At 68.4% G+C, this 112478-nt stretch carries 104 protein-coding genes (2 of these 104 running past the window's edge); 47 read left to right on the top strand and 57 right to left on the bottom strand.

The genetic code is table 11. From position 1 onward, the window contains the following. The 3 genes in view from VAPA_RS02855 to VAPA_RS02845 are tightly spaced (each overlapping or abutting the next) and all read left to right on the top strand, a layout consistent with a single transcriptional unit that may run on beyond the window. Positions 1 to 1208: the 3' portion of a site-specific recombinase gene (locus VAPA_RS02855; RefSeq protein WP_021005264.1), read on the top strand. The gene continues 763 nt to the left of window position 1, outside the view; only the last 1208 of its 1971 coding nucleotides appear in the window; the start codon falls outside the window, past its left edge; it ends in the stop codon at positions 1206 to 1208. Then, the gene (locus tag VAPA_RS02850; protein ID WP_021005263.1) at positions 1205 to 2476 is read left to right on the top strand and encodes a cation:proton antiporter; all 1272 of its coding nucleotides are present in this window, start codon (positions 1205 to 1207) and stop codon (positions 2474 to 2476) included. The genes VAPA_RS02855 and VAPA_RS02850 overlap by 4 nt, the downstream gene beginning before the upstream one ends. Continuing rightward, the gene (locus tag VAPA_RS02845; protein ID WP_041945986.1) at positions 2473 to 3675 is read left to right on the top strand and encodes a YbdK family carboxylate-amine ligase; all 1203 of its coding nucleotides are present in this window, start codon (positions 2473 to 2475) and stop codon (positions 3673 to 3675) included. Before VAPA_RS02850 ends, VAPA_RS02845 begins: the two co-directional genes overlap by 4 nt. On the opposite strand, the gene VAPA_RS02840 is transcribed toward VAPA_RS02845, so the two are convergent. Further along, a complete protein-coding gene (locus tag VAPA_RS02840) occupies positions 3672 to 4649 on the bottom strand; it encodes a GlxA family transcriptional regulator (RefSeq protein ID WP_021005261.1) in 978 nt (325 codons plus the stop codon). The two genes, VAPA_RS02845 and VAPA_RS02840, sit on opposite strands and share 4 nt — an antisense overlap. Positions 4650 to 4752: 103 nt before the next feature. Here VAPA_RS02840 and VAPA_RS02835 point away from each other — a divergent pair, with 103 nt between their 5' ends. Further along, complete coding sequence (locus VAPA_RS02835) at positions 4753 to 5382, top strand: isochorismatase family protein (RefSeq protein ID WP_021005260.1); 630 nt, start codon at positions 4753 to 4755, stop codon at positions 5380 to 5382. Between the two features lie 25 nt (positions 5383 to 5407). Then, a complete protein-coding gene (thiL, locus tag VAPA_RS02830) occupies positions 5408 to 6367 on the top strand; it encodes a thiamine-phosphate kinase (RefSeq protein ID WP_021005259.1) in 960 nt (319 codons plus the stop codon). Here thiL and VAPA_RS02825 read toward each other — a convergent pair whose 3' ends face one another. After that, positions 6368 to 7078, bottom strand: a complete 711-nt coding sequence (locus VAPA_RS02825; RefSeq protein ID WP_021005258.1) for a DUF3053 domain-containing protein — start codon at positions 7076 to 7078, stop codon at positions 6368 to 6370. It lies immediately after the preceding gene. An 88-nt stretch (positions 7079 to 7166) separates the two neighbouring features. Further along, entirely contained in the window at positions 7167 to 8663 is a 1497-nt protein-coding gene (locus VAPA_RS02820; protein WP_021005257.1) for an MFS transporter, read from the bottom strand. A 166-nt stretch (positions 8664 to 8829) separates the two neighbouring features. On the opposite strand from VAPA_RS02820, the gene VAPA_RS02815 reads away from it, so the two are divergent. Genes VAPA_RS02815 through VAPA_RS02800 form a run of 4 tightly spaced genes read left to right on the top strand, consistent with a single transcriptional unit; the run spans position 8830 to position 10712 of the window. Continuing rightward, a complete protein-coding gene (locus tag VAPA_RS02815; protein WP_021005256.1) occupies positions 8830 to 9357 on the top strand; it encodes a phosphatidylglycerophosphatase A family protein in 528 nt (175 codons plus the stop codon). Further along, the gene (locus VAPA_RS02810; protein ID WP_041945984.1) at positions 9351 to 9905 is read left to right on the top strand and encodes a CinA family protein; all 555 of its coding nucleotides are present in this window, start codon (positions 9351 to 9353) and stop codon (positions 9903 to 9905) included. The genes VAPA_RS02815 and VAPA_RS02810 overlap by 7 nt, the downstream gene beginning before the upstream one ends. A 1-nt stretch (position 9906) precedes the next feature. Beyond that, the gene (locus VAPA_RS02805) at positions 9907 to 10401 is read left to right on the top strand and encodes a nuclear transport factor 2 family protein (protein WP_021005254.1); all 495 of its coding nucleotides are present in this window, start codon (positions 9907 to 9909) and stop codon (positions 10399 to 10401) included. Continuing rightward, on the top strand, positions 10398 to 10712 hold the full coding sequence (locus VAPA_RS02800) for a GNAT family N-acetyltransferase (protein ID WP_021005253.1): 315 nt from the start codon (positions 10398 to 10400) through the stop codon (positions 10710 to 10712). The genes VAPA_RS02805 and VAPA_RS02800 overlap by 4 nt, the downstream gene beginning before the upstream one ends. Here the strand turns inward: VAPA_RS02800 and VAPA_RS02795 are convergent. Then, positions 10702 to 11889: an MFS transporter gene (locus VAPA_RS02795; protein WP_041946307.1), complete on the bottom strand. Its 1188-nt coding sequence runs from the start codon at positions 11887 to 11889 to the stop codon at positions 10702 to 10704. The genes VAPA_RS02800 and VAPA_RS02795 overlap by 11 nt on opposite strands. A 46-nt stretch (positions 11890 to 11935) precedes the next feature. After that, a complete protein-coding gene (locus tag VAPA_RS02790; protein ID WP_021005251.1) occupies positions 11936 to 12718 on the bottom strand; it encodes a UPF0149 family protein in 783 nt (260 codons plus the stop codon). A gap of 55 nt (positions 12719 to 12773) precedes the next feature. Between VAPA_RS02790 and VAPA_RS02785 the strand changes: the two genes are divergently transcribed. Continuing rightward, entirely contained in the window at positions 12774 to 14498 is a 1725-nt protein-coding gene (locus tag VAPA_RS02785; protein WP_021005250.1) for an FMN-binding glutamate synthase family protein, read from the top strand. Continuing rightward, positions 14495 to 15412: a BUD32 family EKC/KEOPS complex subunit gene (locus tag VAPA_RS02780; RefSeq protein ID WP_041945983.1), complete on the top strand. Its 918-nt coding sequence runs from the start codon at positions 14495 to 14497 to the stop codon at positions 15410 to 15412. Before VAPA_RS02785 ends, VAPA_RS02780 begins: the two co-directional genes overlap by 4 nt. Positions 15413 to 15422: 10 nt before the next feature. Here VAPA_RS02780 and VAPA_RS02775 read toward each other — a convergent pair whose 3' ends face one another. The 5 genes from VAPA_RS02775 to VAPA_RS02755 form a co-directional block, all read right to left on the bottom strand. Then, the gene (locus VAPA_RS02775; protein WP_021005248.1) at positions 15423 to 15677 is read right to left on the bottom strand and encodes a hypothetical protein; all 255 of its coding nucleotides are present in this window, start codon (positions 15675 to 15677) and stop codon (positions 15423 to 15425) included. A gap of 32 nt (positions 15678 to 15709) precedes the next feature. Next, complete coding sequence (locus VAPA_RS02770; RefSeq protein WP_021005247.1) at positions 15710 to 15952, bottom strand: hypothetical protein; 243 nt, start codon at positions 15950 to 15952, stop codon at positions 15710 to 15712. After that, positions 15949 to 16431 (bottom strand): type VI secretion system amidase effector protein Tae4, encoded by a 483-nt coding sequence (locus tag VAPA_RS02765; RefSeq protein ID WP_021005246.1) that lies wholly within the window; start codon positions 16429 to 16431, stop codon positions 15949 to 15951. The genes VAPA_RS02770 and VAPA_RS02765 overlap by 4 nt, the downstream gene beginning before the upstream one ends. A gap of 201 nt (positions 16432 to 16632) precedes the next feature. Continuing rightward, positions 16633 to 17064, bottom strand: coding sequence for a putative toxin-antitoxin system toxin component, PIN family (locus tag VAPA_RS02760; RefSeq protein ID WP_021005245.1), 432 nt, complete (start codon positions 17062 to 17064; stop codon positions 16633 to 16635). 38 nt (positions 17065 to 17102) lie between these two features. After that, positions 17103 to 18341, bottom strand: a complete 1239-nt coding sequence (locus VAPA_RS02755; RefSeq protein ID WP_021005244.1) for a THUMP domain-containing class I SAM-dependent RNA methyltransferase — start codon at positions 18339 to 18341, stop codon at positions 17103 to 17105. Between the two features lie 86 nt (positions 18342 to 18427). Here VAPA_RS02755 and VAPA_RS02750 point away from each other — a divergent pair, with 86 nt between their 5' ends. The 5 genes from VAPA_RS02750 to VAPA_RS02730 all read left to right on the top strand — a co-directional run bounded on the left by VAPA_RS02750 (position 18428) and on the right by VAPA_RS02730 (position 22837). Continuing rightward, entirely contained in the window at positions 18428 to 20221 is a 1794-nt protein-coding gene (locus tag VAPA_RS02750) for an ATP-binding response regulator (RefSeq protein ID WP_021005243.1), read from the top strand. An 89-nt stretch (positions 20222 to 20310) separates the two neighbouring features. Beyond that, positions 20311 to 20940: a cytochrome b gene (locus tag VAPA_RS02745; RefSeq protein ID WP_021005242.1), complete on the top strand. Its 630-nt coding sequence runs from the start codon at positions 20311 to 20313 to the stop codon at positions 20938 to 20940. After that, the gene (locus tag VAPA_RS02740) at positions 20937 to 21515 is read left to right on the top strand and encodes a YceI family protein (RefSeq protein WP_021005241.1); all 579 of its coding nucleotides are present in this window, start codon (positions 20937 to 20939) and stop codon (positions 21513 to 21515) included. Before VAPA_RS02745 ends, VAPA_RS02740 begins: the two co-directional genes overlap by 4 nt. Before the next feature lie 40 nt (positions 21516 to 21555). Continuing rightward, a complete protein-coding gene (locus VAPA_RS02735; RefSeq protein ID WP_021005240.1) occupies positions 21556 to 22191 on the top strand; it encodes a YceI family protein in 636 nt (211 codons plus the stop codon). Between the two features lie 4 nt (positions 22192 to 22195). Continuing rightward, complete coding sequence (locus VAPA_RS02730; RefSeq protein ID WP_021005239.1) at positions 22196 to 22837, top strand: LysE family translocator; 642 nt, start codon at positions 22196 to 22198, stop codon at positions 22835 to 22837. Positions 22838 to 22843: 6 nt separating this feature from the next. On the opposite strand, the gene VAPA_RS02725 is transcribed toward VAPA_RS02730, so the two are convergent. The 7 genes from VAPA_RS02725 to argS all read right to left on the bottom strand — a co-directional run bounded on the left by VAPA_RS02725 (position 22844) and on the right by argS (position 30995). Continuing rightward, entirely contained in the window at positions 22844 to 24448 is a 1605-nt protein-coding gene (locus VAPA_RS02725; RefSeq protein ID WP_021005238.1) for a phospholipase D family protein, read from the bottom strand. Between the two features lie 10 nt (positions 24449 to 24458). Continuing rightward, positions 24459 to 26051 carry an RNA polymerase factor sigma-54 gene (locus VAPA_RS02720; protein WP_021005237.1) on the bottom strand — a complete coding sequence of 531 codons (1593 nt, stop codon included), beginning with the start codon at positions 26049 to 26051 and terminating at the stop codon, positions 24459 to 24461. 17 nt (positions 26052 to 26068) lie between these two features. Then, the gene (gene lptB, locus VAPA_RS02715; protein WP_021005236.1) at positions 26069 to 26863 is read right to left on the bottom strand and encodes an LPS export ABC transporter ATP-binding protein; all 795 of its coding nucleotides are present in this window, start codon (positions 26861 to 26863) and stop codon (positions 26069 to 26071) included. Then, on the bottom strand, positions 26860 to 27579 hold the full coding sequence (gene lptA, locus VAPA_RS02710) for a lipopolysaccharide transport periplasmic protein LptA (protein WP_021005235.1): 720 nt from the start codon (positions 27577 to 27579) through the stop codon (positions 26860 to 26862). The genes lptB and lptA overlap by 4 nt, the downstream gene beginning before the upstream one ends. Before the next feature lie 195 nt (positions 27580 to 27774). Then, a complete protein-coding gene (locus VAPA_RS02705; protein WP_021005234.1) occupies positions 27775 to 28422 on the bottom strand; it encodes a thiol:disulfide interchange protein DsbA/DsbL in 648 nt (215 codons plus the stop codon). A 144-nt stretch (positions 28423 to 28566) separates the two neighbouring features. Next, positions 28567 to 29301: an SPOR domain-containing protein gene (locus VAPA_RS02700; protein WP_021005233.1), complete on the bottom strand. Its 735-nt coding sequence runs from the start codon at positions 29299 to 29301 to the stop codon at positions 28567 to 28569. 8 nt (positions 29302 to 29309) lie between these two features. Beyond that, on the bottom strand, positions 29310 to 30995 hold the full coding sequence (gene argS, locus VAPA_RS02695; RefSeq protein ID WP_021005232.1) for an arginine--tRNA ligase: 1686 nt from the start codon (positions 30993 to 30995) through the stop codon (positions 29310 to 29312). A 130-nt stretch (positions 30996 to 31125) separates the two neighbouring features. Between argS and VAPA_RS02690 the strand changes: the two genes are divergently transcribed. Then, positions 31126 to 31518, top strand: coding sequence for a hypothetical protein (locus VAPA_RS02690; protein WP_021005231.1), 393 nt, complete (start codon positions 31126 to 31128; stop codon positions 31516 to 31518). Positions 31519 to 31590: 72 nt separating this feature from the next. Here VAPA_RS02690 and VAPA_RS02685 read toward each other — a convergent pair whose 3' ends face one another. The 7 genes from VAPA_RS02685 to VAPA_RS02655 all read right to left on the bottom strand — a co-directional run bounded on the left by VAPA_RS02685 (position 31591) and on the right by VAPA_RS02655 (position 39250). After that, positions 31591 to 33633: a spermidine synthase gene (locus tag VAPA_RS02685; protein WP_021005230.1), complete on the bottom strand. Its 2043-nt coding sequence runs from the start codon at positions 33631 to 33633 to the stop codon at positions 31591 to 31593. Positions 33634 to 33639: 6 nt separating this feature from the next. Then, positions 33640 to 34092 (bottom strand): DUF2214 family protein, encoded by a 453-nt coding sequence (locus VAPA_RS02680; protein ID WP_021005229.1) that lies wholly within the window; start codon positions 34090 to 34092, stop codon positions 33640 to 33642. Between the two features lie 62 nt (positions 34093 to 34154). Further along, positions 34155 to 35120: a LysR family transcriptional regulator gene (locus tag VAPA_RS02675; RefSeq protein ID WP_021005228.1), complete on the bottom strand. Its 966-nt coding sequence runs from the start codon at positions 35118 to 35120 to the stop codon at positions 34155 to 34157. A gap of 54 nt (positions 35121 to 35174) precedes the next feature. Next, complete coding sequence (locus tag VAPA_RS02670) at positions 35175 to 36122, bottom strand: SMP-30/gluconolactonase/LRE family protein (protein ID WP_021005227.1); 948 nt, start codon at positions 36120 to 36122, stop codon at positions 35175 to 35177. Between the two features lie 22 nt (positions 36123 to 36144). Beyond that, positions 36145 to 37125 carry a Bug family tripartite tricarboxylate transporter substrate binding protein gene (locus tag VAPA_RS02665; protein ID WP_021005226.1) on the bottom strand — a complete coding sequence of 327 codons (981 nt, stop codon included), beginning with the start codon at positions 37123 to 37125 and terminating at the stop codon, positions 36145 to 36147. Positions 37126 to 37128: 3 nt separating this feature from the next. After that, positions 37129 to 38319 carry a CaiB/BaiF CoA transferase family protein gene (locus VAPA_RS02660; protein WP_021005225.1) on the bottom strand — a complete coding sequence of 397 codons (1191 nt, stop codon included), beginning with the start codon at positions 38317 to 38319 and terminating at the stop codon, positions 37129 to 37131. Beyond that, complete coding sequence (locus VAPA_RS02655) at positions 38312 to 39250, bottom strand: hydroxymethylglutaryl-CoA lyase (protein ID WP_021005224.1); 939 nt, start codon at positions 39248 to 39250, stop codon at positions 38312 to 38314. Before VAPA_RS02655 ends, VAPA_RS02660 begins: the two co-directional genes overlap by 8 nt. Before the next feature lie 125 nt (positions 39251 to 39375). Between VAPA_RS02655 and VAPA_RS02650 the strand changes: the two genes are divergently transcribed. The 4 genes from VAPA_RS02650 (at position 39376) to VAPA_RS02635 (ending at position 44481) form a co-directional block, all read left to right on the top strand. Then, positions 39376 to 40116, top strand: a complete 741-nt coding sequence (locus tag VAPA_RS02650) for an IclR family transcriptional regulator (RefSeq protein ID WP_021005223.1) — start codon at positions 39376 to 39378, stop codon at positions 40114 to 40116. 112 nt (positions 40117 to 40228) lie between these two features. Continuing rightward, positions 40229 to 40906 (top strand): haloacid dehalogenase type II, encoded by a 678-nt coding sequence (locus VAPA_RS02645; RefSeq protein WP_021005222.1) that lies wholly within the window; start codon positions 40229 to 40231, stop codon positions 40904 to 40906. A gap of 55 nt (positions 40907 to 40961) precedes the next feature. Next, positions 40962 to 43136, top strand: coding sequence for a malate synthase G (locus VAPA_RS02640; protein WP_021005221.1), 2175 nt, complete (start codon positions 40962 to 40964; stop codon positions 43134 to 43136). 106 nt (positions 43137 to 43242) lie between these two features. Beyond that, positions 43243 to 44481: an MFS transporter gene (locus tag VAPA_RS02635; protein WP_051255293.1), complete on the top strand. Its 1239-nt coding sequence runs from the start codon at positions 43243 to 43245 to the stop codon at positions 44479 to 44481. 22 nt (positions 44482 to 44503) lie between these two features. Here VAPA_RS02635 and VAPA_RS02630 read toward each other — a convergent pair whose 3' ends face one another. Next, on the bottom strand, positions 44504 to 45298 hold the full coding sequence (locus tag VAPA_RS02630; protein ID WP_021005219.1) for a hypothetical protein: 795 nt from the start codon (positions 45296 to 45298) through the stop codon (positions 44504 to 44506). Positions 45299 to 45300: 2 nt separating this feature from the next. After that, the gene (locus VAPA_RS02625) at positions 45301 to 45519 is read right to left on the bottom strand and encodes a hypothetical protein (protein WP_012745611.1); all 219 of its coding nucleotides are present in this window, start codon (positions 45517 to 45519) and stop codon (positions 45301 to 45303) included. A 397-nt stretch (positions 45520 to 45916) separates the two neighbouring features. Here VAPA_RS02625 and VAPA_RS02620 point away from each other — a divergent pair, with 397 nt between their 5' ends. Beyond that, positions 45917 to 46489 carry a fasciclin domain-containing protein gene (locus tag VAPA_RS02620; protein ID WP_021005218.1) on the top strand — a complete coding sequence of 191 codons (573 nt, stop codon included), beginning with the start codon at positions 45917 to 45919 and terminating at the stop codon, positions 46487 to 46489. Positions 46490 to 46526: 37 nt separating this feature from the next. Here the strand turns inward: VAPA_RS02620 and VAPA_RS02615 are convergent, their stop codons facing one another. Continuing rightward, positions 46527 to 47462, bottom strand: coding sequence for a LysR substrate-binding domain-containing protein (locus VAPA_RS02615; protein WP_021005217.1), 936 nt, complete (start codon positions 47460 to 47462; stop codon positions 46527 to 46529). Positions 47463 to 47544: 82 nt separating this feature from the next. Between VAPA_RS02615 and VAPA_RS02610 the strand changes: the two genes are divergently transcribed. The 6 genes from VAPA_RS02610 to VAPA_RS02585 all read left to right on the top strand — a co-directional run bounded on the left by VAPA_RS02610 (position 47545) and on the right by VAPA_RS02585 (position 52686). After that, complete coding sequence (locus tag VAPA_RS02610) at positions 47545 to 47865, top strand: DUF2917 domain-containing protein (RefSeq protein ID WP_021005216.1); 321 nt, start codon at positions 47545 to 47547, stop codon at positions 47863 to 47865. 130 nt (positions 47866 to 47995) lie between these two features. Continuing rightward, positions 47996 to 49174, top strand: coding sequence for an acetyl-CoA C-acetyltransferase (locus VAPA_RS02605; RefSeq protein WP_021005215.1), 1179 nt, complete (start codon positions 47996 to 47998; stop codon positions 49172 to 49174). Next, positions 49174 to 49980, top strand: a complete 807-nt coding sequence (locus VAPA_RS02600) for an enoyl-CoA hydratase-related protein (RefSeq protein ID WP_021005214.1) — start codon at positions 49174 to 49176, stop codon at positions 49978 to 49980. Before VAPA_RS02605 ends, VAPA_RS02600 begins: the two co-directional genes overlap by 1 nt. 4 nt (positions 49981 to 49984) lie before the next feature. After that, the gene (locus tag VAPA_RS02595) at positions 49985 to 51148 is read left to right on the top strand and encodes an acyl-CoA dehydrogenase family protein (RefSeq protein ID WP_021005213.1); all 1164 of its coding nucleotides are present in this window, start codon (positions 49985 to 49987) and stop codon (positions 51146 to 51148) included. 46 nt (positions 51149 to 51194) lie between these two features. Next, positions 51195 to 52451: a 6-phosphofructokinase gene (locus VAPA_RS02590; protein ID WP_021005212.1), complete on the top strand. Its 1257-nt coding sequence runs from the start codon at positions 51195 to 51197 to the stop codon at positions 52449 to 52451. A gap of 4 nt (positions 52452 to 52455) precedes the next feature. Further along, a complete protein-coding gene (locus tag VAPA_RS02585; protein ID WP_021005211.1) occupies positions 52456 to 52686 on the top strand; it encodes a cysteine-rich CWC family protein in 231 nt (76 codons plus the stop codon). On the opposite strand, the gene VAPA_RS02580 is transcribed toward VAPA_RS02585, so the two are convergent. After that, complete coding sequence (locus VAPA_RS02580; RefSeq protein ID WP_021005210.1) at positions 52677 to 53975, bottom strand: zinc-binding metallopeptidase family protein; 1299 nt, start codon at positions 53973 to 53975, stop codon at positions 52677 to 52679. The two genes, VAPA_RS02585 and VAPA_RS02580, sit on opposite strands and share 10 nt — an antisense overlap. A 127-nt stretch (positions 53976 to 54102) precedes the next feature. Between VAPA_RS02580 and VAPA_RS02575 the strand changes: the two genes are divergently transcribed. The 5 genes from VAPA_RS02575 (at position 54103) to VAPA_RS02555 (ending at position 61287) form a co-directional block, all read left to right on the top strand. Continuing rightward, a complete protein-coding gene (locus tag VAPA_RS02575; protein WP_041945982.1) occupies positions 54103 to 55587 on the top strand; it encodes a DHA2 family efflux MFS transporter permease subunit in 1485 nt (494 codons plus the stop codon). Positions 55588 to 55748: 161 nt separating this feature from the next. Further along, the gene (locus tag VAPA_RS02570) at positions 55749 to 56801 is read left to right on the top strand and encodes an ABC transporter substrate-binding protein (protein WP_230558948.1); all 1053 of its coding nucleotides are present in this window, start codon (positions 55749 to 55751) and stop codon (positions 56799 to 56801) included. A gap of 50 nt (positions 56802 to 56851) precedes the next feature. Then, complete coding sequence (locus VAPA_RS02565) at positions 56852 to 57619, top strand: class II glutamine amidotransferase (RefSeq protein ID WP_021005207.1); 768 nt, start codon at positions 56852 to 56854, stop codon at positions 57617 to 57619. Between the two features lie 135 nt (positions 57620 to 57754). Then, positions 57755 to 59986 carry a TonB-dependent receptor gene (locus tag VAPA_RS02560; protein ID WP_021005206.1) on the top strand — a complete coding sequence of 744 codons (2232 nt, stop codon included), beginning with the start codon at positions 57755 to 57757 and terminating at the stop codon, positions 59984 to 59986. After that, positions 59986 to 61287 carry a PepSY-associated TM helix domain-containing protein gene (locus VAPA_RS02555; protein ID WP_021005205.1) on the top strand — a complete coding sequence of 434 codons (1302 nt, stop codon included), beginning with the start codon at positions 59986 to 59988 and terminating at the stop codon, positions 61285 to 61287. Before VAPA_RS02560 ends, VAPA_RS02555 begins: the two co-directional genes overlap by 1 nt. Here the strand turns inward: VAPA_RS02555 and gshB are convergent. Together gshB and VAPA_RS02545 are read right to left on the bottom strand one after the other, a co-directional pair. Next, a complete protein-coding gene (gene gshB / locus VAPA_RS02550) occupies positions 61250 to 62203 on the bottom strand; it encodes a glutathione synthase (protein ID WP_021005204.1) in 954 nt (317 codons plus the stop codon). The two genes, VAPA_RS02555 and gshB, sit on opposite strands and share 38 nt — an antisense overlap. After that, positions 62200 to 63465 (bottom strand): benzoate/H(+) symporter BenE family transporter, encoded by a 1266-nt coding sequence (locus tag VAPA_RS02545; protein WP_021005203.1) that lies wholly within the window; start codon positions 63463 to 63465, stop codon positions 62200 to 62202. The genes gshB and VAPA_RS02545 overlap by 4 nt, the downstream gene beginning before the upstream one ends. 171 nt (positions 63466 to 63636) lie before the next feature. Between VAPA_RS02545 and VAPA_RS02540 the strand changes: the two genes are divergently transcribed. Genes VAPA_RS02540 through VAPA_RS02530 form a run of 3 tightly spaced genes read left to right on the top strand, consistent with a single transcriptional unit; the run spans position 63637 to position 65836 of the window. After that, a complete protein-coding gene (locus VAPA_RS02540) occupies positions 63637 to 64077 on the top strand; it encodes a hypothetical protein (RefSeq protein ID WP_021005202.1) in 441 nt (146 codons plus the stop codon). Positions 64078 to 64087: 10 nt separating this feature from the next. Beyond that, positions 64088 to 65011 carry a polysaccharide deacetylase family protein gene (locus VAPA_RS02535; RefSeq protein WP_021005201.1) on the top strand — a complete coding sequence of 308 codons (924 nt, stop codon included), beginning with the start codon at positions 64088 to 64090 and terminating at the stop codon, positions 65009 to 65011. Positions 65012 to 65068: 57 nt separating this feature from the next. Beyond that, positions 65069 to 65836, top strand: a complete 768-nt coding sequence (locus VAPA_RS02530) for a GntR family transcriptional regulator (protein ID WP_021005200.1) — start codon at positions 65069 to 65071, stop codon at positions 65834 to 65836. Between the two features lie 38 nt (positions 65837 to 65874). Here the strand turns inward: VAPA_RS02530 and VAPA_RS02525 are convergent, their stop codons facing one another. The 6 genes from VAPA_RS02525 to leuS form a co-directional block, all read right to left on the bottom strand. Next, the gene (locus tag VAPA_RS02525) at positions 65875 to 67746 is read right to left on the bottom strand and encodes a potassium transporter Kup (protein WP_041946303.1); all 1872 of its coding nucleotides are present in this window, start codon (positions 67744 to 67746) and stop codon (positions 65875 to 65877) included. A 174-nt stretch (positions 67747 to 67920) separates the two neighbouring features. Continuing rightward, a complete protein-coding gene (gshA, locus tag VAPA_RS02520) occupies positions 67921 to 69234 on the bottom strand; it encodes a glutamate--cysteine ligase (RefSeq protein ID WP_021005198.1) in 1314 nt (437 codons plus the stop codon). Positions 69235 to 69354: 120 nt separating this feature from the next. Further along, complete coding sequence (locus tag VAPA_RS02515) at positions 69355 to 70650, bottom strand: glutamate-5-semialdehyde dehydrogenase (RefSeq protein ID WP_021005197.1); 1296 nt, start codon at positions 70648 to 70650, stop codon at positions 69355 to 69357. Positions 70651 to 70784: 134 nt separating this feature from the next. Continuing rightward, positions 70785 to 71873: a DNA polymerase III subunit delta gene (gene holA, locus VAPA_RS02510; RefSeq protein ID WP_021005196.1), complete on the bottom strand. Its 1089-nt coding sequence runs from the start codon at positions 71871 to 71873 to the stop codon at positions 70785 to 70787. A 29-nt stretch (positions 71874 to 71902) separates the two neighbouring features. After that, the gene (locus VAPA_RS02505; protein WP_021005195.1) at positions 71903 to 72424 is read right to left on the bottom strand and encodes an LPS-assembly lipoprotein LptE; all 522 of its coding nucleotides are present in this window, start codon (positions 72422 to 72424) and stop codon (positions 71903 to 71905) included. A gap of 15 nt (positions 72425 to 72439) precedes the next feature. Next, on the bottom strand, positions 72440 to 75070 hold the full coding sequence (leuS, locus tag VAPA_RS02500) for a leucine--tRNA ligase (RefSeq protein ID WP_021005194.1): 2631 nt from the start codon (positions 75068 to 75070) through the stop codon (positions 72440 to 72442). A gap of 160 nt (positions 75071 to 75230) precedes the next feature. On the opposite strand from leuS, the gene VAPA_RS02495 reads away from it, so the two are divergent. Continuing rightward, complete coding sequence (locus VAPA_RS02495; RefSeq protein ID WP_021005193.1) at positions 75231 to 76208, top strand: Bug family tripartite tricarboxylate transporter substrate binding protein; 978 nt, start codon at positions 75231 to 75233, stop codon at positions 76206 to 76208. 117 nt (positions 76209 to 76325) lie between these two features. Further along, positions 76326 to 77399 (top strand): NAD/NADP octopine/nopaline dehydrogenase family protein, encoded by a 1074-nt coding sequence (locus tag VAPA_RS02490; protein WP_021005192.1) that lies wholly within the window; start codon positions 76326 to 76328, stop codon positions 77397 to 77399. Here VAPA_RS02490 and VAPA_RS02485 read toward each other — a convergent pair. From VAPA_RS02485 to VAPA_RS02475, 3 genes are read right to left on the bottom strand one after another with little or no spacing between them, the layout of a single operon-like run. Further along, positions 77394 to 77999 (bottom strand): peroxidase-related enzyme, encoded by a 606-nt coding sequence (locus VAPA_RS02485; RefSeq protein ID WP_021005191.1) that lies wholly within the window; start codon positions 77997 to 77999, stop codon positions 77394 to 77396. The two genes, VAPA_RS02490 and VAPA_RS02485, sit on opposite strands and share 6 nt — an antisense overlap. Beyond that, positions 77996 to 78520 carry a CMD domain-containing protein gene (locus tag VAPA_RS02480; protein WP_021005190.1) on the bottom strand — a complete coding sequence of 175 codons (525 nt, stop codon included), beginning with the start codon at positions 78518 to 78520 and terminating at the stop codon, positions 77996 to 77998. The genes VAPA_RS02485 and VAPA_RS02480 overlap by 4 nt, the downstream gene beginning before the upstream one ends. A 25-nt stretch (positions 78521 to 78545) precedes the next feature. Continuing rightward, positions 78546 to 80021: a flavin-containing monooxygenase gene (locus tag VAPA_RS02475; protein WP_021005189.1), complete on the bottom strand. Its 1476-nt coding sequence runs from the start codon at positions 80019 to 80021 to the stop codon at positions 78546 to 78548. A 147-nt stretch (positions 80022 to 80168) separates the two neighbouring features. Here VAPA_RS02475 and VAPA_RS02470 point away from each other — a divergent pair, with 147 nt between their 5' ends. The 6 genes from VAPA_RS02470 (at position 80169) to VAPA_RS02445 (ending at position 91533) form a co-directional block, all read left to right on the top strand. After that, positions 80169 to 81839 carry an alpha-glucosidase gene (locus VAPA_RS02470; protein WP_021005188.1) on the top strand — a complete coding sequence of 557 codons (1671 nt, stop codon included), beginning with the start codon at positions 80169 to 80171 and terminating at the stop codon, positions 81837 to 81839. A gap of 5 nt (positions 81840 to 81844) precedes the next feature. Further along, entirely contained in the window at positions 81845 to 84016 is a 2172-nt protein-coding gene (gene glgB / locus VAPA_RS02465) for a 1,4-alpha-glucan branching protein GlgB (protein WP_021005187.1), read from the top strand. Positions 84017 to 84020: 4 nt separating this feature from the next. Continuing rightward, positions 84021 to 86102: a glycogen debranching protein GlgX gene (glgX, locus tag VAPA_RS02460; protein ID WP_021005186.1), complete on the top strand. Its 2082-nt coding sequence runs from the start codon at positions 84021 to 84023 to the stop codon at positions 86100 to 86102. Between the two features lie 90 nt (positions 86103 to 86192). Beyond that, positions 86193 to 87497: a glucose-1-phosphate adenylyltransferase gene (gene glgC / locus VAPA_RS02455; protein WP_021005185.1), complete on the top strand. Its 1305-nt coding sequence runs from the start codon at positions 86193 to 86195 to the stop codon at positions 87495 to 87497. A gap of 18 nt (positions 87498 to 87515) precedes the next feature. Next, positions 87516 to 89003, top strand: coding sequence for a glycogen synthase GlgA (gene glgA, locus VAPA_RS02450; RefSeq protein ID WP_021005184.1), 1488 nt, complete (start codon positions 87516 to 87518; stop codon positions 89001 to 89003). A gap of 46 nt (positions 89004 to 89049) precedes the next feature. Beyond that, on the top strand, positions 89050 to 91533 hold the full coding sequence (locus VAPA_RS02445) for a glycogen/starch/alpha-glucan phosphorylase (protein ID WP_021005183.1): 2484 nt from the start codon (positions 89050 to 89052) through the stop codon (positions 91531 to 91533). A 24-nt stretch (positions 91534 to 91557) separates the two neighbouring features. On the opposite strand, the gene VAPA_RS02440 is transcribed toward VAPA_RS02445, so the two are convergent. Next, on the bottom strand, positions 91558 to 92001 hold the full coding sequence (locus tag VAPA_RS02440) for an Lrp/AsnC family transcriptional regulator (protein ID WP_021005182.1): 444 nt from the start codon (positions 91999 to 92001) through the stop codon (positions 91558 to 91560). A gap of 131 nt (positions 92002 to 92132) precedes the next feature. Here VAPA_RS02440 and VAPA_RS02435 point away from each other — a divergent pair, with 131 nt between their 5' ends. Continuing rightward, positions 92133 to 93035 carry a DMT family transporter gene (locus VAPA_RS02435; protein ID WP_021005181.1) on the top strand — a complete coding sequence of 301 codons (903 nt, stop codon included), beginning with the start codon at positions 92133 to 92135 and terminating at the stop codon, positions 93033 to 93035. A gap of 33 nt (positions 93036 to 93068) precedes the next feature. Here VAPA_RS02435 and VAPA_RS02430 read toward each other — a convergent pair whose 3' ends face one another. The 4 genes from VAPA_RS02430 to VAPA_RS02415 all read right to left on the bottom strand — a co-directional run bounded on the left by VAPA_RS02430 (position 93069) and on the right by VAPA_RS02415 (position 95792). Further along, the gene (locus VAPA_RS02430) at positions 93069 to 93548 is read right to left on the bottom strand and encodes an ExbD/TolR family protein (RefSeq protein WP_021005180.1); all 480 of its coding nucleotides are present in this window, start codon (positions 93546 to 93548) and stop codon (positions 93069 to 93071) included. 22 nt (positions 93549 to 93570) lie between these two features. Then, a complete protein-coding gene (locus VAPA_RS02425) occupies positions 93571 to 94278 on the bottom strand; it encodes a MotA/TolQ/ExbB proton channel family protein (RefSeq protein WP_021005179.1) in 708 nt (235 codons plus the stop codon). Between the two features lie 7 nt (positions 94279 to 94285). Further along, positions 94286 to 95086, bottom strand: coding sequence for a 4-hydroxy-tetrahydrodipicolinate reductase (gene dapB / locus VAPA_RS02420; RefSeq protein WP_268977812.1), 801 nt, complete (start codon positions 95084 to 95086; stop codon positions 94286 to 94288). A gap of 145 nt (positions 95087 to 95231) precedes the next feature. Further along, the gene (locus VAPA_RS02415; RefSeq protein ID WP_041945979.1) at positions 95232 to 95792 is read right to left on the bottom strand and encodes an outer membrane protein assembly factor BamE; all 561 of its coding nucleotides are present in this window, start codon (positions 95790 to 95792) and stop codon (positions 95232 to 95234) included. 89 nt (positions 95793 to 95881) lie between these two features. On the opposite strand from VAPA_RS02415, the gene fur reads away from it, so the two are divergent. Then, the gene (fur, locus tag VAPA_RS02410) at positions 95882 to 96301 is read left to right on the top strand and encodes a ferric iron uptake transcriptional regulator (RefSeq protein WP_021005176.1); all 420 of its coding nucleotides are present in this window, start codon (positions 95882 to 95884) and stop codon (positions 96299 to 96301) included. A 4-nt stretch (positions 96302 to 96305) separates the two neighbouring features. Here fur and hprK read toward each other — a convergent pair whose 3' ends face one another. The 4 genes from hprK to VAPA_RS02390 form a co-directional block, all read right to left on the bottom strand. Beyond that, a complete protein-coding gene (gene hprK / locus VAPA_RS02405; protein ID WP_021005175.1) occupies positions 96306 to 97265 on the bottom strand; it encodes an HPr(Ser) kinase/phosphatase in 960 nt (319 codons plus the stop codon). A gap of 94 nt (positions 97266 to 97359) precedes the next feature. Further along, positions 97360 to 97827 carry a PTS sugar transporter subunit IIA gene (locus tag VAPA_RS02400; RefSeq protein WP_021005174.1) on the bottom strand — a complete coding sequence of 156 codons (468 nt, stop codon included), beginning with the start codon at positions 97825 to 97827 and terminating at the stop codon, positions 97360 to 97362. Between the two features lie 182 nt (positions 97828 to 98009). Next, on the bottom strand, positions 98010 to 98339 hold the full coding sequence (gene hpf, locus VAPA_RS02395; RefSeq protein WP_021005173.1) for a ribosome hibernation-promoting factor, HPF/YfiA family: 330 nt from the start codon (positions 98337 to 98339) through the stop codon (positions 98010 to 98012). A gap of 316 nt (positions 98340 to 98655) precedes the next feature. Next, complete coding sequence (locus tag VAPA_RS02390) at positions 98656 to 100782, bottom strand: ATP-dependent helicase (protein WP_021005172.1); 2127 nt, start codon at positions 100780 to 100782, stop codon at positions 98656 to 98658. 229 nt (positions 100783 to 101011) lie between these two features. Here VAPA_RS02390 and corA point away from each other — a divergent pair, with 229 nt between their 5' ends. Further along, positions 101012 to 101998 (top strand): magnesium/cobalt transporter CorA, encoded by a 987-nt coding sequence (gene corA / locus VAPA_RS02385; RefSeq protein ID WP_021005171.1) that lies wholly within the window; start codon positions 101012 to 101014, stop codon positions 101996 to 101998. On the opposite strand, the gene VAPA_RS02380 is transcribed toward corA, so the two are convergent. The 9 genes from VAPA_RS02380 to VAPA_RS02340 form a co-directional block, all read right to left on the bottom strand. Continuing rightward, positions 101991 to 102776: a 5'-methylthioadenosine/adenosylhomocysteine nucleosidase gene (locus VAPA_RS02380; RefSeq protein ID WP_021005170.1), complete on the bottom strand. Its 786-nt coding sequence runs from the start codon at positions 102774 to 102776 to the stop codon at positions 101991 to 101993. The genes corA and VAPA_RS02380 overlap by 8 nt on opposite strands. Positions 102777 to 102779: 3 nt before the next feature. Then, entirely contained in the window at positions 102780 to 104414 is a 1635-nt protein-coding gene (locus VAPA_RS02375; protein ID WP_021005169.1) for an ABC transporter substrate-binding protein, read from the bottom strand. Positions 104415 to 104619: 205 nt separating this feature from the next. Continuing rightward, a complete protein-coding gene (locus tag VAPA_RS02370; protein WP_021004967.1) occupies positions 104620 to 105933 on the bottom strand; it encodes an IS1380 family transposase in 1314 nt (437 codons plus the stop codon). Positions 105934 to 106033: 100 nt separating this feature from the next. After that, complete coding sequence (locus VAPA_RS02365; RefSeq protein WP_021005168.1) at positions 106034 to 107068, bottom strand: peptide ABC transporter ATP-binding protein; 1035 nt, start codon at positions 107066 to 107068, stop codon at positions 106034 to 106036. Positions 107069 to 107090: 22 nt separating this feature from the next. Next, the gene (locus VAPA_RS02360) at positions 107091 to 108125 is read right to left on the bottom strand and encodes an ABC transporter ATP-binding protein (RefSeq protein WP_021005167.1); all 1035 of its coding nucleotides are present in this window, start codon (positions 108123 to 108125) and stop codon (positions 107091 to 107093) included. Between the two features lie 118 nt (positions 108126 to 108243). After that, positions 108244 to 109149, bottom strand: a complete 906-nt coding sequence (locus VAPA_RS02355; RefSeq protein WP_021005166.1) for an ABC transporter permease subunit — start codon at positions 109147 to 109149, stop codon at positions 108244 to 108246. 2 nt (positions 109150 to 109151) lie between these two features. Beyond that, complete coding sequence (locus VAPA_RS02350; RefSeq protein ID WP_021005165.1) at positions 109152 to 110156, bottom strand: ABC transporter permease subunit; 1005 nt, start codon at positions 110154 to 110156, stop codon at positions 109152 to 109154. A gap of 50 nt (positions 110157 to 110206) precedes the next feature. Beyond that, the gene (locus VAPA_RS02345; RefSeq protein ID WP_021005164.1) at positions 110207 to 111886 is read right to left on the bottom strand and encodes a long-chain-fatty-acid--CoA ligase; all 1680 of its coding nucleotides are present in this window, start codon (positions 111884 to 111886) and stop codon (positions 110207 to 110209) included. Positions 111887 to 111987: 101 nt separating this feature from the next. Continuing rightward, positions 111988 to 112478: the end of an NAD(P)(+) transhydrogenase (Re/Si-specific) subunit beta gene (locus VAPA_RS02340; protein WP_021005163.1), read on the bottom strand. It continues 937 nt past the right edge of the window; only the last 491 of its 1428 coding nucleotides appear in the window; the start codon falls outside the window, past its right edge; it ends in the stop codon at positions 111988 to 111990.

Here is a 112478-nt window from a genome sequence, read left to right as displayed (position 1 = left end):
GCCTGGTGTTCCGGCTGCGCCAGCTGCGCGAGCGGGTGCTGCGCATCCGCGAGCTGCTCGACTGCCTGATCTCGCCCACGCCCGCGCCCAGCGTGGCGCGGCTGGTGGGCCGGCTGGTGCTGGCCGGCGGCGAGCGCAACAGCATCCGCGCGCTGATCGCGTCGAACTCCTCGATGCTCGCGGCCAAGGTGACCGAGCGCAGCGCCGAGACCGGCGAGCACTACATCACGCGCGACCGCGCCAGCTACCTGCAGATGGTGCGCAAGGCCGCCGGCGGCGGCGCGCTCACCGCGCTGACGGTGCTGCTCAAGTTCGGCATCTATGCGCTCGCCCTGTCGGCCTTCTGGAGCGGGCTCTGGTCGGGCCTGATGTATGCCGCGAGCTTTGTCGCGATCCAGCTGCTGCACCTGACGCTGGCCACCAAGCAGCCCGCGATGACGGCGCCGGCCATGGCGGCGCGGCTGCGCGACATCAAGACCGATGCCGCGGTGGCCGATTTCGTCGACGAAGTGGCCAATCTGGTGCGTTCGCAGGTGGCGGCCGTGCTGGGCAACGTGGGCCTGGTGGTGCCCGCGATGCTGGCGCTCGCCCTCCTGGTGCAGTTCGCGCTCGGCCGGCCGCTGCTGGACGCGGCGCATGCCGCGGCCACGCTGCAATCGCTCTCACTGCTGGGCCCGACCGCGCTCTTCGCGGCCATGACCGGCGTGCTGCTGTTCGCGGCCAGCATCGTCGCGGGCTGGACAGAAAACGCCTTTGTCCTGCATCGGCTGGACTCCGCCATGCGTTACAACCCTCGCATCGGCGCTTTTCTGGGTGCCGCCCGCGCCCGCCGCTGGGCCACCTTCATGCGCACGCACATATCGGGCTTTGCCTCCAACATCTCGCTCGGGCTCATGCTCGGACTGCTGCCCGCATTCGCGGGTTTCTTCGGGCTCGGGCTGGACATGCGCCACGTGACACTGTCGGCCGGGCAGATCGCGGCGGCCGCGGCCTCCATGGGCGTGGCGGTGCTCCAGCAGCCCGCGCTGTGGTGGGCGGTGGCGGCCATCCCGGTGATCGGCGCGCTCAATGTGAGCGTGAGTTTCTATTTCGCATTCCGGCTGGCGCTGCGCGCGCACAGCGTCAGCCTGGGTGACCGCGCACGCATCCGCAGCGCCATCTGGGCGCGCTGGCGCAGCCGGCCCATCAGTTTCTTTCTACCTGCATGAATTTGACGAATCTCATCAACGATCTGCTGGGCTTCTGGTCCGAGTGGCTGCGCCCTTCGGCCGGCCTGCCCACCGTGCTGTGGTCGCTGCTGCTGGCCGCGGCGGCGGCCTCGGGCCACCTGGTGCAGCGCTACCTGGGCCTGCCCAAGGTGGTGGGCTATTCGATGGTCGGCGCGGTGGCCGGCCTGGCCGGTTTCGAAGGCGCGATCTGGCCGCTGCGCGGCATCAGCCTGTTCCTGCTGGAGCTCGGCGCGGCCGTGGTGCTGTTCGAAGCCGGCGGCCGGCTGCCGCTGCGCTGGTTCCGCCACAACCCGATGGTGCTGGTGCAGAGCCTGCTCGAGGCCACGCTCACCTACTTCGGCGTGTTCTGGATGCTGCAGCTGCTGGGCCTGCCCGATCCGGTGGCCAACCCGATTGCGCTGATGGCCATCGTCGCCTCGCCGGCGGTGCTGAGCCGCGTGATCATCGACACCCGCGCCTCGGGGCCTGTGACCGAGCGCGCGATGACGCTGGCCACGCTCAACACCTTCTACGCGCTGACGCTCGGCTATGCGCAGGCCGGCCTGATCGAGCGGGCGCCGCAGACGCTGCTGCAGAAGCTCTATCCGGTGGCGGTGGTGCTCGGCCTGTCGTTCGTCGTCGGCGCCATCCTCGCGCTGGCGCTGCGCACGGCGCTGCGCTTCATGAGCCCGACGAGTGAGAACACCTCGATCCTGCTGCTCGCGCTCATTGCGGCCGCCAGCGCCCTCACGGCCCACGTCGGCGGCTCCGCGCCGCTGGCCGCGCTGATCGGCGGGGTGCTGCTCAAGACGCTGAACCCCAAGCCCTGGGCCTGGCAGCGGCAGCTCGGCACGGCCTCGTCGCTGCTCACCATGCTGATGTTCGTGCTGGTGTCCATCGTGGCGGCGCAGGCCGACTGGACGCTGCCGGTGGCCAGCGTGGTGCTGGCGGTGATCGGCATCCGCCTGTTCGCCAAGATCGCCGGCGTGGCCATTGCCAACCCGGGCAGCGGCGCGAGCTGGAACCAGGCCTTCTGGGTGGGCTGCGCGATGTCGCCGCTGTCGTCGATCGCGCTGCTCATCGCCTCGAATTTCACCACCGCGTCGCCGCTGCTCGGCACCATGATCACGCAGGTGGCCCTGCCCTCGATTCTCCTGATGGAAGTGATGGGCGCCGTGCTCGCCACCGTGGCCATCCACGCGGTGGGCGAAAGCTCGGTGCCCTGGACGCCCCAGGCCTTCAGCACCACGGAGGACACGCAGCGATGACCACGGCCATGCCTTTGCCCGACAGCGACGACTTCCGCTCCGCCGCGCTGCCCGCGGACCCCGCGAGCCGCGTGGTCAAGCTCGAACCCTTCAACCGCTCCGAAGCACTGTCGCTCGGCGTGGAGCTCGAGCTGCAGCTCGTCAACACGCACGATTACGACCTGGCGCCCTATGCGGAAGACATGCTGCGGCTGATGGCGCAGACGCCGCTGCCCGGCAGCGTGGTGCCCGAGATGACCTCGAGCATGATCGAGATCTCCACCGACATCTGCCATTCGGCGCAGGACGTGATCACGCAGCTCTCGCCGATCCGCGAGGCGCTGATCAGGAACGCCGACAAGCTCAACATCGCGGTGGTGGGCGGCGGCACGCATGCCTTCCAGCAGTGGCACGAGCGGCGCATCTACGACAAGCCGCGCTTTCGCGAGCTGTCCGAGCTGTACGGCTACCTGAGCAAGCAGTTCACCATCTTCGGCCAGCACGTGCACATCGGCTGCCCCGATGCCGACTCGGCGCTCCTGATGCTGCACCGCATGTCGCGCTACATCCCGCACTTCATTGCGCTGTCGGCCTCGTCGCCGTTCGTGCAGGGGCAGGACACGCAGTTCGACTCGGCCCGGCTCAACTCGGTGTTCGCGTTTCCGCTCTCGGGCCGCGCACCGTTCACGCTGAGCTGGAAGGAGTTCGAAGCGTACTTCGAGCGCATGACCCGCACCGGCGTCGTGCGCAGCATGAAGGACTTCTATTGGGACATCCGGCCCAAGCCCGAGTTCGGCACCATCGAGATCCGCGTGTTCGACACGCCGCTCACCGTCGAGCGCGCGGCCGCGCTCGCGGGCTACGTGCAGTCGCTGGCCGCGTGGTTCCTGCAGGAGCAGCCCTTCGAGCCGACCGAGGACGACTACCTCGTCTACACCTACAACCGCTTCCAGGCCTGCCGCTTCGGGCTCGACGCGGTGTACGTGGACCCGGCCAGCGGCCAGCACATGCCGCTGCGCGACCACATCCTCATGACCATGACGCAGCTCGAATGGCACAGCGAGGCGCTCAACGCCACGCAGGCGCTCGGCGAGCTGCGCACCAGCGTGGAAGCCAACCGCAACGATGCGCGCTGGCTGCGCGAGAAGCAGGGCAAGGAGCGCCTCTTGGCCGAGGTGGTGCGGCAGGCGGCGCTGCGCTTCCGCGGCGGCGGGGCCTAGGAAGCCACGGCCTCCTGCGAGAACTGCCTGCGGTAGGCCGTGGGCGACACCTTGAACGCCGCCGCGAAGTGCTTTCGCAGCGACACCGCCGAGCCGAAGCCCACGTCGGTGGCCACGCGTTCCACCGGCCGGTCGGTGGTCTCCAGCAGCCGCTGGGCGAGCGCAAGCCGTTGGTTCTGCAGCCATTGGCCGACGGTGGTGCCGGTGGCTTCGCGAAAGCGCCGTGTGAAGGTGCGCCGGCTCATCAGTGCGCGCCGCGCGAGGCTGTCGAGCTCATGCGGACTCTGGAGGTGGCGCCCCAGCCATTCGAGCAGCGGCGCGAGGCGGTCACTCTCGGCCGCGGCGGGCATCGGCTGGCGGATGTACTGCGCCTGCCCGCCCTGCCGGTGCGGCGCCACGACCATGCGCCGCGCCGCACGGTTCGCCGCCTCGGCGCCATGGCGCACGCGCAGCAGGTGAAGGCAGCAGTCGATGCCCGCGGCCGTGCCGGCCGAGGTGAGCACGTCGCCGTCGTCGACGTACAGCACCTCGGGCTGCAGCCGGACCTTCGGATATTGCCTGGCAAAGGCTTCGGCCAGGTGCCAGTGCGTGGTGGCCGGGCGGCCGTCGAGCAGGCCCGCCTCGGCCAGCACGAAGGCGCCCAGGCACAGCCCGACCACGATGGCGCCGCGGCGGTGCGCCGCCTGCAGCGCGCGGATCAGCGCCGGCGGTGCGAGCCGGCCGTCGTCGCGCCATGAGGGCACGACCACGATCTGCGCCCGCCGTATCGCCTCGAGCCCGTGCGGCACCACGAGCGTGAAGCCCGCATTGGTGTGCATCGGGCCCGGCTCGGTGCCGCACACCAGCAGGCGAAAACGCGAGTCGCCCGCTTCCGTGCGGTCTTCGCCGAAGACCATGCACGGCACCGACAGGTGAAAGGGGCTGATGCCGTCGAAGGCGACGACGGCGATGGTTTCCGCGGTTTTTCGAGCCATGGCCCGATTTTATCGATGAATGGCTTTCGGGCCACTTTCTCCCGAAGGCTCCAGCGCGAACAATCGCGCCATCCCAACCACTTGCAACACGGAGCCACCCACCATGAGCAACCACCCCGCACCGCGCCGCGCCCTCGTCGTGATCGACGTGCAGAACGAATACTTCGAAGGCGGCGGACTGCCCATCGAGTACCCGCCGGTCGAAAGCTCGCTGCCGAAGATCGCGCAGGCCATGGACGCCGCCCGCGCGGCCGGCACGCCGGTGGTCGTGGTGCAGCATCACGCCCCCAAGGGCGCGCCGGTGTTCCAGGCCGACGCGCACAACGGCCAGCTGCATCCGGAAATTGCCAAGCGGCCGCGCGACCACCTGGTCACCAAGACCTTCCCGAGCGTGTTCACCGGCACCGACTTTGCCGACTGGATCGCGCGCCACCAGATCGACACGCTCAGCGTGGTGGGCTACATGACCCAGAACTGCGATGCGTCCACCGTGTTCGAGGCCATGCACCGCGGCCTCAACGTGGAGTTCCTGTCGGACGCGAGCGGCGCGCTGCCCTACTCGAATGCGGCCGGGCAGGTCAGCGCCGAGGAAATCCACCGCGTCTTCAGCGTCGTGTTCCACAGCAATTTCGCGGCCGTCGCGAGCACCGAGGCATGGATTGCCGCCCTGCAGGCCGGCCAGGCGATCGAGAAGGACAACGTGCTGATGTCGAACCGGCGCGCGCGGGGGTGAGCGGTTCAGCGCTTATGCTCGCCCCATGGGTGAATTCGACCTGATCACACGCTACTTCCAGCGCCCCGCCAAGCGCTCCCCGCTCGGCGTGGGCGACGACTGCGCATTGCTCGCGCCCGCGCCCGGCATGCAGCTTGCCGTGTCCTGCGACATGCTGGTCGAAGGCCGACACTTTCTCTCGACCGTCGATCCGGCGCGGCTCGGCCACAAGGCGCTGGCGGTGAACCTCAGCGACCTGGCGGCCTGCGGTGCGAAGCCGCTGGCCTTCACGCTCGCGCTGGCGATGCCCGGTGTCGACGAGCCCTGGCTCGAAGCCTTTTCGCGCGGCCTGTTCGCGCTGGCCGACGAACACGGCTGCGAGCTCGTGGGCGGCGACACCACGCGCGGCCCGCTCAACATCTGCATCACGGTGTTCGGCGAAGTGCCGGCCGGCGCGGCGCTGCTGCGCTCGGGCGCGCACGCCGGCGACGACATCTGGGTCAGCGGCACGCTCGGCGACGCACGGCTCGCGCTCGAAGCGTTCCGCGGCACGCTCGAACTGCCTGCCGATGTGTTCGCGCAGGCGCGCAGGCGCATGGAGCAGCCCGCGCCGCGCGTGGCGCTGGGCCAGGCGCTGCGAGGCAAGGCTTCCTCGGCGGTGGACGTGAGCGACGGCCTCGTCGGCGACCTGGGCCACATCCTCGCGTCGAGCAAGGTGGGCGCCACGCTCGATGCCGATGCGGCCACGGGCGTGATCGCCGCCGCCGCGTCCTGCGGTCTCGGCACCGAGATCCTGCGCACCTGCGCGCTCTCGGGCGGCGACGACTACGAGCTGGTCTTCACCGCACCGCCTGCGGCGCGCGCCGCGGTCGAACAGGCCGGCAAGGAAAGCGCCACGCGCGTGACGCGCATCGGCCGCATCGATGCCGAAGCCGGCCTGCGCATCGTGGACGCCAGCGGCGCGCCGGTTGCGCAGCGCTTCGGCTCCTTCGACCACTTCGTCTGATCAGGAACCGCGCACCATCGCCTGCATCTTGGCTTGTGCCGCATTGATGGCCTTCGAATGGCCATTGAGTTCCTGCAGCATCTTGTTGAGCTGCGCCTGCACGGCCGGATCGCTTACGGTGACCGACGATCCCGAGACCTGGATCTTCGACTTGTTCTGCTCGAGGTAGTCGCCGACCGCGAGCGCGCCGTCGAACACGGAATCGAGCGCCGGGAACACCTCCTTGAAGGTGGCGGCCGGTGCCGAGACGGTCTTCTCATAGGCCTTGTCGTAGACCTGCTTCAGGTCGTCGGGCTGCTTGAGCTTCGCATGCGCGGCATCGGCCTTGGCCAGCTCCTGGTCGAGCGCGGTGCGCAGGCCGCCCAGGCCATCCTTGGCGGCCTTGAGGTCGTCGCGCCGCGACGCCAGGTCGGCAATCGAGCGCAGCGCGCCCTTGGCCATGACCTGGCCCATCGGCTGGCTGACCGACTTGTTCATGCCTTCGTTGAAGTCGGCAATCACCGCATAGTGCTGCGCATAGTCGCCGAAGGAGGCCTTCTCGTCGGCGGTGGGCGTGGGCACGCGCAGGCCGGGCTTGTTGAGCACGCGGGCCTGCAGGAAGCCGATGAAGGCGGTGCGCTGCTCGGCCTCCTTGTTGCCGCAGGCCGCGAGCAGGAGGCTGAACGCAAGGCACAGCCACAACACGTTGAAACGGACCACGGCTCTTTTCATGATGGGCAGGCTCTCGCGCTTGGATGGGCCGCCAAGCATACGATGGCCGATGCCTCGGCCGAATACACCGGACGGCATGCAGGAAGGCCTAGATCGATTGCTTGAGCGCGCCGATCGATCTGCGCGCGACCACGAAGCGCGCAACCAGCCACGCCGCCAGCGCGGGCGCGAATGCGAAGCTCGCGAACAGCCAGGTCGCGGCCGAGCGCGCGCCCGCCGCGCCGCCGGGCTCGCTGAGGCCGGCCGCGTTGGCCACCAGCCCCGCCACCGCCGCCCCCACGGCCATGCCGTAGAGCTGCACGGTCGTGATCGATGCCGAGGCCTGGCCTTCCTGCCCGGCGGGCGCCAGCGACATCACGCGCGTGACCAGGTGCGGCCATCCGATGCCCACGCCCAGCCCCACGGCCGCCAGCGCAATGGCGGCCAGCAGCATTTCGAGCCCCGGCGCGAAGCGCCCGGGCGCCGGCAGCAGCAGCGCGAGTGCGGCAAGCCCCAGCGTGCAGGCCACCGGCCCGGCGCGCAGCATGCGGTCGGCGCCCGCGCCGCTGCGCCCCGACGACAGCAGCGAACCCGCGCTCCAGCCGCCGGCCATCGCGGCCGTGAGATAGCCGGCCGACAGCGGCGAATGGCCATGCAGCAACTGCAGGAAGTACGGCACGAAGATCTCGGTGGTGGTGCCGATCAGGAGCAGCACCACGCTCGCATAGATGGCGCCCATCGGCGCGCGCACCGCGTAGGCACCGGTGGGCAGCAGCCGCACCGCGGCGCGCCGGTCGATCCGCGTGGCGGCCACGCCGAGCCCGAGCCCCAGCGCCACGCCGGCGGCCTGCCAGGCGAGCGCCGGCCAGAACTCGCTGGCCGCGATCACCAGCACCGACGCCGCCAGCAAGCCGATCTGCGGCGCCGGTATGCGCGGCATGCGCGCCGGCCGTTCGTGCCGCACGCCGGCCGCGGCCCGCAATTGCACCGCGACCAGCAGCGCCTGCACGGCAGCCAGCGGCAGCAGCGACCAGAAGGCCCAGCGCCAGTGCCCCGCCTGCGCGAACAACCCGCCCACCGCCGGTCCGCAGAGCGTGGCCACGCCCCACATGCCCGACACCAGCGCCACCGCGCGAGGCCACAGCCGCGGCGCGAACACGAGCTGGATCAGCGCATAGCTCAGGGCCGCGAGCAGGCCGCCGCCCAGCCCCTGCACCGTGCGGCCCGCGAGCAGCCAGGGCATGGCCGGCGCGAGCGCGCAAGCCGTCGAGCCCGCGGTGAAGGCCGCGAGCGCCGCCAGGCAGGCGCCGCGCGGACCCAGCCTCGCAAGCAGCCGCACCGAAAGCGTGGCGCCGAGGATCGACCCCACCACGAACAGCGTGGTGCTCCAGGCATACCAGTCGAGCCCGCCGATCTCGTTCACCACCGAGGGCAGCACGGTCGTCACGATGTGCACGTTGACCGCATGCAGCGCGACGCCGCCCGTGAGCGCCAGCGCGCGCCAGCCGTTGCGGCCGCTGAACAGCTCGCTCCAGGTGGCGGAAGACGCAGGACGCGAAGAGGAAGGGTCGGCGGCAGCAGGGGAGTTGGATGAGGCAGCGGGCATGTGACTCGGTCCTTGGCGGACGACGGATGGCAAAGCGAGGCCTGGATACTAGGCCGGTCCCTCGAATTAAACAAGCTATTGCTTTGATAAATAGAGGGTCTTGGACAGCCCCTCGAATGCGCGACACTCTGGCCTGATGCAAGCTGCTTCTTCCTCCGCAGGCCCCATGCCGCAAGCCACGCCCCGCCGTCCCACGATCGGTTTCCTGTTGTCCCATCCGGCGCACTTCATCGCCATGGGCTTCGGCTCCGGCCTGCCGCGCGTGGCGCCCGGCACCGTCGGCACGCTCTGGGCCTGGGCCGCCTTTGCCGTGATGCAGCTGTGGCTCACGCCCGCCACCATCGGCTGGATCATCCTGGCCTCGCTGCCGATCGGCTGGTGGGCCTGCAGCATCACCGCGCGCGACATGGGCGTGGCCGACCCGGGCAGCATCGTGTGGGACGAGGTGATCGCGTTCTGGATCGTGCTCTGGCTCGTCACCCCCGCTGGCCTCTTCGCGCAGGCCATCGCGTTCGGCCTGTTCCGCTTCTTCGACGCCGCCAAGCCGGGGCCGGTGGCCTGGGCCGATGCGCTGTTCAAGCAGCGCGACGCCGCCCAGGTGCGCTGGTGGCGCGCGGGCTTCGGCATCATCCTCGACGACCTCGTGGCGGCGTTCTGCACGCTGCTGGTCATCGCGCTCTGGCGCGCATGGTGAACTTGATGGAAGCTTCGACCCCGGCGAATTTTCTTGCCGACCAGGACACGCCCGCGCTCGTCGCGGCCACGGCCGAACTGCTGCTGAAGAAGGGCTGGATGCTGGCCACGGCCGAAAGCTGCACCGGCGGGCTCATTGCCGGCGCATGCACCGAGCTCGCGGGCTCCAGTGCCTGGTTCGAGCGCGGCTTCGTCAGCTACTCGAACGCGGCCAAGACCGAACTGCTGGGCGTCGATGCCGCGCTGATCGAAGCCCATGGCGCGGTCAGCGAGCCCGTGGCGCGCGCCATGGCCGAGGGGGCCATCGCGCGTTCGGCGGCGCGCGCGGCGGTGGCCGTGACCGGCGTGGCCGGCCCCACCGGCGGCAGCCCCGAGAAACCGGTCGGCACGGTGTGGTTCGGCTGGTCGGTCGACGGGCGGGTCCGCACCGAGCGCCGCCGCTTCGACGGCGACCGCGCCGCGGTGCGCGCGGCCACGGTGCACTACGCCCTGCAGACACTGGTGGGCCTGCTCGGCCCGCACCCCGGCACAACAACGAAGGCCCCATGACATGACAGCAGCAGCCAATGCCCAGACCATCGAGCGCTTCTACGAGGCGTTCTCCAGGCTCGACGCCCCGGCCATGGCCGCCTGCTATGCCAGCGATGCGGTCTTCGACGACGAGGCCTTCTCGCTGCGCGGCCGGCAACAGGTGGGCGGCATGTGGCGGATGCTCTGCACTGCCACCAAGGCCAAGGGCGCCGACGTCTGGCGCCTCCGCTGGCGCGACGTGCAGGCCGACGACACCAGCGGCCGGGCCCACTGGGACGCGCACTACCGCTTCAGCGCCACCGGCCGGCTGGTCGACAACAGCGTCGATGCGCGCTTCGGCTTCACGCCCGACGGGCTGATTGCCACGCACCGCGACAGCTTTGCCTTCTGGACCTGGTCGCGCCAGGCGCTGGGCGCGCCGGGCCTGCTGCTCGGCTGGACGCCGATGCTGCGCAACAAGGTACGCGCCACCGCGGCCGCCAATCTCGCCACTTATCTCGCACGCCAACCATGAGCAACAGCAACCTAGTCATCACCAACAACGAAGCCCTGCACCGCTACGAAGCCGCGCTCGAGGGCCAGCTCGCGGCCTACGCCGAATACAACCTGCTGACCGACGCCATCATGTTCACCCACACCGAGGTGCTGCCCGCGCACGAGGGCAAGGGCGTGGGCTCGGGCATCGCACGGCATGTGCTCGACGAGGCGCGCGCCAAGGGGTTGCACGTGATTCCGGTGTGCCAGTTCATTGCGGGCTACATCCGCAAGCACCGCGAATACGCCGACCTCGTGCGGCCGGACATCCAGCGCGCCTTCAAGATCTGAGGGCTTGCGCCTTCGGCGCGGGCAGCCACGCGAAGGCCGCGATGCCCAGCACCAGCAGCGCGGCGATGGTGGCCAGCACGGCCGTGAGCGGATCGCCGCCATGCGCCGCGGCCACCGATGCCGCCACGCCGGTGCCCCACTGCATGAGCGCGACGCCAAGGAACATCGCCATGGTGAAGACCGCCATCGCGCGGCCCGTGAGCGTGACCGGATAGGCCACGCGCACGTCGGCGTACTGCCAGACGATGAAGCCCGACAGCACGCCGATCAGCACCATGCCGCCGATGTCCAGCCAGGCCGAGTGCGTGAAGGCGATGAGCGCGAACAGGGCCGCATAGCCGAGCGCGCAGACCACGATCCAGCGGCGGCGCGCGGCGCCGTCGCGGTCGAAGCGGCCGAACAGCGGCGCACCGAACAGCGAGATCACCGACACCGCGATGGCGACGTTGCCGCTCTGCACCAGCGAGTAGCCGTGGCGCTCCATCATGAGCGGCCCGAGCCACAGCCCGCGCAGCGAGATGAAGGCGGCGTAGGTCACGGCCCCGAGCACGACGATGCCGAGCGTGTGCGGCATCGCGAGCAGCGCGCCGAACTGGCGGATGGCCTCGGGAATCGACTCGTTCGCCTTCGGCACCGCCGACGCAGGCTCGCGCACCCAGCGCCAGATCGCGAGCCACGCCAGCGCCGAGGCCACGGCCAGCACCAGGAAGCCCGCGCGCCACGAATACGCCTGCACCAGCCACGCGAGCGGCGTGCCGGTGGCCAGCATGCCCAGGCCGCCGATGGCCAGCACCAGGCCCGACACCGTGGCAAAGCGCGCCACCGGAAAGTGCCGTGCAATGAACACGGTGCACACCAGGAAGGCCGGCGCGCAGCCGATGCCGATCAGCGCCTGCCCCGCCACCAGCACCGGGTAGCTCGGCGCGAGCGCCGAGAGCAGCGCGCCCGCGATGGCGACCGGAAAGGCCACCAGCACCGTGCGCCGCACGCCTTGCAGGTCGATGCCGATGCCCATGAAGAGCTGCATCGCGCCAAAGGCGAAATGAAAGGCGCCCGAGAAAATGCCCAGCGCCTGCGCCGACAGCTTGAAGTCGGCCTGCAGCGGGCTCGCCATGATGGCGCCCACCGTGCGGAAGGCCTGGCTCAGCGCCACCCCGGCGCAAAGCGCCAGCACCATGACCCACGCCGCGCGTGGCGTCAGCCGTGCGCTGGCGCAGCCGCCGTCAGGCACCGTGGCACTTCTTGTATTTCTTGCCGCTGCCGCAGGGGCAGGGATCGTTGCGGCCGGGCGTGGCTTCCTTGCGGAGGGTCTCGACCTTCGGGCCCAGGCTCTTCCAGAGCTGGCGCAGGTCGTACACGGCCCAGATGGCGGCGCCGAAATCGTCCAGCCGCTGCTGGCTCACGCTCGGCGGGCCATCATCGCTGAACATCGAGAGCGTGGGCTTGGCCTTGTCGTCCTCGGTCAGCGCCACGATGTTGTCGAGCGCATCGTCGAGCATCTGGGCGGCGTCCTTGTCGCGCGGCGCAGCCCAGTCCTCGGGCCAGTTCTCGACCGCGTACATGAAGCCCAGCGCCCAGACCTGCGCGAACGAGGGAATTTCCTCGCCCGCCACCTCGGCACGCTCTTCCTCGGGCAGCGAGGCAATGGCGCCACGGGTGTCGAGCACCTCGGGCTGCCAGCTGCGCTCGTCGTCGAGCGACTGCACGTCGGCATCCAGACCCTCTTCGATTTCGAGCCAACGGCGCTTCCAGTTCCAGACGAACTCCATGTGCTGGGCCGGCACGAAGCCTTCGCCCAGCAGCACCGGCCAGTATTCGGCGGGCTCGATGGGCCGGCGGGTGCAGATCAGCGCGGCCATGAAGCCTTCGCAGAACTCCCACTGGGGAATTTCCTCGTCGTGCTCGCGCATGGCGTCGAGCGCCTGGTCGAGGGCGTCGAAATCGTCTGGGCCGAGGGGGGCGGAAGCGGCCGCTTCGGCCTGGGGGGTGTCGTGGTTGTTGGTCATGGCAAGTTCGGGGCAGCCCTCTATGATGCAGCAGGCCCCGGTCGACACTATTTCTATGTCCACGATTATTCCGTTTCCGACGCGCTACAGCGCTTTCGCCCTGTGCGTGGTCGGTCTGGCGGCCTGCATCGCCTTCGTGCTGGTGTCGCCCCACCTGTGGCTGGCCTGGGTGGGCGTGGCCGTCTTCGCGGTACTTTCCGGTACCGGCGTGCACGACCTGCGGCAGGCGCGCCATGCCATCCTGCGCAACTACCCGGTGATCGGGCACCTGCGCTTCCTGCTGGAATTCATCCGGCCGGAAATGCGGCAGTACTTCATCGAGAGCGATTCCGAAGCGGCCCCGTTCTCGCGCGCGCAGCGCTCGCTGGTGTACCAGCGCGCCAAGGGCGAGCCCGACAACCGGCCCTTCGGCACGCAGCTCGACGTGACCATCGCGGGCTACGAGTGGATCAACCACTCGATGCAGCCCACCAGGCTCGATAACCACGATTTCCGCATCGTGATCGGCGGCACGCCGCATACCGCCGACGCGAACCCGTCGCCGTCGGGCGCGGCCGGGTCGTCGCACCATCCCTGCACGCAGCCCTACAGCGCGAGCGTGTTCAACATCTCGGCCATGAGCTTCGGCGCGCTGTCGGCCAATGCGATCCTCGCGCTCAACCAGGGCGCCAGGCTGGGCGGCTTTGCGCACGACACCGGCGAAGGCTCGATCTCGCAGCACCACCGCGTGCATGGCGGCGACCTGATCTGGGAGATCGGCTCGGGCTACTTCGGCTGCCGCAACGAGGACGGCAGCTTCAACGCCGAGCGCTTCAGCGCCAACGCGCGCGATCCGCAGGTGAAGATGATCGAGATCAAGCTGAGCCAGGGTGCCAAGCCAGGGCACGGCGGCGTGCTGCCCGCACCCAAGGTCACGCCCGAGATCGCGGCCGCGCGCGGCGTGCCCATCGGCATCGACTGCGTTTCGCCCTCGTCGCACAGCGCGTTCACCACGCCCGTCGAGATGATGCATTTCATCGCGAAGCTGCGGGAGCTCTCGGGCGGCAAGCCGACCGGCTTCAAGTTCTGCCTCGGCCATCCGTGGGAGTGGTTCGCGATCGTCAAGGCCATGCAGGCCACCGGCATCACACCCGACTTCATCGTGGTGGATGGCGCCGAGGGCGGCACGGGCGCCGCGCCGGTCGAGTTCAGCGACCACGTGGGCGCGCCGCTGCAGGAAGGTCTGCTGCTGGTGCACAACACGCTCGTCGGCGTGAACCTGCGCCACCGGGTCAAGCTGGGCTGCGCGGGCAAGGTGATCACCGCTTTCGACGTGGCGCGCATGATGGCGCTCGGCGCCGACTGGTGCAACGCGGCGCGCGGCTTCATGATGGCCCTGGGCTGCATCCAGGCGCAAAGCTGCCACACCGGCCACTGCCCCACCGGCGTGACCACGCAGGACCCGGTGCGCCAGCAGGCGCTGGTGGTGCCGACCAAGGCCGAGCGCGTGCGCAACTTCCACCGCAGCACCCTGCATGCGCTGCAGGAGCTGGTGCAGGCCGCCGGCCTCGATCATCCGCAGCAGATCACCGCGCACCACATCGTGCGGCGCATTTCCGACACCGAGGTGCGCCTCTTGAGCAACCTGGTGATGCAGGTGCAGCCGGGCGCGCTGCTCGGCCCGCTCGACAAGCAGCACAACGTGTTCCGCACCTACTGGCCGCTGGCCAGCGCCGACAGCTTCCAGCCCCTGACACAGGGTCCGCACGGCCTGGTGTCGAATCTTCCGCTGGCCGCATGAATCCCTTGCGACGCGGTGCTTTGGCACGGCTGCACGGCGCCAAGGGCGTGGCCTCCGCGCCCGCGCCCCTGGACGCGCAGCCCTCCATGCCGGCGCCCGGCGACTACGCCGAGTTCCTGCGCCTCATGCTGCCGAAGCAGCAGAAGAACGTCGCCAGCCACCGCCTGGGCAGCGAGCGCGTGTGGCTCAAGAAGGCCGGCCCGCGCCACGGCAAGTGGGGCTACCGCGTGATGGCGGCGGTCGCGCGAATGGCACGGCTGGACATCATCAAGCCGGTGCCCAACCCGGGCGGCGAGGCCGCCATTGCCACCGAGGCGCGGCGCCTGCGGCAACTCGCGGCTGCGGGCCTGCGCGTGCCGGCGGTGCTGGCGCAGCAGCCCGACGGCCTGCTGATCTCGGACCTCGGCGAAAGCGGCCGCACCACCGTCGTGCTGCAGGAGCGGCTCGACCAGGCGGCCGCGGCCGGACCGGCCGCGCTGCTGGCGGTCTGGCGCGAAGGGCTGGCTGCGATCGCCAAGGTGCATGTGCGCAGCCAGCACCTGAGCCAGGCCTTCGACCGCAACCTGGTGCAGTGCCCCGACGGCGTGATCGGCTACATCGACTTCGAGGATGACCCGTCCGAGGTCATGACCCTGGCCGAGTGCCAGGCCCGCGACTGGCTCAGCTACCTGCACTCCACGGCCATGATGCTGGAGGCCGCCGCGCCGGAAGCCGCCGGCCGCCACTGGCATGCCGCGCTGGCCGAGGTGGACGGGGAAGTGCGCGAACGCATCGCCGAGGCGGCGCGGCGCATGAAATGGGCGCAGAAGCTGCCCGCGAGCCGCCGCTGGGGCCGCGACACGCAGCGCGTGCGCGCCGTGGCGCGGCTGCTGGGGCGCTGGCACCTGGGGCCGGCCGCTGCGCTGCAGAACTAGCAGCGCTTTTTTACGGGCGCTGTTGGCGGCCGAGTTGCTTGTGCCGCCATTTGCGGAATGCGAGGTCGCCGAGCCAGCCGCCGGCAATGACGCAAAGGGCCTGCACTGCAAGAGCGACGACGAAGGCTTGCGACAAATCGCTCTCGCTTTGGGCCCGGTTCATTTCGTACCACTGCCCAATGGGAACGAGCACGACTTTCGCGACAAGAAGACTGAGCGCAAGTGCCCCGACCAAAATACAGAGCGGTCGAATGAGTATCTTCATGGAACTCGGCCGATCCGTGATCGCTACATGAGCTACGGGCGATCAGGCTGCCTCTGCCGCCACTTACGAAATGCCCAGTCGCCAAGCCAACCGCCCGCTATCAACGCGAGGAATTGAACGGCGAGCGCGACCATGTACGCTTGGCCCAAGTCATCGTCGTTCCTTGCAAAGTTGAGCTCATACCAATGGCCCACAGGGCCAATGAGCTTGTAGAAAATAAATCCGAGCGCAGTTGCTCCGACAACGATGAAGAAGAGGCGCGCGATAAATCTCATGGAACGTACCAGAACCAAATGGCAGAGCCCTTTCGGTAGTCTGTCATGAAGCCCTCCCACGACATGTTCAGTTGGATGCGGAACCATGACGACAGGGTCGTCAGCCGTGAGCCATTCCAGAGGTCGATGTGGTCGCCTTGCCGCCCCTCGCCCCAGTAGTTCTGGATGAACACGATCCCCGTGCGGTTGGCGATTTTCTCGAAGCCTTCTTTTCCCGTGTATTTTTCGGTCCGGGACATCAGCCCGGCCTTGCCGGAATCCAGCCAGTTCGCCAATTCTTGCGCCCTGATCGGGTACTTCGGCTTGTCCTTCTGCCAGGAGAAGACACCGGGGAAGCTCTCAAGGTTCAGGCTGGATCGCATGAATGCTGCCCCCACATTGATGGCGCATTGATCCGTGTAGACGCCCTTGTCCAGCAAAGCGCCGTCGCCCTTGATATTGGGATGATTGGCCCAGAGCGTCGCGAAAGATGGTTGCATGTTTTCCCATCGAAACAAGAATTGAAGGGGTGGCGCCAGTGAAAGCTAACACCGTCCCTCGCACGTGTCGATGAGTCGGAAGTTGTCAATCCGCCGGTTTTCGCGCGTTCCGGCGCGCAGCGGCAATCGATCGAGACCGTTGGTGCAACGGGTGTGACTTGGGTCGGCGTCCAACACGCCGATGCGCCATCACTGCGCCGGCTACGAAAGCCCGAGCGCCGCCTGCACCGCCACGCCGCGCAAGGCCAGCCGCTTCTTCATCGACAGCACCGCACGGTCCTTGCTGAGCAGCAGCGCACGGTGCGCCACCGCAAGGTCGATGAAGACCTGGTCGTCGGGGTCGCTGCAGACGCAGGGTGCGCGCGATGGAGCGCCTTCGACCATGCGCACCCGCGCATCGAAATCCGCCAGCACGGCGGGCACTTGCAGGCCGCGCTGCGCCATGCGCCGGGCGATCAGCGGGTAGCCGAGCACGCGCTCGAGTTCGACGCGCATCGCAGCCGTCGCGAGCCAGCGCAGTTCGCCCGCGGCCAGCATGGCGATCAGCGGCACCCAGGCGGGGTCTTCGAAGACCAGCAGGTCGAGCGCGATGTTGGTGTCGATGACGACGAGGCCGGATTCTGGAACGGTCATGGCGGCGTGAATTCGCGCACCCGCAGGTGCGCGCAGGGCTACTTCCTGGCCGAACCCGCAACCATGTCGAAGCGGAACAGCCGGCACTCGATGGGCCCGTTCCACATCGGCACGCGGCGAGACTCCTTGAGCCGCATCTGCCTGGGCAGCTTCAGGTCGGGCGTGAGCACCCAGGCGGTCCAGCCGGCGTAGTTCTTCTTCCAGTGGGTGGCGAGCTGCGGAAAGAACTCGCCGCCGTCGCCGCTTTCGCTGGCGCCCTCGCCCGAAGTCTGCGCGGCCTCGCGGGCGCCGAAGCGCGCCACGCCGCCGACCTCGATGCGTTCGCCATAGGGCGGGTTGAGCATGATCACCCCGCCCTCGGCCGGCGGCATGCGCTGCAGCGCGTCGCCGCCGCGGAACTCGATGGCATCGGCGACACCGGCGCGCTCCGCATTGCGCTCGGCAAAGTCGACCATGCGGTGCGAGACGTCGGAGCCGAAGATGGCGACATCGCGTGGCGCCGCCAACGATGCGGCTTCCTTCTTGATGGCGTCCCAGACGTGCGCCTGGAACGGCAGCAGCTTCTCGAAGCCGAAGCGCCGCAGCGACCCGGCCGGAATGCCGCGCGCGATCTGCGCCGCCTCGATGGCGATGGTGCCGCTGCCGCAGCAGGGGTCGTACAGCGGCTCGGCGGCCACGGCGCCGGTTTCGGGGTTCCACCAGCCGCTGGCGGCCAGCATGGCGGCGGCCAGGGTTTCCTTCAGCGGCGCGTCGCCCTTGTCCTGCCGCCAGCCGCGCTTGAAGAGCGGTTCGCCGGAGGTGTCGATGTAGAGCGTGCAGTGTTCGGTGGTCAGGTGGGCGAACACGCGGCAGTCGGGCCACTGGGTCTCGATGCTCGGGCGCACGCCGTTGGCCTTGGCGCGGAAGCGGTCGGCAATGGCGTCCTTGATGCGCAAGGTGGCGAAGTTCAGGCTCTGCAGCGGACTGTGCTGCGCCGTGGTCTCGATCTTGAAGGTCTGCTTGGGCGTGAACCAGATTTCCCAGGCCACGCCGCTCGCGATGGCGTAGAGGTCGTTCTCGCTGCGGTAGGGCGCGTGGGCCAGCTCGACCAGCACGCGCTGGGCGAGCCGGCTGTGCAGGTTGAGCTTGAGCGCGTCGCGCCATTCGGCGCGCACCCGCACGCCGCCGCGCAGCGTGAGCAGGTCTTGCCCGACGCGGCCGGTGAGCGCATGGACTTCCTGCGCCAGGAGTTCCTCGACGCCGGCGGCGCAAGGCAGAAAAAGGGAAAGATCGTTCACAAGGGGTTCGCCATCATCGTCATTGGCCGGCTGGGGGATGCCATTGTCGCCGCGCCGGGCCGCTTCTCTATATAGTGGATCGGCCGATGAATTCCACCACCGCGCCCATGGTTGCTCCGGCCGTCGCCGAAAACGACCGCTTTGCGATCCAGTGCGAGGTGCTGCGGCTGTCGATCCGCCCGATCGGCCCGGTGCTGCTGGCGCAATACCTGCTGAACTGCGGCGTGGCGGCCCTGTTCGCCTGGCAATATTCGCTCTCGCGCGCGCTGGTGTGGATTTCGCTGATCACCGTGGTGACGGTCATGCGCGGCTTCTTTCCCCAGCGCCTGCCCGATCCCTTCACACCCCGAAGCCTGCGCGATGCGCAGCGCACCCACACCGTGCGCACCGGCATCTGGGAGCTGGCGCACGGCCTGGCCGGCGTGCTGCTGTTCAACCCCGGCCAGCCCGAGCAGCAGCTGCTGCTCGGGCTGATGCTGATGGGAATGACGCTGTCCTCGGCGTTCTCGGTGTCGTTCTACATTCCGGCCACGCAGCTGGCGATCACACTGCTGCTGGCGCCGGTGATCGTGACCGGGCTGTGGCTCGGCACGCCGACGATGAAGGCCGTGGCGGTCATCGGCCTCGGCCTGACCGCAATGATGTGGAAGCTGGTGGCCGAGCGCTCGCGCCAGCTCGAGGAAAACATCGGCCTGCGCCTCAATGAGCGAAGCCTGCGCGAGCAGGCGCTGGCCGGACTCCGCGCTTCCGAGCAGGCGCAGGCCGAGCGGCTGCGCTTTTTCTCGGCCGCCAACCACGACCTGCGCCAGCCGGTGATGGCCATCGGCCTGCAGGCCGAAGTGCTGCGCCAGCAGCTGGACAACGGCGCCGATGCGCCCGTGGTGCAGCACACGGTGGCCTCGCTCGCGCGCGCGCAGCAGGCGCTGGAAGGCCTGACCAACCAGCTGCTCGAGATCGGCCGCATCGAGGCGGCGGTCGATCCGCTGCAGCCGGTGGCGGTGTCGCTGGCGCCGCTGCTGAACGACCTGGCGCGCCAGGCCGGCGACGGCCGCGTCACGGTGCGCTGCCCCGCCGATGCGGTGGCCTGGGCCGATGCGGTCTCGCTGCGCCGCGTGCTGGCGAACCTGGTCGACAACGCCGTCAAGTTCACGCCGCGCGGCCGGGTGCTGCTGGCGGTGCGGGCGCGCCGGCGCGACACCGGCCGCGCCTGGCGGGTGGAAGTGCGCGACGGCGGCGTCGGCATTGCGGCGGACTCGCAGGAGCGGGTGTTCGGCGACTTCGAGCAGATCGGCAATGTCGAGCGCAACCTGCAGCGCGGGCATGGGCTGGGGCTGGCGATCGTGCGGCGGCTGGCCGCGCAGCTCGGCATCCAGGTGTCGCTGCGTTCGGCGCCGGGGCGCGGCTCGGTGTTCGGCTTCGAGCTGCCCGCGGCGCCGGCCGATGCGCCGGTGCCGCCTCCCGCTCCCGCGGCGCAGCCTCGATACGGCGCGGCGCGCGCCCTGCGGCCCGGCCTTGCCGTGCTGGTGGTGGAAGACAACGCCGTAGTGGCCGACAGCCTCTGCGCCCTGCTGCAGCAATGGCAGGTCGTGCCGCGCGTGTACGCCAGCGCGGCCGAGGCGCTGGCGCTGGCCGATCTGCGTGCGCTCGATGCGGCGCTGTGCGACATCCGGCTGCCCGGTGCGCTCGACGGCATCGCGCTGGCGGAGAAACTGCAGCGGCAGAAGCCTTCGCTCGCCATCGCCCTGGTCTCGGCCGACATCGGCGAGGCGACCCAGCGGCTGGCCACGGAGCGCGGCTGGCATGCGCTGCGCAAGCCGGTGCAGCCGGCCGAGCTGCATGAGGTGCTGTTGCAGGCGCAGCAGCCGGCAACGGGGCGCTGACCCGCCAGGCCGACGCCTGGCACGGCTCGTGCGGTGCCTTCGCCTCTTCCGATATATGCTCCGCGCACAGGCCGCCGGTCCTGCTTCCGATGCCCATCGACACACCCTCCCACCCCGCCGCCATTGCCGATGAGCCCGCCGATCCGCGCGGCCTGCGTGAACTGCGCTATGGCCCGGTCGCCATCGCGCTGCACTGGCTGCTCGCGGCCATGATCGTCGGCTCGCTGGGCCTCGGCCTCTACATGACCGGGCTGCCGCTCTCGCCGGCGCGCATCAGGCTCTACAACTGGCACAAGTGGGCCGGGGTCACGATCCTGCTGCTGTCGGCCGTGCGACTGCTGTGGCGGCTGCGCCATCGGCCGCCCCCGCTGCCGGCCGATGCGGCGGCGGCCATGCCGCGCTGGCAGCGCACCGGCCACCGGGCGAGCCACGCGCTGATGTACCTGCTGTTCCTGGCGGTTCCGCTGTTCGGCTGGGCCTACAGTTCGGCGCTGGGGTTTCCGGTGGTGTGGTTCGGCCTGCTGCCGCTGCCCGACTTCGTGCCGGTCGACAAGGAGTTGGCCGAGGCCGTGCTCAAGCCGCTGCACAAGGGCAGCGCGTTCACGCTGGCCGCGGTGGCGCTGCTGCACGTGGCGGCGGTGCTCAAGCACCACTGGATCGACCGCGATGGCATCTTGAAACGCATGTGGCCCGGGCCACGCAAGGAATCCGCCGGATGAAGCGCATCTCCCGTCTCCTGTTTGCAGCCATGGCATTCGCCGCCCTCGCGCCCGCGGGCGCCGAGCCCGCAGCGGCCACCCGGCTGGTGGCGGACAAGAGCCAGATCGCCTTCGTGAGCAAGCAGATGGGCGTGCCCGTGGAAGGCACGTTCAAGAAATTCGACGCCCAGGTGGCCTTCGATCCGCGCAAGCCCGAAGGCGGCACGGTCGCATTACAGATCGACACGGCCAGCGCATCGCTCGGCGTTCCGATGAGCGATGCCGAACTGCCCAAGGCGCCCTGGTTCGACACGGCGCATTTTCCGCAGGCCAGTTTCCAGTCGAGCGCGATCAAGGCGCTGGGGGACGGCCGGTTCGAGATGGCGGGCAAGCTCACCATCAAGAACATCTCGCGCCAGATCACGGTGCCGGTGAGCATTGCGCAGGCCGGCGGCCACGCGGTGGCCAGCGGAAGCTTTACGATCCAGCGGCTCGACTACAAGGTGGGCGACGGCGAATGGACCGACACCTCGGTGGTCGGCAACGAGGTGCTGGTTCGCTTCAAGCTCACGCTCGCGGGGCTCGGTCCGCTTTGAATTTCTCTTGTTTCATTTTCACGCCAAGACGCCCCTCGCCATGAAGAAGCTCTTCCTCGCTGCCGCGCTGTCTGCCGCGACGGCCTTTGCCACCCCTGCCCTGGCGCAGGACTACACCGCGCCGCCCGTCGCCGCCAAGCCCGCGGGCGGCCCGGTAAAGAACGCCAGCTACGTGATCGACCCCACGCACACCTTCGTGATGTACGAGATGGGGCACTACGGCACCACCACCAACCGCGGCCGCTTCAGCACCAAGGATGGCTCGGTGCAGATCGACGGCACGGGCAGCAGCGGCAAGGTCGACATCACGATGGACATCAGCTCCATCAACACCGGCGTCGACCTGCTCAACCGCCACGTGCAGAGCAAGGACTTCTTCAACGTGGCCGAATTTCCGACCGGCCGCTTCGTGGCGGACCGCATCGAATTCAACGGCGAAAAGGTGATCGACGTGCCGGGCACGCTCACGCTGATGGGGCAGACCAGGCCGGTCACGCTCAAGGCCGTGCGCTTCAACTGCTACCTGAACCCGCTCATCAACCGCCAGGTCTGCGGCGGCGACTTCGAGACCACGGTGCAGCGCAGCGACTGGGGCATCACCTGGGGCCTGAACTTCGGCTTCGAGAACAGGGTGAAGCTGCTGGTGCAGGTCGAAGCCGTCAACGTGCAGCAATAAAGCCATGAGCGACATCACGGTTCCACTGCTGGGCATCGCGGGCGCGATGATCGTCGGGGCCATGAGCCCGGGCCCGAGCTTCGTCATGGTGGCGCGCACCGCCGTGTCGTCGTCGCGCGGCGACGGCCTGGCCGCGGCGCTGGGCATGGGCGCCGGCGGCGTCGTGTTCGCCATTGCGGCGCTGGTCGGGCTGCAGGCGGCGTTCCTCGCGGTACCGGCGCTGTACCTGGCGGTGAAGCTGCTCGGCGGCGCCTACCTTGTGTATCTGGGCATCCGCATCTGGCGCGGCGCGCGAGAGCCGCTGGCCGCCGTGCAGGACGAACGCCCGGCCGGAGGCCCCGGCAATGCGCACCGCGCGTTCCTGGTCGGCATGGGCACGCAGATCAGCAATCCGAAGACCGCGGTGGTCTACGCCAGCATCTTCGCGGCGTTCCTGCCGCGCGAGGTGACGCTGGCATTGGCGCTCGCGGTGCCGGCGGTGATCTTCTGCATCGAGACGGGCTGGTACGCGATCGTCGCGCTGGCGCTGTCGTCGGCGGCGCCGCGCTCGGCCTACCTGCGCTACAAGGCCTGGATCGACCGCGCGGCCGGCGGCGTGATGGCGCTGCTGGGCCTCAAGCTGCTGTCCGGCGTGCGCGGCAGCTGAGCCGGGCTACAGCAGGCTTTCCGGCGTCAGCGGCGCCAGCAGCTCGAGCATGGTGCGGCCCCAGAAATCCGAGTCGGGCTCCTCGTTCAGCACGGTGGTCCTGCCGGCCTCCTCCTCGCTGATCCATTCGATGCGCGATTCGCCGCTGCCCTCGGCAAAGCGCAGCCGGTAGGCGCCCTGCTGCTTCAGCACCTCGATGAGCTTGAGCGTCTGCCGCGCCATCTCGGGGCTGCGAATGAAAAGGCCGATCTCGGTGTTGTGCGTCTCGGAGCGCGGGTCGAAGTTCATCGAGCCGACGAAAAGAATCTGCCGGTCGATCACTGCCGACTTGGCGTGCAGCCGCCCCACCGAAGTGCCGAACAGGCCCAGGCGCACGCTGCGCCGTGTGCGCGTGGTGCTCAGTTCGTACAGGTCGGCGTCGAGCTTGAGCATCTCGGGCCGGTAGCGGCGGTAGGCGGTGTGGACCAGCGGCTCGTCGGTGGCGGCGAATGAATTGGTGACGACGCTGATCTTCACGTGGCGCCGGCGGATCTCGCGCATCACTTCGAGGCCCGCTTCGCCCGGTATCAGGTAGGGCGAGACGATGGTCACCTCGGAGCGCGCGCGGCGCATCTGCTCGACCACGTTGTAGCGCACGCTGTCGACGTCGAGCAGCGGCACGCCACCGTAGGAGGCGGTCTTGCCGATCACGCGCTCGGGCGAATCGGCGTACGCCTCGGCGAGGGCCCAGATCAGGTCGAGCTTGCCGGCATTCAGGTCTTCGGCCATCGGGCTGTAGCCGAGCAGGTCGTTGGGCGCGGGCTTCGGCGGCGGCGGCGTGGTGTCGGGCCCGGTGGCGGTGTCGAAGCGCTTCTGCAGTTCCTCGCGCGGCAGCTCGCTGGCCACCACCGACTGGATCGGCCGCACGTAGATGCTGTTCCAGTACTGGTCGAACAGGGCACCGAGGCGCGGGACCAGCGCACCGGCCACGAAGGTATCGAGATCGAGAAAATTCTCCCCCGCCGTGCGCCTGAAGTACTGGTTGCCGATGTTGCGCCCGCCCGCCACCGCCATGGCGCCATCGGCGATGAAGAGCTTGTTGTGCATGCGCCGGTTGACGCGGCTGAAATCGAAGAGCGAGGCGGTGAAGCGCCGCAGCAGGCTGCCGCGCCCGGCCGGAAACGGATTGAAGAGGCGCAGCTCGACGTTCGGCGTAGCCGCAAGGCCGAGCAGCAGTTCGTCTTCGCCCGAGGTGTAGAGATCGTCCATCAAGAGCCGCACGCGCACGCCGCGCAGGGCCGCGTCGCGCAGCGTGCGCAGCAGGTAGCGGCCGGTCTCGTCGTTCTCGATCTGGTAGTACTGCACATCGAGCGTGCGCTGGGCGCGGCGCGCAAGCTGGATGCGCGTGTCAAAGGCGAAGTCGCCGCCCGGCATCAGGCGAAAGCCGCTGAGGTCGGGGTCGGGCTGCGAGGCCAGCGCGATCTTGCCGAGCGCGGTGTCGGCCGAGGCGGCCATGGCCTTGGTGGGTGGACGCGGGGCCTCGTCGGGCAGGGTGGCGCAGCCGGCGAAGAGCGCCGCCGCCGCCATGGCGAAGACCCATTGCCCACAGCGCGACAGCAGGCGGCGGGCCATCGGCGGCTTTCTACAGGGCCTTGCGCAGGTTGGCCGGCGCGATGCGCAAGGCTTCGCGGTACTTGGCCACGGTGCGCCGCGCGCATTCGATGCCCTGCTCCTTGAGCATCTCGGAAATCTGGCTGTCGGACAGCGGCTTCTTGATGCTCTCGGAACTCACGAACTGCTTGATCAGCGCGCGCACTGCGGTGCTCGACGCATTGCCGCCGGTCTCGGTGCCCAGCGCCGAACCGAAGAAGTACTTGAGCTCGACCGTGCCGAAAGGCGTGGCCATGTACTTGGCCGTGGTCACGCGCGAGATGGTCGATTCGTGCAGGCCGAGTTCGTCGGCAATCTCGCGCAGCACCAAGGGCCGCATCGCGAGTTCGCCGTGCACGAAGAAGCTCTTCTGCCGCTCGACGATGGCGTTGCTCACGCGCAGGATGGTGTCGAAGCGCTGCTGGATGTTCTTGATGAACCAGCGCGCCTCCTGCAGCCGCTGCGACAGCGCCTGGCTGCCCTCGCCCTTGTGCGACTTGAGCGCGCCGGCATAGATGTCGTGCACGCGCAGCCGCGGCATCACCTCGGGGTTGAGCATGACGCGGAACTTGGCGTTGGTGCCGCGGCCGATCTTGGTGACGATCACGTCGGGAATGACGATGTTGCGCTCGACGTCGACGAAGCGGCGGCCCGGCTTGGGCTCCAGGCGCGAGATGACCTGCAGCGCCGAGCGCACCACCTCTTCGTTGGTGCGCGTGAGCGTGGCCAGGCGCTTGAAGTCGCGCCGCGCGAGCAGCTCCATCGGCTGCTTGCAGATGGCGATGGCGGTCTTGCGCACCAGCGCCTGTTCCTCGGTCTCGCTTTCGCTCGCGAGTGCGCGCAGCTGGATGCAAAGGCATTCGCCCAGGTCGCGCGCGCCCACGCCGGCGGGCTCCAGGCTCTGCAGCAGGCCGAGCGCCACCTGGAAGTGATGCACCAGTTCGTCGAACTGGTCGTTGTCGTCGCCCGCGAGGCCCGAAGCCAGTGCCGGCAGCGAATCCTCGAGGTAGCCGTCGTCGTTGAGCGATTCGATCAGGAAGCGCAGCGCCGCGCTGTCGTTCTCGTTGAGCCGCAGGCTGAGCGCCTGTCGGTGCAGGAAGGATTGCAGCGACTCCTGGCTGCGCGCGAGTTCGGTGGCGTCGGCGCGCTCGTCGTCGCCGAGGTTGTTCTGGCGCGCGGGGGCGTCGCTGCCCCACTCGCTGTCGTCCGGCGCCATGTCGACGGTGCCGTCGCCCTCCCAGTCGGGCTCGCGCTCGGTGGCATCGGCGGCGGGAGTGTCGGCCTCGGCCGTGGAGGCGGTTTCGGTGGAAGCGGTCGTCGCGCTGCTGATGGGAGCCGCGGCGAATTCGCCCTCGGCGGCTTCACCGGCCTCGTCGCGGGGCACCGGCGTATCGATGGCATCGAGCCCGAATTCCTCGCGCGCGGCTTCTTCCGCGGTGCGTTCGAGGAACGGGTTCTCGTCCAGCATCTGCTCCACCTCCTGGCTCAGTTCGAGCGTGGAGAGCTGCAGCAGCCGGATCGACTGCTGCAGCTGGGGCGTGAGCGCCAGATGCTGCGAAACGCGAAGGGACAGCCCTTGCTTCATGGAGACCGACTCCTCCCTTACATCCGGAAGTGCTCGCCGAGGTACACCCTGCGTACTTCGGCGTTGTCGACGATCTCCGAGGGTGTGCCTTGTGCCAGCACATGCCCGTCGCTGATGATGAACGCGTGATCGCAGATGCCCAGCGTTTCACGCACGTTGTGGTCGGTGATGAGCACGCCGATGCCGCGCTCCTTCAGGAAGCTGATGATCCGCTGGATTTCGATCACCGCGATGGGGTCGATGCCGGCAAAGGGCTCGTCCAGCAGGATGAAGCGCGGCTGGGTGGCCAGCGCACGGGCGATCTCGACCCGGCGCCGTTCGCCGCCCGAGAGGGCGAGCGCGGGCGAGTCGCGAAGATGGTCCACCCGCAGGTCGGCCAGGAGCTCGGAGAGGCGCTCCTCGATGCGCTGCCTGGTCAGTGGCGCGGGCTTGCCGCTGGCGTCGGGTTCGCGCTGGAGCTCGAGCACTGCGCGCACGTTTTCCTCGACCGTGAGCTTGCGGAAGATGGACGCTTCCTGCGGCAGGTAGCTCAGGCCCATGCGCGCGCGCCGGTGAATCGGCATGTGGGCGATGGGCTCGCCGTCGATGGTGATCTCGCCGGCGTCGGCCCGCACCAGGCCCACGATCATGTAGAACGAGGTGGTCTTGCCGGCGCCGTTGGGACCGAGCAATCCCACGACCTCGCCCTTTTGCACGTCGAGCGAGACATCCCTGACGACCTTGCGGCTGCCGTAGCTTTTTTGCAGGCCGCGCACCACCAGGCGGCTGCCCGGCGCGCCATCGGCGTTCTGGGTTCCAGCGGTTTCGATCACTTGCGCCCTTCCCCATCGCCGCCCAGGGTGGTGGTCGAGCGCAGGCCGGCGCCTGGCGCCGGCTGGGGCGCCGCCGCCGCTGGCGCGGCGCGTCCGCCGGCCGGGGCCGAGGCACCGGGCGCCGGCGCCGTGGCGCTCTTGGGCGTGAGGATGGTCTTCACCCGCCCGCCCGCCGGCGCGTTCACCCCGGTGTTCGGCGGTACGGTGGAACCGTTGACCGTGTAGGTGTCGTTGCTCTGGTCGTAGACGATGAGCGCGCCGCTGCTTTCGTCGTTGGGCGTGGCGCCGAGCAGGCGGCGCATGACGGCATTGCGGATGAACTTGACGTTGTCGGCGCGGCTGTCGTACTCGATGACTTCGGATTCGCCCTCGATCCACTCGTCGGGCGCATTGCGCTTCTGCTTGTAGTAGGCCCGCTTGCCGGGCGCCGCCGTGACCACGCCGTACTGGTAGCCCTCGGCGTCCTGGCGCACGTCGATGCGCGCGCCGCGGATGATGATCGTGCCCTTCGTGACCAGCACGTTCCCCGTGAACACGCTCGTCTGCTTGAGGTCGTCGTAGCGCATCGCATCGGATTCGATGTTCATCGGCTTGGTGCGGTCGGCGGTCTCGGCCAGGGCGCCCGAGGCGAGGCCGGCCAGCAGCAGCGCACCGGCGGCCAGGCGGCCGATTCGGCGAACGAAGGGGGTGGTGTGGGGATAGGAGGGCAATGTCATAGAGGCACGAAACTTGCTCTGAACCATTGTATGCGGCGGATCAGCACCAGCCACCAACGCCGATGAAAAAGGCCCGCCGAAGCGGGCCGGTGTCCCCATCGGGAGACACCACGGAACCGGCTTTGCCGGGCCGCAGGTGTCGCCCCCTGCAAGGGGGTGGGCGCAGCGGACACGAAGTGCCGCGCAGCCTGGGGGTCAGCCCTTTTTCGCCTCGCCGATCAGGTAGTTGGTGACCTGCAGCGCCTTGGTCATGTTGCCGGCCAGTTCGCCGTCCACGTACCAGCGGCCGGCCACGGCCAGCGCCGGAACGCCGGCCACCTTGTAGGCATCGGTCAGCTGCGCGGCGCGCTTGGCCTTGCTGGCCACGCCAAAGGAGGTGAAGACTTCCTTGAACTTGGCGCCGTCCAGGCCGTTCGCCGAGGCCCAGGCAATGATGTTGGCATCGCCGTTCACGTTCTGACGCTGCTTGTGGATCGCGTCGAAGACCTTCGGCTGGAATTCGTCGATCTTGCCCATGGCTTCGAGCGCGTAGTACAGGCGCTGCTTGGCCTCGACGTCGTTGCCCACGAAAGGTACCGGCACGCGGCGGAAAGCCACTTCCTTCGGAGCCGCCTTGAGCCAGGCTTCCAGCTGCGGCTCGAAGTCGTTGCAGTGCGGGCAGTTGTACGAGAAGAACTCGATCACCTCGACCTTGCCCGCCGGTGCGTCGACCGGCACGCGCTTGTCGAGCACCAGGTATTCGGTGCCGGCCTTGGGCACGCGCGCCTGGGCGTGCGCGCTGTTGCCAGCCAGCGAAAGCAGGCCCAGCGAGGTGGCGGCCAGCGAAAAGTCACGACGTTTCATTGAAAGAGTTCTCCTGTTGGGTACGGCAGACTGAGCCGGCGCGCCGCGCGGAGTTCCCGCATACGGCATGCCCAGGACGATCCTGGCGGCGGCCCGTGCCGCGCGGCGAAGCTTAAAGACTATCCGTGACGGCTGCCGGCAAGCTCAACGCTGTACGCGCACGAGCGCCGATTCGAGGCCGCCGCTGTCGAGCCGCTCCTTCAGGCGATCGGCATCGTCCTTCTTGTTGAACGGACCCGCGCGCACCCGGTAGACCGTGCGGCCGGCCTGCTCGCGCTCGGTGACCCGGGCCTCGACGCCCATCAGCGACAGCTTGGCACGCTGGGCCTCGGCATCGTCGGTGGTGCGGAAGGCACCCGCCTGCACGAAGTACATGAACGGATCGGCACCCGGCGCCGCGCTGTTGCTGCTGGGCGCGGCGGAAGCCGTGGTGGTGGTGCTGCTGCCGCCGGCGCGCGCGCGGGCCAGGTCGCCCAGCGGATCGTTCGATGGCGGCAGGGAATTGGCCTCGGCCGGCACCGGGGCCGGGCGCGCGGGTTTCGGAGCCACCACCACCGGCACCGGCGGAGCGGGCGGCGCCGCACCCGGCGCCACGGCCGCGGTGTCGCCGCCGGCCGGTGGCGCCACCGGGCCGGCCGCGGCCGGCGGCGGCTTGGGCGCGCCGGCCTTGCCTGCCAGCGGCGCGTTGGGATCCCAGTCGCGGTTCTTGCGGGCTTCGGCTTCGTCCTGCTCGGCGCCGCCGCGCTGGGTCTTGGTCACGAACGGGATCGGCACCTTGGTCACGTAGACCGCGATGCCCAGCGCGACACCCAACCCCAGCACCAGGCCGACGATGAGCCCGATGACGATGTTGCCGCGTTGTCTGGTTGTCTTCTTCATGTTGAGGTTCACATCTTGCTCGGCGCACTGACGCCGAGAATCGCGAGGCCATTGTGCAGCACCTGCGCGGTGGCCGCGACGAGCGCGAGCCGCGCCAGCTTGACCGGCTCGTCGTCGACCAGGATGCGCTCGGCGTCGTAGTAGCTGTGGTAGCTGGCAGCCAGTTCGCGCAGGTAGAAGGTGACGTCGTGCGGCGCGAAATCCTTGGCGGCCGCCGTGAGCATGGCGGGGTACTTGGCCAGCAGCAGCATGAGCGCCTGCGCGGCGGGGCTTTCGAGTGGCGACAGGTCCACGTTCCCGAGGGCGCCGACGTTGCCACCCCAGCCCGCCAGCACCGAGCAGATGCGCGCATGGGCGTACTGCACGTAATAAACCGGGTTGTCGTTGTTCTTGGTCACGGCCAGGTCGACGTCGAAGGTGTATTCGGTGTCGGGCTTGCGGCTCAGGAGGAAGAAGCGCACGGCGTCGGTGCTGGTCCATTCGATCAGGTCGCGCAAGGTGACGTAGCTGCCCGCGCGCTTGCTGATCTTGACCTCTTCGCCGCCCTTCATCACGCGCACCATGGTGTGCAGCACGTAGTCGGGGTAGCCCTCGGGGATGCCGACGCCCGCGGCCTGCAGGCCGGCGCGCACGCGCGCGATGGTGCCGTGGTGGTCGGTGCCCTGGATGTTGACCACCTTGTGGAAGCCGCGCTCCCACTTGGCGATGTGGTAGGCGACGTCGGGCACGAAGTACGTGTACGTGCCGTCCTGCTTCTTCATCACGCGGTCCTTGTCGTCGCCGTAGTCGGTCGACCGGAGCCAGAGCGCGCCGTCCTGCTCATAAGTTTTGCCGGCGGCCACGAGCTTCTGGACCGCGGCCTCGACGCGGCCGCTGGTGTAGAGGCTGGACTCGAGGTAGTAGTTGTCGAAGCGCACGCGAAAGGCCTGCAGGTCGAGGTCTTGCTCGCGGCGCAGGTAGGCCACCGCGAATTCGCGGATGGAATCGAGGTCTTCGATGTTGCCGCTGGCGGTGTATTCGCGATCGTCCGACTTGACGGTCTTCTTCGCCTTGAAGTCTTCGGCGATGTCGGCGATGTAGTCGCCGTTGTAGGCGGGCGCCTTTTCGCCGCTCGGCCATTCGGGGTCGCCGGGCTTGAAGCCGCGGGCGCGCAGCTGGGTGCTGTGGGCCAGCGTCTGGATCTGCACGCCGGCGTCGTTGTAATAGAACTCGCGCCAGACGGTGTCTCCCTGGGAGGCGCGCAGGTTGCAGATGGCGTCGCCGAGCGCAGCCTGGCGGCCATGGCCGACGTGCAGCGGCCCGGTCGGGTTGGCCGAGACGAACTCGACCAGCACCTTTTCGCCGGTGGCGGGCTGTTGCCCGAAGGCGCTGCCCGCGGCCAGCACTTCGCGCACGATCTGCTGCTTGGCGGCCGTCTTGAGGCGGATGTTGAGAAAACCGGGCCCGGCAATCTCGATGGCTTCGACCCAATGGCCGAAAACCGGGGTGGCGAGCAGCGCGGCACTGAGCTCCTCGGCCAGTTCGCGCGGCTTGCGCCCGAGCGGCTTGGCGAGTTGCATGGCGGCCGTGCTGGCGAAATCGCCGTGGGCAGCCACCTTGGGCGACTCGAACGCGGCTTTGGCGCCAGCGCCGGGCGAGAGGGATTCGAGCGTGTTCGCGAGCGCCGCGAGCAGCTCCTGTTTGACCAATAGCATCTGCGAATTTTACCGGGGGCAAACCCGGGCGCAGTTGACCATCGTCATCCGATCGTTACCTTCGGCCGTTAGGAGGGGCGGCCCCGGGGCGGGGCACCTGTCACAACCCACCTTGCAAGGACATATCACCATGAAGAAGTTCCTTTCCCTGGTCGCCCTGGGCGCCTGTCTCTCCTTCGGCGCCGCACAGGCACAAGACAAGGCCCCGGCCAAGGCTCCGGCGCCTGTCACCGCTCCCGCGGCCACGCCCGCCACCCCCGCCGCTCCTGCGGCGGCAACCCCCGCAGCACCCGCCACCGCGGCGGCCCCCGGCGCGAGCTGCGAATCCAAGGCCATCGACAAGAACGGCAAGCCGCTGGCCGGCGCCGCCAAGGGCAGCTTCATCAAGAAGTGCGAAAAAGACGCCAAGGCGGCCGCAGCGCCGGCTTGCGCAGCCAAGGCCATCGACAAGAACGGCAAGCCGCTGGCAGGCGCCGCCAAGAGCAGCTTCATGAAGAAGTGCGAAAAAGACGCCAAGGCCTGAAGCCGCGCTGAGCTTCAGCTTGCGCAAACAGGGCCCGCCACGTGCGGGCCTTTTTCATGGCCGCACCGCCGGCTACTTCAGCACGCTCAGCAGGTTGTTGAAATCGTCGGTCCAGGGGCGGGCGCCTGCGCGGAGCGCGATGGGCGAGGCTGCGGCCCGCAGGGGCCCGCGCGCCAGCACGGCCGGATCGCGCGCCACCAGGACCCAGTCGGTCGGGTTGAGCCACCTCGAAGCTTCCGCATCGTCGCTCACGAGCACGGCATGCAGGCCCTTGAGCTCGGCGATCCGCGCGACCACGGGCGCCAGCTCGAGAAAGCGGTTGGTCACATGGAAGGCGACGACGCCATCCGGCTTCATGTGCCGCAGGTAGACGTCCATGGCCTGCGCCGTGAGCAGGTGGACCGGCACCGCATCGCCCGAGAAGGCGTCCACCGCGAGCAGGTCGAAGCCCTGCGGCGGCTCGCGTTCCAGCGCCAGCCGCGCGTCGCCGAGCACGCGCTCGATGCGCGCCGGGCTGTCGCGCAGGAAGGTGAATTCGCTGTCCGCCAGCTCGAACACCTGCGGATTGATCTCGTAGACCCGATAGACGTCGCCGCTGCGGCCATAGCTCGCGAGCGTGCCGGCGCCCAGGCCGATCAGTCCGACCCGGCGCGGCCCGCTCGGCGCGGCGGCCATCGCGCGGCCGATGCCGGAGGTGGCGCCATAGTAGGTGGTGGGCTCGCGCCGGCGGGAGGGGTCCAGGAACTGCTCGCCGTGCTTGATGGAGCCATGCGACAGCAGCCGCACGCTGTCTGACGGATGGAGGCGCCGCACGTCGAAGGTGATCAGCGCGCCATGGAAGTTGCGCAGCAGGTGGCGCGCGTCCGACCTGTCGCTCGCGATCTGCGCCATCAGGAAGTACGCGCAGCCGGCCGCCAATGCCACGCCGGAGACCCGCAGCCAGATCCGCTGGCGCAGAACGGCCGCCGCAAGCGCCGTCAGCACCAGGCCGATGCCCAGCTCGTAATAGGCCGGCAGCACATGCGGCGCCACCAGCCCCACCGTGGCGCCGCCCAGGGCGCCGCCGAGCGCGAGCATCAGGTAGAAGCGCGTGAGATAGCGCGGCGCGGGCCGCAGCCTGGCGGTTTCTCCGTGCAGGAACATGCACAGCACGAACAGGCCGCCGACATAGATCGGCAGCCCCGTGCGCACATCCGAGCCGACGTGGTGCTGCAGCCCGAAGGCGCACAGCAGCAGCACGCCCGCGGCCAGCGGCAGGAAGACGCCGCGCCGGTACCAGCGGTCGCTCTCGAAGCACAGCACGAAGGTGAACAGGTACAGCGACAGCGGCAACACCCAGAGAAACGGAACCGCCGCGACGTTCTGGGTGATGTGGTTGGTCACGGCCAGCAACAGCCACGACGCCAGCGCCGGCAGCGCGAGCCAGAGCAGGCTGTCGGACCAGCGCGGCGGCTTCTCGTTGTCCGTGGCGGCCGCGGCCTGGCCCGAAGCCGTGGCGACCGGCACGGCTTCGGGCCAGCGGTACGCCGCGAGCAAGGTCGTGCCCGCGCAAAGCACCACGAACACGCCATAGCCCCACGACCACCCCAGCGCCTGCTGCAGCAGCGAACTGCGCGGCTCGATCAGCACCGGGTAGCTCAGGAGCGACAGCAGCGATGCCAGGTTCGAGAGCGAGAAGTACCGGTACACCTGCGCGCTCCAGGGCGTGCGCGCCACCCACGACTGCACCAGCGGGCCGGTGGTCGAAAGAAGAAAGTACGGAAGGCCGATGGTCGCGAGCAACAGCCCGAGGATCAGCCACGCCGGGTCTTCGCTGCCGGTGGGCTTCCAGCGCGCGGCCACCACGAGCGGAAGGAATGCGAGGCTCGCCAGCAGCAGCCCCACGTGCAGCGCGGCCTGCGCCCGCACGCGAAGGCGGCGCGTGACCCAGTCGGAATACGCATAGCCCGCCAGCAGCACGACCTGGAAGAACACCATGCAGATCGACCACACGGCGGCCGAGCCGCCGAACCAGGGCAGGATCTGCTTGGCGATCAGCGGCTGGACCAGGAACAGCAGGAACGCGCTGCTGAAGATCGTGCCGGCAAACAGAAGCTGGGTGCCGGCGCGTCCCATGCAAGCTTATTTGCCGAAGCCGCGCGCGAGGAACACGGCGACCAGCGGAATCAGCGCGATCAGGTGGGCCTGCACCATCACCAGCCTGCGCGTCTTGCGGATGTCGGCCTCGGCCGGCAGCGTGCCGTTCGCGCGCAGCGCCTTGCGCCAGCGGAAATAGGTGAGCGTCGGAAAGATCGAGAGCACGCCGATGATGATGAACAACCCGAGCTTCACATGCAACAGCGGGTTGGTCCAATACCACGCCGCGCCCTTCACGCCCCACACCGTGCGTGCGATGCCGGTGGCCAGCACCGCGATGGCGGCCATGCCGTAGACCATGTCGACCCTGGCGAGCCGCTCCACCACGGCGGCATTGAGCCACTGCACGCGGCACAGCGCCGCTTCGCTGGAGATGAACACGACCATCGTGAGGATGGCCAGCAGATGCAGGTAGGCGAGGATGGCTTCGAGGGTCATCGATGGCTTTCTTCTTCAATGGAGTTGCAAATGCTTGCAGATTGTGACGCCGCTCGCGCGCTTTACCCCCTGCCGCCCCAGAATTCGGGCCGGCCGTACTGCTCCTTGAGGAAATCAAGCCACAGTCGCACCCGCAGCGGCAGGTGCTTGGTGCCCGCGAAGACCGCGTAGATGCCGTTGGGCGGCGCGGCGAATTCGTCGAGCAGCGGCACCAGCAGGCCGGCATCGATCTCGGCCTCCACTTCCCAGGTGCTGCGCCACGCGATGCCGTGGCCCGCGAGGCACCAGTCGTGCAGCACCTGGCCGTCGGAACAATCGAGCGGGCCCCCGGGCCGCAGGTAGATCAGCTCTTCGCCACCGTCCTCGCCAGCAGCCGTCAAGGTGCGCTCCTGATCCCGGGCCGTCCGCGGAACACGGAACGCCCAGCCGCGCGTCTGCGAGGCATCGCTCGACAGCGTGAGGCAGGCGAAGCGCGACAGCTCGTTCGGATGCCGCGGCATGCCATGGCGGCGCACGAACTCCGGCGTCGCGACGCAGCGGCGGCGGTTGTCGGCCAGCCGCACGCTCACCAAAGACGAGTCGGGCATGTCGCCCACGCGCACCGCGCAGTCGAAGCTCTCGCCGCGCACGTCGACCACGCGGTCGCTCAGGTTCAGCGAGATCGTGACCTCGGGATGCAGCGCATGGAAGCGCGGCACCAGCGGCGCCACGTGGCGGCGGCCGAAGCCGGCCGGCGCCGTGACGCGCAGGTGGCCGCTGGCCTTGACGCCGCCCGCGCTCACGCTCGCTTCGGCATTGGCGAATTCGGTCAGCAGGCGCTGGCAGTCCTCGAGAAAGGCGCTGCCCTCGTGCGTGAGCGTGATGCGCCGCGTGGTGCGCACCAGCAGCTTGACGCCCAGCCGCGCCTCGAGCGCGTCGAGCCGCCGCCCCATGATCGCGGGCGCCACGCCCTCGGCCTTGGCCGCGGCCGTGAGACCGCCGCGGGTCGCCACGGAGACGAAGGATTCAAGTTGCTTCAGGCGGTCCATGGCGGCGGAACTATAGCCCGCGACGCCGCGAGCACGGGCTGGCGCCTGTTGACGCTATTTCTGGATTCGCGCATCCGTGGCATGCGAATAGAGCGGGGCCCCGCCCACTGGCAGATCGGCTTCCAGCACGCTGCCCGTGGCCGAATCGGTGAGCACCAGCTGCCGCGTTCCCGGCCGAAAGGCAATGTTGGTCACGGTCTGGCCGGCAGGACTGCGGACCATGTGCGTGACCTCCCCGCGCGCATTGAGCACGAAGGCTCCGCCCAGGCTGGCATGGGCAACGACCAGCCCGCCATCGGCCGTGAGCGCAAGCCCGTCGGGACCGCTGGTTCCGAAGAAGGTCTGCAGCGCGCCGACCTTGGAAAGGCTGCCGTCGGGCAGCAGTGGTGCGCGCCAGACCTGGTTGCCGCGGGTGACGGCCACGAACAGCACCTTGCCGTCGGCGCTCGTCGCCACGCCATTGGGGCTCGGTGCGTTGGCCAGCAGCAGATCGAGGCGGCCATCCTCGGCACTCCACCGGTAGACGCGGCCGGTGGGGTCGTGCAGGCCGGTCTGGCCCTGGTCGGTGAAATAGAGCCGTCCTTCCAGGTCGAAGACGAGGTCGTTCACGCCCTTGAAGGATTCGCTGTTGCGGTGCCCGAGCACCGCCTCGACCGCGCCGCCGGCCGCATCGAGCCGCAGGATGCCGCGCCGGTAGTCGGCGATCCACAGGCTGCCGTCGGCATGGATCGCCAGGCCGTTGGGCCAGCCGTCGTAGGCGGCCACGAGCTGCCATTCGAGCGACGCGGGCGCGATCCTGAAGATGCGGCCATAGGGAATGTCGGTGACGTACAGGTTCCCGGCCCGGTCGAACGCGGGGCCTTCCAGGAAGCTGTCCATCACGTGGCCCGGTTTGTTGGCGTCGACCCAGTCTGTGCGGCGCGGCGTGCGAAACGCATCGGGCAGGCGCGTGAGCACGCGCGCTTCGATGATCTCGGGAGGTTGGAAGCTCAGGTTCCACATGGCTGCACGGTCTCCGACGGGGTCACTCGGGCTGCACGCCCGCGGCCTTGATCACCCGGCCCCAGGTCTGCGTCTGGCTGTGAACGAACTTGCCGAAGTCGGCCGAGGGCAGGCCGCCGGGGCTGGCGCCCTGCTCGGCGAACCGCTGCACGAGGTCCGGCGATGCCAGCGCCTTCTTCACTTCGGCCTGCAGCTTGTCGATGACCGGCTGCGGCGTGCCCTTGGGCGCGGCGATGCCGAACCAGTTGGTGGCGGTGAATTCCTTCAGGCCGGCCTCCGCGCTGGTGGGCGCATCGGGCAAGGCGGCGAGTCGCTTGGGCGATGTCACGAGCAGGGCACGCACCTTGCCGCCCTTGACCTGCGGAATGGCCGTGGGCGCGGCGGTGACCAGCACGTCGACCTGTCCCGACACCACGCCCAGCATCGCTTCGCCCGCGCCCTTGTAGGGCACATGGGTCAGCGCGAGCTTGCCGTTCTGCTTGAGCAGTTCGCCGCCCAGGTGGGTGGAACTGCCGACGCCGCCCGAGCCGAAGGTCAGCTTGTCGGGGTTCTTGCGAGCCGCGCCGATCAACGCGTCCAGGGATTTGTACGGCGAGTTCGCGCCCACCACCAGCACGAGCGGCGCATCGACGATCGTTGTCACCGGAACCAGGTCGGCGGGCTCCCACGGCAGCTTCCTGATGAGGTGCGGCAGCATCGCATAGGTGGTGTCGTTGATCAGGAAGGTGCCGCCGTCCGGTGTGGACTTGGCCACGAGGCTGGAGCCGATCGTGCCGCTCGCGCCGGCCTTGTTCTCCACATAGAAGGAGATGCCGGTCTGCTCGGTGAGCTTCTGGGCGATCTGGCGCGCAGCGTAGTCGGTGGTGCCGCCGGGCGCGTACGGGACCACCAGCCGCACCGGCCTGGCGGGCCACGCCGTGTCCGCCGCCAGGGCGGGAAGGCAAGCCGCGGTCGCGGCGCAGAAGAACAGGACGGGCAAGGCGCGCCGCGGGATGGAAGGCATGGGTCAGTCTCCGAGGGTGATGTTGCGTGTCCTGAGGGCGGCGATCTCCGCGTCGCTGTAGCCCACTTCCCTCAGCAGCTCGCCGGTGTGCTCGCCGATGCGCGGCGGCTGCAGGCGGATGCCGGGCCTTTCTCCATCGAGCGTGAACGGCATCAGCGGCACCTTGGCCATGTGGCCGTCGTTCATGCGCACCGGCGCGAGGCCGCCGGTGGCGTTGAGGTGCGGATCGTCGAACAGCTCCTGCGGCTTGGTGATGGGCGCGAAGGGCAGCTCGTTCTGCTCGAACACCGCGCTGAGTTCGGCGGCGCTGTAGCCGGCCAGGTGCGAGCGCAGGATCGGCATCATCCAGTCGCGCGCGAGCACGCGGTCGTTGTTGGTCTTCAGGCGCGGATCGGCCAGCATTTCTTCCAGGCCGAAGGCCTTGCAGAAGATGGCCCACTGCTTGTCGCTCACCGCCGCGAGGAAGATCTGCTCGCCGTCCTTCACGGTGAACACGTCGTACACGGCCCAGGCCGAGATGCGGCTGGGCATCGGATCGGCCGCCTTGCCGGTGGCGGCGAACTGCATCATGTGCTGCGCGACCAGGAACACGTTGTTCTCGAACAGCGCGGACTGCACCTCGCAGCCCTTGCCGGTGAGCTCGCGCTGGCGCAGCGCCGCCATCGCTCCGATGGCGCCGAACATGCCGCCCATGATGTCGTTCACGCTGGTGCCCGCGCGCAGCGGGTCGCCCGCGCGGCCGGTCATGTAGGCCAGCCCGCCCATCATCTGCACCACCTCGTCGAGCGCGGTGCGGTGGTCGTACGGACCGGGCAGGAAGCCCTTGTGGCTCACGTAGATGAGGCGCGGGTTGAGCTGCTTCAGGCTGTCGTAGTCCAGGCCCAGCTTCTTCATGGTGCCGGGCTTGAAGTTCTCGCTCACGATGTCGGCCGTGGCGACGAGGCGCAGCGCGGCCTCCACGCCCTCTTGTGTCTTGAGGTCGAGCGCGATGCTCTTCTTGTTGCGGTTGAAGGTCGGGAAGAAGCCCGAGCCCGAGCCGAGCAGGCGGCGCGTGCTGTCGCCCTCGATGGGCTCGACCTTGACGACCTCCGCGCCGAGGTCGGCCAGCAGCAGGCCGCAGGTGGGGCCCATCACCATGTGGGTGAATTCGACGACGCGGACGCCGGCGTACGGCAGGGGTTGGGATTCAGGCATGTGCGGTGGTTTCCTGTTGGACGAAGCCCTTGGGCAGGCCGGCCTCGGGCGTCATGCCGTAGACCGGTTCGCCGGGCAGGCCGGCCATGAGCGGCGCGCGCGCCGCGATGAGTTTCTGGATGTCGATGCCGGTGCGAACGCCCATGGCCTCGAACATGAAGACGAGGTCTTCGGTGACCGCATTGCCCGACGCGCCGGGCGCATAGGGGCAGCCGCCGAGGCCGCCGAGCGAGGCGTCGAAGGTGCGCACGCCCTCCTCCCAGGCGGCCAGGCAGTTCGCGATGCCGAGGCCGCGCGTGTTGTGCATGTGGGCGGCGCCGGCGTGGGGGCCGAGCTCCGCGCGCAGGCGCCTGAAGAGACGGCGCACCTGCGCGGGGTTGGCGTAGCCGACGGTGTCCGAGAGGCCCGCTTCTTCCGCGCCGGCCTCGATGCACTGCGCCGCGAGGCGGATCACGTCGTCTTCCGGCACCAGCCCCTGCAGCGTGCAGCCGAAGGCGGTGGAGATGCCGGCCTCGAGCGTCACTTGCGGCGCCATCGCGCGGCGCAGCTCGGCGATGGCGCGCACCTCCTCGACCATCTCGGCCGGCGTCTTGCGCACGTTGGCGAGCGAATGCGCCACGCTGGCCGAGACCGGCATCGTGAGCTTGTGCACGCCCGCTTCGAGCGCCGCCTGCGCGCCCTTGCGGTTGGGCACCAGCGCCATCACCACGAGGCCGGGCAAGGTGATGGCGTGGCGCACCACCTCGGCGGCGTCGGCCATCTGCGGCAGCAATTTGGCGGGCACGAAGGACGCGACCTCGATCTCGCGCACGCCGGCCGCGTGGAGCGCATCGATCCAGCGCAGCTTGTCGGCCGTGGGCATGGTGGCCTTGACCGACTGCAGGCCGTCGCGCGGGCCGACCTCGCTGATGAGGACGTCGGGGGGTGTCATCGGTTTCGTCTCCTTGGAGCGATCGGGCGATGGGGCATTGACCGCTTGACAGTTCTATCTTACAGAACTAAATTCCGTTAAACAGAATTAAACCGCCAAACGACTTTCCCTGTCAAGCCGACGCCATGCCCCGCAAAGCCCAGACCGAATCGGTGTCAGACCTCAATGCCGCGCCCGGCGGCGCCGCCGCAGTCGACCGCGCGCTGAGCCTGCTCTCGGCCTTCCGGCCCGGCGACGAGGCGCTGTCGCTCGCGCAGTTTGCCGAGCGCACGCAGCTCTACAAGAGCACGGTGCTGCGGCTTCTGGCCTCGCTCGAACATGCGCGGCTGATCCGCCGGCAGGACGACGGGCGCTATGCGCTGGGCGCGGAGATCGCGCGGCTGCACGGCCTCTATGCGGCGTCGCTGTCGCTCGACCGCATCGTGCTGCCGGTGCTGCGCGCGTTAGCCGCAACGACGGGCGAGAGCGCGGCGTACCACGTGCGGCAGGCGCAGGGCGACAGCTGGGTGCGGCTGTGCCAGTTCCGCATCGACTCCTCGCACGTGGTGCGCGACCACGTGCGTGCGGGCGACCTGCTGCCCAACGACCGCGGCGCCGGCGCACGCGTGCTGATCGCCTTCGGCCCCGAGGCCGAGCGTCCGCGCGGCGCCACGGAGCGCAAGCTGTACGACGCGATCCGCGCCCAGGGCTACTGCGCGCTGGTGGGCGACCGCACGGCCGAGCTGGCCGGCATCTCGGCACCGGTGTTCCATGCCGACGGCAGCCTGGCCGCGGCGGTCACGCTGACGATGCCGGCGCACCGCTACGACGCGCGCCACATCGAGCCGGTGCGCGCGGCGGCCCGCGAGCTCAGCGGAACCCTCTGACAAAAAAGAGGAAGAAAACGCAGGTCTTCCTTCGATTACCCTCATTTTTGTCACTGATAAATCCCGATCCAGGCTATTACTGATCGACAAAGTATCGAATAAAGTCCAAGCCATGGATCAACCCGGCGCAGTGCTCTTCGATGCCTACGGCACCCTGTTCGACGTCTACAGCGTCGGGCAGACGGCCGAGCGGCTGTTCGCCGGCCAGGGACAGGCGCTGGCCGCGGGCTGGCGCGACAAGCAGATCGAATACACGCGCCTCGTCACCACCAGCAACCACGGCGCGCACTACCGGCCCTTCGGCGAACTCACGCGCGCCGCGCTGCGCTACACCTGCAAGCGACTGGGCCTCGACCTGACCGAAGCCGCCGAGCAGCAGCTGATGGACCAGTACCGCACGCTCACGGCTTTTCCCGAAAGCCGCGAAGTGCTTCAGGCACTCAAGGCACGCGGCGTGGTCACCGGCATCCTCTCGAACGGCGACCCCGGCATGCTCGACGCCGCCGTGCGCAGCGCCGGGCTCGACGGCCTGCTCGACCATGTGCTGAGCGTCGACGGCATCCGCAAGTACAAGACGCATCCCGATGCGTACCAGCTCGGCGTCGCCGCCACCGGCCTGCAGCCTTCGCGCATCGCCTTCGTCAGCTGCAACGGCTGGGACGCGCTCGGCACCACCTGGTTCGGGTTCCGCACGCTCTGGGTCAACCGCTACCAGCTCCCCCTCGAAGAACTCGGCACGCCGCCCGAACGCATCGGCAGCAGCCTGCGCGACGTGCTCGGGTTCTTCTGACAGACACCGCTCCTCATTTCATTCAGCATTGCATCGTTCTCAAGGAGAGAAAAACATGACCGCCCGCACCACCACCCACGGCCTCCAGGTTGCGACCGAGCTTCATCGCTTCATCGAAGACAAGGTCCTGCCCGCCAGCGGCGTGGCCAGCGAGGTTTTCTGGCAAGGCTTCGACGCCATCGTCCACGACCTCGCGCCGAAGAACATCGCGCTGCTGGCCGAACGCGACCGCCTGCAGACCGAGCTCGACGCCTGGCACAAGAAGAACCCCGGCCCGATCGCCGAGATGCCGGCCTACCGCGCCTTCCTCGAGAAGATCGGCTACCTGCTGCCGCAGCCCAAGGGCGCGAAGGCCACCACCGCGAACGTCGATTCCGAGCTCGCGCTGCAGGCTGGCCCGCAGCTGGTGGTGCCCATTCTCAACGCCCGCTACGCGCTCAACGCCGCCAATGCGCGCTGGGGTTCGCTGTACGACGCGCTCTATGGCACCGATGCCATTCCCGAAACCGATGGCGCCGAAAAGGGCAAGGGCTACAACCCCGTGCGCGGCGCCAAGGTCATCGCGTTCGCGCGCAACGTGCTCGACCAGGCCGCGCCGCTCGAAAACGGTTCGCACAAGATGGCGACCGGCTACAGCGTGAAGGACGGCAAGCTCGTCGTCGCGCTGCAGAGCAGCAGCACCGGCCTGGCCGACCCCGCGCAGTTCGTCGGCTACCAGGGCGATGCGGCTGCGCCATCGTCGGTGCTGCTGAAGCACAACGGCATCCACCTCGACATCCGCATCGACCGCAGCACGCCCATCGGCAAGGGCGACGCGGCCGGCGTCAGCGACCTGGTGCTCGAAGCCGCGCTCTCGACGATTCTCGATCTCGAAGACTCGGTGGCCGTGGTCGATGCGGCCGACAAGGTGGTCGCCTATTCGAACTGGCTCGGCATCGTGCAGGGCACGCTCACCGAGGAAGTCGCCAAGGGCGGCAAGACCTTCACGCGCGGCCTGAACCCCGACCGCGAATACACCGGCGCCGACGGCCAGCCCGTGAAGCTGCACGGCCGCTCGCTGATGTTCCTGCGCAACGTGGGCCACCTGATGACCAACCCCGCCGTGCTGTATGCGGGCGGCAAGGAGATCCCCGAAGGCATCCTCGACGCGGTGGTCACCACCACCATCGCGATGATCGACCTGAAGCGCAAGGGCAACTCGCGCACCGGCAGCATCTACATCGTCAAGCCCAAGATGCACGGCCCGGCCGAAGTGGCCTTTGCAAGCGAGCTGTTCGGCCGCGTCGAGCAGCTGCTCGGGCTGCCCGCCAACACCGTGAAGCTCGGCATCATGGACGAGGAGCGCCGCACCAGCGTGAACCTCAAGGCCTGCATCGCCGAGGCCGCCGCGCGCGTGGCCTTCATCAACACCGGCTTCCTCGACCGCACCGGCGACGAGATGCACACCGCCATGCACGGCGGCCCGATGATCCGCAAGGGCGACATGAAGTCCAGCGCCTGGATCGGCGCCTACGAAAAGAACAACGTGCTGGTCGGCCTCTCGTGCGGCCTGCGCGGCAAGGCACAGATCGGCAAGGGCATGTGGGCCATGCCCGACCTGATGGCCGCCATGCTCGAGCAGAAGATCGCGCACCCCAAGGCCGGCGCCAACACTGCCTGGGTGCCCTCGCCCACCGCCGCCACGCTGCATGCGCTGCACTACCACCAGGTGAGCGTCACGGCCGTGCAGCAGGAGCTCGAGAAGATCGACGCCGACGCGGAGCGCGACAACATCCTCAATGCACTGCTGCAGGTGCCCATCGCCCCCGCGGCCAACTGGACCGAGGCCGAGAAGCAGCAGGAGATCGACAACAACGTGCAGGGCATCCTCGGCTACGTGGTGCGCTGGATCGACCAGGGCGTGGGCTGCTCCAAGGTGCCCGACATCCACAACGTGGGCCTGATGGAAGACCGCGCCACGCTGCGCATCTCGAGCCAGCACATCGCCAACTGGCTGCTGCACGGCGTGGTGACCAAGGCGCAGGTCGACGAGACCTTCCAGCGCATGGCCAAGGTGGTCGACGAGCAGAACGCGGGCGATCCGGTGTACCAGCCGATGGCCGGAAACTTCGCAACCTCGGCCGCGTACAAGGCCGCGCAGGACCTGGTGTTCAAGGGCATCGAGCAGCCCAGCGGCTACACCGAACCGCTGCTGCATGCGTGGCGGCTGAAGGTGAAGGGCGAAGCCTGACCGCGCTTACGCATCGGCTTGAGAACGACGGCGCCTGAGGCGCCGTTTTTCCTTTGGCATGCCGTTAGGATTCGTGCTGCCTCCGTCTCCAGCGCTGCGCCTCCCCATGAACCTCTCCCCTGCCTCGACACGTTCGGCCACATCGATGCTGATCGTGCTGGCCTCCGCTTTCGCGCTGAGCCAGGCCTTTCGCACGGTCGGCGCGATGATGGCCACGCCGCTCGCACAGCACTTCGGCCTTACGGCCCAGGCGCTGGGCTTGTGGGCTGGCACCTTCCATTTCACGTTCGGTGCGACGCAGCTCGCGATGGGTGTGTCGATCGACATCTACGGCGTGCGGCGCACGGTGCTCACGGCCTTTCCGCTTGCCATTGCGGGCGCGGTCCTGTGTGCAGCGGCGCCCAGCTTCCATGCACTGCTGCTCGGGCAGGCCATGATCGGCGTCGGCTGCGCGCCGGCCTTTCTCGCCTGCACCGTGTTCATCGCACGGCACTTTGAGGCCGCGCGCTTCACTGCCATGTCGGGCCTCGTGATGAGCATGGCGGGGCTCGGCATCCTGTTTACCGGCACGCCGCTCGCGCTGCTGATCGAAGCCGCGAGCTGGCGCGCGGGCTATGCCTGCCTAGCGGGCTTCGCCGTGCTGTCGTGGGGCTTCGTGTTCTGGCGCGTGCACGAACCGCCGCGTGCGGCATCGCACGAACGCCAGACGCTCGCCAAGGCCGTGCGTGAACTGCTGCCGCTCTTTGCCATGCCGCACACGCTGGGCCTGCTGTGCTTTGCCTGCGTGTCGTATGCCGCGTTCATCACCCTGCGCGGCCTTTGGCTCGGCCCCGTGCTGCACGACCGCCATGGGCTGTCGCTGGTGAGCAGCGGCAATGTGGCGCTGGTGATGACCATCGCCGGCATGATCAGCCCCGCCATGTTCGGCCGCCTCGACCCGGGCGGCGCGCGGCGCGGCCGCTGGCTCATGGGCTGCGCGTTCGCAGCCGCGGTGATGTTCGCGTTCATGGCCCTCACGCATTCGCTCGCCGTCGACATCGGCCTGCCGATCCTCTACGGCCTGCTCTCGGGCTACTCGGTGCTGCAGTATTCGTACACACGCGCCGCCTATCCGGCGGCCATGACGGGGCGCGCGCTGTCGCTGCTCAACATGGCGATGTTCCTCGGCGTGTCGCTGATGCAGTGGACCACGGGTGTGGCCGCGTCGTGGGCCACGTCGAACGGCGTGGAGCCGTTTCGCGCGGTGTTCCTCACGATCACGGGCATGCTGGCGGTGGGCACTCTGGCGTTCCTGTTGCTGCCGCGTGCGCACGAAAGCGCGAGCCTCGCATCCGCGCGGCCCTGAGCGGCATCGCGCAGGCATTCACTCAACCGCGCTCGCCCAGCCGCGAGCGCACCTCCGCGCGGCCGAGCTTGCGCATGCACTCTGCATACACGTTGGGCCGGCCATACATCGCCATCGTGTCGGTGGTGCCGAAAGCGGGCGGCTCGCAGCCGCGGCGCGTGACCAGGCAGCGCCGCAGCACGTCGTAGCAGCGCGGCGCGGGCCCCAGCCGGCGCACCTCGGGCACACGTGCGAGCGTCACCTCCCACCAGCAGCCGTCGATGCGATGCCACTGCGTGACGGCGTCGATCACATGGTAGGGCGCGTAGGGCTTCACCACCCCCTGCACCACCGCTGCCACCTTCGCCTGGCGTTCGGCCTTGCGGCGCTGCGCCGCGCCGCGCCGACACCGGTTGAGCAACAGGATGCCGGTGCCGGGATGCACGAAGAGTTCGACGTGGGGCGCTTCACGCAGCGGCACGCGGTCGCTGCCCGCCGACCCACGCGAACGCACCAGCACCTCGCCGCCGCGCATCACCGCATCGCGCACGACGAAGTCGTCGATGTGCAGGAAGATGTGCGCCTGCACCGTGCTGCGCCGGTCGATGCCCTCGCAGAGCTCGCTCCACACCTTGTCCCACGGACGGTGCGCCTGCTTGTGCAGCCAGCGCCTGAGCGGCTGGAGGTTCTCGTTGAGCCCCTTCGGGTGGTCGTAGCCACGCTTCATGCCGAGATGCGAACCGCGTTCCTTGCTGTTTCGAAACGCGCGCCCGTCGCCCCGCACGCCACCCCCGCGACGTGGGCGTTCCACGATGACCTTGTCCATGTCTTCGCGCATCGTCAGCCTTCCCGCCCAAGACTGCGCGCAGCCTTCTGCAACGCCACCTTCTGCGCGCGCCGCTCCGCGCGGTGCGTGCGCAGATGCCGGCCCGCCTTCTGATTCGATTCGCCGCGCGCAATGGCGGCCACCACGGGGTTGCGAGGTGCCGCATTCGGCACCGAAAAATAGAACCGGCCCAGACGCTTGTCGTCGTCGCGGGCCTTTCGCTGAGCACTCATGTGCGCACACTCCAGAAACGGGAAAGCCCCGGCGAATGGCTGCGCGGGGCCTTTGTCGATGGGCCTCGGCGGATGCGTGGACGCACATCCGGCCGGGGCGGTCGGTGTGCGGATCAGGTGTTCAGGAAACGGTTCATTGAATGTGTTGCCGCCCGGGAGGTTGGTCGTCGCCAGGCGCGGATGAAAAACTGTTGCTGAAAAACGAAGGGCGGATTCTGGCGAGCACGCACCCGACGCGCAAGTGCCGCACGCGCGGATGTGGCGCAAAGCCGACGCGGCGTCGCGTGCGAATCCAATCGCGCATCCGCGCCGTATTCCTCTCAAGCGCATCGCGCTTCCGAGCTGCTGGCGGTTTCCACAGATGTCTTTCCAGAACCATTCTTACCAGGAGTCTTCAATGAAAAAACTCGTGATTGCGGTCGGCGTTTCGGTCTTGCTCGGCGCTTGCGCGGGCGGCATGGGCATGAGCGGCAGCAACGCCACGCCGTCGAACCCGATGGTGGGCGGTGCCGCGATGTACCCGACGAAAGACATCGTCGACAACGCCGTGAATTCGAAGGACCACACGACGCTGGTCGCCGCGGTGAAGGCCGCAGACCTGGTGGGCACACTCAAGAGCCCCGGGCCCTTCACCGTTTTCGCGCCGACGAACGCGGCCTTTGCGGCGCTGCCGGCCGGCACGGTCGACTCGCTGCTCAGGCCCGAGAACAAGCCCACGCTCGCCAAGGTGCTGACCTACCACGTGGTGCCCGGCCGGATGGATGGCGCGGCCCTCATGAGCGCCATCAAGGCAGGCGGCGGCAAGGCCACGCTGAAGACCGCGAGCGGCGGCACGCTCACCGCGACGATGAGCGGCGGCAACGTGGTGGTGAGCGATGCCAAGGGCGGCACCGCGACCGTGACCATTGCCAATGTCTACCAGTCGAACGGCGTGATCCACGTGGTCGACAAGGTGCTGCTGCCGGGTTGACCGTTCTTCCTCTGCGGGGCGTGCGCGGCGGGCCTTGTCAGGTTCGCTGCGCCGCCTCGGCTTCGTCGCGCAGCCATTGCGCGAATTCCTGTGCGTCGCGGTTGCCGGCGGCACGCCTCGAGGCCTCGATGAAGTAGCCGCGATGCGAGGCCGCGCCCTCGCCGAGCGGCGCCACCAGCCGGCCGTCCTGCACCAGTTCGCGCAGCAGCGGCAGCCGGCCGATCACCACGCCCTGCCCCGCCACGGCGGCGGCCACCGCATCGGCGTACTGGGTGAAGCGCAGCGTGCTCTTCATGCGCAGGTCGTCGAGCCCCATCACCTTGAGCCAGGGTTCCCAATCGGCGGTGGGAGCCTCGCTGTGGTCCGGGTATTCGACGGTGAGCAAGGTGAGCTTCGAGAAATCCGACAGCTCGCGCAGCGAAGCGGCGAGCTGCGGCGAACACAGCGGGATCACCGATTCCTCGAACAGCGCCGGACCGACGCCGCGGCCGATCGGCGCAAAGCGCACCGCCAGGTCGAGACGGCTGCTCTCCAGGTCCAGCACGTCGAGCGTGGCCGACACGCGCACGTCGACCTGCGGATGGCTGCCGGTGAAGCGCGCCAGTTTCGGAATGAGCCACAGCGACGCGAAACCCGGCGTGGTGGTGATCGCCACCTGGCGCGGCGCGGAGCTGGCACGCACCCGGGCCGTGGCGTCGCGCAGGCGCTCCAGGCTGTCGGTCACGGCCCGCTGCATCACGCCGCCCGCCTCGGTGAGCGCCAGCGCGCGGTGGCGGCGCTCGAACAGCAGCACGCCCAGGCTGGCTTCGAGCTGCTGGATCTGCCGGCTCACGGCCGACTGGGTCAGGTGCAGCTCGCCGGCCGCCAGCGTGAAGCTCAGCCGGCGGGCCGCCGCCTCGAAACTGCGCAGCAGCTCGAGCGGCGGAAGTTCGCCACCCACGGCGCCGAGGGTTTTCGCATTCTCTGGATGCATGCAACGAGTTCCGAATGACCGCGTGTAAGAGGGAGATCAACCCACTATATTCATTCGTATCACGAATGCAATGGAGCTTGCCATGAGCACCCAGCCTCTCTCTTCCCGCTTTCACGTCAGCCTGCCGACCCGTTCCATCTTTGCCGTGCCCGACGGCGCTGGCGTGGGTATCGAATGCCGCAGCGGCTCGGTCTGGGTGACGCTCGACCGCGATCCGCGCGACATCGTGCTCGCCCCGGGCGAGCGTTTCGAAGGCAGCGAACACCGGCGCGTGCTGGTGTCGGCGCTGGAAGCCTCGTGCATCACGGTCTCGGACGCGCAGCCCGCGGCCATGCCGCTGCCCGCGCCGGCGCGCCGCCGGTCGCCTTGGCGACTGCTGCCGCTCGGGTTGTCCCCGGCTTGACCTGAGCGGCCCCGGCATCGAACCTCGATGCCATGGACCTTCCAAGCACTGAACGCCGCCGCCGTGACGGGCGGCTTTTTTGCGTTGGGCGCCCGGTTCACGCTGTTTTCTTTTCGAGAGGGACATGACCATGGCAGAGGCATACATCGTGGCCGCCGCACGCACGGCCGGCGGGCGGCGCGGCGGCAAGCTCGCGGGCTGGCATCCGGCCGACCTGGCGGCGCAGGTGATCGACGCATTGGTGGCAAGGAGCGGCATCGACCAGGCCGCGGTGGAGGACGTGATCCTGGGCTGCGTGAGCCAGGTGGGCGAGCAGGCGACCAACGTCGCGCGCAACGCGGTGCTGGCGTCGAAGCTGCCCGAGTCGGTGCCGGGCACCTCGGTCGACCGGCAGTGCGGCTCGTCGCAGCAGGCGCTGCATTTCGCGGCGCAGGCCGTGATGTCGGGCGTCATGGACGCGGTGATTGCGGGCGGCGTCGAGAGCATGACGCGCGTGCCGATGTTCACGCCCAACGCGCTGCCGGCCAAGGCGGGCCTGGGCACCTACATGAGCCCGGCCATGAAAAGGCGCTACCCGGGCGTGGAGTTCAGCCAGTTCGCGGGCGCCGAGATGATCGCGAAGAACTACGGCATCGACAAGGACGCGCTCGACCGCTATGCGCTCGAGAGCCACCGGCGTGCGATCGCGGCGAGCCGCGCAGGCGCGTTCGACGACGAGATCGTGCCCATCGAGATCCTGCAGGCCGACGGCAGCGGCACGGGCGAGCAGCACACGGTGGACGAAGGCATCCGCTTCGATGCCACACTCGAAGGCATCGCGGGCGTCAAGCTGATTGTCGAGGGCGGACGCTGCACCGCCGCCACCGCGAGCCAGATCTGCGACGGCGCAAGCGGCGTGCTGGTGGTGAACGAACGCGGCCTCAAGACGCTGGGCGTGAAGCCGCTCGCGCGCATCCATCACATGAGCGTGATGGGGCACGACCCGGTGATCATGCTGGAAGCACCGCTGCCCGCCACGCTGCGCGCGCTCAAGAAAGCCGGCATGCGCATCCAGGACATCGATCTCTATGAAGTGAACGAAGCCTTCGCGCCCGTGCCCATCGCCTGGCTGGAGGCGCTGGACGCCGACCCCGCGCGGCTCAACGTGAACGGCGGCGCGATCGCGCTCGGCCATCCGCTGGGCGCCTCGGGCACCAAGCTCATGACCACGCTGGTCCACGCACTCGGCCGGCGCGGCAAGCGCTACGGCCTGCAGACGATGTGCGAAGGCGGCGGCATGGCCAACGTCACCATCGTGGAGCGGCTCTGATGAACGCACCGCAGCCTTATGTGCTTTACGAGCTGACCGACGGCATCGCCACGCTCACGCTGAACCTGCCGGCCAAGCTGAACCCGATTGCGCGAGAACTGCAGGTCGAGCTGCGCGACACGCTCGAGCGCATCCGCGACGACCGCGCGGTGCGCGCCGTGATCCTGACCGGCGCCGGCAAGGCCTTTTGCGTGGGCGCCGATTTGAGCGCGATGGCGCCCGGCCAGGAAGGCAAGTCGCTCGGCGCGCAGACCGCGGAGTGGATGCAGTCGCTCAGCAACCCGCTGATCGAGACGCTGCGCACGCTGCCCGTGCCAGTGGTGGCGGCCGTCAACGGGGCCGCGGCCGGCGCCGGCGTGGGCCTCGCGCTGGCGGCCGACGTGACGATTGCGGCGCGCAGCGCGTATTTCTACCTGCCCTTCCTGCCCAAGCTCGGCATCGTGCCGGACCTGGGCTGCACCTGGGCCATTCCGCGGCGCGCCGGCAAGGCGCGTGCAATGGGCATGGCCCTGCTCGACGAGCGCCTGAGTGCCGCTCGCGCCGTGCAGTGGGGCCTGATCTGGGCCTGCGCGGACGACGAACGGCTGCTGGAGGAAGCGCGCGCGATTGCGCAGCGGCTCGCCCGCCTGCCGGCGCATGCGGTCGTCGAGGCACGCGAAGCCTTCGAGGCCGCCGAGCGCCACACGCTGGCCGAGCAACTGCACTACGAAAGCGAACGCCAGCGCGAGCTGATCGACCGCCCCACGTTCCGCGAAGGCGTGAGTGCCTTCCTGCAGAAGCGCCCTCCAACGTTCCCCGGGCGCTGAGGCCATGATCGAACGCACGCTTTTCAGCGCCGACCACGAGGCCTTCCGCGACAGCTTCCGCCGCTTCATGGACAAGGAGATCGCGCCCTTCCACGAGGCGTGGGAAGAGCAGGGCTACGTGGACCGCGCCGTGTGGTCCAAGGCCGGCGGGAACGGCTTTCTCTGCATGGCGCTGCCGGAGGAATACGGCGGCGCGGGCGCCGACCTGCTCTATTCGGTGATCCAGTTCGAGGAACTCTGGGCGCGCGGCTTCACGGGCATCGGCTTCGGGCTGCACAGCGAGATCGTGGCGCCCTACGTCCTGCGCTACGGCACCGATGCGCAGAAGCAGCACTACCTCCCCCAACTCGCGAGCGGCGAGATGGTCGGCGCCATCGCGATGAGCGAGCCCGGCGCGGGCAGCGACCTGCAGGCGGTGAAGACCAGCGCCATCCGCCAGCCCGACGGCAGCTACCTGCTCAACGGCAGCAAGACCTTCATCACCAACGGCTGGCACGCCGACCTGGTGATCGTGGTCGCCAAGACCGACCCGGCCGCCGGCGCCAAGGGCATCAGCCTGTTCCTGGTCGAGCGCGGCATGCCGGGCTTCGAGAAGGGCAAGCGGCTCAAGAAGCTGGGGCTGAAGGCGCAGGACACCTCCGAGCTGTTCTTCAACGACGTGCGGCTGCCGGCCGACGCGTTGCTCGGCGATGCCGCGCAACTGAACCGCGGCTTCGTCTGCCTGATGGAGCAGTTGCCGTGGGAGCGGCTGCAGATCGCGATCAGCGCGGTGGCCGCATCGCAGGCCGCCATCGACCAGACCGTGGCGTACGTGAAGGAGCGCAAGGTGTTCGGCCAGCCGGTGGGCAGCTACCAGAACACGCGCTACACGCTCGCCGAGCTGCAGACCGAGGTGCAGGTGGCGCAGGTGTTCGTCGACAAGTGCATCGAGCTGCTGATGGCCGAGAAGCTCGATACCGCCAGCGCCAGCATGGCCAAGTACTGGACCACCGACCTGCAGTGCAAGGTGATGGACGCCTGCGTGCAGCTGCACGGCGGCTACGGCTTCATGTGGGAGTACCCGATCACGCGCGCGTATGCCGATGCGCGGGTGCAGCGCATCTATGGCGGCACGAACGAGATCATGAAAGAGGTGATCACGCGCGCGATGGGCCTGGGCGGGCGCTGAAACAGGGGCACTGGCGTCTGACTTGAGGCTGCGGGAGAATGGCCGCATGCCCATCCTCAACGCCTTCTACGCCCAGTCGGGCGGCGTCACCTCGGTCATCAATGCGTCGGCCTGCGGCGTGATCGAGACGGCACGAAAACATCCGGACCGCATCGGCAACGTCTACGCCGGGCGCAACGGCATCATCGGCGCGCTGACCGAGGAGCTGATCGACACCGGCGCCGAACCGGCCGAAGCCATCGCGGCGCTGCGCAGCACGCCCGCGGGCGCCTTCGGTTCGTGCCGCTACAAGCTCAAGTCGCTCGAGAAGAACCGGCGCGAGTACGAGCGGCTCATCGAGGTGTTCAAGGCGCACGGCATCGGCTATTTCTTCTACAACGGCGGCGGCGACTCGGCCGACACCTGCTTCAAGGTGAGCCAGCTGTCGCAGTCGATGGGCTATCCGCTGCAGGCGATCCACGTGCCCAAGACCATCGACAACGACCTGCCGCTGACCGACTGCTGCCCGGGCTTCGGCTCGGTGGCCAAGTACGTGGCGGTGTCGACGCTGGAAGCCTCGTTCGACGTGCGCTCGATGGCGGCCACCTCCACCAAGGTGTTCGTGCTCGAGGTGATGGGGCGGCATGCGGGCTGGATCGCGGCCGCCGGCGGGCTCGTGGCCGACCATGGGATTCCGGTGGTGGTGCTGTTCCCCGAGATCGAGTTCGACAAGGCGCGCTTTCTCGCACGCGTCGACGAGCTGGTGAAGCAGCATGGCTACTGCTCGGTGGTGGTGTCCGAGGGCTGCCACTACCCCGACGGCAGCTTCCTGGCCGAGCAGGGCACGCGCGACGCTTTCGGCCATGCGCAGCTCGGCGGCGCGGCGCCCGTGGTGGCGCAGATGGTCAAGGAGGCGCTGGGCCACAAGTTCCACTGGGCCGTGGCCGACTACCTGCAGCGCGCGGCCCGGCACATTGCCTCGGCCACCGACGTGAGGCAGGCCTACGAGCTGGGGCAGCGCGCGGTCGAGCTCGCGCTCGAAGGCCGCAACGCGGTGATGCCCACCATCGAGCGCACCTCCGATGCGCCCTATGCCTACCGCATCGGCAGCGCGCCGCTCGACGCAGTGGCGAACGTCGAAAAACCCATGCCGCGCGACTTCATCTCGGACGACGGCTGGGGCATCACCGACAAGTGCAGGCGCTACCTTCTGCCGCTGATCGAGGGCGAGGACTACCCCGCCTATCGCAACGGCCTGCCGGTGTACGCCACATTGCGGAACGTGGCCGTGCCCAGGAAGCTCCCTGCCTTCGAGCTCGCCTGACGTGATGGAAACGGCCACTGCCATCGACGCCACGCGCTGCCCGCTGTGCGGCGAGCAGAACCGCTGCGCCATGGAAGCCGCGCGCGAAACCGGCCAGCCGCAGCCGCCCTGCTGGTGCATGGCGGCCGACTTCGGCCATGCGCCTTTCGCGGCCCTGCCCCAGGCATCGCGCGGAAAGGCCTGCATGTGCGCCCGCTGCGCCGCGGGAACGCCTGCCGAGCCTCGTCAGGACTGAGCGGCGTCCTGCTGCTGGCTTTGGGCCGGCGGCAGCGGTACGCCGGGCGAAGCCGCCGCGGACACCGTACTGTCGCGCTGCTGCGTGATCACGCAATGGATGAACTGCAGCTTGCCGACGGCCACGCGCGGCAGCACGAAGGGGTAGTAGTCGGGCTGGCCCATGCTGCGCGAAAGCTCGTTGAGCACGTTGGTGAGCAGCACCCAGCCGTTGAGAAAATCCAGGAACCTGGCGGCGCCGGGATGCCCCGGCTGCCACAGGTCGTCCATGGTGAACAGGTCGCTCGCGAGCTCGACGTTGGTGGCGTCCACGCCAAAGCTCATGGCCGTGTCGGCGGTGTCGGCCATGTGCAGGTAGTGCGCCCAGGTCTCGGCCCAGTCTTCCCAGGGGTGCATGCTCGCGTAGCTGCTCACGAAGCGGTTGGCCCAGTCGGGCGGCGGGCCCTGTTCGTAGTGCTGCTGGAGCGCCGCGGCGTAGTCGGCGCGCTCGTCGCCGAAGAGCGCGCGGAACTCGTCCAGCCACGGCGTGGGCCGCACCAGCAGGTCCCAGTAGTAGTGGCCGACCTCGTGGCGGAAATGCCCCAGCAGCGTTCGGTAGGGCTCGCGCATTTCAGCCCGGATGCGCTCGCGCACCGCGTCCTCGGCCTCTTCGGCGTTGAGGGTGATCACGCCCTGTTCATGCCCGGTCATCACGTGCGGGCCGCCCGGCATGTTGCCGAGAAAGTCGAAAGCCAGCCCGTGCACCGGATCGGCATGGCGGCTGACCACCGGCAGCCCGAGCGCCAGCAGCTGCGAGATGAGCCGGCGCTTCGCATGCTCGAGCTTGCGCCAGAGTTCGCCGTTGCTCTCCACCGAAAGATCGGGGATGGTGCGGGTGACGCTGCAGGCCAGGCAGTAGCCGGGTGCGAGGCCGTCGGTGTTGAACGACGGGTCGTCGCCCTCGCGCGGGGCCGGCACCATCCAGTTGCAGCTGGCGGCGGTCATGAGGTTGGCGCAGCGGCGGTAGGTCCGGCCGCCGGGGTCGCCGAACACGGTGAAGAGTTCGGGCTCGGCGCCGTCTTCCGCTTTGTCTTGGTCCGGGACGGGCGCCAGCGGCACGACGCCCAGGCGTTCGATCACGTAGCCGAGCGGCGTGCGGCAGGCCAGGCACTGGCTGTTGCGCAGGAACACCGGCCGGCCGCACTGGCAGCGGTAGGCGCGGCTCACCGTCGGCGCCGCAAGCTCGGACGCGAGGTGGGGCGCGGCGTCCGGGTCGGGGGCCTCGGCTCGATCGTCGGTTCGAATATCCATGTCGTTGTTCTGGAGGCAGTGCGGGACAGCGGATGCATTGTGAGGCGGGCAGGCTCCGGCCTCGCCGAGCAAAGCCCGATATGCTTGTAGGACGACGGACCCGCATCGAAAGCCGGGGCCACCGCCCATGACCACCACCCCCAAGCCAGAAGCCGTGTCGCCGGCCCCGCCGTCCATCGGCACCCTGCGCGAACGCCACGGCCCGCGCTACCGCTGGTACCTGCTGCTTTCGGTGATGGTGGGGGTGATGGCGTCGATCATGTCCTCGACCATCGTCAACGTCGCGATTCCGGGCATGAGCCATCATTTCTCGCTGGGTCAGGAGCGCGCGCAGTGGGTGAGCTCGGGCTTCATGGTGGCTATGACGGTCTCGATGCTGACCACGCCCTGGCTCCTGTCGCGCTACGGCTACCGGCGCACCTACGTGGGCACCATGGTGCTGCTGCTGGCGGGCGGCATTGGGGGCGGGGTGGCCAACAACTTCTCGCTGGTGCTGCTGGCGCGCGTGGCCGAAGGGCTCGCGGCGGGCGTGGTGCAGCCCATTCCGGCCATCATCATCCTGCGCGCCTTCGAGCCGCACGAGCAGGGGCGCGCCAGCGGCATCTTCGGCATGGGCGTGGTGCTGGCCCCGGCCATCGGCCCGAGCATCGGCGGCGTGCTGGTCGACCTGTTCGGCTGGCGCTCGATCTTCTTCATGGTGGTGCCGTTCTGCCTGACCTCGATCTGGCTGGCCTACAAGTTCGTGCCCACCACGGCGCCCGGCGGCGTGGCGGCCACGCGCGGCAGCGGGCTCGACTGGCGCGGCCTGGCGCTGGGCACCGTGGGCACCCTCTGCCTGCTGAACGGACTGGTCGAGCTGCGCGGCGATTCGCCGGTCCAGGCAGGCCTGCTGCTCGCGGCCGCGGTGCTGGCCTTTGCCGCCTTCGTCTGGTGGCAGCGCCGGTTCGCGGCCACCGGCGGCGAACCGCTGATGAACCTGGGGCTGTTCCAGTACCGCCAGTTCGCCATGGGCAGCGTGGTCGCCTTCATCTACGGCACGGCGCTGTTCGGCTCGACCTACCTGCTGCCCGTGTACATGCAGGTCGGGCTGCAGCTGTCGGCCTCGCACGTGGGCACCATCCTGCTGCCGGCGGGCATCGTGCTGGCCGTGACCATTGCCGGCGTGGGCCGGCTGGCCGACCGGCAGCCGACCTGGATGCTGGTGAGCATCGGGCTGGTGCTGCTGGCGGCGTCCTTCGCGCTGATGGTGGTGCTCAGGCTCGACAGCGCGCTCTGGCTGCTGGTGGCGTTTGCCATCATCGGGCGCATCGGGCTGGGCTTCATCCTGCCCTCGCTCAACCTCGGCGCGATGCGGCCGCTGGCCAAGCCGCTGATTCCGCAGGGTGCCAGCGCGATCAACTTCCTGCGCATGCTGGGCGGCGCGGCCGGCGTGAGCCTGTGCGCCATCATGCTCGAGTGGCGTTTGGCGGCGCATGGCGATTCGCTGGCCAATGCCGCGAGCAGCCCCGCGCGGCTGGCGGCCTTCGACGAAGTCTTCCTGATGCTGGCCGGGCTGTGTGCGATTGCCATTTGCGCGGCCTGGCAGCTTCGGCAACCCACCCGACAAGGGTAAGCACTTAGTAATACTTAAGCACCCATCGTTTCTAATTGTTAGCATTTGTTAGCTCATGATGGGACGGGTGTTTCATGCAACGCAGAAGTTTTGTCGCCGGGACGGCAGTTTTCGCAGCGGGCCTGACCCATCTCTCATCCGCGCAGGCCGCCGAGGTGGGGGTGACTGACACCGAAATCATGCTCGGCAGTTCGGCCGTCCTGAGCGGCCCGCTCGGTTCGCAGATCAAGGTCGTGCACAACGGCGCCGGCCTGGCCTTCGATGCCATCAACGAACAGGGCGGCGTGGGCGGACGCAAGATCAAGCTGGTGGCGCTGGACGACGAGCTGAAGCCCGAGAAGGCGCTCGAAAACTACGGCAAGCTGCTGAACGACCATCGCGTGTTCGCCTTCTTCGGCTGCGTGGGCTCGGGCACCACGGCCGCCGCGGCCAAAGTGCTGCAGCAAAGCGGTGCACCCAGCGTCGGCGGCTATGGCGTGGGCGACAGCGCGCGCGAACGCGTGGCGGGTTCGGCCTACTTCGTGCGCGCCAGCAATGCACGCGAAGCGCAGGCGCTGGTCGAGCACCTGTCGACCATTGGCGTGAGCAAGATCGCGATCGCCCACCTGGACAACCCTGGCGGCGTCGAGGCTGTGAAGCTGATCGAGGCGGCCATGGCCACGCACAAGCAGACGCCAGCGGCGGTGGTATCGGTGAAGGGCGATGGCTCGACGTCCGCCGCCGCCGGCAAGATGCTGGCGGACAGCCAGTCCCAGGCCGTGCTGATGTACCTGGCCGGCACCGTGGCCGGCGAGGTGATCAAGGCGACCTACGGGGCCGGCAGCAAGCCGATGTTCTATGGCATGTCGATCGTGCCGGGCGAGGTCACGGCCAAGGTGGTGCAACTGCAGGCCAGCGGCCTGGCCATCTCGCAGGTCATGCCCTATCCCTGGGGCGAGGTGGAATCCGTCACGCGCGACTACCGCCGCCTGGCGGAGCGCGCGCAGGTGCCGGTGGGCTACGGCAGCTTCGAGGGCTACCTGAACGGGCTGGTGATGATCGAGGCGCTCAAGCGCACCGGGCGCGACCTGACGCGCGCGCGCCTGCATGCGACGCTGCGCGCCCTCAGGCTGCGCCTGGCCGGCATGGACATCGATTTCTCGACCGGCAGCACCACCGGTTCGCGCTTCATCGAAATGGTGCGCGTCACGCCCGAAGGCCGCTTCGTGCGCTGAACGGGCGGCCGGGTTCCCCAGGCGGTCGGCGCTCGCGCTCTAATAGCGCCATGTGCCAACTGCTTGGAATGAACTGCAACACGCCCACGGACGTGACCTTCAGCTTTACCGGCTTCGCGCAGCGCGGCGGCCGCACCGACCACCATGCCGACGGCTGGGGCATCGCCTTCTTCGAAGACCGCGGGCTGCGCCACTTCGTCGACCACATGCCCGCGAGCGAATCGCCGGTGGCCGAGCTGATCCGGCGCTACCCGATCCAGAGCCGCAACGTCATTGCGCACATCCGCAAGGCGACCCAGGGCGCCGTCAACCTGCAGAACTGCCACCCCTTCGTGCGCGAGCTGTGGGGCCGCTACTGGGTGTTCGCCCACAACGGCGACCTGAAGGATTTCCGCCCGCGGCTGCACGGCAACTTCCACCCGGTGGGCAACACCGACAGCGAGCACGCCTTCTGCTGGATCATGCAGGAGCTGGCCAAGTCGCATGCGGGCGTGCCGAGCATCGAGGAGCTCACGCTCACGCTGCGCGAACTGGCGCCGCAGCTTGCGGGCCACGGCACCTTCAACTTCATGCTGTCGAACGGCCAGGCGCTCTGGGCCCACGCCTCCACGCACCTCTGGTACGTGGAACGGCGCCATCCTTTCGTGACCGCGCAGCTGTCGGACGAAGACCTCGAGATCGATTTCGCACAGCACACCACGCCGAACGACCGCGTGGCGGTGGTCGTGACCGCGCCGCTCACCACCAATGAACGCTGGACGGCCTTCGCGCCCGGCGAACTGCACGTGTTCGTGGACGGGCAGCTGGCGCCGTTCTGAAGCGGCCCCGCTCAGCCGCTCGACTGACAACTTTTCTCTGACACTTTTCCGCAACATGGCGGGAAAGTTTCGAAATCATGGGCTGTGTTATCGAATAATAACGGTTCTCATTTGCATTACAGATTGAACCGTTCCATGTCCGCTGCTCCGTTTCTCCGGCTTCGCCCGACCGTGGCCGCCTCGCTGCTCGCCCTTCACGCAGTGGCGGCCCTTGCCCAGACCACCCCGGCGCAGCCGGCTCCCGCAGTGCCGGCAGCCTCGCCGTCGACAAACGGCACGCTGGCCACCATCACCGTCGAAGCCAGTGCCGACGCTTCGGCCGAGGGCCTGACCAAGCCCTACGCGGGCGGCCAGGTGGCGCGCGGCGGCCGCGTCGGCATCCTGGGCAACCAGGACATGATGAGCACGCCGTTCTCGAGCACCAACTACACCAACGAGCTGATCCAGGACCAGCAGGCCAAGAGCGTCGCCGACGTGCTGCTCAACGACCCGTCTGTGCGCCAGGCGCGCGGCTTCGGCAACTTCCAGGAGCTCTACGTGGTGCGCGGCTTCCCCGTGTACTCGGACGACGTCTCCTACAACGGCCTCTACGGCATGCTGCCGCGCCAGTACATCGCCTCCGAATTCTTCGAGCGCGTGGAAGTGTTCCGCGGCGCCAACACCTTCCTGAACGGCGCCGCGCCCGGCGGCAGCGGCATCGGCGGCGCGATCAACCTGCTGCCCAAGCGCGCCCCCAACGAGCCGCTCACCCGCGTCGGCTTCGGCGTGCAGACCGGCGGCCAAGGCTACGTGAATCTCGACCTGGCGCGCCGCTTCGGTCCCGACGACAGCCTGGGCGTGCGCGTGAACGCCGTGCGCCGCGAAGGCGGCACCGGCGTGTTCAAGGAAAGCCAGCAGCTCAGCGCCTTCGGCATCGGCCTCGACTGGCACAGCCGCAACGTGCGGCTGTCGGCCGACTTCGGCTACCAGAACTACGACCTGAAGGACGGCCGCCCGAGCCTCACGCCCTCCTCGACGCTGCCGATTCCCCGCGCACCCGACGCCGGGTCCAATTTCGCCCAGCCCTGGACCTACTCGAAGGAAAAGGACAAGTTCGCCACCTTCCGCGGCGAGGTCGACATCACCGACAACATCACGGCCTGGGCTGCCGGCGGCGTGCGCCGCAGCGACGAAGACAACGTGCTGTCGAACCCGACCCTCACCGATGCGTTCGGCAACACGAGCAACACGCGCTTCAACAACACCCGCAAGGACCGCATCGGCACCGCCGAGATCGGCGTGCGCGGCAACTTCGTCACCGGCCCGGTGAAACACACCGTGGTGGCCTCGGCTGCCACCTACAGCAACGACCGCGACAACGCCTACACGATCTCGCGCGGCAGCATTCGCAACAACATCTACGCGCCCTCCGCATCGCCCTACCCGATCGCCAACAGCTTCACCGGCAACACGCTCGAAGAGCCGCGCCTGACCGACAAGATCGACACGTCGAGCATTGCCATCGCCGATACCATGTCCTTCCTGGACGACCGCCTGCTGGTCACGCTCGGCGCGCGCCGCCAGACCATCAAGCAGACCAGCTTCGCCTACACCACGCTCAAGGAAACGAGCGCCTACGACAAGAGCAAGGCCACGCCGGTGGCCGGGGTCGTATTCAAGATCACGCCGACCGTGTCGGCCTACGCCAACTACATCGAAGGCCTGGTCAAGGGCAACGTGGCGGGCACGACGGTGAACAACCGCCCGGTCACCAATGCCGGCGAAGTGTTCGCGCCCTACCAGGCCAAGCAGAAGGAAATCGGCGTCAAGTACGACGGCGGCACGCTCGGCGCCAGCGCCGCGTTCTTCACCACGGACCAGCCCACGTATTACTACTCGGGCCAGACCTACGGCCTCTACGGCAAGCAGCGCAACCAGGGCCTCGAGTTCTCGGTGTTCGGCCAGCCGACCAAGGGCCTGCGCCTGCTGGGCGGCCTGACGCTGCTCGACGCCAAGCAGAAGAACACGCAAGGCGGCGCCACCGACGGCCTCACCGCCATCGGCGTGGCCAGGCAGCAGGCCAACCTCGGTGCCGAGTGGGACGTGCCGGGCGTACGCAACCTGTCGCTGAATGCGCGCCTGCTGTACACCTCCAAGCAGTACGCCAACGCCGCCAACACCCAGCAGATCCCGGGCTGGACGCGCTTCGACGTCGGCGCGCGCTACCTGGTCGACCTGGGCAACGGCCGCGCGCTCACGCTGCGCGCACGCATCGACAACCTGTTCAACAAGTCGTACTGGGCGTCGGTGGGCGGCACACAGGGCTCCAACTACCTGGTCCTCGGCGCACCGCGCACCTTCGCGGTGAGCGGCACCATCGACTTCTGATGCGCGCCCTCGCGACCGCCGTACACCGCTGGGCGGGGCTGGCGGTGGCCCTCTTCCTCGTCGTCTCGGGCCTGACCGGCGCCGTCATCTCGTGGGACCACGAGATCGACGGCTGGCTCAACCGCAAGCTCTACGACACTCCGAGCCGCGGTCCCTTCAAGGACCCGTTCGAGCTCGCCGCCGCCGTCGAGGCACACGATGCGCGCGCGCGGGTCGCCTACCTTCCGCTGGGTTTCGAGGAAGGCCACGCCGCCGGCTACTTCGTGCAGCCGCGCACCGACCCGGCCACCGGCGAGCCCTTCAGGCTCGGCTACAACCAGGTGTTCGTCGACCCGGTGAGCGCCGAGGTGCGCGGCCGCCGCGACTCGACCGCGATCTCGCTCAAGCCCGAGACGCTGATGCCGTTCCTGCGCAAGCTCCACTACATGCTGCACGTGCCGGCGATGTGGGGCACCGACCGCATCGGCTGGTGGATCATGGGCACGGTGGCGCTGGTGTGGCTGCTCGACAGCTTCGTCGCGCTCTATCTCACCACGCCGCGCCGGCTGCGCCAGCCAGTGCATCCGGAGCACCGGCCCGCGGGCGTCTGGTGGCAGCGCTGGAAGCCGGCCTGGACGGTGCGCTGGGCGGCCGGCGGCTACAGACTCAATTTCGACCTGCACCGCGCGGGCGGGCTGTGGATCTGGATGCTGATCATCGTCATCGCCTTCACCTCCTTCTCGCTGAACCTCTACAGGGAGGTGTTCCATCCGATGCTCTCGCTGGTGTCGAAGACCACGCCGGGCCCGTCGGCGCTGGTGCCGCTCGCGCCGCTGGGCACGCGCATCGAGCCCGTCATCGGCTTTCGCGAGATCGTGGCCCGGGCCGAGGCCGAGGCCCGGCGCCGCGGCTGGACCACGCCGCTGGGCGGCGTGTTCTACAACGCGCGCGGCGGCTTCTACAACATCTCGTTCTTCGACCGTGCCTCGCACGACGACAGCGACGGCATGGGCCTGTCGAACCTGTACCTCGACGGGCGCGACGGCCACCTCATCGGCAGCAACCGGCCGTGGCACGGCACGGCGGCCGACGTGTTCGCGCAGCTGCAGCTGCCGCTGCATGGCGGGCGCATCCTCGGGCTGCCGGGGCGCATCCTGATGTCGGCCATGGGGCTCGCGGTGGCGATGCTGTCGATCACCGGCATCGTCATCTGGGCGCGCAAGCTGCGCTCGCGGCGGCTGCAGGACCGGCGCCAGCGCGAACCGGCCGGCGCGGCGCCCGCGCTCAGGCAGGGCGCAGGGTTTTCTCCAGCGCGTCGATGAACATCGCCGGCACGTCGAAGCCGGTCTGCTCGGTGATCTCCTGGAAGCAGGTCGGGCTGGTCACGTTGATCTCGGTCACGGAGTCGCCGATCACGTCGAGCCCGATCAGGAGCAGGCCGCGCGGCGCGAGTGCACGGCCCACGGTTTCGGCGATCTCGCGGTTGCGCGGCGTGAGCGGCTGCGCCACGCCCTTGCCGCCGGCCGCCAGGTTGCCGCGCACTTCGGAGCCCTGCGGAATGCGCGCCAGCACGAACGGCGCCGGCTCGCCCGCGATGATCAAAATGCGCTTGTCGCCCTGCACGATGTCGGGCACGAAGCGCTGCACCATGATGGTCTCGGCGCCGTTCTTGTTGAGCGTCTCGACGATGGAGCCGAGGTTCAGGCCGTCCTTCGTCACCCGGAAGATGCCCATGCCGCCCATGCCGTCGAGCGGCTTCAGGATGATGTCGCCGTGCTCGGCATGGAAGTCGCGCACGGCCTGCGCGCTGCGCGTGACCAGCGTGGGCGTGGTGAACTGCGGAAACTCCATGATCGCGAGCTTCTCGGGATGGTCGCGCAGCGCGCGCGGCTTGTTGACCACGTGCGCGCCTTCGCGCTCGGCCTGCTCGAGCAGGTGGGTGGCGTAGATGTACTCGGCGTCGAAGGGCGGGTCCTTGCGCATGAGCACGGCGTCGAAGTCCTTCAGCGCCTTCGATTCGCGGATGTCCTCGCGGTACCAGGCCTTGCTGTCCCCGGTGAGCGTGATCTGCTGCACGTTGGCCGTGACCACGCCGCCCGACACCCACTGCAGGTCTTCCGGCAGGCAGGCCGCGATGCGGTGCCCGCGGCGCTGGGCCTCGCGCATCATCGAGAAGGTGGTGTCCTTGTAGATCTTGAAATGATCGAGCGGATCGGCGACGAAGAGGATGTTTTTCATCTGGGAGTCTTTCCGGCGCCGGGTGCGGCCGCCATGTTGCTGCTGTCTGGCGCGATGTTGCCGGAAGCGGCGATGTCCTTGCCGGCGGAGGCCTTTGTGCGCCCGGCCTGCTGCACCGCGAGGGCGAGCGCGCCCGCCACCACGCCCCAGAAGGCCGAGCCGATGCCCGCGATGGCCACGCCCGAGAGCGTGACCAGGAAGGTGATGATCGCGGCCTCGCGGTGCGGCTCGTCGCGCACCGCGGCAGCCAGCCCGCCGCCGATGGTGCCCAGCAGCGCGAGGCCGGCAATGGCGGCGACCAGTTCTTTCGGAAAGGCCGTGAGCAGCCCGGTGACCGCCGCGCCGAAGAAGGCGATCACCACGTAGAGGGCGCCGCAGCTCACCGCGGCCGTGTAGCGGCGCGCCGGGTCTTCGTGCGCCTCGCGGCCCATGCAGATGGCGGCGGTGATCGCGCCCAGGTTCAGGGCAAAGGCGCCGAAGGGCGCGAGCACCAGCGTGGCGAGCCCGGTTGCCGTGATGATCTTGCTGATCGGCAGGTCGCCGTAGCCTGCGGCGCGGATGGTGGCCACGCCCGGCAGGTTCTGCGATGCCATGGTGACGATGAAGAGCGGCAGCGCCAGGCTCACGATGGCCTGCCAGCTGAACACCGGCATGGTGAACACCGGCCAGGTGAGCGAGAACTGCACCGCGGACACGCTCATCTCGCCGCGCGCCGCCACGAAGGCCATGGCCACGAGCAGCGTGAGCGGCACCGCATAGCGCGGCAGCAGGCGCTTGGCCACCAGGTAGGTGCCGAGCATCAGCAGCACCAGCGGCAACGCGGTTTTCGCGGCGATGAACGCGTCGAGCCCGAAGCGCGCGAGCACCCCGGCCAGCAGGGCGGCGGCAATGGCCATCGGGATCCTGTTCATCACCCGCTCGAACCATCCCGTGGCGCCCGCGAGCACAACCAGCGCGGCGCAGGCGATGAAGGCGCCGACCGCCTCGCCCATGCCATAGCTGCCGGCCGCCACGGCGAGCACCGCGGCGCCCGGCGTGCTCCAGGCGATCATCACCGGCTTGCGCCACCACAGCGACAGCACGATGGAAGGCAGGCCCATGCCGATGCCCAGCGCCCACATCCACGAGGCCGCAAGCTCGGGCGTGGCGCCGAAGGCCTGCGCGGCCTGGAACACGATGGCCACCGAGCTCGTGAAGCCCACGAGCACCGCGACGAAGCCCGCGGTGAAGGCCGAGAGGCTCAGATCCTTGAAAAAACGCATCGGGCGATTGTGCCGGGGACGCCCTGGCTTCGCCCAGCCGCCGGCTTCGGCCGTGCCCTCAGAGATTGTCGACAATTTTTATCTCATAACGTCAACAATCGGCATGAGAATTGCTGCAGCACCGTCGTGCTTCCCGCCATGCACCGCCATGGCCCACATGCTGGAGAACCCATGAACACGCCTGCTTCTTCCGATGCGCCACCATTGCCGGGCCCTTCCACGCCCGCCGAAGTGGTCGACGAGTTCCTTCGCCTCGTGATGATTCCCGACCCGCAATCGGCGTCGCGCTTCACCGCGCCCGACATCCGCATCCGCTTCACCGGCAACCGCGAAATGCAGGCGCCCGGCGACACCTCGGCCTTCAATGCGAAGCGCTACGCCTGGGTGAAGAAGAAGATCGAACACACCGAAGTGGTGGCGGGCGGCACGGCCGAGGAAACCGTGGTCTACAGCCTCGGCACGCTCTACGGCGCCTGGCCCGACGGCACCGCCTTCGAGGGCAACCGCTATGTCGACCGCTACGTGGTGCGCCACGGGCTCATCAGCCGGATGGACGTGTGGAACGACAGCGCCGAATGGCTGCTGGTGCGCGCCGGGCTGGCGGTGCTGTGAGGCGGGGCGCATGACGGCACGCTGGCCCGAGCGGCTGCCCACGCACGGCCGCTTCGACTACAGCCCCATCACGCGTCGGCCCGACCACGCGTGGCCGAACGGCGCACGGCTGGCCGTGTACATCGGCTTCAACATCGAGCATTTCGCGTTCGGCGACGGCCTGGGCGCATGCATCGGCCCGGCCTCGCCGCAGCCCGACGTGCTGAACCACGGCTGGCGCGAATACGGCAACCGCGTGGGCGCCTGGCGCTGTCTCGAACTGTTCGATGCGCTGGCACTGCCGACCGGCGCGCTCGTCAATACGGCGCTCTATGACCATTGCCCGGAGCTGGTGCAGGCCTGCGTGGCGCGCGGCGACGAGCTGATCGGCCACGGCCACAGCAACGCGGAGCGCCAGGGCGCATGGGACGAGGCGCACGAGCGCGCGTTGCTGTCGCGCTGCCGCGAACGCATGCAGCGGGAAAGCGGCCAGGCACCCGCCGGATGGCTGTCGCCGTGGATCTCGGAAAGCGCCGTGACGCCCGACCTGCTGGCCGAGACCGGCTATGGCTACACGCTCAACTGGTGCCACGACGACCAGCCGGTGCGCATGCGCACGCGCGGCGGCGGCTCGATCTGGTCGGTGCCGTATCCGCAGGAGCTCAACGACATTCCGATGATCGTGGGACGCCTCATGGACGCCAGGGACTTCAGCGCGATGGTGGTCGACAACTTCGACGAGATGCTCGAGCAGTCGCGCGCGCAGCCGCTGGTGATGGGCCTCGCGCTGCATCCCTACATCGTGGGGCAGCCCTATCGGCTGCGCCACCTGCGCACGGCGCTGGCGCACCTGGCACGCGCGCGCGACCGCGGCGACATCTGGCTCACCACGCCGGGTGCGATCGCATCCCACATGCAGCGGCTCGCGGCGGACCGGCCCGCGGACTTTGCATAGGCCCCGGCACGCGCTGCACGCGCTCGATAATGGGCGGGTTCCCTCATCGCCTGCGCCATGCCCCGCTCATCCCCGCCATCCAAGCCCGCCATTGCGCCGCGCCCCGCCCGGCGCAAGCTGCCGCCCACCGACGGTGCCGCGACGAAGAGCGACGACCACAGCGACATCGAGGAGCGCATCTACCGCTCGGTCTTCGAAGGCGTGACCAACCAGCGCCTCGCGCCCGGCACCAAGCTGCCGGAGGCATCGCTGTGCGAGCTGTTCGGCGTCAGCCGCGCGCTGGTGCGCAAGGTGCTCCAGCGGCTCGCGCACGATCACATCGTGGAACTGCGGCCGAACCGCGGTGCCATCGTGGCCATGCCTTCGCCCGAGGAAACGCGGCAGATCTTCGAGGCGCGCCGCGCGCTCGAGGCCGCGCTGGTGCGCATGGCCGTGCGCAACGCCACGCGCGCCGAAATCGCCGAACTGCGGCGCCACCTGAAGGAAGAGCATGCGGCGATGCACCGCTACGCGCAGCCCGAGTGGGCGCGCCTGGCCAGCACCTTTCACCTGCGCGTGGCGAAGCTCGCACGCAATCCGATCCTGGAGCGCTACCTGACCGAACTCATGTCGCGCTGCTCGCTGATCGTGGCGCTCTACGAACCGCCCGGCAATGCATCGTGCGAACACGGCGAGCATGCGGACGTGGTCGATGCCATTGCGCGCGGCGATGCGGACGAGGCCGTGCGTCTGATGGAAGAGCACCTGCTGGTGCTTGAGAAGAACATCGCCCTCGACAGGCCCGCCTCGCAGCGCAGCCTGGGGCAGATGCTGGGACTGGGCTGAGGCGGGCGGCCGCGCGAGGCCGCGCGGGCCGCCGCCGGTCAGATCTCGATCTTGGAGCCCAGCTCCACCACCGCGTTGTTCGGCAACCCCAGGAACGCGGCCGCGCCGCTCGCGTTGTGGTGCATCTGCGCGAACAGCTTCTCGCGCCACGGCGCCATGCCGCTGCCCAGCGTGGGAATGACGACGTCGCGCGAGAGGAAGTAGCTCGTCGTCATGGGCTCGAGCTGGCAACCGCGCAGGCGCGCATTGTCGAGCGCGCGCGGCAGGTCGACATCGTTCTTGAAGCCGTAGTGCACGATGACCTGCCAGCAATGATGGCCGAGCGCCTCGATCTCGATGCGCTTGTCCATCGGTATCCAGGGCACCTCGTGGTTGCGCACCGTCACGAACAGGTTCTGCTCGTGCAGCACCTTGTTGTGCTTCAGGTTGTGCAGCAGCGCGTTGGGCACCACGCCGGGTTCCGCGGTGAGGAACACCGCCGTGCCGTCCACGCGCGCGGGCGGGCTCTCGAACACCGAATCGAGGAACGCCTTCAGCTCGATCGCATCGGCACGCTGCACCTCGCCCATCAGGCGGCGGCCTTCCTTCCAGGTGATCATCAGGGTGAACACGGCGCCGCCGATCACCAGCGGGAACCAGCCGCCCTCGAACAGCTTGAGCAGGTTCGAAGCGAAGAACAGGAAGTCGACCACGAAGAACACCGCGGTCGACGCAATGCACAGCGCCAGCGGCAGCTTCCAGGCGTAGCGGATCACGAAGAAGGTCAGCACCGTGGTGATGAGCATGTCGGTGGTCACCGCGATGCCATAGGCCGCGGCCAGGCTGCTCGACGAGCGGAACATGACGACCGCGAGCACGATGGCCACGAACAGCCCCCAGTTGACCAGCGGAATGTAGATCTGCCCCGCCGCGCGCACGCTCGTGTGCTCGATGTTCAGGCGCGGCAGGTAGCCCAGCTGGATGACCTGGCGCGTGACGCTGAAGGCCCCCGTGATGAGCGCCTGGGACGCGATGACCGTGGCCGCCGTGGCCAGCAGCACCAGCGGAATGAGCGCCCATTCGGGCGCCATCATGAAGAAGGGGTTCTTCACGGCCTCGGGATTCTCGAGCAGCAGCGCGCCCTGGCCGAAGTAGTTGAGCGTGAGCGCCGGCATGACGACCGTGAACCAGGCCACGCGGATCGGCCGCTTGCCGAAGTGGCCGAGGTCGGCGTACAGCGCCTCGGCGCCCGTCACGCACAGCACCGTGGCGCCCAGCAGAATGAAGCTGGTGCCCGGGTTGTTCCATATGAACTTCAGCGCGAACCAGGGGTTCAGCGCCTTGAGGATTTCGGGGTGGTGAACGATCTGCGACACGCCGAGCACCGCAATGGCGATGAACCATGTCAGCGTGATCGGCCCGAAGAACTTGCCGATGCCGGCCGTGCCGCGTTTTTGCACCACGAAGAGGCCGAACAGCACCACCAGCGTGACCGGCAGCACATAGTGCTTGAAGTGGGGCGACACCACTTCGAGGCCTTCGACCGCGGAAAGCACCGAGATGGCCGGCGTGATGACGCCGTCGCCATAGAAGAGCGAAGTGCCGAAGATGCCCACCAGCAGCAGCACATGGCGCAGCCTGGGCTTGTCGGCCACGGCCTGCGAGGCCAGCGCCAGCATGGCGACCAGGCCCCCCTCGCCTTCGTTGTCGGCCCGCAGCACCAGCACCACGTACTTGATCGACACGATGACGGTGAGCGTCCAGAAGAACATCGAAAGGATGCCGTAGACGTTTTCGACAGTGAACGGCACATGGCCGTGGCCGAACACTTCCTTGACTGCATACAGCACGCTGGTGCCGATGTCGCCATAGACGACACCGATGGTGCCGATGATCAAGGCGGCGGCGGAAGAGGATTTGGGAGGTGACACGAAGTCGATGGGAAAAAGGGAGGCTGCCAGCGCGTAACCAGACGTCACGCGCACCGGGATGCCGCCGCGGTGGAATTTCCAGCCGCCGCGCGCACCCCTCCGCCCTTTTGTTTCCTTTGCTGTGGGGCCGCTATTTTGCCGCCGGCCGACGCCTTCGCAAGCCGCCCCGGAAAATCATTCGTAGATTTCGGCGTCCGGATCGGTGGCTTCCAGCTCGTAGCTCGCAGCCACCATGGCCAGGCGGCCCACCACGCCATACATGTAGAAGCGGTTCGGGGCACTCGCGCCGGGCTTGGCGCCTGGCTGCGGCAAGTGCGCGCTTTCGGAGAAAGCCAGCGGCACGAAGCTCGCGCCCGGAAGCTTGAGGTTCTCGTCGGGGGCGCGCTCGGCATGCACGCGGTAGAAGCCGCCCACCACGTAGCGGTCCATCATGTAGACCACCGGCTCGGCCACGCCGTTGTGCACGCGCTCGTTGGTCAGCACGCCTTCCTGCACGATCACCTCGCGGGGCTCGCGCAGTTCCCTGGCGGCCGCGGCCGCCTTGCTGCCCGCGGAGGCGCCGCGCGACTTGCCGACAAGGCCCTCGACTTCCTTTGCATCGCGCACGGTGATGACGCCCGGGCCATCCCCGCCGACATGGCCCTTGACGACGACGAAGGGCTTCTCGTTGATGCCGTATTCCTTGTACTTGCGGCGCACCTTGGTCAGCACCGCTTCCACGTGGCTGGTCAGCACGTCGATGCCGCGGCCTTCGGCAAAATCGACGCCGTCGGCGCGCGCATAGATCGGGTTGATGAGCCAGGGATCGATGCCAAGCAGCTTGCCGAAGCGCTTGGACAGCTCTTCGTAGCTGTGCAGGTGATTGCTCTTGCGCCGCACCGACCAGCCCGCGTGCAGCGGCGGCAGCAGGTACTGCTCGTGCAGGTCTTCCAGGATGCCCGGGGTGCCGGCCGCCAACTCGTTGTTGAGCAGGATGGTGCAGGGGTCGAAATTCTTGAGCCCGAGGCGGCGCTTGCTGCGCACCACGGGCTCCAGGCACACGGTTTCACCGTTGGGCAGCTCGATCTTCTTGGGCGACTTGATGGCCGGATCGATCGAACCCACGCGCACGTTGAGTCCCGCCATGTGGAAGATCCGCACCAGCTGGGCGACGTTGGCGAGGTAGAAGGTGTTCTTCGAGTGGTTCTCGGGAATGACCAGCAGGTTGCGCGCTTCCGGGCAGATCTTCTCGATGGCGGCCTGCGCGGCCTGCACCGCCAGCGGCAGCATCTCCTTGGTGAGATTGTTCCAGCCGCCGGGGAAGAGATTGGTGTCGACCGGCGCCAGCTTGAAGCCCGCGTTGCGGATGTCGACCGCGCTGTAGAACGGCGGCGTGTGCTCCATCCATTCGAGCCGGAACCAGCGCTCGATGGCGGGCGTCGAGTCGAGTACCCGCTGCTCCAGTTCGTTGATCGGGCCGGTCAGGGCGGTGACGAGATGCGGAACCATGCGGCGGCCTTATTGGATTTGTACTTGAAGGTAGAGCGGAATTGTAGGATTTGGGGGTGGCCGCCCCAATGACAAGACTACGTAGAGCGGACTTGGTTCAGTCCGCCCGCCTCCGGCGCATCAGCTGCGGACTTCGCCCTGCCCGAGCACCACGTACTTGAGCGAGGTCAGCCCCTCGATGCCGACCGGCCCGCGCGCATGGAATTTGTCGGTGCTGATGCCGATCTCCGCTCCCAGGCCAAACTCGAAACCATCCGCGAAGCGTGTGCTCGCATTGACCATGACGCTGGCCGAATCGACCTCGCGCAGGAAACGCTGCGCATGCACATGGTCGCGCGTGACGATGGCGTCGGTGTGGTGGCTCGAGTAGCGGTTGATGTGCGCAATGGCCTCGTCGACCCCTGCGACCACCTTGATGCTGATCACGGCGGCAAGGTATTCCTCGGACCAGTCGGCCTCGACCGCATCGACGACTCTTGCGCCCGAGCCAGCCAATGCATCGTCGGCGCGCAGAATGCGGGCCGCCACCGGGTCGCAGCGCATTTCGACGCCCTTGGCCGCGAAGATGGCGGCGATCCGGGGCAGGAAATCCTCCGCCACCGCGGCCGACACCAGAAGGCCTTCGGCCGCGTTGCAGGGGCTGTATTTCTGGGTCTTGGCGTTGTCGACGATGCGCAGCGCCATCTCGAACTCGGCCGTATCGTCCACGTAGACGTGGCAGTTGCCGTCGAGGTGCTTGATGACCGGCACCTTGGCATCGCGGCTGATGCGCTCGATCAGGCCCTTGCCGCCGCGCGGGATGATCACGTCCACGAACTCGGGCATGGCGATCAGCTGGCCCACGGCTTCGCGGTCGGTGGTCTGCACCAGCTGCACCGCCTCGACCGGCAGGCCGGCCTCGGCCAGCGCCCCGGACACCAGCAGCGCCAGCGCCTTGTTCGACTCGATGGCTTCGGAGCCGCCGCGCAGGATGGCGGCGTTGCCGCTCTTGATGGCCAGGCTCGCGGCCTCGATGGTCACGTTGGGGCGGCTCTCGTAGATCATGCCGAAGACGCCGATCGGCACGCGCATCTGGCCCACGCGGATGCCGCTGGGCTGCTGCTTCATGCCGATGATTTCGCCGATCACATCGGCCATGCCGGCGAGTTGCTCGCAACCCAGCGCCACGGTCTCGATGACCTTGGGCGTGAGCTTGAGGCGGTCGACCATCGGCGCCGAAAGCCCGGCGGCCGTGGCGCGCGCCAAGTCCTTCTCGTTGGCCTCGGCCAAGGCGGGGCCGGCTTCGCGCAGGCGCTTGGCCAGGGCCTTCAATGCTCTGTTTTTGGTAGCTGCATCCGCACGGGCCATGAGGAATGCGGCGGTTTTTGCCTGCAGGCCGAGGGTCTGCATGTGCTCGCTGACGTTGAACGCGTTCATCGCTGCATTTTCCTGCATTTGGATCAACCCCAGGCTTCGCGCACTTGCCGTGTTGTCCCCTCTCCCTCCGGGAGAGGGCCAGGGTGAGGGCCGGGGCACTCGCAAACGCGCGATGCGATGAGGGCCGCCGGCCCTCACCCCAACCCTCTCCCGGAGGGAGAGGGAGCAAGAGCAGCGCTGCTGCAGGCGCGGCACAGCATCAGCGCCAGGCGCTGCAGGGCCTGCCAGCCGCTGGCGGGCCAGTCGGGCTGCTTCAGCCCCTTGCAGATGCCATCCACCACATGGGCCGCGCGCAGCAGCCGGGCCAGCATGCGGTCGTCGAGCCGGGGCAGCACGCGCTCGAAGGCGCGCTCGCGCGGGCCCCAGATGCGGTTCTCGCGCAGGGCCATGGGCAGCGGCCGGCCCGCGGCCATGGCGTCCTTCACGCGCTTGAGCGCGCGGATGTCCTCGGCGATCGTGTAGTGCACCAGCACCTCGGCCTCGCCTTCGGCCTGCAGGCCGTCGAGCATGCGCGCCACGCGCTGCGGGTTGCCGGCCAGCACGGCCTCGGAGAGCTTGAACACGTCGTAGCGCGCCACGTTGTTGACCGCGCCTTCGACCTGCTCCCAGCTCAGCTCGCCCGCCGGATGCAGCAGGGCGAGCTTCTGGATTTCCTGGTGCGCGGCGAGCAGGTTGCCCTCGACGCGGTCGGCAAAGAACTGCAGCGTGCGCTGGCCTTCGTCGCCGGGCATCACGCGCTGGCCCTGCAGGCCCAGGCGCTGCGCGATCCACTGCGGCAGCGCGGCGCGTTCGATCGGATCGACCTGCAGGCTCACGCCGTTGTTCTCGAGCGCCGAGAACCAGGCGCCGGTGCGCGTGGCCTTGTCGAGCCGCGGCAGCATCACCAGCGTGAGCGTGCTGTCGTTGTCCCGCGCGGCCTCGGCCAGCTGCTGCAGCGCCGTGCTGCCGTCCTTGCCGGGCTTGCCCGAGGGAATGCGGATCTCGACGATCTGCTTGTCGGCGAACAGCGAGAGCGAGCCGCCCGCCGCAAGCACCGCGCTCCAGTCGAAGTGCGCGCCGGCCACGGTGTACGAGCTGCGCTCCGTATAGCCCGCCACGCGTGCCGCGGTGCGGATGGCGTCCGCCGCCTCCTGCGCGAGCAGCGGCTCGTCGCCGTGGATCGTGTAGAGGGACTTCAGCCCCTTCTGCAGATGGGAGCCCAGTTGGGCGCTGGCAAGTTGCATGGAATGTGCGGCAGGCGCGCTCGTGCCGCCTAGAGTTCCTTGACGGCCGCGAGGCGGCGCATCAGCTGCTGTGCAATGTCGGCCTGCATGTCCCGGTACAGCAGTTCGGCCTCGCCTTCCTTGGCGAGCGCGTTGGTCTCGTTGAAGCTCAGGTCGCGCGTCTGCGACACCTCGGTGGGCGCCAGCAGCATCTTGCCGCCCGGCGTGCGCAGGCTGAAGCGAACGCGCAATTGCAGTTGCAGCTCCCGCAGCAGGCCCGCCGAATTGGTCGAGATCACGATGCGGTCGCGGTTTTCGCCCAGGATCTCGAGGATCGCGTCGGCGCTCTGTGCCTGCTCGGGCGGCACCAGCGTCACGGTGCCGGCGGCACGCATTTCGCGCCGCAGACGGTTGATCAGCTCCGAATTGCCCGACACCGACAGCGTCTTGAACGCAAACACCGGCGCCTTGCGCAGTTCGAACCCGCAGCCGGCCAGCCCCAGGCTGGCGCCCGCCGCGGCAAGACCCAGAAGAAAGCCGCGGCGCGGCAGCGAGGCGTTGCGATTGTTCATGCTTCTATCGTTCGTTCAAATGACCACGTTGACCAGCCGGCCGGGAACCACGATGACGCGCTTGGCCGGCGCGCCTTCGGCGAACTTGGCGAAGTCGTCGCAGGAAAGCGCGAGCGCTTCGATCTCGGCCTTGGAAGCGCCGGCCGGCACGCGCAGCGCGCCGCGCAGCTTGCCGTTGACCTGGAGCATGAGCTCGATCTCGTCCTGCTCCAGCGCGCCCACGTCGACCACGGGCCAGGGCGCGTCGAGCAGGTCGCCCAGTTCCTTGTCGTAGCCGAGCTGCTGCCAGAGCTGGTGCGCGATGTGCGGCGTGGCCGGATACAGGCAGCGCAGCAGGATGCCGAAGCCTTCGCGCAGCGCGGCCGTATCGCCGGCGCTGCCGTCGGGCTTGAAGCCTTCCAGCGCATTGAGCAGCTTCATCGCGCCCGACACCACCGTGTTGTATTGCATGCGCTGGTAGTCGTAGTCGACCTGGCGCAGCACGGTGTGCACCTCGCGGCGCAATGCCTGCGCGTTCTTGCCGCAGGCCTGGCCGCCGGCCGCCGCGGGCTGCGCGTCGGCCTGCGCCACGCCGAAGTTCCAGACCCGGCGCAGGAACCGGTAGCTGCCTTCGACGGCTGCGTCGTTCCACTCGAGCGTGGCTTCGGGCGGTGCGGTGAACATGGTGTACAGGCGCGCGGTGTCGGCGCCGTACTTCTCGATCAGGTCCTGCGGGTCGACGCCGTTGCGCTCGCTCTTGCCCATCTTGCCGACGCCGCCGTATTCGACCTTGGTGCCGTCCGCGGTGGTGCCGCCGACGATGCGGCCCTGCGCGTCGAGCGTGGGCGTGACCTCCAGCGGCGGGTGGTAGTTCTTGCCGCCCCTCTCGTCACGGTGGTAGTAGATGTGGTTGAGCACCATGCCCTGCGTGAGCAGCTTGCTGAAGGGCTCGTCGACCTTCACCAGGCCCAGGTCGCGCATCACCTTGGTCCAGAAGCGCGCGTACAGCAGGTGAAGAATCGCATGCTCGATGCCGCCGATGTACTGGTCCATCGGCATCCAGTAGTCGGCGCCCTCGGCGACCATGGCCTGGTCGTTCTTCGGGTCGCAGTAGCGCATGAAGTACCACGAGCTGTCGACGAAGGTGTCCATGGTGTCGGTCTCGCGCCGCGCGGGCTTGCCACAGACGGGACACACCACGCCGGCGTGGAAGCCTTCGTGCTTGGCGAGCGGGTTGCCCGAGCCGTCGGGTACGCAGTCGGTCGGCAGCACCACGGGCAGGTCCTTCTCGGGGACCGGCACCGCACCGTGCTCGTCGCAATGGATGATGGGGATCGGCGTGCCCCAGTAGCGCTGGCGGCTCACGCCCCAGTCGCGCAGGCGCCAGGTGGTCTGCATCTCGCCCAGGCCCTTCTGGCCGAGCGCATGCGCCACGGCGGCCACCGCCTCCTTGTAGGTCATGCCGCTGAAGTTGTCGGAGTTGATGGTCACGCCGCGCTGCTTGTCGGCGTACCAGTCCTGCCACCTGTGATAGTCGAAGTGCGGCTCGTCGTCGACCAGCACCACCTGGATGATCTCGATGCCGTACTTGTTGGCAAAGGCGAAGTCGCGCTCGTCGTGCGCGGGCACGCCCATCACGGCGCCGTCGCCATAGTTGATGAGCACGTAGTTGCCCACCCACACCGGCACCTGCTCGTCGGTGATCGGATGCTTGACGGTCAGGCCCGTGGGCACGCCCTTCTTCTCCTGCGTGGCGAGTTCGGCCTCGGTGGTGCCGCCGGCCTTGCACTCCTCGATGAAGGCCGCGACCTTCGGATTGAGCGTGGCGGCGTGCGCGGCCAGCGGATGCTCGGGCGCCACGGCGCAGAAGGTCACGCCCATGATGGTGTCGGCGCGCGTGGTGAACACGTACATGCGCCCGTCCTGGATCAGCTTGCCGCTCGCGTCCTGGATGTCGTGCGTGAAGGCGAAGCGCACGCCCTCGCTCTTGCCGATCCAGTTCTCCTGCATCAGCTTGACGCGCTCGGGCCAGCCCGGCAGCTTGTGCTGGGTGTGCTCGAGCAGTTCTTCGGCGTAGTCGCTGATCTTCAGGTAGTAGCCCGGGATCTCGCGGCGCTCGACCGTGGCGCCGGTGCGCCAGCCCTTGCCGTCGATCACCTGCTCGTTGGCCAGCACGGTCTGGTCGACCGGGTCCCAGTTGACGACCTGGGTCTTGCGGTAGGCAATGCCCTTTTCGAGCATCTTGAGGAACAGCCACTGGTTCCACTTGTAGTACGAGGGATCGCAGGTGGCGATCTCGCGGCTCCAGTCGATCGCCAGGCCCATGGCCTGGAGCTGGCCGCGCATGTAGTCGATGTTCTCGTAGGTCCACTTGGCCGGGGGCACGCCGTTCTTCAGCGCCGCGTTCTCGGCCGGCAGGCCGAAGGCGTCCCAGCCCATGGGCATCAGCACGTTGTAGCCGCTCATGCGCAGGTAGCGCGTGAGCATGTCGTTGATGGTGTAGTTGCGCACGTGGCCCATGTGCAGCTTGCCGCTGGGGTACGGCAGCATCGAGCAGGCGTAGTACTTTTTGCGGCTCGCGTCCTCGGTGACGCGGTAGGCATCGGCGGCGCTCCATTGCGCCTGGGCAGCGGACTCGACGTCGCTGGGTTTGTAGCTGGGGTTCATGACGGTTCGGCAGAACCCGGCGCGGGGGTGGCCGGGGAGGACGGATTATCGCGCCCGGGCGGCCGCCCGGCCGGCAGACTCTAGACTTGAGGCACGTAACCTGCGTGTTGCGCGGGTAACGCCTGCCCTTCGGCAGGTTTTTCGTACCGCCTGGAATGCCATGACACTGCTCCTGAAACACCTCGCCCTGGGCCTCGCGGCCGCCGCCAGCCTCGCCGTGATGCCGCTCCATGCGCAGCCGAACGGCGACAAGCCGCTGCGCATCGTCGTGCCCTTCGCCGCCGGCGGGGCGCAGGACGTGATCGCCCGCTACCTGGGTGCCAAGCTCACCGACAAGCTCGGCGGCACCGTGATCGTCGACAACAAGGCGGGCGCGGGCGGCATCGTGGCGGCCGATGCGGTGGCCAAGGCGACCGATGGCGCCACCGTGCTGCTGGCCACCGGCGGCGCCATCACCATCGCGCCCCACCTGCAGGCCAAGCTGCCCTACGACCCCGTGAATGACCTCGCGCCCGTGGCCCTGGTCGGCGACACGCCCATGACCGTGGCCGTGCGCACCGAAAGCCCATACAAGACGCTGGCCGACGTGCTGCGCGACGCCAAGGCGAAGCCGGGGCAGGTGACCTACGCCTCCACCGGCAACGGCACCGTGTCGCACCTCACGGGCGCGCTGCTGGCCCAGGCGAGCGGCGTGAACCTGCTGCATGTGCCGTACCGCGGCGCGGCGCCGGCGCTGACCGACCTGCTGGGCGGCCAGGTGGCCCTGATCGTCACCAGCGCCGCCTCCATCGAGCCGATGGTCGCGAGCGGCAAGGCCCGCGTGCTCGGCACCTTTTCCCGCGCGGCCCTGCCCAGCCTCGGCATGCCACCGACGGTCGCGGAGGCGGCGGGCCTTGCGGGCATGGACGTGCCGGTCTGGGTCGGCGTGATGGCGCCCGCGCGCATGCCGGCGGCCAGCATCGAGAAGCTCTCCGCGGCGCTGGTCGAGGTGTGCAACCTGCCCGAAACCCGGCAGCGCTTCGCCCAGCTGGGCGCGGTGAACACCTGCGGCGGCGGCGCAGCGCTGGGCAAGGTGATTGCCGAGGACAGCCAGCGCTGGGCGAAGGTCGTCAGGCAAGGCGGGATCAAGATTGACTGAACCGGTTAGCCCCCAGGCTTCGCGCACTTCGTGTCGCTACTCCCGCCCCCTCTCCGGGGGCAACACCGGTGGCCCGGCGAAGCCGGTTCCACGGTGTTCGCGGCTGGAGCCGCCGAATTGACGCCCATCAAGGAAATCCGGGTCGGCATCGCGGGCACCGGGGCGATCGCCCTGGCCTGCGCGGCGTGGCTGCGCCAGGCGGGCCACGCCGTCTTGCTCTGGTCACCGGGCGGCCAGGGTGCCGAGGCCCTGCGCACGCAGCCGCTGGAAGCCGTTGGCGTGCAGCCCTGCCGCGTGACGGTCGAGGTGGCCGACGATGCGGCGCAGCTTTGCCAGGCGTCGGACGTGCTGCTGCTCGCGCTGCCGGTCAACGGACACAAGCGCGTCATGGATGCGCTGCTGCCCTTCCTGCGCGACGGGCAGACCGTGATCGTCAGCTCGATGGCCTCGCTGTCGTCGCTCTATCTCCACGAAAGCGCACGGCGCGCGGGCAGGCGAGTGACGGTCGCCAGCTTCGGCACGACGGTGCTGACCGCGCGCCGGGAATCCGCCACGCAGGTCAAGGTGATGACGCGGCGCCAGGCGGTCGGCGTGTCCGCGCTGCCGAGCGCCGGCGTCGAGAAGGCCGTCGAACTGTGCACCGCGCTGTTCGGCGGCGGCTTCTTCGCGCAGGAAAACACGCTCGCCAGCGCGCTCGCGAACGTCAACCCGCAGTCCCACGGCCCGCTGGCCGTCTTCAACTGGACCCGCATCGAGCGCGCGGAGAACTGGCCGCAGTACCACTGCATGACGCCCGGGGTGGCCCGCGCGATCGAGGCGCTGGACCTGGAGCGGCGGGCCGTGGCCAGCGCCTTCGGCATCGAGCTCGGCCCCATCGAGGAGCATTTCGCGCGCTCCTTCGGCACCGCATCGGCACGGCTCGAGGACATCGCGGCCGAGCTGCATGCCAAGCGCGGCGGCCCGCCCGGGCCGGTTCGCACCGACACCCGCTACGTGAGCGAAGACATGCCCTACGGCCTGGCCTTCGTGGAAGCGCTCGGCGCCATCGCCGGCGTGGCAACACCCGCGACGCGCACCATCGTGGACGCCGCCTCGCTGGCGAGCGGCATCGACTTCCGGCAGCGCAACGACCTGCTGGCGCCGCTGGGCCTGGCCCGCGAGAGCGTGGCCGGGCTGCTCGCCCGCCTATGAAGCGGCTGCCGCAGCCGCTGCCGGAAAGACCGGCTCGCCCAGGTTGAGCATCAGCCGGTTGGCCCAGGCGAAGAGCGCCACGGAGTGAACCAGGTCGAGGATCTCGAGCTCGGCCAGCCCCACCTCCTTGAGCATTCGCACGTCCTCGGCCGACACCTTGCCGGGCTCGGCACCGAGCCGGATCGAGAACTCGACGATGGCCTTCTCGCGCGGCGTGGTGCCCGCGGAAGCCGGCTCCTCGAACACCTGGGAGATCACGTCGCTGCGCTTGGCCAGCTGCTCGAAGCGCTGGGCATGCACCGAGGCGCAGTACACGCAGCCGTTGACGCGCGACTCCACCGTGGCGCCCAGCTCGCGCTCTGCGCGCGGCATGCCGCCCGGCGCGAACATGATCGCGTTGAAGGCGATGGAGCGCTGCAGCAGCATCTCGGGCTGGTGCGCCAGCACCAGGAAATAGGGCGAGGTGCGGGCCTGCGGGCTCATCTCGTCGAGCGCGGCCAGCTGGGCCGGCGTGGCCGCGGCGACAGCGACCGGGTCGAGCCAGGGCTTCCAGCTCAGCACCTCGTTGGTGAAGCCCTTGATGCGGATCGGCGCGTTCATTGAACGACCTCCGCGGCGGCCAGCGCCTGCAGGCCCGCGACCACGCGGACCTGGTAGGAGAGAAAGGCGATCAGCTGGCCCAGCGCGACGATGGCGGGCGTCGTGAGCCCTGCGTCGGCCAGCGCCTGCACCGCGGCCTTGTCGCCCTCGATGGGGCGCTCGATCAGGCTGGCGGTGAATGCCAGCACCGTGCGCAGGCGCACATCCGCCACCGCAGCGCCGCTTCCCACGGCCGCGATCAGCTCGCGGTCCGCGCCCTCGGCCAGCAATCGCTCGCGGTAGTGCGCGGCGAGCGTCGCGGCTTTCGAGACGCTGCACGCGTGCAGTGCGACCAGCAGGCGCTCGGGCACCGAGAGGCCTTCGACCGATGGCGAGAACATCGCGTCGTAGCTGCCCTGCGTGGCCGCCACGACCTTGTCGCGTTGCTGGCGCAGCAGGCGGGTGGCGTGGCCGGGCACCAATGGCACCGTGGCGTCGATCACGTCGACGGCGGGGGCTGAGTCGGAAAGAGGAATGGTCATGCGTTTCGATGAAGAGGTCTGCAATTCAGCTGCGTTCGGCGGGCGGCGGCGCGGGCACCCATTCGTCGCCGAACAGTTCGGGCTCGCTGTAGGCCTCGAGGTTGGCGAAGTGCTGCTCGAAGTCCTCGCGATAGAACAGGCTGGCCATGCCGCTCGCAAGCCGCCTGGCGCCATCGCTGATCGCGGGAATGTCGCCCGACACCGTGCCGTGCGACAAGGCCGCCGGATAGCAGAAGCAATGGATGCGGTCCAGGCCCGGGCATTGGCCCGCCGCGCGCTCGCGGAATTCGAACACCGGCCCGAGATCGGGCGAATCGGCCAGCTCCTGGTCCTCGGCGCCGGGGGCGGGCACGAAGCGGTCCTTCCACGTTCGCACATGCGATGCAATGGTGTCGAACTCGGGACGGCTGCGCCAGTCGATCTTGAAACCGGTGGAAACAATGAGAAAGTCGAACTCGAAATCTCCCCTGGGCGTGGCCACGCGCATCGACCTGCCCTGCGGCTCGATCGAGAGCACGGGACAGCCGAAATTGAAGAATGCGTTGGGGTACCGCGAGACGCGCAGCGTGCTGCCATGCGGCGGCGGCACGTTGGCCACGTTGATGTAGTGGCGCACGCGCCACTTGAACGCGTCGGGCAGGTCGTAGTGGCCCTGCGTCAGGCCCGGCACGCCGGCGCCCTTGCCCTTGTTGACGCGCGGCAGGTCGGGCCGGCGGATCAGCAGTTCGACGCTGCGCGCGCCAGCTTCCAGCGCGGTGCCCGCGCTGTCCATGGCCGACGAGCCCGCGCCGACCACGCCCACGCGCAGTCCGGCCAGCCTGCCGTAGTCCATCTCGTCGGACGAGTGCGCCCATTGCGAGCGCGGCAGCGCATTGACGAAAGCGGGAACCGCAGGGCCGCCGAGCCCGTCGCGCCCCGTGGCAAGCACGACGCGGCGTGCCAGCACCCGCTGCGCGCCGGCTGGCGTGCGCAACGCCAGCCGCACCATCGCCGCATCGGGCAGCGGCTGGATGCCGGTGACGGCCGTGTCGTTGCGCACGTCCACCGACATCACGCGGCGGTACCAGCGCAGGTAGTCCATCCACTGCAGGCGCGGGATCTTGTCCATCGAGCCCCAGGCCTCGGCGCCGAACTGGGCCTCGAACCAGGCGCGAAAGGTCAGCGAGGGCAGCCCCAGCGCGGGACCGGTCAGTTCCTTGGGCGAGCGCAGCGTTTCCATGCGCGCCGTGGTGGCCCACGGGCCCTCGTTGCCCGCGGGCGAGCGGTCGAACACCACGGCCCGGATGCCTTGCTGCGCCAGGGCCGCGGCGGCGGCCAGTCCGGCCTGGCCGGCACCGATGATGGCCACGTCCAGCACGGGCTCGCCGCCGTGCGCGCGAACGGGCATCCAAGAGCGCGCGGGCCAGCCGAGGCATTCGAGATCCTTGGCAAGCCGCTGCTCGAGTGCGGCGAGTCCTTCTGGCGACGGGGAAAGTGCGAGGGAGGCGAAGTCGGTTGTCATCTTGCGGAAACGGGACTGGAAGCTGGGGTTCTCATTCTCGAAACCCGCGCCCAGTGTAGAAAGCTTTTGAGGGGCACCGCGGCGAGCCTTGCATGGATCGGGCCCGGATCTCGCATGCCACAATGATTTCCAGACCACAGGGGCAGCATGCGCAGCAGTAACAACAGCAACAGCGAATGGTGGCGCGGCGCGGTGATCTACCAGATCTATCCGCGCAGCTTCATGGACAGCAACGGCGATGGCATCGGCGACCTGCCCGGCATCACGTCGCGGCTCGAGCACGTGGCAAGCCTGGGGGCCGATGCGATCTGGGTGTCGCCCTTCTTCCGTTCGCCGATGAAGGACTTCGGCTACGACGTGGCCGACTACCGCGCCGTCGATCCGATCTTCGGCACGCTGGCCGATTTCGACGAGATGCTGGCGCGCGCGCATGCGCTGGGCCTGAAGATCATCATCGACCAGGTGCTTTCGCACACCTCCGACCAGCACGCCTGGTTCGCCGAAAGCCGCACGAGCCGCAACAACCCCAAGGCCGACTGGTACGTGTGGGCCGACCCGCGGCCCGACGGCACGCCGCCCACCAACTGGCTGTCGGTCTTCGGCGGACCGGCCTGGCAATGGGATTCGCGCCGCCGCCAGTACTACCTGCACAGTTTCCTCAAGGAGCAGCCCGACCTGAACTTCCACTGCGCCGAGGTGCAGGAAGCGCTGCTGGGCGAGGTGCGCTTCTGGTGCGAGCGCGGCGTGGACGGCTTCCGCTTCGATGCCTGCAACCACCAGTTCCACGACGCGCTGCTGCGCGACAACCCGCCGTCCAGCGCCGCCTCGCTGGACGCGGTGAGCACGGTGCGGGCCGACAACCCCTATGCCATGCAGCAGCACCTCTACGACAAGAGCCAGATGGAGAACCTGGGCTTCCTCGAGAGCCTGCGCGGGCTGCTCGATGACTACGGCGCGGTCGCGCTCGGCGAGGTCGGCGACGAGAACGCGCCGCCCGTCATGGCGCAGTACACCGAACTGGGCAAGCGCCTGCACCTGGCCTACAGCTTCAGCCTGCTGACGGCCGAGCACAGCGCCAGGCATCTGCGCCACCAGGTCGAGACGCTCGACCATGCGCTCGCGCCGACGGGCGGCTGGGGCTGCTGGGCCGTGTCCAACCATGACGTGCCGCGCGTGGCCACGCGCTGGAACGGCGGCGGCCCGGAAGACACGCGGCGCGACCGGCTCTGGCTCGCGCTGCTGCTGGCGCTGCGCGGCAGCGCCAGCATCTACCAGGGCGAGGAGCTCGGCCTGCCCGAGGCCGAGGTGCCGTTCGAGCTGCTGCAAGACCCGTACGGCCGCGCGTTCTGGCCCGAATTCAAGGGCCGCGACGGCTGCCGCACGCCCATGCCCTGGAAGGCCGACGAACTGCACGCCGGCTTCACCACCGGCGGGCCCTGGCTGCCGGTCTACGGCCGCCACCTGCCGCTGGCCGTCGACCGCCAGTCCACCGATCCCGACTCGATGCTCGCATTCAGCCGCGCACTGCTGCGCTGGCGCCGCACCCAGCCGCTGCTGCGCACCGGCAGCATCGCCTTCCTCGATGCGCCGGAGCCCGTGCTGCGGTTCGAGCGGCGCGAAGGGAACCAATCGCTGCAGGCTGTCTTCAACCTGGGAGGCGAGCCCGTGTCCATCGCCCTGCGCGAGGCGCTCGAGCCGCTCGCGGGGCATCCGCTTTCATCGTCGTCGTCCCTGCAGGCCGGCGGCGAAAGGCGCATGCTGGCGCTGGCGCCCTATGGTGTCTTTTTCGGCCGGCCCGCTGGCAAAGAACAGATGTGAAGAACATGCCTCCCCTGCTGCTGCCTGAACGCGAAGTCCATGCGCTGATGCGCGCCGAGCACGACGATCCGTTCGCGGTGCTCGGCCCCCACGAAACACGCGACGGCCTGCTGGTGCGCGCGCTGCTGCCGGGGGCGCAGAGCGTGGCCGTGATGCACACGCGCACGGGCTGGCCGCTGGCCATGCTGTCGCGGCAGGAAGGCTCCGACCTCTTCGCGGGCCTGGTGCCCGCGGCGGAGGCGCTCCTGGGCTATTCGTTCCAGGTCGACTGGGGCACGCACACCTCGCGGCTCGAGGACCCGTACCGCTTTGCCTTCGTGCTGGGCGCCACCGATGTGTGGCTGCTGTCCGAGGGCACGCACCTGCGGCCCTGGGAGCGGCTGGGCGCGCACCTGCGCGAGATGGATGGCGTGAAGGGCGTGGCCTTCGCGGTCTGGGCGCCCAATGCGCGGCGCGTCTCGGTGGTCGGCGACTTCAACAACTGGGACGGCCGGCGCCACACGATGCGGCTGCGCCGCGAGTGCGGCGTGTGGGAAATCTTCGCGCCGCAGGTGGCCGTGGGCGACAGCTACGAGTTCGAAATCCTCTCGGCCCAGGGCGAGGTGCTGCGCAAGGCCGACCCCTTCGCCTTTTCCTCGCGCCTGCGGCCCGAGACCGCCTGCGTGGTGGCGCCGCTGCCCGCACCGATGGCCATGCCGCCCGAGCGTGCCGCCGCCAATGGCCGCCATGCGCCGATGAGCATCTACGAGGTGCACCTGGGCTCCTGGCGCCGCAAGAACGGCCATGAATGGCTGGACTACCGCGAGCTGGCCGACACGCTGGTGCCGTACGCGCGCGACATGGGCTTCACGCACATCGAGCTGCTGCCGGTCAGCGAGCACCCGTTCGACGGCTCGTGGGGCTACCAGCCGATCGGCCTTTATGCGCCCACCTCGCGCTTCGGCACGCCCGGCGACTTCCGCCATCTCGTCGAAGCCGCGCATGCCGCGGGGCTGGGCGTGATCCTCGACTGGGTGCCCGCGCACTTTCCCACCGACGCGCACGGCCTCGGCCGTTTCGACGGCACCGCGCTCTACGAATACGCCGACCCGCGCGAAGGCTTCCACAACGACTGGAAGACGCTCATCTTCAACTACGGCCGTACGGAGGTGCGCAACTACCTGGTCGGCAATGCGCTGTACTGGCTCGAGCGCTACGGCGTGGACGGCCTGCGCGTCGATGCGGTGGCCTCCATGCTCTACCGCGACTACAGCCGCAAGCCCGGCGAATGGGTGCCCAACGCCTATGGCGGGCGCGAGAACCTCGAAGCCATCGCTTTCCTGCGGCGCATGAACCAGGTGGTGGGCGTCGAGCGCCCGGGCGCCGTCACGCTGGCCGAGGAGTCGACGAGTTTTCCGGGCGTGACGCGGCCGCCCGAGGATGGCGGCCTCGGCTTCCACTACAAATGGAACATGGGCTGGATGAACGACACCCTGGCCTATGCGGGCACCGACCCGGTCCACCGCAAGCACCACCACCAGCAGATCACCTTCGGCCTGATGTATGCGCACAGCGAGAACTTCGTGCTGCCGCTCTCGCACGACGAGGTGGTGCACGGCAAGGGCTCGATGCTCGGGCGCATGCCCGGCGACGAGTGGCAGAAGTTCGCGGGGCTGCGCAATCTTTATGGCTACCTCTGGGCCTATCCGGGCAAGAAGCTGCTGTTCATGGGCGGCGAATTCGCCCAGGCAGCGGAATGGAACGCCGACCGCAGCCTCGACTGGCACCTGCTGGAGCACGCGTCGCACCAGGGCGTCCGGCGGCTGGTGCGCGACCTGAACAACGTGTACCGGCACTTCCCCGCGCTGTACGAACTCGATACCGAAAGGGCCGGCTTCGAGTGGCTGGTGCATGACGACTGGGAGCAGTCGGTGTTCGCCTTCGTGCGCCGGGCCCGCGACGGCTCTTTCGTGGTGGCGGTGTGCAACTTCACGCCGCTGCCGCGCCACGGCTATCGCCTCGGGGTGCCTGCGGCGGGCGCGTACCGCGAGGCCATCAACACCGACGGCGCCGTGTACGGCGGCAGCGGTGTCGGCAATGGCGTGGTCGACAGCGCACCGGTTCCCTGGCACGGCAGGGCCGACTCCATTTCCATCAGCGTGCCGCCCCTGGCCACCGTGATGTGGGTGCTGGCTTGAAGCGATGCTGAGTCCGGGTTCCCCCTTCCCTCCTGGCGCGACGCTCTCGCCGAACGGCGTGAACTTCGCGCTCGTGGCGCCCAACGCCGAAGCCGTCGAGCTCTGCCTTTTCGACGGCACGGGCCAGCACGAGCAACAGCGCCTGCGGCTGCCGGCCTTCACCGATGGCGTCTGGCACGGGCTGCTGCCGAGCGGGCGCGCCGGGCTGGTCTACGGCTTTCGCGTGCACGGGCCGTGGGCGCCGCATGCGGGGCAGCGCTTCAATCCCGCGAGGCTGCTGCTCGACCCGTATGCGCGCGAGATCGTCGGGCGCTATGACGGCAGCGATCTGTTCCTGGGACACGACCCAGCGAATCCGGCCCAGCGCAACACGCGCGACAACGGCGCCGTGGCGCTCAAGGGGCGCGTGGCGGCAGCCGGCGGCAGTTCGGCCGCACCTGGCCATGCCCGCATCCCGGCCGGCGAGCGCGTGCTCTACGAACTGCATGTGCGCGGCCAGACCCGGCTGCACCCGGGCGTGCCCGCTGCCTTGCGCGGCACCTATGCCGGCCTGGCCGAGCCCGTGGTGCTCGACCACCTCCAGGGCCTCGGCGTCACCACGCTGAGCCTGATGCCGGTGCAGCACCGCGCCGACGAACAGCGGCTGCTCGCCATGGACCTCAGCAACTACTGGGGCTACAACACCATCGGCTGGTTCGCGCCCGAGGCGCGCTACTGGAGCGGCCGCGCCGGCACCACGCCGGCCGGCGAATTCCGCGCCCTGGCCGACGCGGTGCATGCGCGCGGCATGGAGCTGGTGATCGACGTGGTCTACAACCACAGCGCCGAAACCGACGAATTCGGCCCCACGCTCTCGCTGCGCGGCATCGACAACGCGCTGTACTACCACCTGCGCGCCGACGACCGCGCGCTCTACGCCAACTGGACCGGCTGCGGCAATTGCCTCAACCTGGCTGAGCCGCGCGTGCTGCAACTGGTCATGGACAGCCTGCGCCACTGGGCCTGCGAGCTCGGCGTCGACGGCTTCCGCTTCGATCTCGCGCCCGTGCTGGGCCGCGGCGCCAATGGCATCTTCGACTCGCGCGCCCCCTTCTTCGCGGCCATCGCGCAAGACCCCGTGCTCTCGCGCACGCTGCTGATCGCGGAGCCCTGGGACATCGGGCCGGGCGGCTACCGCCTGGGTGAATTCCCGCCGGGCTGGCTCGAATGGAACGACCGCTACCGCGACACGCAGCGCGGCTTCTGGCTGCGCCAGGGGCGCGAAGGCGCCGCCGGCCTCGGCGATTTCGCGCACCGCTTCACCGCCTCGAGCGCACAGTTCGCCCACCAGGGCCGCGCGCCCACCGCCAGCGTCAATTTCATCACCGCGCACGACGGCTTCACGCTGCGCGACCTGCTCAGCTACGAAGAGCGGCACAACCTGGCCAACGGCGAAAACAACCGCGACGGCCATGCGCACAACCTGAGCAACAACTGCGGCGTCGAAGGCCCGACCGACGACCCCGCCGTGCAGGCCGAGCGCGGCCGCCTGCAGCGCGCGCTGATCGCCGCGCTGCTGCTGTCGCAGGGCACGCCCATGCTGCTGGCCGGCGACGAGCTCGGCCACAGCCAGCAAGGCAACAACAACGCCTACTGCCAGGACAACGCAACCACCTGGCTCGCCTGGATCGGCGCCCACGATCCCGCCAGCGAGGCGGCGCGCCTGAGCGCCTTCGTCGCCCGGCTCGTTGCCCTGCGCCGCGAAGCGCCCGTCCTGCGCAGCACGCGCTGGTGGCCGGCGCTGCCGGCAGAGGGCGCGCCGGGCATCCACTGGCTGCGGCCCGACGGCCAGCCCATGCAGGAGGCCGACTGGCACGGCGGCACGGCCCTTGCCATCCTTTTCGAAGCGGCAGCGGCGGATGCAGGCGCGTGGCTGGTGCTGGTGAATGCGGGACCGGCGACCGTTTCCTTTGCGCTGCCCGCGGGTTCGTGGCAGTGGCGGCTCGCAACGGACGACCCGGCGCCCGATGCCGCCGCCGCGCCGCAGCAACCCCATGCCGGCACGGTGGAGGTACCTCATTCGAGCATCCGGATTGCAAGAAGGTAGAAGCCAGCCGCGCCGCACGGTGCTAGGCTGGCTGCAGAAACTCTGACGAAGAGTCAAGACGACAAACCGACGAACGAACGGAGACACAGGATGGACACCAACAGCAACACGCCGCAGGCGCCCCTGCAGGCGCATCAACTGGTCCGCCGCACCATCGCCCTGGTGCTGGCCGGTGGCCGAGGCTCCCGCCTCAAGCAGCTGACCGACCGGCGCGCCAAGCCGGCGGTGTACTTCGGCGGCAAGTTCCGCATCATCGACTTCGCGCTGTCGAACTGCCTCAACTCCGGCATCCGGCGCATGGCGGTGGTCACGCAGTACAAATCGCATTCGCTGATGCGCCACCTGCAGCGCGGCTGGAGCTTCCTGCGCGCCGAGCTCAACGAGATGGTCGACGTGCTGCCCGCGCAGCAGCGCACGGGCGACGAGCACTGGTACCGCGGCACGGCCGACGCGGTGTTCCAGAACCTGGACATCATCCAGACCCGCTCCACCAAGCACGACTACGTGGTGGTGCTGGCCGGCGACCACATCTACAAGATGGACTACTCGATCATGGTCAAGGACCATGCCGAGCGCGGCCTGGGCTGCACGGTCGGCTGCATCGAGGTGCCGCGCATGGAAGCCACCGCCTTCGGCGTGATGGCCGTCGACGACGGCCGCCAGATCACCGCCTTTCTCGAGAAGCCGGCCGACCCGCCCGCCATGCCGGGCCATCCCGACGTGGCGCTGGCCAGCATGGGCATCTACGTGTTCGATTCCGAGTACCTCTACCAGCTGCTCGAGGAAGACGCCGTCAACCCCGATTCGAGCCACGATTTCGGCAAGGACATCATCCCGCGCGCCGTGGCGCAGGGCCGCGCGCTGGCGCATCCCTTCGGCATGTCGTGCGTCACGCGCGCCTCGCGCGGGCCCGACGCCAAGGCCTACTGGCGCGACGTGGGCACGATTGATGCATTCTGGGCAGCCAACCTCGACCTGGCCTCCATCACGCCCGAACTCGACATCTATGACACAGACTGGCCCATCTGGACCTACCAGCGGCAGCTGCCGCCAGCCAAGTTCGTGCTCGATCGCGAGGGCCGGCACGGCATGACGGTCAACACCATCGTCTCGGGCGGTTGCATCGTCTCGGGCTCCAAGGTCAGCAGCTCGGTGCTGTTCTCGGGCGTGCGCATCCATTCGTTCTGCGACATCAACGAGGCCGTGCTGCTGCCAGACGTCGAAGTGGGCCGCGGCGCCCGGCTCAACCGCGTGGTGGTCGACCGCGGCTGCGTCATTCCGGACGAGATGGTGATCGGCGAAGACGCCGCAGCCGATGCCGCGCGCTTCGAGCGCACCGACAACGGCGTGGTGCTGGTCACCCGCGAAATGCTCAAGCGCCTGCTGGCTGCCTGAGGCCGCAACGCTTCCCCGATGCGAATCCTCCAGGTCAGCGCCGAACTGTTCCCCCTGCTCAAGACCGGTGGCCTCGCCGACGTGGCCGGCGCGCTGCCACTCGCCCTCATGGCCGCCGGACAGGACGCGCGGGTGCTGCTGCCCGGCTTCCCGGCCATCCTGGCCGGCGTGCGCGACCTGGCGCCGGTGGCCGAATTCACCGCACCCTGGGGCCAGGAACGCTTCGGCCTGCGCGCGGGCCGCATCGCCATCGATGGCGCGGCGGCGCCGATCACCGCCTACGTGATCGATGCGCCGGCGCTGTACGACCGGCCCGGCAACCCCTACGAAGACGCCACGCGCCAGCCCTACGGCGACAACCACCGGCGCTTCGCGCTGCTGGGCTGGGCCGCGGCACAGCTGGCGCAGGGGCTCGATCCCGCCTGGCAGCCCGAGGTCGTGCATGCGCACGACTGGCATGCGGGGCTGGCGCCGGCCTACCTGCACTTCGCGCGCGAGGCCGGTGCGCCCCGCGTGGGCAGCGTGTTCACGGTGCACAACCTGGCCTACCAGGGCATCTCGGCACCATGGAACTTTGCCGACCTCGGCCTGCCCGCGCCGGCGTTCCACATGAACGGGCTCGAATACCACGGGCAGGTGTCGTTCATGAAGGGCGGCCTCTACTTCGCGGACCGCCTGACCACCGTGAGCCCGACCTACGCCCGCGAGATCCAGACGCCCGAGCAGGGCTTCGGGCTCGACGGCCTGCTGCGCCTGCGCGGCGGCGTGCTCACGGGCATCCTCAACGCGGTCGACGACCAGGTCTGGAATCCGGCCACCGACACCGCGCTGGTGCAGGGCTACCACACGCCCGAAGGCCGCCACATGGCGGGCAAGGCGCGTTGCAAGGCGGTGCTGCAGCACCAGCTCGGACTGGCCGAGCGCCCCGACGCGCCGCTCTTCATCCTGGTCAGCCGGCTCACCGAGCAGAAGGGCCTGCACCTCGTGCTCGGCGGCCTCGATGCCCTGCTGGCCGAAGGCGGGCAGCTCGCGCTGCTGGGCAGCGGCGAGGCCTGGCTCGAGGAAGCCTTCCGCGAGCGCGCGGCGGCCGCGCCCCGCTCGGTCAGCGTCACCATCGGCTACAACGAAACGCTGGCGCACCAGCTCTTCGGCGGCGGCGACGTGACGCTGGTGCCATCGCTCTTCGAGCCCTGCGGCCTCACGCAGATGTACGGCCTGAAGTACGGCAGCCTGCCACTGGTGCGCCGCGTCGGCGGCCTGGCCGACACGGTCGTCGACTGCACGCTCGAAGACATGGCCAGCGGCCACGCCACCGGCTTCGTGTTCGACCGCTTCGACGCCGCCGACTACGAGCGCGCGCTGCGGCGCGCCTTCGCGCTCTACCAGCGCGCGCCCGACTGGCGCCGCGTGCGCGGCAACGCCATGCGGCGCTCGGCCGACTGGGCCACCGCCGCCGACCAGTACATCGAGGTCTACCGGCAGGCGTTCGAGTCCGCCGGCACCTGAACAAAGCGCCACGGCGCACAACCCCCGCAACTCTTCACCGAAGCCCATGACCATCAAAGACTTCGCCTACGACCATCCCGACCGCGACGTGGCCGCGTTCAAGCGCGCCGTCGCCAACAAGCTGATCTATGCGGTCGGCAAGGACCCTGTGGCGGCCAGCCAGGACGACTGGCTGCACGCCACCGCGCTGGCCGTGCGCGACCAGCTGGTCGAGCGCTGGATGGCGACCACGCGCGCCAACTATGCGCAGGACCTGAAGCGCGTCTACTACCTCTCGATGGAGTTCCTGATCGGGCGCACCTTCACCAATGCGCTGCTGGCGGTCGACCTCTACGACACGGTGCGCGAGGCGCTGGCCGACTTCGGCGTGGACATGGCGGCGCTGTCCGAGCGCGAGCCCGACGCGGCGCTCGGCAACGGCGGCCTCGGCCGGCTCGCGGCCTGTTTTCTCGACTCGATGGCCACGCTCGGCGTGCCCGGCATGGGCTACGGCATCCGCTACGAATACGGCATGTTCCGCCAGCGCATCGTCGACGGCCAGCAGGTGGAGACGCCCGACTACTGGCTCACGCGCGGCAACCCCTGGGAGTTCCAGCGGCCCGAGGTGAACTACCGCGTGCGCTTCGGCGGCCATGTACAAAGGCGCGAGGGAAAGAACGCGCCCTACGGCGCGGCCGACTGGGTCGACACGCACGACGTGCTGGCCGTGGCCTACGACACCATCATTCCGGGCTACGGCACGCAGGCCACCAACACGCTGCGCCTGTGGTCGGCGCGCGCCACCGAGGAGATCGATCTCTCGGCCTTCAACCGCGGCAACTACATGGCGGCGGTGGAGAGCAAGAACCACTCCGAGAACGTCTCGCGCGTGCTCTACCCCGACGACTCCACGCCCTCGGGCCGGGAGCTGCGGCTGCACCAGGAATATTTCTTCTGCAGCGCGAGCGTGCAGGACCTGCTGCGGCGCTACCTGCGCAACCACAAGAGCTTCGACCAGCTGGCCGACAAGGTCAGCATCCACCTGAACGACACGCACCCGGTGCTCGCGGTGCCCGAGCTCATGCGCCTCCTGCTCGACGAGCACGGCCTGGCGTGGGACGTGGCCTGGGCCCATACGCAGAAGGTGTTCAGCTACACCAACCACACGCTGATGCACGAGGCGCTGGAGACCTGGCCGGTCGAGATGCTCGGGCGCATCCTGCCGCGGCACCTGCAGATCATCTACGACATGAACGCGAAGTTCCTCGCCGCCGTGACGCAGAAGGCCGGCAACGACGTCGAGCTGCTGCGCCGGCTGTCGCTGGTCGACGAGGCGGGCGAGCGCCGCGTGCGCATGGCCTACGTGGCGGTGCTCGCGAGCCATTCGATCAACGGCGTGTCGGGCCTGCATTCCGAACTCATGAAGCAATCGATCTTCGCGGACTTCGCGAAGATCTTTCCCGAGCGCTTCAACAACAAGACCAACGGCGTCACGCCGAGGCGCTGGCTCGCGCAGGCCAACCCGCCGCTCGCGAGCCTGCTCGACCAGCGCCTGGGCAAGGGCTGGCGGCGCGACCTCTCGCAGCTCGAGGCGCTGCGGCCGATGGCGGCCCAGCCCGCCTTCGCACGCGCCTTCCGCCATGCCAAGCGCGAGAACAAGCTGCGCCTGGCCAACTGGGTGGAGCAGCACATGGACATCGTGCTCGACACCGACGCGATGTTCGACGTGCAGGTCAAGCGCATCCACGAATACAAGCGGCAGCTGCTCAACGTGCTGCACGTGATCACGCGCTACCACCGCATCCTCGATGCGCAGGCCGCCGGCGGGCCGATCGACATCGTGCCGCGCGTGGTGGTGTTCGCCGGCAAGGCAGCCTCGGCCTACCAGATGGCCAAGCTCGTGATCCGGCTGATCAACGACGTGGCCAACACCATCAACAACGACAGCCGCGCCGGCAAGCTGCTGAAGGTGGTGTTCCTGCCCAACTACAGCGTGAGCCTGGCCGAGGTGATCATGCCCGCGGCCGACCTGTCGGAGCAGATCTCGACCGCGGGCACCGAGGCCTCGGGCACCGGCAACATGAAGTTCGCGCTCAACGGCGCGCTCACCATCGGCACGCTCGACGGCGCCAACGTGGAGATGCGCGACAACGTGGGCGCGGAGAACATCTTCATCTTCGGCAACACCACGCCGGAGGTGGCCGACATCCGCGCCCACGGCTACCAGCCGCGCGACATCTACGAGGAGAACGCCGAGCTCAAGCGCGTGCTCGACGCCATCCGCGACGGCGCATTCTCGGCCGGCGAGCCCTCGCGCTACCAGGGCATCTACGACGCGCTGGTGAACTGGGGCGACCACTACCTGCTGCTGGCCGACTATGCGAGCTACGTCGAGAAGCAGGCCGAGGTCGATGCGCTGTACCGCGACCCGGACGCATGGACGCACATGGCCATCCTGAACGTAGCAGGCATGGGCGCGTTCTCGTCGGACCGCACCATTGCGCAGTACGCGCACGAGATCTGGCACACCAGGCCGGTGGTACTGGGCTGAGCCGGCGCCGCGCCGGTCTTTGCCTCAGCCCAGCCGCAAGGGCGGCGCGCGCCGGCGTATCGGCTGCATCTTGACGATGGCCGTGTGCGTCTCGGCCTTGTCGACGATGCGGTCCAGCACCTGGTCGAGCTGCTCGATGGAGCGCACGAACAAGCGTGCGATGTAGCAATCTTCGCCCGTGACCTTGTCGCACTCGCCGAATTCGGGCGTGTTCTCGATCAGCTTCTGCACCACCTGCAGCTGGCCCGGCAACGGGCGGATGCGCACGATCGCCTGCAGCTGGTAGCCCAGCGCCTTCGGATCGATCTCGACCGTGTAGCCGCGGATCACGCGGCGCTCTTCGAGCCGCCGAAGCCGCTCCGAAACACTCGGCGAAGACATGCCGACGCGGGCGGCCAGGTCTTTCAGCGAGATGCGCGCGTCCTGCAGCATGACCTCGAGAATCTTTTGTTCGACCTCGTCCAGCATTTCAGATCCTTTGGAGACAACGGGGCTTTGCCTTGTTTTCTTAGCATCGAATGGATTTTTCCCTTCGGAAAATCATAGGCCCATCGGCACATCAATGGCAACCTGAGACTTGCTCCACAAGAATTCCGATCATGCAAAGACAGATGCGGGGCGCGCTCGAAATGAGCGCGGCCATGGCCATTTCGGGAACCATCGGCTGGTTCGTCATCCGCTCCGGCCAGCCGCTGGCCGACCTGCTGTTCTGGCGCTGCGCCTTCGGCGCCCTCACGCTCGTTGCGGTGTGCGCCGCGCTCGGGCTGCTTCGCAGGCGCCTGCTGACGCTGCGCGTCGTTGCGCTGGCGGCGCTGGGCGGCGCCGCGCTGGTGCTCAACTGGCTGCTGATCTTCGCGTCGTTCTCGCATGCGTCGATCTCCATCGCCACGGCGGTCTACAACACCCAGCCGTTCATGCTGGTGGGCCTTGGCGCCCTGTTCTTCTCCGAGCGGCTGACGGCGGCCAAGCTGGCCTGGCTGGGCATCGCGTTCGCGGGCGTCCTGCTGATTGCCGAGGCCAAGCCGGGCGGCGGCAGCCATGGCGCCTCGTATGTCCCGGGCATCCTGATGGCGCTGGGGGCTGCGTTCTTCTACGCCATTGCAGCCATCGTCGCGAAGCAGCTCGACGGCACGCCGCCCCACCTGATCGCGCTGGTCCAGGTCTGCGTGGGCAGCGTGCTGCTGGCGCCGTTTGCCAACCTGGCGGAGCTTCCGAAGAATGCCGGCGTGTGGGGCACGCATCTGGCCATGGGCGTCGTCTACACGGGGCTGGTTTTCACGCTGCTCTACGGCGCGATCCAGAAGCTCCCGACGCACATGGCGGGCGCGCTGTCCTTCATCTATCCGGTGGTGGCGATCGGCGTGGACTACCTGGCTTTCGGCCAGCGGCTGCATCCCGCACAGCTTCTGGGCGCTGCCGCGATCCTGCTGGCGGCCGCGGGCATGACACTGGGCTGGACGCTGCCGGGCCTGAAGAAACGCGCGCCATCGGCGCCCGATTGAGCCGACCGGACCGGTCGTCCGGCGTCCTGGGCGTCAGCGCGGGGCCGGCGGCGGCTGGCCTTGCGCGGGCGCCTCGGTCACGAACCCGATGCGGTTCAGGCCCGCCTTGTTCGCGATGCCCATCAGCGCCACCAGCTTGCCGTAGGGCACGGTCTGGTCGGCGCGCAGCTGCACTTCGGTGTCCTTGCTGTCGGCGGCGGCCTTCTGCAGCCGGGCGGCCAGTTCCTCGTCCGTCACCGCCTGGTCGTTGAAGAAGGTCTTGCCCGAGGCATCGACCGACACGCTCACGAACTTGGGCGTGTCGTTGGGCTGGCCGGCATCGGTCTGCGGCAGGTCGAGCTTGATCGAACTCGCCATCAGCGGCGCGGTGATGATGAAGATCACCAGCAGCACCAGCATCACGTCGACCAGCGGCGTGACGTTGATGTCGGACAGCGGCCGCTGTCCGCCGGCTCCCGTCGCGCGCCCGCCGCCAGCGGCACTGCTGCCCAGGGAGGTGCGACCGAAGGCCATATGTTCCTGTGCTCCGCCGGGGCTAGGCCGACACCGGCATGGGCCGCGCGGGCGGCGGCGCGGCGGGTACCGGGGCGCTGCCGAAGCTGCCGAGCAGGTCGTGCGCAAATCCCTCGAGCTCGGCTTCGATGCGGCCGATGACGCGGCCGAACACGTTGTAGGCCAGCACGGCCGGAATGGCCACGGCCAGGCCGAAAGCCGTCATCACCAGCGCCTCGCCCACCGGGCCGGCCACCTTGTCGATCGTGAAGCCGCCCGTCTGGCCGGCAATGCCCGACAGCGCGCCGTAGATGCCCCACACGGTGCCGAGCAGGCCCACGAAGGGCGCCGTGGCACCGACCGTGGCCAGCAGGATCTGGCCGGACTGCAGGCGCCGCAGCGCGCCATGCAGCGCGCCGCGCAGCGCCCGCGTGAGCCGCTGGTTGCGGTCGCCGGTGGTCGCGCCGAGCGTTGCATCGCCTGCATCTGCTGCTGCCGCATTCCTGATGGCGCTCACCGCCGGCCCCACCAGGGCGGCGCGGTCGAAGGCCTGGAGCCGCTGCTGCGCATCGGCGAGCGTGGCCGATTGCCAGAATGCGGCGATGCTGCGCAGCACGTCGCGCGTGCCGCCGCGCAGCAGCCAGGCTTTCCAGAGAATCACCACCCAGCTCGAGATCGACATGGCGAGCAGCAGCGCCGCCACCGAGCGGCTCACGCCGTCGCCGTGGGTCAGCAATTCGAGGACGCTCATCGTTCTTTCAGCGCAGGCCCAGCACGTCGAACATGTCGAACAGGCCTGCCTTCTGGCCGGCCAGGAAGCGCACGGCGCGCAGGGCGCCCTGCGCGTAGGTGACGCGGCTGGCCGACTTGTGGGTGATCTCGATGCGCTCGCCGGTGCCCGCGAACAGCACGGTGTGGTCGCCCACGATGTCGCCGCCGCGGATGGCGGCAAAGCCGATGGTCGACGGGTCGCGCTCGCCGGTGATGCCTTCGCGGCCGTAGACGGCGCATTCCTTCAGGTCGCGGCCCAGCGCCTCGGCAATGACCTCGCCCATCTTGAGCGCGGTGCCCGAGGGCGCATCGACCTTGTGGCGGTGGTGCGCCTCGATGATCTCGATGTCGTAGCCCGTCGAGAGCGCCTTGGCCGCCATTTCGAGCAGCTTGAAGGTGACGTTGACGCCCACGCTCATGTTGGGCGAGACCATGATCGCGATGTCCTTGGCGATCTCGGCGATCTCGGCCTTCTGCGCATCGCTGAAGCCGGTGGTGCCGATCACGGCCTGCACGCCGAGTTCGCGGCAGACCGCCAGGTGCGCGAGCGTTCCTTCGGGGCGGGTGAAGTCGATGAGCACCTGCGCGTCCTGCAGGCCGTTGCGCAGGTCGGCCACGATCGGCACGCCACTCGTGAACCCGAGAAAGGCGGCCGCATCGGCGCCGACGGCGTTGCTGCCCGCCATGTCGAGTGCGCCGGCCAGCCGGCAATCCTGCGCCTCGCGCACCGCCTCGACCAGCATGCGGCCCATGCGGCCCGAAGCGCCTGCGATCGCGATGCGCCGCAGGGGGGGCGTGGAAGACTCGGAAAGGGACGAAGAAGTGGAAATGGATTCAGTCACGCGGATTCAGCCTTGGAAGTTGGCATGGAAACCGGCACGCCCCGCCTGACCCGGCGGGTGCGCCCGCCCTCGCCCTGTGTTTGGCGCGTGCTCAGCGCGCAGCTTCGAGCGGGGGATACGCGGCAGGAAGCGGCGGCTGGCCGGTTGCCGTGGTGGTGGCATCGGCCTTCTTGCCGTCTTCCTTGGGGGCGAATTTCTTGAGTTCTTCTTCCGACGCCTCGAGCGGCGGCACCTTGCCGCTCTTCTTGCGGGTGTCGAGCGTGGCAACGAATTCTTCTTCGCTGGGCATCGGGTCGCCCTCGAAGCGCTCGAGCAGTTCGCCGTTGAAGAAGACGGTCAGGCGGCGTTCCTGGGGATCGACGCCCTGGCGCCTGATCGTGAAGACGTAGTCCCAGCGATCCTTGTGGAAGACGTCGGTCAGCAGCGACGTGCCGAGGATTTCACGCACCTGCTGGCGCGACATGCCAGGCTTGAGCGCCTCGACCTGTTCCTTCGACACGAAATTGCCCTGGACCACTTCGACCTTGTAGGGCGTGATGGCCGTCAGCGCACCACGCGTGCGATCGCTGAAGCCGCTGCAGGCGCCGAGGCAGAACGTCGCGGCGACGGCCGCAGCCAGCAGCCAGGGACGGCGTTGGAGAATGGCAGGCATGGGAGGAAAAAGGGGGGTAGCGATATGATCGGCCATTGTAGCGGCTGGCCCTTTTGGGCCCGTCTGCAGCCCAGGGCGCAGGAACCATCATGGCCAACATCGACGAACTCAAGAACACCGGCCTCAAGGCCACCCTGCCACGCCTGAAGATCCTCGAGATCTTCCAGACCGGCAGCCAGCGCCACATGACGGCCGAGGACGTTTTTCGCGTGCTCCTGAACGAGCACTCCGACATCGGCCTGGCCACCGTCTACCGCGTGCTGACCCAGTTCGAGCAGGCCGGCATCCTCGAGCGCAGCCATTTCGAAAGCGGCAAGGCGGTCTACGAACTGAACGAGGGCACGCACCACGACCACCTGATCTGCACCTCGTGCGGCAAGGTCGAGGAGTTCTACGACGCCGAGATCGAGCGCCGCCAGCAGATGATTTCAAAGGACAAGGGCTGGATCCTGCAGGACCACGCGATGTCGCTCTACGGCCTGTGCGGCGACTGCGTCGGTAAAAGGTAACCCGTCAGTCCCCGTCGCGCCCGTTTTCCATCGCCTTGTGGTGGCGCGCCACGAAATCGGCATAGGTGTCGATGCCGCGCAGCTGCAGGATCGAATTGCGCACGGCGGCTTCCACCAGCACGGCGATGTTGCGCCCGGCCACCACCTGGATGATGACCTTGCGCACCGGAATGCCCAGCACGTCCTGCGTGAGCGGCGCCGAGGGCATGCGCTCGTAGTCGCGCTCGAAGCTGTCGCGGCGCACCAGGTGCACGATGAGCTTGAGCCGCATCTTCCGCCGCACCGCCGTCTCGCCGAAGATCGCGCGGATGTCCAGCAAGCCGATGCCGCGCACCTCCAGCAGGTTGAGCAGCAGGTCGGGACAGCGGCCCTCGATGGTGTTCTGGTTGATGCGGAAAAGGTCGACCGCGTCGTCGGCCACCAGGCCGTTGCCGCGCGAAATCAGTTCCAGCCCGAGCTCGCTCTTCCCGAGCCCCGATTCGCCGGTGATCATGACCCCCATGCCCAGGATGTCCATGAACACCCCGTGCATCGAGGTGCGTTCCGCGAAATGCTTGGACAGGTAGGCCCGCAGCAGGTCGATCACGAAGGCCGACGACTCGCGGGTGGCGAACAGCGGCAGCTGGGCGCGCTCGCAAATCGATAGCAGCTCGTCCGGCGCGGCCTGGCCGTCGGCCAGCACCAGCATGGGCGGCTCCAGGGTGACGATGCGGGCAATGCGCCGGGCGCAGTCTTCCTGGCTGCCGCGCGTCAGGTAGGCCACTTCGCGCGCGCCCAGGATCTGAACGCGGTACGGATGGATGTAATTGAGGTAGCCGACCAGGTCCGCCGCCGACTGGGCGCGGCTGATGACTTCAGGATCGAACTGGCGCTCTGAAGCACCGAGCCCGGCGAGCCATTCCCAGCGGAGCGACCCGCGGAATTCCTCGAACATGGCGTCGGCACTGATGACGGTCGGCTTCATGCGTAGGGAGATGGCGCTCAGCGCCTAGTTGGAGGCCGGCCAGAATACCGCGGAACCGGCCCTGCGGGGCCGCGGGAGCCCGGGAGCGGGCACCTCAGGCGACTTGCGTCGACTGCCAGCCGGCAATGAGTCCGTGCAGTTCGGCCGCGTCGGTGCTCGACTTGATCAGCTCGCGCAGGTTGGCGTCGCTCAGCAGCTCGGCGATCTCGGAGAGGATTTCAAGGTGCTTCTGGGTGGCCGCCTCGGGCACCAGCAGGAAGATCAGGAGCCCGACGGGCTGCTCGTCCGGCGCGTCGAAACCGATCGGATTCGCCAGCTGGAAGACCGCGGCCATGGGAGCCTTGAGGCCCTTGATGCGGCCATGCGGAATGGCCACCCCGTGCCCGAGCCCGGTGGAGCCGAGCCGTTCGCGCGCAAACAGGCTGTCGGTGATCAGGGCGCGGCCGAGGCCGTGAAGGCTCTCGAACAGCAAGCCGGCTTCTTCGAAAGCACGTTTCTTGCTGGTAGCGTCAACGCTCACAAGCACTTGAGCGGGCGGCAGGATGGACGCGAGGCGATTCATGGTGGGGGCAGGGCGGGGGCGATTATGCACCCGCTTGGTAAAAACCCCCACTCCCGTTACTTACTTTTTGGCTACATGTTGCCGGAAGGCCTCGCCGGGCCTGCGGGCGATGATGAAAAAACAGGCAGCAAAAAGCCGCCCGGAGGCGGCTTGTCGCAGGGGCCGCAGCCCTTGCCCGTGGTCTACATCACGCGCTTGGCCGCAGCGTGATGGTGGTCCTGCAGGCGGTCCTTGTGGCGCACCACCTGGCGGTCGAGTTTGTCGACCAGTTCATCGACCGCAGCGTAGAGATCAGCGTGGCTCGACTCCGCGAACATGTCGTTACCCTTGACGTGAATGTTGCACTCCGCCCTTTGGCGGCGTTCCTTTTCCTTCTGCTTTTCCACCGTGAGGAGCACCTTCACATCGACCACCTGGTCGAAGTGCCGTGTGATCCGGTCCAGCTTGCTCGTGACGTAGGTGCGCAAGGCAGGGGTGACGTCGAGGTGATGACCGCTGATCGTCAAATTCATGAATGACCTCCTGAGAATTGACGGTTGGGAAAATGGCCCCGCTCCGGGATGGAGCGTGGCCGGCGAAACAGGTGTGGGGTTGGGGAGAAAAGAGGGAAAGAAGAGAAAAGAAGGGACGGTCGATTCACTATGCCCAAGCTGTCACGGTATTGCAATAGCTGGCTTCTCCGGGTGGCGGGCGCATGCGGGCCATGCTCCAATCCGCTAGGGATTCCATAGCTGCCCGCGCATGCTGGCCACGCCGATGCGGCACTTGGGCAGCAAGTGTTTCAGTGCGTCACCACCGGTGACCCTGCCAGGCAAAGGGCCTGCCGGTTCAGCTCCAGGCGGCGCGCATGCGGTTGCGCAGGTCGATCACCGCGGCCGGCGGCGGCACCGCGGGCGGCCGCTCCGGCGGTGGCGGCCAGGTCTGCTGCTCGAAGCCCGCGAGATCCCGTTCGGAAATGAAGCGCGTGCGGTTGGCATACAGGTGCCGGTCGCCGCGCACGGCCTGCTGCGTCACGTAGAAGCGCTGCGGCACCAGAAGATGCAGGTGGTCGCGCGCCCGTGTCATTGCCACGTAGAGCAGCCGCCGCTCCTCCTCGAGCTCATGCGCGCTCTGCGCCACGTCGGCCGGCAGGCAGCCGTCGACCACGTTGAGCACGTGCACCGAATTCCACTCCTGCCCCTTGGCCGAGTGGATGGTGGACAGGATCAGGTAGTCCTCGTCGAGCGAGGGCGGGCCCGGCCTGTCGCTGGTGGCTTCGGGCGGATCGAGCGTGAGTTCCGTCAGGAAGCGCTCGCGCGAGGCATAGCCCGACGCCAGCCGCGTCAATTGCTCGACGTCGCCGCGCCGCACGCCGGAGGGGTCGTCGTAGAGCCGGTCGAGGTGCGGCAAATACCAGCGCACCGCCAGTTCCACATCGGCCGGCCACGGCAGCGATGGCGCGCACAGCGCGGCATAGGCTTCGGCAAACACCGCCCACTCCGCGCGCGCGGCGGGTGGCGGCACGAACCCGCGCACCGCCGCCACCGGATCGGCGGCCTGGTCCATGGCATCGAGCAGCCGCGCGCCCGTGGCGGGCCCGATGCCCGGGATGAGCTGCGTGACGCGGAATCCCGCCATGCGCCCGCGCGGGTTCTCGGCGAAGCGCAGCACCGCGAGCAGGTCCTTCACATGCGAGGCCTCGAGAAACTTGAGGCCGCCGTACTTCACGAACGGAATGTTGCGGCGCGCCAGTTCCAGCTCGAGCGGCGCACTGTGCGTGGCGGCGCGAAACAGCACCGCCTGCGACTTGAGCGCCAGGCCGCCCTCGCGGTGCGCCAGCACCTTGTCGGCCACCCAGACGGCCTGCTGCGCCTCGTCGGGCACCAGCACCAGCTGCGGCCGGCCCGCGGAGGGCTTGTCGGTCCAGAGCGTCTTGGCATGCCGCTCGGCGGCCTGCGCAATGACCCGGTTCGAGACATCGAGAATGGGCTGGGTCGAGCGGTAGTTGCGCTCCAGCGTGACCACGCGCGCGGCCTGCGAGAACTGCGACGAAAAGTCGAGGATGTTACGCACCGTTGCGCCGCGAAACGAGTAGATCGACTGCGCGTCGTCGCCCACCACCGTCACGCCGCGGCCATCGGGCTTGAGCGCCCGCAGGATCGAGGCCTGCAGCAGGTTGGTGTCCTGGTACTCGTCGACCAGGACGTGGTCGAAGCGCGCGCCGACCAGCGCCGCCAGCGCGGGCTCGGCCGCCATGCCGGCCCAATAGAGCAGCAGGTCGTCGTAGTCGAGCACGTTCTGCTGCTGCTTGGCCTCGACATAGGCGCCGAACAGGCGCTTGAGTTCGGCTTCCCACTCGGCGCACCACGGAAAGGCCTCGGCGAGCACATCGGCCAGCGGCGCGCGCGTGTTGACGCATCGCGAATAGATCGAAAGGCAGGTGCCCTTGCGCGGAAAGCGGTTCACGCTCGACGACAGGCCGAGCTCGTGGCGCACCAGGCCCATCAGGTCCTCGGCGTCCCCGCGGTCGTGGATCGTGAAGTGGTCGTTCAGGCCGATGTGCGCGGCGTATTCGCGCAGCAGGCGTGCGCCGATGCCATGGAAAGTGCCGGCCCACGGCAGCGCGGGCGGCTTTTCGGATTTGAGCCCGAGCACGCGCGCCAGCACCTGGCCCGCGCGGCGCTCCATTTCCTGCGCCGCGCGGCGCGAGAAGGTCAAGAGCAGCAGGCGCTGCGGATCGACGCCGCCGGCAATGAGGTGCGCCACCCGGTGCGCCAGCGTGCTGGTCTTGCCGGAGCCCGCGCCGGCGATCACCAGCAGCGGCCGCTCGTCGCGCCCGACCAGCGTGCCGACGCCGTGCTCGACGGCGGCGCGCTGCTCGTCGTTGAGCGCCGAAAGTGCCGCGGCCAGGCGCTCGGCCTGGGCGGTGCCGGGGGTGCCGACGGCGGGAAAAGCGGGGAGCGCAGCGGTCTGCATGGCCGCAACTTTACTGTATGTCCATCCAGATCGGCGGCCTTGCCGTCACATGGCCGATGACATAATCGCCCCTCGCTGCAACTGGAGACCGCATCATGGAAACCGCACCGTCTCGGCAGCTTTCAACTCCCGCGTCCTGACGCCCCTCGATCGCTGACATCAGGGCCCGGGGATTGAAAGCACCCCTCCCCTCGCCCCATCGCCTCAGCCATTTCACGGGAGTGAGCCCATGCTCAATATCTTTACGCTCGCCAACGGCCGCCTTGTCCAGGAAGAGATCGAGGCGCTCGAGGAGCTTTCCAAGTTCCAGCCGATCTGGGTCGACCTCGAATCGCCCACGCTCGAGGAAAAGCGCTGGATCAAGCAGTACTACGGCCTTTCGATTCCCGAAGACGCGATGGACGAGGACATCGAGGAGTCGGCCCGCTTCTACGAGGAAGACAACGGCGAACTGCACATCCGCTCCGACTTCCTGATCGACGACGACGAAGACCCGCGGTCGGTGCGCGTTGCGTTCATCCTGAACCAGCACAACACCGAGCTTCGCAGCCGCGGCGTGCTGTTCTCCATCCATGACGAGGACGTGCCCGTGTTCCGGCTGCTGCGCATGCGTGCGCGCCGCGCCCCCGGCCTCATCGAAGACGCGAAGGAAGTGCTGCTCAAGCTGTTCGACGCCGACGCCGAATACTCGGCCGACACGCTCGAGAACATCTACGACGAACTCGAGGTCGCGGGCAAGAAGGTGCTCGAAGGCAACGTCAGCGACGAGCTGGCCGGCGAGGTGCTGGCGGCGATCGCGCGCCAGGAAGACTTGAACGGCCGCATCCGGCGCAACGTGATGGACACGCGCCGCGCGGTGAGCTTCATGATGCGCAGCCGCATGCTCAACGCCGAGCAGTTCGAGGAGGCGCGGCAGATCCTGCGCGACATCGAATCGCTGGACAACCACACGGCCTTCCTGTTCGACAAGATCAACTTCCTGATGGATGCGACCGTCGGTTTCATCAACATCAACCAGAACAAGACCATCAAGATCTTCTCGGTGGCCAGCGTGGCGCTGCTGCCGCCCACGCTGATCGCGAGCATCTACGGCATGAACTTCAAGCTCATGCCCGAGCTCGACTGGTCGCTGGGCTATCCATATGCGCTGGCGCTGATGGCGGCGAGCGCGCTGGTGCCGATGTGGTACTTCCGCCGGCGCGGCTGGCTCAAGTAGCGGCGGGCGTTTCGCGGCAAGAAGGCAGCGTGGCCAGCCACGCGCTCGCCAGCGCAAGGCTGTAGCGGCTCGCCACTTCGGCGACGAAGCGTGCGAAGTCGCCATGCGCGGCGTCGTCGGCCCGGTCCGAGATGGTCCGCATCGCCGCAAAGGGCACGCCGTAGTCGTGGCACACCTGCGCCACCGCCGCGCCTTCCATCTCGACCGCAAGCGCATCGGGCAGGTTGCGCCGCAACGCATCGCTTTCGGCCGCCGTCGAGACGAAGCGATCGCCGCTCACCAGCAAGCCCCGGTGCACCTTCGGCGACCGGAGGCCGAACTCATCGACGGCCTCCTGCCCCAGCAACGCCACCGGATCGCGCAGCGTCTCTTCGGCCACGGCCGCCAGCGCATCGCTGACTGCGGCATCGGCCGCGAAGCGCGAAAGGCCCATGAGCGGCACCTCGTACTTCGGAAAGATCGGCGAGGCATCGAGGTCGTGCTGCAGCAGCTGCGTTGCGACCACCACGTCGCCGACGTTCACGCCCGGCGCGAGCCCGCCGGCGACGCCCGTGAACACGATCGCCCGCACGCCGAAGCGCTCGAGCAGCACCGTGGCCGTCACCGCCGCCGCGACCTTGCCGATGCGCGACAGCACGGCCACCACCGGCTGGCCGTGCAGGTGGCCGACCCAGAAGTCGCGCCCCGCGGCGCGCACGCGCTGCTCGTCCGGCATCTGCGCGAGGAGCGCGCTCAGCTCTTCGTGCATGGCAGCGACGATGGCGACCGGTGCGCTCATCGGTTACTTGATGTCCACGCCGTAGAAAGTGTGGCGGCCGAAGGGGCTGAGCTTGAAGTCGACCACCTCCTTGCGCACCGGCTTCAGCTGCACCGCATGCGCGATGGTGAACCACGGCGCCTGTTCCTTGAAGATGACTTGCGCCTTCTTGTAGAGCGCGTCGCGGTCGGCCTGCCTGGTCGCGCTCTTGGCCTTCAGCACGAGGTCTTCGTACGGCTGGTAGCAGAACTTCGAGATGTTGCTGCCGCTGGCCGACTTGGCCGAGGCGCAGCCCAGCAGCGTGTAGAGGAAATTGTCGGGGTCGCCGTTGTCGCCGGTCCAGCCCAGCATGCCCATCTGGTGCTCGCCGGCCTGCAGGCGCTTGCGGTACTCGCCCCACTCGAAGCTCTTGATCTCGGCCTTGACGTTGATCTTGGCGAGATCGGCCTGCATCAGCTCGGCGATGCGCTTGGCGTTCGGGTTGTAGGGCCGCTGCACCGGCATGGCCCACAGGTCGGTCGAGAAACCATCGGGAAAGCCGGCCTGCGCCAGCAGCTTCTTGGCGGCTTCGGGATCGTACGGATCGTCCTTGACCGCATCGTTGTAGGACCACATGGTCGGCGGAATGGGGTTCTTCGCGGCCACGCCGGTCGACAGGTACACGCCGTCGATGATCGCCTTCTTGTTGATCGCCATGTTGATGGCCTTGCGCACGCGCACGTCGTCGAAGGGCTTCTTCGTGGTGTTGTACGAAAGGTAGCCGACGTTGAGGCCGGGCTGCTCGAGCACCTGCACGTTCGGATCCTTGCGTATCGCGTCGAGGTCGGCCGGGTTCGGGTACGGCATGACGTGGCATTCGCCCTTCTGCAGCTTGGCCCAGCGCACCGAGGCGTCGGGCGTGATCGCGAACACCAGGTCGTCGATCTTCGCCTTGCCGCCCCAGTACTGCGGGAAGGCCTTGAAGCGGATGACCGCGTCCTTCTGGTACTGCACGAGGTAGAAGGGGCCGGTGCCGATCGGGTCCTGGTCGACCTTCTCAGGCGTGCCGGCCTTCAGCATCGCAATCGCGTATTCCTTCGACTGGATGCCCGCGTACTGCATCGCGAGGTTGGCAAGAAACGGCGCCTCGGCCTGGTTGAGCGTGATCTCCACGGTCAGGTCGTCGATGCGGTCCACCGACTTCAGGAGCTTGGGCATGCCCATGTCGTTGAAGTAGGAATGGTTCTGGCTCGTGACCTTGAAGAAGGGATCGCTTTCCTTCCACTGCCGCTCGAGCATGAAGATGAAGTCGTCGGCATTGAAGTCGCGCGTGGGCTTGAAGCTCTTGCTGGTGCTGTGCCACTTGACGCCCTTGCGCAGGTGGAAGGTGTACTGCGTGCCGTCGGCCGAGATGTCCCATTTTTCCGCCAGGCCGGGCACGACCTTGGTGCCGCCGCGCTCGAACTCGACGATGGTGTTGTAGACCTGCGTGGTCACGTCGAACGAGGTGCCGGTGGTGTTCACACCCGGATAGAAATTCTCGGGGCTGCCCTCCGAGCAATAGACCAGCGTCTTGGCGGACACGGTGCCGCAGGCCAGTGCGAGCACGGCGAGTGCCGTCGGCGCGAGCAGCGCGGCAAGCCTTGGCGAGCGGCGCGAAACGAATGGCTGAGTCTTCATGGCAACTCCTTGGGACACGGTTGAAGTGAACTAGCCTGGATATTTCGCGAGTGACGTGTCGCGATGGCAGTTGATCAATGTAGGGCGCGAAGCGCGCGATACAACCGCGATGAGTGAGATTTCAGCCGCATTGCTGGGGCTGAAGACGCAGTGCCCCCTTACCCCCGTTGTTTGTCGACGTGCCGGGGACAGCACTCGACGCGATCTATGGAGCCAGTGCGCGAGCGGCCGTGAGGAAGACGTGCTTGAGCGGGTGGTGCGAGGCCAGCAGCAGGCGGATGCGACGGGTATTGCGCAGCACGGCGGCGCCGATCTTGAGCAGCTTGACGCGGATGGTGGCGGTGCACGCGCGTTCCAACTGCGTGCCTTGAAGGGCCAGCCGGCGCAGGTTGATCATCAAGGTGTAGGCCAGCGCAGCCAACAGCAGGCGCATCTGGTTGGACGCGAAGCGGCGACAACTGCCGCGGCGACCGAACAGGTCGATCTGCGCTTCCTTGATGCGGTTCTCGGCCTCACCGCGGGCGCAGTACAAGTCCTCGTACAGCGACTTGGCGTCTCCCGCTTCCAGGCTCGTGACCACGAAGCGTGGATTGCGCCCTTGCGCGCCGTGCTCCAGCCGCGCGATGACGCGCCGCTCACGCTCCCAGCTGCGCGTTGCATATCGGAACTCGCCGATCAGGCGCTGCTTCGTGCCGACGGCTTCGTACTGCTCGGCCAGCGCGTGTTCAGCGATGGCCACGCGTTCAAGCAAGGCGGAGTTCTTCTGCAGGCCCACGATGTAGTCAATGCCCCAGGCGTCGAAGCGGCGCAGCGCCTTCGGGCGACAGAAGCCGGAGTCGCCGCGCACCACGAGCCGCACGCCGGGCCACGCCTGGCGCAGCCGTCGCGCGATCAGCTTGATCAACGCGCTGAGCACGCTGGCCGGATCGCGCCAGCTCGGGCGCAGCACGCACGCGAGCATGTCTTGCCCACAGAAGATGTACAGCGGCAAGTAGCAGTAGTTGTCGTAGTGGGCGTGGAAGTGCGCGCCTTCCTGGTCACCGTACAGCGGGATGTGCGTGGCATCGATGTCGAGCACGAGTTCGTCGGGGGTCGTCATGCGGCTAGCGATGAATTGATCCAACAAAACAGCGTGCAACGCCGCGGCATGCTCGCTCGTGGCCGAAGTCTCCAACCGGCTCAACGTCGGCGCCGAGGCCAGCTCAACGACACGACCTACCGCCGTTTGGTGCGCCAGGTCATGGCGCAGCGTGTTGTGCTGCGAAACACTTTCCCAGCCACAACACAAGCCGTACACGCGCTGCGCGAGCAGACTGCGAATGTCGTGACGCACGCTGGCCTTGCGCCGTGCGTCAGCGAACACGCGCGCCGCCGCGCGCGTCAAGCCGATGCGCTCATCGACTTGCTTGAGCAGTACCGCACCACCGTCGCTGACGATATCTCCGCCGTCAAACGCCGCCTCCACGACGCGACGCCCAACCTTGCAAAATCTCACTGGCACATCGGTACACTTTGGCACTGGCAGTCCTGTTCTCGAGTTGCATGTTCTTGGCATCAGATACCAATAACAACGCATCCCGGCTCAGGGCTGCCGACCTTCTACTCGCGAAATATCCAGGCTAGGGGTTCATCGCCAGGGGCGCGACGAACGGCGGGGACAAAGGCACATCGGCGCTGACCGGCGGCGTGCCATCGAGAAACTTCTCGGCGTAGTGGCAGGCCACCAGCCGCTCGTCGAGCGCGCGCAGCAGGGGCCGCTCCTCGCGGCAGCGCTGCGTCACGTGCGGACAGCGCGTGTTGAAGACGCAGCCCGAAGGCGGATTCAGCGGCGACGGCAGCTCGCCCTTGAGCACGATGCGCTGGCTGCTGAGCCCGGGCGTGGACGCCAGCAGCGCCTGCGTGTAGGGATGCAGCGGCCGCGCGAAGATGCGTGCCTTGGGGCCCTGCTCCACCGCATGGCCGAGGTACATCACCAGCACGTCGTGCGCGATGTGCCGCACCACGCCCAGATCGTGCGAAATGAAGAGATAGGCCAGGCCGAGTTCGGCCTGCAGGTCGGCCAGCAGGTTCAGCACCTGCGCCTGGATCGACACGTCGAGCGCCGATACCGGCTCGTCGGCCACCAGAAGGCGCGGCTCCAGCATGAGCGCGCGCGCAATGGCAATGCGCTGGCGCTGGCCGCCCGAGAACATGTGCGGATAGCGGTTCGCATGCTCGGGCCGCAGGCCCACGCGCGCAAGCATCTCGCGCGCCTTGGCGGCCCGCTCGGGCTTGCCGAGCGCCGTGTTGATGGCCAGCGGATCCTCGAGCACGGCGCTGATCTTCTTGCGTGGATTGAGCGAACCATAGGGGTTCTGGAACACCAGCTGCACTGCCTGGCGCAGTTCGCGCCGGCGATCGGAGGGCGGGTCCACCGCGTCGTGGCCGACCAGCGTGAGCTGCCCGGCCGTGGGCTTCTCGATCAGCGCGACCATGCGCGCGAGCGTGGACTTGCCGCAGCCCGATTCGCCGACCACCGCCAGCGTTCGACCGCGCTCGATGCGAAACGAGATATCGCCCACCGCGCGCAACTGCGCAGGTGCGCGGAACATGCCGCGCCGTATTTCATAGGTGCGCTGCAGGTTGCGCGCCTCCACGACGACATCGCCGCTCATTGATGCCCCCTTGGCGCTGCGCTCATGGCAGCGCCTCCACGGCCTGCTGCCGCGGCCGGTCGGCCTTGATGGCCGCCATCCGCCCGGGCTCGCCGAGCGGGAAATGGCAACACACCTCGGCGCCGGGCTGGGACGCCACCGCGCGCAGCGCCGGCCGCACGTTGCAGGCTTTTGTCGTCACATAGCTGCAGCGCGGCGCGAACAGGCAGCCGGCCGGCCGGTCGTGCACGCCCGGCACCACGCCCGCGATGGTGGCAAGCCGCCCCTCGGGCGCCGCGCGCTCGGGCAGCGCGGCCAGCAGGGCCTCGGTATAGGGATGCTGCGGATTCGCAAAGAGCCGGTCGACGCGCTGCTGCTCCATCACCTGGCCCGCATACATCACGGCAATGCGCTGCGCCATTTCGCTGACCACGCCCATGTTGTGCGTGATGAGCACCAGCGCCATGCCGCGCTCCTTCTGCAGCTCGCGCAGCAGGTCGAGGATCTGCGCCTGGATCGTCACGTCGAGCGCGGTGGTCGGCTCGTCGGCGATCAACAGGCGCGGATTGCAGGCAATGGCCATCGCGATCATCACCCGCTGGTTCATGCCGCCCGAGAGCTGGTGCGGATAGCTGCCCAGGCGCGACGACGCGGCGGGTATGCCGACCTGTTCGAGCAGTTCGGTCGCGCGCTTCTTCGCCGTGCGCCGGTCCAGATGAAGGTGCAGCCGCAGCGTTTCCATCAACTGGAAGCCGATGGTGAAGCAGGGGTTGAGGCTGGTGGTCGGTTCCTGGAAGATCATCGCGACCTCCTTGCCGACCAGCGCGCGGCGGGCCTTGTCGGAGATGCCGAGCAGCTCCTTGCCCGCGAAGCGCATGTGGTCCGCGCGCACGCGGCCCGGAAAGCCCACGAGGCCCATTAGCGCCATCATCGTCACGCTCTTGCCCGAACCCGATTCGCCGACGATGCCGAGCACCTCGCCCTCCTCGAGCGTGAGGCTCACGCCGTCGACGGCATGCAGCACGCCGCCCTGCGTCGGGAATTCGACGTGCAGGTCCTTGATGTCCAGAAGACTCATCTCACCCCCAGTCTTCGCGCACTTCGTGTCGCTTCGCCAACCCCCTTGCAGGCGGCGGCACCAGCGGCCCGGCAAAGCCGGTTCCGCGGCGCCCCTGGAATCGGGTCATCGAACGTTGTCATCGTTTCAGTTTGGGGTCGAGCGCATCGCGCAGGCCGTCGCCGAGCAGATTGAAGGCCAGCACGGCCGCGAGAATCGCGAGGCCCGGGAAGGTCACGACCCACCATGCGCGCAGCACGAACTCGCGCGCATCGGCCAGCATCGTTCCCCACTCGGGCGACGGCGGCTGCGCGCCGAGGCCGAGGAAGCCGAGCGCGGCCGCGTCGAGGATGGCGGTCGAGATGCCGAGCGAGGCCTGCACGATGAGCGGTGCCGCGCAGTTGGGCAGCACCTCGCTGAACATCAGGCGCAGCGTGCCGGCACCGCTCACGCGCGCCGCCGTCACGTAGTCGCGCGACACTTCGGCAATGACCGCCGCGCGGGTGATGCGCACATAGTGCGGCAGCACCACGATCGCCACCGCGAGCATGGCGTTGACCAGCCCCGGCCCGAGGATCGCGACGATCACGATGGCGAGCAGCAGGCTCGGCAGCGTCAGCACGATGTCCATCAGCCGCATGATCGCGATCTCGAGCACGCCGCGGAAGAACCCCGCAACCAGGCCGAGCACGACGCCCGCCACCACCGACAGCGCCACCACGGCCACGCCGATCGACAGCGACAGCCGCGCGCCGAACATGAGGCGCGAAAGAATGTCGCGCCCGATGGCGTCGGTGCCCAGCAGGTAGCTGGCGGAACCGCCCTGCTGCCATGCCGGCGGCAGCAGGAAGACGGCGCTGTTGGTTTCGTTCGGCGCATGCGGCGCAATCCACGGCGCGAACAGCGCGACGAGCAGCAGCACCGCGATGGTGGCAAGCCCGATGACCGCGCCGCGGTTGGCCGAAAAGGCCGTCCAGAACTCGCGCCAGGGACCGGGCGGCGCCTGGCCCGCGCCGGTCGAGGAAATGGTTTGAGTCGAGGCCATGTTCAGCGCCGGATCCTCGGGTTGATGACGCCGTAGGTCACGTCGACCAGCAGGTTGACCACCATCACGATGCCGCCCTGCAGCAGCATGCCGCCCTGCAGCACCGGGTAGTCGCGCCGGCCGATGGCCTCGATGAGCCATTTGCCGACACCGGGCCAGGAAAAGATGGTTTCGGTGAGGATCGCACCCGTGAAGAGCACGCCCACCTGCAGGCCGATCACCGTGACCACCGGAATCAGCGCATTGCGCAGCGCATGCAGCCCCACCACGCGAAGGCGCGAGAGGCCCTTGGCGCGCGCGGTGCGGATGTAGTCCTCGCCCAGCACCTCGAGCATGGCCGAGCGCGTCATGCGTGCGATGACCGCGAGCGGCACGGTGCCGAGCACGATGGCCGGCAAGACCAGGTGATGCAGAGCCGACCAGAAAGCGTCGGTGTCGCCGGCGCGCAGCGCGTCGATCAGCAGGAAGCCGGTCTCGGGCTCGACGAAGTACTGCACCGCGATGCGGCCCGACACGGGTGTCCAGCCCAGCTGCACCGAGAAGAACAGGATCAGCAGCAGCCCCCACCAGAAGATCGGCATCGAATAGCCGGTGAGCGAGGTGGCCATCACGCCATGGTCGAAGATGGAATTGCGCCGCACCGCCGCCAGGATGCCCGCCGGCAGCCCCAGCAGCAGCGCAAAGGCAATCGCGCACACCGCAAGCTCGACCGTGGCGGGAAACAGTGCGAGGAACTCGTTGGCGACCGATTCCTGCGTGATGAGCGACTTGCCGAGATCGCCGCGCAGCACGCGGCCGATGTAGATGCCGTACTGCACGATCACCGGCTTGTCGAAGCCGTAGGCCGCGCGCAGCTGGGCATGGCGCGCGGGGTCGATCCCGCGTTCGCCGGCCATGGTTTCAATGGGATCGCCCGGCACCAGCCGGATGAGGAAGAAGGCAAGCAGCGTCATGCCGATGAAGGTCGGCACCAGCAAGCTCACCCGCGTGAGTAGGAAGCGAAGCATCGATCCGCAATATGCAAGATCGATGCCGCAGCCCTACCCGGGCCGAACCCTTACTTCTTGACGTCGCGCAGTTCGCGCCGCAGGATCTTTCCGACCGGCGTCTTCGGAAGCTCAGTACGAAACTCCACGATTCGCGGCTGCTTGTAACCCGTAAGGTTTGCTCTGCAGTATTCGCGCACCTGTGCTTCGGTCAGCGACTCGTCCTTCTTGACGATCACGAGCTTGACCGCCTCGCCGGTCTTGTCGTCGGCCACGCCGACGGCCGCGCATTCGAGCACGCCCGGAATCTGCGCCACCACGTCCTCGACCTCGTTGGGGTACACGTTGAAGCCCGACACCAGGATCATGTCCTTCTTGCGGTCGACCACCTTGAAGTAGCCGCGCTCGTCGACCACGCCGATGTCGCCGCTCTTGAAGTAGCCGTCGGGCGTCATGACCTTGGCGGTTTCGTCGGGGCGCTGCCAGTAGCCGGCCATCACCTGCGGTCCCTTGATCGCGATTTCGCCGGGCTGGCCCATCGGCACTTCGCGGCCCTCGTCGTCGAGCAGCTTGAGCCAGGTGCTCGGCAGCGGCAGGCCGATGGTGCCGGTGTAGGCCTTGCTGTTGGTCGGGTTGCAGGTGGCCGAGGGCGAGGTTTCCGAAAGGCCGTAGCCCTCGCAGATCGGGCAGCCGGTCTTTTCGAGCCAGAGCTTCGCGACCGCCGCTTGCACGGCCATGCCGCCGCCCACCGAGACCTTGAGGTTCTTCCAGTTGACGGTGTTGAAATCAGGGTGGTTGGCCAGCCCGTTGAACAGCGTGTTGACTGCGGGAAAGCTGTGGATCGTGTGCTTGGACAGTTCCTTCAGCACGCCCGCGAGGTCGCGCGGATTCGGGATCAGGATCAGCTTGCCGCCCGTGCGCATGCTCAGCATCATGCCCACCGTGAAGGCAAAGATGTGATACAGCGGCAGCGCGCAAACACTTGTGGGCTGCTCGTTGGCCGGCACCTGCGCCATCACGGGTTCGTTCCAGGCTTCGGACTGCAGCACGTTCGCAATGACGTTGCGGTGCAGCAGCACCGCGCCCTTCGAGACGCCGGTGGTGCCGCCGGTGTACTGCAGCACGGCCACGTCGTCGGGTCCGATGGCCGGCAGCTGCAGGGTGCGGCTCGCCCCCTGGTCGAGTGCATCGTTGAAGCGCACCGCGCCCGGCAGGCTGTAGTGCGGCACGAGCTTCTTCACGTTGCGCACCACGTAATTGACGAGCGCGCCCTTGAGGAAGCCGAGCCGGTCGCCCATGGCAGCCAGCACGATGTGCTTGATCGGCGTGGCCGCGATGCACTGCTGCAGCGTGGTGCCGAAGTTCTCCATGATGACGATGGCCTTCGCGCCCGAGTCCTTGAGCTGGTGCTCGAGTTCGCGCGGCGTGTACAGCGGATTCACGTTCACCAGGATCAGGCCGGCACGCAGGATGGCCGAGACCGCGATCGGATACTGCGGACAGTTGGGCATCATGACCGCGACGCGGTCGCCCTTGGCCAGCCCCAGCCCCTGCAGGTACGCGCCGAAGGCCTTGCTGAGCTTGTCGGTCTCCGCATAGCTGACGTCCTTGCCCATGAAGCTGTAGGCCGTGCGGTCGGCGTACTTGGTGAAACTCTCCTCCATGAGCCCGACCAGCGAGGAATACTGCGAAGCGTCGATGTCGGCGGGCACGCCTTGCGGATAGCTGCTGAGCCAGGGGCGGTCGGTCATGGGTATGTCTCCTCGGAATCGCATGTTTTGAAACAACAGCGGCGCACAAGTGGCGCCGCGATGATGATCTGACCCGCACTGCGCGGGTGCGGACCTTGGGCCTATTCGATGGCCTTGCCCATATCTTCCACTACTTTCTTCGCATCCCCAAAGACCATCATGGTCTTGTCCATGTAGAAGAGTTCGTTGTCCAGACCCGCATAGCCCGCGGCCATGGAGCGCTTGTTCACGATCACCGTCTTGGCCTTGTAGGCCTCCAGGATGGGCATGCCGTAGATCGGGCTGCCCTTGGTGAGCGCCGCCGGGTTCACCACGTCGTTGGCTCCCAGGATGATCGCCACGTCCGCCTGCGCGAACTCGCCGTTGATGTCCTCCATCTCGAACACCTGGTCGTACGGCACCTCGGCTTCCGCCAGCAGCACGTTCATGTGGCCCGGCATGCGGCCGGCCACCGGGTGGATCGCGTACTTCACCGTCACCCCCTTGTGGACGAGCTTCTCGGCCAGTTCGTTCACCGCGTGCTGGGCACGCGCCACCGCCAGGCCGTAGCCCGGCACGATGATCACGGTCTCGGCGTTGGACAGCATGTAGG

This window comes from Variovorax paradoxus B4 (assembly GCF_000463015.1).
Lineage (GTDB): Bacteria > Pseudomonadota > Gammaproteobacteria > Burkholderiales > Burkholderiaceae_C > Variovorax > Variovorax paradoxus_E.
The sequence above is the reverse complement of the archived record's forward strand: the minus strand, read 5'-3'. Positions and strand labels throughout refer to the sequence as shown.

Coding starts and splice junctions, on each gene's coding strand:
- VAPA_RS02850 (WP_021005263.1), top strand. CDS start 1,205: ATGAATTTGACGAATCTCATCAACGATCTGCTGGGCTTCTGGTCCGAG.
- VAPA_RS02845 (WP_041945986.1), top strand. CDS start 2,473: ATGACCACGGCCATGCCTTTGCCCGACAGCGACGACTTCCGCTCCGCC.
- VAPA_RS02840 (WP_021005261.1), bottom strand. CDS start 4,649: ATGGCTCGAAAAACCGCGGAAACCATCGCCGTCGTCGCCTTCGACGGC.
- VAPA_RS02835 (WP_021005260.1), top strand. CDS start 4,753: ATGAGCAACCACCCCGCACCGCGCCGCGCCCTCGTCGTGATCGACGTG.
- thiL (WP_021005259.1), top strand. CDS start 5,408: ATGGGTGAATTCGACCTGATCACACGCTACTTCCAGCGCCCCGCCAAG.
- VAPA_RS02825 (WP_021005258.1), bottom strand. CDS start 7,078: ATGAAAAGAGCCGTGGTCCGTTTCAACGTGTTGTGGCTGTGCCTTGCG.
- VAPA_RS02820 (WP_021005257.1), bottom strand. CDS start 8,663: ATGCCCGCTGCCTCATCCAACTCCCCTGCTGCCGCCGACCCTTCCTCT.
- VAPA_RS02815 (WP_021005256.1), top strand. CDS start 8,830: ATGCCGCAAGCCACGCCCCGCCGTCCCACGATCGGTTTCCTGTTGTCC.
- VAPA_RS02810 (WP_041945984.1), top strand. CDS start 9,351: ATGGTGAACTTGATGGAAGCTTCGACCCCGGCGAATTTTCTTGCCGAC.
- VAPA_RS02805 (WP_021005254.1), top strand. CDS start 9,907: ATGACAGCAGCAGCCAATGCCCAGACCATCGAGCGCTTCTACGAGGCG.
- VAPA_RS02800 (WP_021005253.1), top strand. CDS start 10,398: ATGAGCAACAGCAACCTAGTCATCACCAACAACGAAGCCCTGCACCGC.
- VAPA_RS02795 (WP_041946307.1), bottom strand. CDS start 11,889: ATGGTGCTGGCGCTTTGCGCCGGGGTGGCGCTGAGCCAGGCCTTCCGC.
- VAPA_RS02790 (WP_021005251.1), bottom strand. CDS start 12,718: ATGACCAACAACCACGACACCCCCCAGGCCGAAGCGGCCGCTTCCGCC.
- VAPA_RS02785 (WP_021005250.1), top strand. CDS start 12,774: ATGTCCACGATTATTCCGTTTCCGACGCGCTACAGCGCTTTCGCCCTG.
- VAPA_RS02780 (WP_041945983.1), top strand. CDS start 14,495: ATGAATCCCTTGCGACGCGGTGCTTTGGCACGGCTGCACGGCGCCAAG.
- VAPA_RS02775 (WP_021005248.1), bottom strand. CDS start 15,677: ATGAAGATACTCATTCGACCGCTCTGTATTTTGGTCGGGGCACTTGCG.
- VAPA_RS02770 (WP_021005247.1), bottom strand. CDS start 15,952: ATGAGATTTATCGCGCGCCTCTTCTTCATCGTTGTCGGAGCAACTGCG.
- VAPA_RS02765 (WP_021005246.1), bottom strand. CDS start 16,431: ATGCAACCATCTTTCGCGACGCTCTGGGCCAATCATCCCAATATCAAG.
- VAPA_RS02760 (WP_021005245.1), bottom strand. CDS start 17,064: ATGACCGTTCCAGAATCCGGCCTCGTCGTCATCGACACCAACATCGCG.
- VAPA_RS02750 (WP_021005243.1), top strand. CDS start 18,428: ATGAATTCCACCACCGCGCCCATGGTTGCTCCGGCCGTCGCCGAAAAC.
- VAPA_RS02745 (WP_021005242.1), top strand. CDS start 20,311: ATGCCCATCGACACACCCTCCCACCCCGCCGCCATTGCCGATGAGCCC.
- VAPA_RS02740 (WP_021005241.1), top strand. CDS start 20,937: ATGAAGCGCATCTCCCGTCTCCTGTTTGCAGCCATGGCATTCGCCGCC.
- VAPA_RS02735 (WP_021005240.1), top strand. CDS start 21,556: ATGAAGAAGCTCTTCCTCGCTGCCGCGCTGTCTGCCGCGACGGCCTTT.
- VAPA_RS02730 (WP_021005239.1), top strand. CDS start 22,196: ATGAGCGACATCACGGTTCCACTGCTGGGCATCGCGGGCGCGATGATC.
- VAPA_RS02725 (WP_021005238.1), bottom strand. CDS start 24,448: ATGGCCCGCCGCCTGCTGTCGCGCTGTGGGCAATGGGTCTTCGCCATG.
- VAPA_RS02720 (WP_021005237.1), bottom strand. CDS start 26,051: ATGAAGCAAGGGCTGTCCCTTCGCGTTTCGCAGCATCTGGCGCTCACG.
- lptA (WP_021005235.1), bottom strand. CDS start 27,579: ATGACATTGCCCTCCTATCCCCACACCACCCCCTTCGTTCGCCGAATC.
- VAPA_RS02705 (WP_021005234.1), bottom strand. CDS start 28,422: ATGAAACGTCGTGACTTTTCGCTGGCCGCCACCTCGCTGGGCCTGCTT.
- VAPA_RS02700 (WP_021005233.1), bottom strand. CDS start 29,301: ATGAAGAAGACAACCAGACAACGCGGCAACATCGTCATCGGGCTCATC.
- argS (WP_021005232.1), bottom strand. CDS start 30,995: ATGCTATTGGTCAAACAGGAGCTGCTCGCGGCGCTCGCGAACACGCTC.
- VAPA_RS02690 (WP_021005231.1), top strand. CDS start 31,126: ATGAAGAAGTTCCTTTCCCTGGTCGCCCTGGGCGCCTGTCTCTCCTTC.
- VAPA_RS02685 (WP_021005230.1), bottom strand. CDS start 33,633: ATGGGACGCGCCGGCACCCAGCTTCTGTTTGCCGGCACGATCTTCAGC.
- VAPA_RS02680 (WP_021005229.1), bottom strand. CDS start 34,092: ATGACCCTCGAAGCCATCCTCGCCTACCTGCATCTGCTGGCCATCCTC.
- VAPA_RS02675 (WP_021005228.1), bottom strand. CDS start 35,120: ATGGACCGCCTGAAGCAACTTGAATCCTTCGTCTCCGTGGCGACCCGC.
- VAPA_RS02670 (WP_021005227.1), bottom strand. CDS start 36,122: ATGTGGAACCTGAGCTTCCAACCTCCCGAGATCATCGAAGCGCGCGTG.
- VAPA_RS02665 (WP_021005226.1), bottom strand. CDS start 37,125: ATGCCTTCCATCCCGCGGCGCGCCTTGCCCGTCCTGTTCTTCTGCGCC.
- VAPA_RS02660 (WP_021005225.1), bottom strand. CDS start 38,319: ATGCCTGAATCCCAACCCCTGCCGTACGCCGGCGTCCGCGTCGTCGAA.
- VAPA_RS02655 (WP_021005224.1), bottom strand. CDS start 39,250: ATGACACCCCCCGACGTCCTCATCAGCGAGGTCGGCCCGCGCGACGGC.
- VAPA_RS02650 (WP_021005223.1), top strand. CDS start 39,376: ATGCCCCGCAAAGCCCAGACCGAATCGGTGTCAGACCTCAATGCCGCG.
- VAPA_RS02645 (WP_021005222.1), top strand. CDS start 40,229: ATGGATCAACCCGGCGCAGTGCTCTTCGATGCCTACGGCACCCTGTTC.
- VAPA_RS02640 (WP_021005221.1), top strand. CDS start 40,962: ATGACCGCCCGCACCACCACCCACGGCCTCCAGGTTGCGACCGAGCTT.
- VAPA_RS02635 (WP_051255293.1), top strand. CDS start 43,243: ATGAACCTCTCCCCTGCCTCGACACGTTCGGCCACATCGATGCTGATC.
- VAPA_RS02630 (WP_021005219.1), bottom strand. CDS start 45,298: ATGCGCGAAGACATGGACAAGGTCATCGTGGAACGCCCACGTCGCGGG.
- VAPA_RS02625 (WP_012745611.1), bottom strand. CDS start 45,519: ATGAGTGCTCAGCGAAAGGCCCGCGACGACGACAAGCGTCTGGGCCGG.
- VAPA_RS02620 (WP_021005218.1), top strand. CDS start 45,917: ATGAAAAAACTCGTGATTGCGGTCGGCGTTTCGGTCTTGCTCGGCGCT.
- VAPA_RS02615 (WP_021005217.1), bottom strand. CDS start 47,462: ATGCATCCAGAGAATGCGAAAACCCTCGGCGCCGTGGGTGGCGAACTT.
- VAPA_RS02610 (WP_021005216.1), top strand. CDS start 47,545: ATGAGCACCCAGCCTCTCTCTTCCCGCTTTCACGTCAGCCTGCCGACC.
- VAPA_RS02605 (WP_021005215.1), top strand. CDS start 47,996: ATGGCAGAGGCATACATCGTGGCCGCCGCACGCACGGCCGGCGGGCGG.
- VAPA_RS02600 (WP_021005214.1), top strand. CDS start 49,174: ATGAACGCACCGCAGCCTTATGTGCTTTACGAGCTGACCGACGGCATC.
- VAPA_RS02595 (WP_021005213.1), top strand. CDS start 49,985: ATGATCGAACGCACGCTTTTCAGCGCCGACCACGAGGCCTTCCGCGAC.
- VAPA_RS02590 (WP_021005212.1), top strand. CDS start 51,195: ATGCCCATCCTCAACGCCTTCTACGCCCAGTCGGGCGGCGTCACCTCG.
- VAPA_RS02585 (WP_021005211.1), top strand. CDS start 52,456: ATGGAAACGGCCACTGCCATCGACGCCACGCGCTGCCCGCTGTGCGGC.
- VAPA_RS02580 (WP_021005210.1), bottom strand. CDS start 53,975: ATGGATATTCGAACCGACGATCGAGCCGAGGCCCCCGACCCGGACGCC.
- VAPA_RS02575 (WP_041945982.1), top strand. CDS start 54,103: ATGACCACCACCCCCAAGCCAGAAGCCGTGTCGCCGGCCCCGCCGTCC.
- VAPA_RS02565 (WP_021005207.1), top strand. CDS start 56,852: ATGTGCCAACTGCTTGGAATGAACTGCAACACGCCCACGGACGTGACC.
- VAPA_RS02560 (WP_021005206.1), top strand. CDS start 57,755: ATGTCCGCTGCTCCGTTTCTCCGGCTTCGCCCGACCGTGGCCGCCTCG.
- VAPA_RS02555 (WP_021005205.1), top strand. CDS start 59,986: ATGCGCGCCCTCGCGACCGCCGTACACCGCTGGGCGGGGCTGGCGGTG.
- gshB (WP_021005204.1), bottom strand. CDS start 62,203: ATGAAAAACATCCTCTTCGTCGCCGATCCGCTCGATCATTTCAAGATC.
- VAPA_RS02545 (WP_021005203.1), bottom strand. CDS start 63,465: ATGCGTTTTTTCAAGGATCTGAGCCTCTCGGCCTTCACCGCGGGCTTC.
- VAPA_RS02540 (WP_021005202.1), top strand. CDS start 63,637: ATGAACACGCCTGCTTCTTCCGATGCGCCACCATTGCCGGGCCCTTCC.
- VAPA_RS02535 (WP_021005201.1), top strand. CDS start 64,088: ATGACGGCACGCTGGCCCGAGCGGCTGCCCACGCACGGCCGCTTCGAC.
- VAPA_RS02530 (WP_021005200.1), top strand. CDS start 65,069: ATGCCCCGCTCATCCCCGCCATCCAAGCCCGCCATTGCGCCGCGCCCC.
- gshA (WP_021005198.1), bottom strand. CDS start 69,234: ATGGTTCCGCATCTCGTCACCGCCCTGACCGGCCCGATCAACGAACTG.
- VAPA_RS02515 (WP_021005197.1), bottom strand. CDS start 70,650: ATGAACGCGTTCAACGTCAGCGAGCACATGCAGACCCTCGGCCTGCAG.
- holA (WP_021005196.1), bottom strand. CDS start 71,873: ATGCAACTTGCCAGCGCCCAACTGGGCTCCCATCTGCAGAAGGGGCTG.
- VAPA_RS02505 (WP_021005195.1), bottom strand. CDS start 72,424: ATGAACAATCGCAACGCCTCGCTGCCGCGCCGCGGCTTTCTTCTGGGT.
- leuS (WP_021005194.1), bottom strand. CDS start 75,070: ATGAACCCCAGCTACAAACCCAGCGACGTCGAGTCCGCTGCCCAGGCG.
- VAPA_RS02495 (WP_021005193.1), top strand. CDS start 75,231: ATGACACTGCTCCTGAAACACCTCGCCCTGGGCCTCGCGGCCGCCGCC.
- VAPA_RS02485 (WP_021005191.1), bottom strand. CDS start 77,999: ATGAACGCGCCGATCCGCATCAAGGGCTTCACCAACGAGGTGCTGAGC.
- VAPA_RS02480 (WP_021005190.1), bottom strand. CDS start 78,520: ATGACCATTCCTCTTTCCGACTCAGCCCCCGCCGTCGACGTGATCGAC.
- VAPA_RS02475 (WP_021005189.1), bottom strand. CDS start 80,021: ATGACAACCGACTTCGCCTCCCTCGCACTTTCCCCGTCGCCAGAAGGA.
- VAPA_RS02470 (WP_021005188.1), top strand. CDS start 80,169: ATGCGCAGCAGTAACAACAGCAACAGCGAATGGTGGCGCGGCGCGGTG.
- glgB (WP_021005187.1), top strand. CDS start 81,845: ATGCCTCCCCTGCTGCTGCCTGAACGCGAAGTCCATGCGCTGATGCGC.
- glgX (WP_021005186.1), top strand. CDS start 84,021: ATGCTGAGTCCGGGTTCCCCCTTCCCTCCTGGCGCGACGCTCTCGCCG.
- glgC (WP_021005185.1), top strand. CDS start 86,193: ATGGACACCAACAGCAACACGCCGCAGGCGCCCCTGCAGGCGCATCAA.
- glgA (WP_021005184.1), top strand. CDS start 87,516: ATGCGAATCCTCCAGGTCAGCGCCGAACTGTTCCCCCTGCTCAAGACC.
- VAPA_RS02445 (WP_021005183.1), top strand. CDS start 89,050: ATGACCATCAAAGACTTCGCCTACGACCATCCCGACCGCGACGTGGCC.
- VAPA_RS02440 (WP_021005182.1), bottom strand. CDS start 92,001: ATGCTGGACGAGGTCGAACAAAAGATTCTCGAGGTCATGCTGCAGGAC.
- VAPA_RS02435 (WP_021005181.1), top strand. CDS start 92,133: ATGCAAAGACAGATGCGGGGCGCGCTCGAAATGAGCGCGGCCATGGCC.
- VAPA_RS02430 (WP_021005180.1), bottom strand. CDS start 93,548: ATGGCCTTCGGTCGCACCTCCCTGGGCAGCAGTGCCGCTGGCGGCGGG.
- VAPA_RS02425 (WP_021005179.1), bottom strand. CDS start 94,278: ATGAGCGTCCTCGAATTGCTGACCCACGGCGACGGCGTGAGCCGCTCG.
- VAPA_RS02415 (WP_041945979.1), bottom strand. CDS start 95,792: ATGCCTGCCATTCTCCAACGCCGTCCCTGGCTGCTGGCTGCGGCCGTC.
- fur (WP_021005176.1), top strand. CDS start 95,882: ATGGCCAACATCGACGAACTCAAGAACACCGGCCTCAAGGCCACCCTG.
- hprK (WP_021005175.1), bottom strand. CDS start 97,265: ATGAAGCCGACCGTCATCAGTGCCGACGCCATGTTCGAGGAATTCCGC.
- VAPA_RS02400 (WP_021005174.1), bottom strand. CDS start 97,827: ATGAATCGCCTCGCGTCCATCCTGCCGCCCGCTCAAGTGCTTGTGAGC.
- hpf (WP_021005173.1), bottom strand. CDS start 98,339: ATGAATTTGACGATCAGCGGTCATCACCTCGACGTCACCCCTGCCTTG.
- VAPA_RS02390 (WP_021005172.1), bottom strand. CDS start 100,782: ATGCAGACCGCTGCGCTCCCCGCTTTTCCCGCCGTCGGCACCCCCGGC.
- corA (WP_021005171.1), top strand. CDS start 101,012: ATGCTCAATATCTTTACGCTCGCCAACGGCCGCCTTGTCCAGGAAGAG.
- VAPA_RS02380 (WP_021005170.1), bottom strand. CDS start 102,776: ATGAGCGCACCGGTCGCCATCGTCGCTGCCATGCACGAAGAGCTGAGC.
- VAPA_RS02375 (WP_021005169.1), bottom strand. CDS start 104,414: ATGAAGACTCAGCCATTCGTTTCGCGCCGCTCGCCAAGGCTTGCCGCG.
- VAPA_RS02365 (WP_021005168.1), bottom strand. CDS start 107,068: ATGAGCGGCGATGTCGTCGTGGAGGCGCGCAACCTGCAGCGCACCTAT.
- VAPA_RS02360 (WP_021005167.1), bottom strand. CDS start 108,125: ATGAGTCTTCTGGACATCAAGGACCTGCACGTCGAATTCCCGACGCAG.
- VAPA_RS02355 (WP_021005166.1), bottom strand. CDS start 109,149: ATGGCCTCGACTCAAACCATTTCCTCGACCGGCGCGGGCCAGGCGCCG.
- VAPA_RS02350 (WP_021005165.1), bottom strand. CDS start 110,156: ATGCTTCGCTTCCTACTCACGCGGGTGAGCTTGCTGGTGCCGACCTTC.
- VAPA_RS02345 (WP_021005164.1), bottom strand. CDS start 111,886: ATGACCGACCGCCCCTGGCTCAGCAGCTATCCGCAAGGCGTGCCCGCC.